We start from the raw sequence: 115,343 nt of genomic DNA on the forward strand, positions 1-115,343 counted from the left end.
AGGGCTTGGAAATATATATGTTGATGAAGTTTTATTCCGTTCTCAAATTCATCCGGAACGGGAAGCTTCTTCTTTAACAGTAGAAGAAATTGAGCGGATTTATGAGGCTACCGTTACAACGTTAGGTGAAGCGGTAAAACGTGGCGGAAGTACAATTCGGACGTATATCAACTCACAAGGGCAAATTGGTTCATTCCAAGAACTCCTAAATGTATATGGAAAAAAAGGAGAGCCGTGTGTAACTTGTGGTACGATATTAGAAAAAACAGTAGTTGGCGGGCGAGGAACGCATTACTGCCCAATTTGTCAGCCTAGAATATAGAAAAGAGATAACATCGGATAGGCATTTGTCATATACATACAGCAGAGCTATGTATAAGGGAGGAGCTTACCGATGTACCTTTATTTATCTCTTATTTTATTAGCTTTTACATTAAGCTTAGATAGCTGTAGTGTAGGGCTAACATATGGGTTAAGAAGCGTAAGAATTCCACTAAAATCAATTATAATTATCGGAATCTGTTCAGCGGCTGTTATGCTTGTTTCAATGGGAATTGGACATATGATCGCGAAAATATTTTCACCTGTTATCGCAACGCGTATCGGTGGGCTTGTTCTTATTGGAATAGGGATTTGGGTGTTATATCAATTTTTTCGAAGTGAGAAAAAAGAAGAACCGAAGCAAGAGGAGAAGGTCTGGAAATTAGAGATTGCCTCGCTAGGGCTAGTAATTCAAATTTTACGGAAACCGACTGTAGCAGATTTTGATAAATCAGGCACCATTTCTGCAGGAGAAGCATTACTTCTTGGTATCGCTCTTTCTGTAGATTCATTTGGTGCCGGAATTGGTGCATCTTTATTAGGGTATGCACCCGCTATGATGGCGATATTAGTTGCAGTTATGAGTTCTTTGTTTTTGTTTATTGGAATGAAACTTGGGACGGTTTTATCGAATATGAAGTGGTTACAAAAATTTACATTCCTGCCTGGAGTATTACTCATTATTATTGGAATTTGGAAAATGTAAGTATGGGCGTGGAACATTAGTTTCGCGCCTTTTATTATGAGGAGGATTATGATGACAGTAGTAATTGGATTAACAGGAGGCATTGCAAGTGGAAAAAGTACAGTGTCTCAAATGTTTCGTGAATTGAGCATACCAGTTATTGATGCAGATATTATTGCGCGAGAAGTTGTAGAGCGAGGAAAACCAGCATATAACAAAATAGTAGAAGTATTTGGAACGGAAGTGTTGCAAAAAGACGGAGAACTGGATCGGCCGAAATTAGGGAGTGTCGTTTTCTATAATGAAGAAAAACGATTGCAGTTAAACAAAATTGTTCATCCTGCAGTACGTGAGGAAATGAATAGACAAAAGGAAATGTACATAAAAGAAAGTATGCAAGCGATTGTGTTAGATATCCCTCTTTTATTTGAAAGTAAATTAACAAGTCTCGTTGACCGTGTTTTAGTTGTAGCAGTTACTCCTGATACACAATTAGAACGTTTGATGAAACGAAATGGTTTTTCCGAAGAAGAAGCAACGGCGCGTATTCAATCTCAAATGCCGTTAGCGGAAAAAGTGAAAAATGCAGATGAAGTGATAAATAATGATGGCACAATTATGGGAACGAAAACACAATTGCAGGTGATTTTAAAGAAATGGAACATTATTGACTAAAAAATTGTGAAATTAATGAAAATGCTTAGTGACATATCTCCTTTTTGTGTTATACTATTATTGGGATTGGAGATAAATAGTATAACGCATTCAAGGGGGATAACATATTATGACTCGTGTGGCAATTAATGGATTTGGACGTATTGGGAGAATGGTATTTCGTCAAGCAATAAAAGAAAGCGCATTCGAAATTGTAGCAATCAATGCAAGCTATCCATCTGAAACGTTAGCACACTTAATTAAATATGATACAGTTCATGGTAAGTTTGACGGAACAGTAGAAGCATTTGAAGATCACTTATTAGTTGATGGAAAAATGATTCGCCTTTTAAACAACCGCGATCCAAAGGAATTGCCTTGGACAGATTTAGGTGTTGAAGTTGTAATTGAAGCAACTGGTAAATTTAATTCAAAAGAAAAAGCAATTCTTCACGTTGAAGCTGGAGCGAAAAAGGTTATTTTAACAGCGCCTGGTAAAAATGAAGATGTAACAATTGTAGTTGGTGTGAATGAAGACCAATTAGATATTACAAAACATACTGTTATTTCAAATGCATCTTGTACAACAAACTGTTTAGCGCCTGTTGTAAAGGTGTTAGATGAGCAGTTCGGAATTGAAAACGGTTTAATGACGACTGTTCACGCTTATACAAATGACCAAAAAAATATTGATAACCCACATAAAGATTTAAGAAGAGCGCGTGCTTGCGGACAATCAATCATTCCGACAACGACAGGTGCCGCGAAAGCGCTAGCAAAAGTTCTTCCGCACTTGAACGGAAAACTTCATGGTATGGCACTTCGTGTACCAACGCCAAACGTGTCTCTTGTTGACTTAGTAGTAGACGTAAAACGTGATGTGACAGTTGAAGCTATTAATGAAGCTTTCAAAACGGTTGCAAACGGTGCGTTAAAAGGTATTGTAGAATTCAGCGAAGAGCCTTTAGTATCTATCGACTTTAATACAAATACACACTCAGCTATCATTGATGGTTTATCTACAATGGTAATGGGTGATCGTAAAGTGAAAGTACTTGCTTGGTATGATAACGAGTGGGGCTACTCTCGTCGTGTTGTAGATCTTGTAACGTTAGTTGTTGAAGAGTTAGCGAAACAAGAAAATGTGCAACACATTTAAGTGAATAAGGGGGAGGGCAAGGCAATATTTGCCCTCTTTTTTTATTTTTTTCTGAAAAGGAAAAAAATTATATGAGTATATTTTAAATAGTGGACATACCACGAAACGTTGTGATTACTGCATTTGTGAATCGTTTATTTTTTTTAGGGAAAAGTAAAGAGGAAAATATGACAGAAAATCGAAAAAACTGTTGTTGCAAAATGAAAATAAACAAAGTATACTAACACTCGTAAACTTAAGAGCTGAGGTACGTAGTCACTACTTAAAGGGTTAGGACCTCTCTGGACTAACTTTCCCCCGTGGTAGTGGAGCAAGCCAAATTGCAAATTAGTTTTCAATTCGAACAGTTAGAATAAATTTACAAGGGGGAACTGTAGAATGGATACTATGGATACGATGGGTCGTCACGTGATCGCTGAACTTTGGGATTGCGATTTCGACAAGCTTAATGACATGCCGTATATTGAACAATTATTTGTGGATGCAGCACTAAGAGCTGGTGCTGAAGTGCGTGAGGTTGCTTTCCATAAATTTGCACCACAAGGTGTAAGTGGAGTAGTAATTATCTCGGAATCACATTTAACAATTCATAGCTTTCCGGAGCACGGTTACGCGAGTATTGATGTTTATACTTGTGGGGATCGTATTGATCCAAATGTTGCTGCAGAATATATTGCAGAAGGTTTAAACGCGAAAACGCGTGAGAGCATCGAGCTTCCTCGAGGCACTGGTAGCTTCGAAATTAAGCAGAGAGAAACAAAAGCTCTTTAAAAAAGAACATAATTGATTTAAAATGTAAAGAGGTGTATAATGCACCTCTTTTTTAGTTTATAAAAAAGAGGTAATATAACGTACTGGTTAGTTGAATAAATTGTACTCTTGCAAATGAGGTAGTGCCCTATATACCATCTTATTTTTAAGGATGAGATGATAAAGTGATGCGCTGAAACTTAAAGTGGTAAGAGAGTTAGAATGAGTTATATAATATTGTATATATATTTTAGGTGAAGTGAGTAGAGAAAAATAAAGAGTATAGTGTAAAGGAGTGAATGAATTGCGTTGTCCATCCTGTTCTCATAATGGTACAAGAGTGTTAGATTCGCGTCCGGTAGACGAGGGGCGCTCTATTCGAAGAAGGAGAGAGTGTGAAAGTTGCTTAAGTCGCTTTACGACCTTTGAAAGGGTAGAAGAGTCACCTCTTATCGTTGTAAAAAAAGAAGGCACACGAGAAGAGTTTAATAAAGAAAAGATTTTACGTGGTTTAATTAAAGCGTGTGAAAAAAGACCAGTATCTTTAAGACAATTAGAAGAAGTAACACAAAGCGTGGAACGTGAACTGCGTAATTTAGGTATATCAGAAGTGAAAAGTGATATGATTGGTGAAATTGTTATGGAAGAACTTCGCGATATTGATGATGTTGCTTACGTACGCTTTGCTTCTGTATATCGTCAATTTAAAGATTTAAATGTATTTATTGAAGAATTAAAAGATATACTGCAAAAAGAAAGAGAGTAGAAGTTGTATTTTATTCTCTTTACATACCGTAAGTAATAGGATAAGAGAGCTAGAAGCGTAAGCTAATAGCTCTTTTTCACTAAGAATTTATATAATGAAGATAGAACGAATGAAGTAGAGGATAGATTGGATGAGAGAAAGGAAAAGCAATAATGGAAAAACAGTCATGGATGGAGCTATTGCCGATTGATCGTTATAAAGTAAGTGCGAAAGGGCTACTGCATAATTACGACCGAAAAGTATTAACGATGTTGTATCAGCCGTTAATAGGTAGTAGAGCTTTTAGCTTATACATGACACTATGGGGGGAGCTAGAGCAAGATCGTGTATTTGGAAAAGAGAATACACATCATTCCCTTATGGTGACTATGCAAATGCAACTTCCTGAAATATATGAGGAACGAGTAAAGTTAGAGGCAATTGGGCTTTTGAAGGTATATATTAAGAAAGAAAAAGATATTCGAATGTTCATATATGAGTTGCAACCACCTTTATCTCCAAAGCAGTTTTTTGATGATATTGTTTTAAGTATCTTTTTATACAATCGATTGAGTCGGACAAAATATAATCAAGTAAAGCAATATTTCTTAGAAGAAGAATTTGATTTTGCTTCTTATGAAAATGTTACGCGCTCTTTCAATGATGTGTTTGGTTCGTTTAATCCAGGACAGCTTGAGCATGCGCAAGAAGACCTTCGTATCCCAAAAACGACAACTATGCCAAGTAACGAGAAGGGAGACGCTCCGAAAGTTTGGAATGATTTCTTTGATTTCTCTTTATTTGTAGATGGATTGTCCGCTCTTGTTCCTAAAAAGTCGATTACAGATCAAGTAAGAGACTGCGTTATAACACTTGCTTACGTGTATGGTGTAGATGTGTTATCGATGCAAAATATCGTTCTTGGTGCGGTGACAGAGATGCAAACAATTGATATGGAAAGGCTTAGAAAAGGAGCTCGCGATTGGTATCAATTTGAAAATGGTCAAGCATTACCGGTATTAAGTGAAAGAGTACAGCCTCATGCTGCACGTACGATGAAAGAGAAAGAGCCTTCATCGCAAGAGGAGATGCTAATAAAGCAGCTAGAGGAAATCTCGCCAAAACAATTATTGAAAGAGATTTCTGGTGGTGCAGAGGCAACGAAAGCGGACTTGCAAATCGTTGAAGATGTCATGATTAATCAAAAATTGACACCAGGAGTTGTGAATGTACTTATTTATTACGTTATGCTACGCTCAGATATGAAACTTGCGAAAACGTATGTCGAGAAGATTGCTGGGCATTGGGCACGTAAAAAGGTTGGTACAGTAGCGGACGCGATGGAGTTAGCGAAAGAAGAGAACCGTCAATATCAAGAGTGGGCTGAGACGAAGAAAAAAGGCCGTACGGCGAAGAAAACGGTACGGAAAGAAATGGTACCAGATTGGCTTAAGGAAGAAGAGCCGAAGGAACAAGAGAAAGAAACGGCGAAGAAAGATGTAAGTGTAGAAAAAGATGCAAGTACGTTAGAAGATGAACGAAAACGATTAGAAGAAGTGTTAAAAAAATATAAGCGTGATTAATAGAAGAGAATGAACGCTCTTTGAGGTGAGAAAATGGAGCATATTCAAAATTCATTTGCAAAATTAATGGGAAATGAAAAATTTAAAAATAGATATGAAGTATTAAAGGCAGAAGTAATGGCGCATCCGCGTGTGAAAGAATTTATAGACGAACATAAAGGTGAAGTAACGACTTCTATGATTGAGCGCAGTCTTGTGAAGCTATATGAATATATTGGACAAAGTGTAGGTTGCGTGGATTGTCCGGATTTAGGTTCATGTAAAAATATGCTGCAAGGGTACGAGCCAAAGCTTGTTATTCAAGGGAAAATGATTGATATTCAATATGATCGCTGCGTTAGAAAAGTAGCACATGACGAGAGAAAGAAATATGAAAAACTCGTTCAAAGTGTATATATGCCAACGGATATTTTACAGGCAACTATGGAAAACTTAGACCCTTCTGATTTAAATGCACGTATCGATGCAATTGGTGCAGCGAATGAATTTTTAAGTACATATGAACCAGGTAAAAAAGCACAAGGTTTATATTTGTACGGTAAATTTGGTGTAGGAAAAACGTACCTTTTAGGAGCAATTGCGAACGAGCTTGCTCGAAAGAAAATAAGTTCGATGCTCGTATACTTCCCAGAATTTTTACGTGAAATCAAAAGTTCGATTCAAGATAATTCGATTGGTGAAAAGATTGATGCGGTTAAACGCGTACAAGTTTTAATGTTAGATGATATCGGGGCAGAAGCAATGTCAAGCTTTGTGCGTGACGATGTGCTTGGTGCAATCTTGCAATTCCGTATGTTAGAAAACTTACCGACGTTCTTTACGTCTAATTTTGATTTTAAACAACTGGAACACCATTTAACGTATACACAGCGTGGTGAGGCTGAAGAAATGAAGGCAGCACGTATTATGGAACGAATTAAATATTTAGCGAAACCAATTCCGATTGGTGGGAAAAATCGTCGTCATAAGTAAAAGAGCAAGCTGAGAAGCTTGCTCTTTTGTATTATAGTGATATTTTCTTTTCAAATATGAGGTCGAAATATTCAGGTTGTCCAGAACTGCCAATCGTAGGGGCGACAATCTGTACGAACCTCCAGTCATCTCTAGCATGTTCTTGAATAATTTCTTGGTAGTCTTCAGCTAGTTTTGAGCGAGTGAGCCCCCAATGGAATTCGACTTTTACGAATTTATATTCGAACATTCGGATACCCCTTTTTAGTGATAAATAAAGTATACAATAAAAAATTCATAGTAGCTTGTATCATTTTTTTCTCCCTCCCTTAATATATATAAAATTAGCAAGCCAGATTGAGTGGATTTTCTAACGATAGGAAATGTAATTCTACTAAGAGTGAACTTCACGCGGAAAGGACTCTTATAGGATTTGTAACGTATAGATACAGTCCTTTAGAGCAGGGATAAAAGGGGGGACAAAAGTGATTGAAATTTGCTTCGAAGAAAAAAATGATGCTATGCACGTATATAGACAATTGCTGAAAAGAGCGGAAGTGTTATATAAGGAAACGAGTGTGTATTTACAGGAGCAAAAAGTGGTGATTCACATACCAGTACATGAATCGAATTATATTGAAAAGATCTTATTGCCAGTAATGGTGTATTTCATTGTGAATGTGAAACAAAATGAGTGGATTTATACGATCTTAAAAGAAAAGTTTTTTTATGAAGAACAAGAAGAGTGTCATCAAATATTGCACATGGCACATGAGATTTTAAAGGGAAGAAGAAAAGGTGTAGCTCAGGATTTAACTCGTAACGCATTTGAGTCATATATTAAGTCTTCTTTAAATAATTGGCTTTGTGATCCGCTCTCATTCTCGTTTTCATCATATATCCGTTTTCGTCTTCGTACATATAGGGAAATGGTGGCTAAACTTGCGGAAGTGGCAATTGATGAGTATAAGATGGAGCAAGAATACCAAATGTTCATTGAAACGCTTCGGCAACAAGTGAGTAGCCGTAAATCACGCTTGTCCTGTGTGCATCTTATTTTTGATGAAAGCTTTATCTTTTATGATGATAAAGGTAGACGTTTAAAACAGGAGAAGTTGGTCCAATATATAGATGAAGAATTATTAAAGCAAAATGATGTATATATTGATACAAAAGTAATTGCGCCGCTTCTTTCTATTTCGCCAAAAAAGATTTATTTATATACGAAGGAACAAGACCATAATATGATTATTACTTTGCGAAATGTGTTTCAAGAACGGGTCCAATTACATGGATTACATGATTTTGAGCGCAATGTGAAAAATTTAAAAAATAAAGGTAACGCCCTTGATTTTCTAAGTTTTTGAGCATATAATTACCTACATAAATGAAATATATCGAAATGTCATGATGAGGACATGAGTAGTTTTCTACGATTTTCAGAGAGGGAAGCCTTAGGGTGTGAGCTTCCTAGTACGGGATTATTACTTACCACCTCTAAACTTTAGCAGTGAACGATTCTTTTAGTAATTGCTAACGGACAACACCGTTATGTTGAACTTGAGCAATTAACGATCATGTTAATTGGAACAAGGGTGGAACCACGAATTCAACACTCGTCCCTTTTTATGGGATGAGTGTTTTTTATTTTGAGAAAAAGAGGAGTGACCAGTGATGGCAGATGTAGTTAAAATTACTTTCCCTGATGGAGCTGTGAAGGAGTTTCCAAAAGGCGTAACAACTGAAGAAATCGCAGCTTCTATTAGCCCAGGCTTAAAGAAAAAAGCTGTAGCTGGAAAATTAAACGATGAGATGATCGATCTTGTTACACCAATCGAAGAAGATGGTGCAGTTTCTATTATTACATTAGATTCTGAAGATGGCTTATATATTTTACGCCATTCAACAGCCCACCTTTTAGCACAAGCGTTAAAACGTTTATATAAAGATGTTAAGCTTGAGCTTGGCATTGGCCCAGTAATTGAAAATGGCTTCTATTACGATATCGATATGGAAGAAGCAATTACAGTTGAAGACTTCAAGAAAATCGAAAAAGAAATGCAAAAAATCGTGAACGAGAACTTAGAAATCGTTCGTCATGAAGTACCACGTGCAGAAGCACTTCGTCGCTTTGAAGAAATTGGCGATGAGTTAAAATTAGATTTAATTAACGACCTTCCAGAAGATGCAGTTATTTCAATCTATGAGCAAGGCGAATTCTTCGACCTTTGCCGTGGTGTTCACCTTCCATCTACAGGGAAAATTAAAGTGTTTAAATTATTAAGCGTTGCAGGTGCTTACTGGCGCGGCGATAGCAATAATAAAATGTTACAACGTATTTACGGTACTGCATTCGTTAAGAAAGCAGAACTAGATGAGCACTTACGTATGCTTGAAGAAGCGAAAGAGCGCGATCACCGTAAATTAGGTAAAGAATTAAAACTATTTACTAATAGCCAAAAAGTAGGACAAGGTTTACCACTTTGGTTACCAAAAGGTGCAACAATTCGTCGTATTATCGAGCGTTACATCGTTGATAAAGAAGCAAGCTTAGGTTATGATCACGTATACACTCCAGTATTAGGAAGCAGAGAGTTATATGAAACTTCTGGTCACTGGAACCACTACCGTGATGGCATGTTCCCATCAATGGAAATGGATAATGAAGAATTAGTTCTTCGTCCAATGAACTGTCCTCACCATATGATGGTTTATAAAAATGATATTCACAGCTACCGTGAATTACCAATCCGTATTGCGGAACTTGGAACAATGCATCGTTATGAAATGTCAGGTGCGTTATCTGGATTACAACGTGTACGCGGAATGACTTTAAACGATGCGCACATTTTCGTTCGTCCAGATCAAATTAAAGAAGAGTTAAAACGTGTTGTAAACTTAACTCTAGAAGTGTACAAAGATTTCGGTTTAGAGAACTACTCATTCCGTCTATCTTATCGCGACCCAGCAGATACTAAAAAGTATTATGCGGATGATGAGATGTGGGAAAAAGCACAAGGTATGTTAAAAGAAGCTATGGATGAAATGGGTCTTGATTACTATGAAGCTGAAGGTGAAGCGGCATTCTACGGTCCAAAACTGGATGTTCAAGTTCGTACTGCTCTTGGAAAAGACGAAACACTTTCAACTGTACAATTAGACTTCTTACTTCCAGAACGCTTTGAATTAACTTATGTTGGTGAAGACGGTAAGCAACATCGTCCAGTTGTAATTCACCGTGGTGTTGTATCAACTATGGAACGCTTCGTAGCCTTCTTAATTGAAGAATACAAAGGTGCATTCCCAACTTGGTTAGCTCCAGTTCAAGTACAAGTAATTCCAGTTTCTCCGCAAGTACATTTAGACTATGCGAAGAAAGTACAAGACGAATTGCGTCGTGCTGGTATCCGTGTTGAATTAGACACTCGTGAAGAGAAGATTGGTTACAAAATCCGTGAAGCACAAATGCAAAAAATTCCGTACATGCTTGTAGTAGGTGACAATGAAGTAACTGAAAACGGCGTAAACGTACGTAAATATGGTGAACAAAAATCAGAAACAATCGCATTAGATGCTTTTGTTGACATGATTAAAGTAGAAGGAAAACGATAAGAAAAAGCCGCGGTATACCGCGGCTTTTTTATGTAATATACTTGAGGGGAATTAGAAAAAATACCCATGTAACACTTATCGTAAAAAAGTATTGCAAGTATGTTAGTTGTTTGTTACAATATTTCTTGTTGTTAGTAAAACACATCGCGTCTTCTTGACAGACGTCATGTCCTATGATAAACTCATCAAGGATAATAGAATATTGTTTTGTGGAACAAGTAGAAGCACCCGCTTCTCACCTGATGGACGCATTCGCAGTTAGCAGGTAAATGTATTTCTTACTTAAGATTTTACAAGTGTGGGTGTCGTATGCCCGCACTTTTTTTGTCGGGTTCTATGACTACAAAATATGTTCTGAGAAAACCTTGGAGGTGGCTTACTATTAGCAAGGATATGATGATTAACGAGCAAATTCGTGCACGTGAAGTACGTTTAGTTGGCGCAAATGGCGATCAACTTGGAATCAAGTCTCGTAATGACGCTTTAGACTTAGCTGCAAATCTTAATCTTGATTTAGTATTAGTTGCTCCAAATGCGAAACCGCCAGTATGCCGCATTATGGACTACGGTAAATTCCGCTTTGAGCAACAGAAGAAAGAAAAAGAGCAGCGCAAAAATCAAAAAGTAATTAGCATGAAAGAAGTTCGTTTAAGTCCAACAATTGATGAACACGACTTTAACACAAAACTTCGTAATGCTATCAAGTTTTTAGAGAAAGGCGACAAGGTTAAAGCGTCAATTCGCTTTAAAGGACGTGCCATTACTCATAAAGAAATCGGTCAACGTGTTTTAGATCGCTTCTCAGAAGCTTGTGCTGAAGTTAGTACAGTTGAATCTAAGCCTAAAATGGAAGGACGCAGTATGTTCTTAGTTTTAGCACCGAAAAACGATAAGTAATAGATAGAGGAGGAAATACCTATGCCTAAACAAAAAACTCATCGCGGCGCTGCAAAGCGTTTCAAAAAGACTGGATCAGGTAAACTGAAACGTTCTCACGCTTACACAAGCCATTTATTCGCTAACAAATCTACAAAAGCTAAACGTAAACTACGTAAAGCTGGTGTAGTAAGCGCTGGTGACTTCAAACGCATTCGTCAAATGCTTGACAACTTAAAATAAGTTCGGCTGATATATAGAACAATTAGGAGGTAATATTATGCCAAGAGTAAAAGGTGGTACAGTTACTCGTCAACGTCGTAAAAAAGTTATAAAATTAGCAAAAGGTTACTACGGTTCAAAAAATACATTATTCAAGGTTGCTAACCAACAGGTTATGAAATCTCTAATGTATGCATTCCGTGACCGCCGTCAAAAGAAACGTGACTTCCGTAAATTATGGATTACACGTATCAACGCAGCAGCTCGTATGAATGGTCTTTCTTACAGCCGCTTAATGCACGGTCTTAAAAATGCTGGCATCGAAGTTAACCGCAAGATGCTTGCTGACTTAGCTGTTCATGACGAAAAAGCTTTCGCTGAATTAGCAACAGTTGCAAAAAACAACATTAACTAATTAATTAGTTGAAACCTTAGAAGAATTTTCTTCTAAGGTTTTTTGTTTGTATTCAGAGAGAAGTTTGAAGTTCTAAAGATTAACGGATGTGCTATTATCGATATGACAAAATTAATATAAAAACTATAGCGGTATAGAAGAATATATATGTGAAGTCAGGAGAATCCTCCTGGCTTTTTTTAATTCTGCTCTTTTGGAAAGAAGAGTATCTTTCCTAGCCGAAACGACACTGCTATAATGGAAAGATGATATGGAACTTTCATCAGATGAACAATTTAAGAGCGATGACTGAAACGTATTTGTAAATTAAGGACAAGCTATTTTATAAAGAGGTAGATAGCTGACTTATTCATAAGAACTGAAACATAATAATGAACTTTGAGATGAAACAACATTGTTGCGTAAAATGCGATGTTGGAGGAGGACAATAGAATGGACTTACTACAACTATTTAAATTACAAAAAGAATTAGATGACCGTATTGCAAAAGAACATGACTTACAACCGAAAAAATTGTTAAAAGAAAAAATGTTAGCTCTTCTTGTAGAAATTGGAGAACTTGCAAATGAAACACGTTGTTTTAAATATTGGAGCAACAAACCAGCTTCGGAACGTGGAGTAATATTAGAAGAATACGTAGATGGTTTGCATTTTATTTTATCAATCGGAATTGATTTAGGGATTGATAAAAACTTCCTATTCTATAAATGTGCACAAACGAATAAAACACAAGTGGAAATTTTCTTAGACACATACGCGAAAGTAATTCGTTTTACAGATCAACCATCTATTACAAACTATATTGAATTATTTACGAGCTATCTTCGACTTGGACAAGCACTTGAATTTGAGCAAGAAGAGATTGAAAAAGCGTATTTAGATAAAAATGAAGTAAATCATCAGCGTCAAACACAAGGATACTAATTTAATTTTTGAATATTTCAATTTAATTATTGTATAATGAATTGACTGAAGAAAAAGGAGGGTGTTGGCAATGACAAAATTAGACGCGACATTGACAATGCTAAAAGAATTAACAGATGCACGTGGTATTGCCGGTAACGAGCGTGAACCACGCGAAGTAATGAAGAAATATATCGAGCCATTTGCAGACGAGCTTTCTACTGATAATTTAGGAAGTTTAGTTGCGAAAAAAGTAGGGGAAGAAAACGGCCCGAAAATTATGGTTGCAGGTCATTTAGATGAAGTTGGCTTTATGATTACGCAAATTGATGACAAAGGTTTCCTACGCTTCCAAACGGTGGGTGGCTGGTGGTCACAAGTTATGCTTGCACAGCGCGTGACGATTGTAACGCGTAAAGGAGATGTAACAGGTGTAATTGGTTCAAAACCACCGCACATCTTACCTCCAGAAGCACGTAAAAAGCCAGTTGAAATTAAAGACATGTTCATCGATATCGGTGCTTCTAGCCAAGAAGAAGCAATGGAGTGGGGCGTACGACCAGGAGATCAAGTTGTACCTTACTTTGAATTCCAAGTGATGAAGAATGAAAAAATGTTACTTGCAAAAGCATGGGATAACCGAATCGGTTGTGCGATTGCAATTGATGTATTAAAACAATTAAAAGATGAAAAGCATCCAAACGTTGTATACGGCGTTGGAACTGTACAAGAAGAAGTTGGTCTTCGTGGTGCAAAAACATCTGCGAATTATATTAAACCAGATATCGCGTTCGCAGTAGATGTTGGTATCGCTGGAGATACACCGGGTGTAACGTCAAAAGAAGCGCAAAGTAAAATGGGCGATGGACCACAAATCATTTTGTATGATGCTTCTGTTATTGGACATACAGGTTTACGTGATTTCGTAGTTGATGTTGCTGACGAATTACAAATCCCATACCAATATGATTCAGTAGCGGGCGGGGGAACTGATGCGGGTGCGATTCATATTGCTGTAAACGGTATTCCTTCTATGGCAATTACAATTGCAACGCGCTATATTCATTCTCATGCAGCAATGTTACACCGTGATGATTATGAAAATGCAGTAAAGTTAATTGTAGAAGTTATTAAACGTCTTGATAAGGATGCTGTACATAACATTACATTTAATTAATAGAAAAAGCGAAGGAGATTTTCCTTCGCTTTTTTATGTTTTAAAAAGGTCGTTCTAATCCTGCTGCAGTATGAGCGCCTAAAATAATTAAACGAGTTAATTGCATCGCCATAAAATGCGGGGTATATATCATTCCTCTTTTTAACCATGACATAATCATTCCGATGTGAGCCCCTGTCACATAACTAATCAAAATATCACGAGGAACCATAAGATCTTCGTCATCTGGTTGTGAAATAGACAAGCTTAATGTTAAATGCACTTGTATCGTTTTCATCATTTTATAAGAGTAGTTTCCGGCAGCTTTATCCCCAAGCATAACGTTATAAAAGTTTACATTTTCTGCTATATGTTCGAATAAAGCCAAAAATGTAGGATGAGGTGAATCGAATGTAAGTTGAAAATCTTCTTTATTTCTATTTTTCGGTTTAATTACTTCTGCTAGCTTCTCTAACATTTCTTCAATACTTTTGTCTAATAGGTCATATTTATCATGGTAATGGCTATAAAATGTAGCGCGATTTACAGGAGCACGTTCTGCGATATGTTGCACAGTTACATTTTCAAAGCCTTTTTCGCCTACTAAAGCGACAAAAGCATCCTGAATGAGTTGTCTCGTTCGCTTTACACGTGGATCATTTGTATTTTTAATAGACATTTTACTTCTCCTCGTTTAATTTTCTATACTTAAACAACATATTGGTATTATATTGTTGTTTAAGCAACATTTCATACGTAAATTGTCGGTTGTAGATTCAAAATAATTATTTATAATTATAAACGATAGTCCTTCAGAAATCAGCACCGCTCGCAGGTAGATAAGTTTCGATTTACGCTGCAGATGGTGTGATTTTTTCGTTAAAAGGTTAATATAATTAACAATTAAACAATCTAAACAATAAGGACATAAATAGTTTAGAAAAAAATTATATGCGATATAAGGAGAGGAATGCAATGAATCAGTTTCGAAGAATGGTAATTATCAACATTATCACATTAATTGTACTAGTTGGCGGCGGTATTGGCGGTTATTACTATTACAACCAAACGGAAAATTACTTAAAAACAGACAATGCAAAGATCGATGGAAAGGTAATTCCGGTTGCTTCACCAGTAGCAGGGAAACTAACTGACTGGAAAGCTGAAGTTGGAAAAAATTACAATGAGAACGATAAATTAGGAGCTGTTACTGTAGCAGCAGCTAATGGAGAACAAACAGTAGATGTAACAATTCCACAAAATGCAACGGTTGTACAATCAAACGCAACAACAAATGCTTTCGTTGGAGCAGGTAGCCCGATTGCTTACGCATTTGATATGAACAATTTATGGGTAACAGCAAACATTGAAGAAACAGATGTTGATGATGTTCAGAAAGGTCAAGACGTAGACGTGTATGTAGATGCATACCCAGATACAACGTTAACTGGGAAAGTAGAACAAGTTGGTTTAACAACAGCAAATACATTCTCGATGTTACCATCAAGTAATTCAACAGCGAACTATACGAAAGTAACACAAGTAGTGCCAGTTAAAATTTCATTAGATCATAGCAAATCAGTAAATATTGTTCCTGGAATGAATGTGTCAGTTCGTATTCATAAGTAAGGGGGAGATGAGATGTCCTCAATTGCAATTGTAGGATATGCACTATTTTGTATAATCGTCTTCTTCCTTGTAAATCGTCTTTTACGAAAGAAAAAAACGAACGTGGGAGAAGAACAAGTCCCAGCCGTAAGTAAAATAGAAGTAAGTAAGCTAGAAGCAGTAGAGAAAGAAAGTGAACAAAAGCAAGAAGCCGAAATTTCTAATGTAGTTGAATTAGAAACAGGCAAGCAAGAAGAAGTAAAACAAGAAAAAGAAATGCCGAAAAAACAAACGTCTATGCCTATAGAGGATGTAAATGTAAAAGCAGTTGTAACAGTATTAATTCTCGGCATGTTCGTTTCTATTTTGAACCAAACAATCATTAACGTTGCATTGCCTCCGTTAATGAATGAATTTAACGTATCAACTTCAACGGCGCAATGGTTAATTACAGGGTTTATGCTTGTAAATGGTATTTTAGTGCCGATTAGTGCCTTTTTAGTTTCACGATTTACGTATCGTAAATTATTTGTAGCGGCAATGTTATTCTTCACAGTAGGATCTATCATTTGCGCTACTTCAGGAAACTTTACAATGATGATGACAGGCCGCGTAATTCAAGCAGTTGGTGCGGGTATTTTAATGCCGGTTGGTATGAATATCTTTATGACATTGTTCCCGCCTCATAAGCGCGGAGCGGCGATGGGATTACTAGGTGTTGCAATGATTTTAGCACCAGCTATCGGACCAACTGTAACAGGTTGGGTGATTGAAAACTATAGCTGGAACTTAATGTTCTATGCGATGTTTATTATCGGTTTAATTATTACGTTCCTATCTTTAAAATTCTTTACACTAGCTCAGCCAGTGTCTAAAACGAAATTAGATATATTCGGTGTTGTTAGTTCAAGTATTGGACTAGGAAGCTTATTGTACGGATTTAGTGAAGCTGGAAATAATAGTTGGACTAGTGCAGAAGTCATTATTTCACTTGTTATCGGTGTAATTGGTTTAGCGTTATTTATTTGGAGAGAGTTAACAACGGACAATAAAATGCTTGATTTACAAGTATTTAAATATCCAGTATTTACTTTTACTTTAGTAATTAACGCAATCGTTACGATGGCATTATTCGGGGGTATGTTATTGCTTCCAGTATATCTGCAAAACATTCGTGGCTTTACGCCAATTGAATCTGGTTTACTACTTCTTCCAGGATCATTAATTATGGGGATCATGGGACCAGTAGCGGGTAAATTATTCGATAAATATGGCATTCGTCCATTAGCGATAATTGGATTGGCAATTACGACGTATGCGACATATGAATTTACAAAATTATCGATGGATACACCGTATAGCGTTATTATGACGGATTATATTATACGTTCAATTGGTATGTCATTCATTATGATGCCAATTATGACAGCTGGTATGAACGCACTGCCGATGAAATTAATTTCTCACGGTACAGCAACGCAAAATACGTCAAGACAAGTAGCTGGTTCAATCGGAACAGCGATTTTAATCACACTTATGACGCAACAAACAACTGCTCACGTAGCAGATTACGGCAACATGTTAACAACATCAAACCCAATTTTAGTTGATAAAGTACACGGTATGGGGCAAAGTTTAGCAGCGATTGCCGGATCAGCTCAAGCAGGAGATGCGATGAGCACACAACTATTATATGGACAAATTTCAAAGCTATCTGCAATTAACGGTATTAACGATGCCTTCTTAATTGCAACGATACTAGCAGGTATTGCTTGGGTGTTATCGTTCTTCTTACAATCAGGCAATAAACCAAATAGAAAAGCAGGGAATTAAATTTCCTGCTTTTTTGTTTTCTTATAAAAAGATGCAATTAGATATAGAATGAATCACCTGCAGACATGAGTTCCCAGAAAATAACTCCTAATAGTCCCGCAATAAAAATAATGAATCCCATGTTGCGTATACTTTTAATTTTCATTTGTAATCCCCTTACCCCTGCTAATAATCCAGTTAAAGAAAACAATATCCAGTATAAAGTAGTTGAAATAGGGAGGATTGTCTCGCTATTCACCCCCATGCTCCAAAAAACAAAAGGTAGCGTTACAAAGGAAAAGCTAAGTACCCCCATTAAACCAACAAATAATTTCCGATGTTTAATACTAGTAATAATTAAAAAAATACCACCGAAAAATCCGCATAAGACAAGAAGTGGCATATAAACAATCCAAAGGAAGCTAAACATATATAATCTCCTTTTATGTAATGAGTTATATTTTACTACATCAGGTTCATTTTGGATATTATTAATAAATATGTATAAATTGATAGAAATGGGTAGTAATGATACGGATTATCAAAAAGTGCTAATTGAAGAAGAGTTTGAAGTTGTGATAAAAGAGTAAAAAGAGGTATCGTGATGATACCTCTTTTTAACTGAAGAATGCCAACGTATTATTTATAATATGAAATAACATAGCTGGAAGAATGGATTTTGTTTTCTTACATAAAATAGCCATTAATAATCCCATGAAGAAAGTAATTACCATTACTCCAAGTGAGTATGTATGAGCGATACCAAAGAAGAAACTTGTTAAGACTGCTGCAATCCAAAATGGAAAGCGCTCAGAGAAGAAATGAAGTATAAAACCACGGAAAATAAGTTCTTCAAAAATTGGTGTGAGTATTGCAAATCCGAGAAGTAATAGTATTTGATATTGCTTAAAAACGTCTAAGTTTAGTGCGGAAGATTGTTGCTTTGTTGCGTCTTGGAACACATAATTTAATAAGAAGTAGTTGATTATGATGTTTATAGCGAAGAAAAGAAGTAAATATACGTATGTGCGCCATTCTTTCAGTGCTTTAAAGTTAAAAGAGTTCAGTAATAATCTTTTCGCAGGTTTGAATTTAAAAATAAAGAATAACAACATGGCTAGTTGTAACCCTATACTTGCGGTGTTTGCAATAGATTCATACAGGGCAATTTGCTTTTTATTTGTAAGACTAGCCGTATAAATTGTTAAGGGCATTATTGCTAGGAACAAGGTAATGAGTCCAGTTCCGAAAAAAGCGAATAAAACGGAGCTAATAAATTGTCCCCATGACATAGAGTGTTTCTGTTCATCAGAAAGTTGTGTAGCGGATTGCATCTGTGAAATCACCTCTTTATATTTGTATATTAAATTATAGATTAATTTGTTTCTGAATGTAACATTTAAATATTACATACAAAGGTGTATTTTTCGTAAAATAATAAAAGAGGTATCACCCTGTAGTGATGCCTCTTTCTCATTGATAACTATGTTCTGCCTTGTTATTCAATTTGGCTTGCTCTATTTGCAATTCACGCTCTACCAATCGATCTAATTGCTGAATAGCTTTAAGTGCTTTTTCATAAGAAATCGTTCTATAATGATGAGCTCCGCCTGGTTCTTCATCTGCTTCGTCTGCCCATTTAATAATGCTTTGAAGAGATGTTCTTTCAATTTCTTGTTCCACTAAGAAAGAATCTGTATGCAGAAGGATTGCGATAGAAATTTCTTTTGCTAGTTTTGGATGTTCTCCCAATCTAATAAGTAATTTATGTGCTCTTTCTGCGCCTTTAATTGCATGGATATCATTCTTTTTATATAAGTCATAGTCCCATTCGCCGCCTGTGTACCACGTATGATGTCCGATATCATGAAGGAAACCGGCTTTTGTCGCAGCATCGACTGAGGCGTGGTGCTTTTTAGCTAAGTGAAACGCATGGTAAGCGACAGCGATCGCGTGGACCATTCCGGAACGGTTTACGTATTTTTGTGTAATATGGTGTTTAAAAATTTGTTCAAGCGTAATACGGTGCATAAAACATTCACTCCTTTTATCTAATGATGTATACGAAGAAAAATCGATCGGTTTAAATGTATTTTGAACATTGTACTCCATCATAGTTCGTTAGTAAAGTAGAAATGTTTAGGAGAAGAAAAATTTTTTTCGTAAAAAAATCACCTTAGCTTATGCGAAGGTGATTTTCAAATTGCTTATTTTTTTAATCCTTGCTCTAGTGTTTCTAACATTTCGTGCTTTTCATTTTCATCAGCGTTTTTCCAAATGACTTCAAATAAGACGCCAAGACCTGGAAGCATTTTTTCTTCACCGCTTTGAATTGCATCGACAATTGTTTCTTGTAATTGATCTTGTGAATTACCAGATACATTCGCTAATACGGCACCGCGTAAATTAAAACTCATTGTTTTCACCTCTTCTTCAGAATTGAAACTGACGTTAGTTTTTGTTCTTTTTTATGTAAATATGTATGAAAAATAGGCTATAATGATAAGACAAGAAGAGAGGGAAATACATATTATGAAAAACATTGATTCAGTACAAAATCCGCGTGTAAAGCAGTGGAAAAAGCTGCAAACGAAAAAAGAACGCGATAAAAAAGGTTTATTTTTTGTAGAAGGATTTCACTTAGTCGAGGAAGCTTTGAAGGCAGGAATTGTAACAGAACTTATCGTTTCAGATCAGACAGACCTTCCGAAAGATTGGACAGTTAATGATGTAGAAATGTATATCGTGCCTGAGGCTATTGTAAAAATACTTCGTGAAACAGAAACGACGCAAGGTGTATTTGCTGTTTGTGAGAAGCATGAGAAAGAAGTAGCTCTTACTGATGGGAAATTCCTTTTATTGGATGGACTGCAAGACCCAGGTAATTTAGGAACAATTATTCGTACAGCTGATGCAGCTGGTATTCACGCCGTTGTGCTTGGAGAAGGTTGTGTTGATGTTTACAATAGTAAAGTACTCCGCTCTACACAAGGTTCTATTTTCCGCTTGCCAATTGTAAAAGGGAACTTAGAAGAATGGGTAGACAAGTTAAAAGAAAATAACGTTCCTGTATATGGAACAGCTCTTGAAAATGGAGTTCCGTATGGTGAGGTAACTCCGGCCGGAAGTTTTGCATTAATTGTAGGAAATGAAGGAAATGGCGTACGCCAAGAAATTCTTACAAAAACGGATCAAAACTTGTATATTCCGATTTACGGCGGGGCAGAATCATTAAATGTTGCGGTTGCAGCAGGGATTTTAACGTATTATTTACAAAGCCCAGTTGCGAACAAATAAAAAACTTCTTATAATAAGTTGAAGTACATTATATTAAAAGTTAAATAACGAAAAACGTTGATAGAGAAGAGTAGCTTACAAAATCGCCATATAGGGAGAGAGTGCCGTAGACTGAAAGCATTCTTATGGTAGACGGAAGTGAATTCACCTCTGGAGTTGACGCCAGGACCATGTATATGTAAAGGCGTTCCGGTCAGAATTGATCGTTATAACTAATGAGTGGGCAGACTTGTTCTGTCAATTTAGGGTGGTACCGCGAATTTACCTCGTCCCTTTTTGGGAGCGAGGTTTTTTTATTTTTAAAATTAGGAGGGTTCCAAAATGGAAGCACGTTTAAAAGAGCTAAAGCAAAAAGCGTTAGAGCTTATTGAAGAAGCGAAAGAGCTAAAGGGCTTAAACGACGTACGCGTAGCGTATTTAGGAAAAAAAGGTCCAATTACAGAAGTATTACGCGGCATGGGAAAATTATCAGCAGAAGAGCGTCCACGTATGGGAGCATTAGTGAATGAAGTACGTGAAGCGATTCAAACGCGTCTAGAAGACAAAATTAGCAACTTAGAAAAAGCAGTAATTGAAGCGAAATTAGCTACGGAAACAATTGATGTTACATTACCAGGTCGTCCTGTTGAAACAGGTTGTCACCATCCGTTAACAGCTGTTGTTGAACAAATTGAAGATGTATTCATCGGTATGGGTTATGAAGTAGCTGAAGGAACAGAAGTAGAAAAAGACTACTACAACTTCGAAGCACTAAACTTACCGAAAGATCACCCAGCACGTGACATGCAAGATACATTCTACATTACAGAAGAAACGTTACTACGTACACATACATCTTCTGTGCAAGCACGTACGATGGAAAATAATAAAGAAAAAGGCCCAATCAAAATTATTTGTCCTGGTAAAGTGTATCGCCGCGATGATGATGATGCGACGCATTCACATCAGTTCATGCAAATTGAAGGCCTTGTAATTGATAAAAACATTCGTATGAGTGACTTAAAAGGTACACTGCAAGTATTCGTGAAAAAGATGTTCGGTGAAGATCGTGAAATCCGTCTTCGTCCAAGTTTCTTCCCATTCACAGAGCCATCTGTAGAGATGGATATTTCTTGTATGATGTGTCATGGCAAAGGTTGCGGCACTTGTAAAGGAACTGGCTGGATTGAAATTCTAGGCGCAGGTATGGTTCACCCGAACGTACTTGAAATGGCTGGTTATGATTCAAAAGAATATCAAGGTTTCGCATTCGGTATGGGCGCAGAGCGTATCGCAATGTTGAAATACGGCGTAGATGACATTCGTCATTTCTATACAAATGATGTACGTTTCTTACAACAATTCAAACGAGCGTAAGGGAAGGAGAGGATAAATATGTTCGTATCATATCGTTGGTTACAAGAGTATGTAGATATTAAAGATGTAACAGCACAAGAACTAGCAGACAAAATCACGAAAAGTGGTATTGAAGTAGAAGGCGTTGAAGTATTAAATAAAGGTGTAAAAGGTGTTGTAGTTGGTCACGTATTAGAATGTGAAAAACACCCAGAAGCTGATAAATTAAGCAAATGCTTAATCGATATCGGTGAAGAAGAGCCAGTTCAAATTATTTGTGGAGCTGCTAACATTGCAAAAGGTTTAAAAGTACCAGTTGCAAAAGTTGGTGCTGTGCTTCCTGGTAACTTCAAAATTAAAAAAGCAAAACTACGTGGTGAAGCTTCTCACGGTATGGTTTGTGCTCTTCAAGAGCTTGGCATTGATGGAAAGTTAGTTTCAAAAGAATATGCAGATGGTATCTTCATCTTCCCAAGTGACGCTGAAGTTGGTGCAGATGCACTTGAAATTTTAAACTTACACGATGAAGTACTTGAGCTTGGTTTAACACCAAACCGTGCAGATTGCTTAAATATGTTAGGTGTTGCATATGAAGTGGCTGCTATTTACGGCCGAGAAGTAAAACTTCCAGCTATCGAATTACAAGAAACAGCAGAAAAAACTTCTGATTATATTTCTGTAAATGTAGAAGCGAAAGAAGAAAACCCATTATACATTGCAAAAATGGTTAAAAACGTAAAGATTGGTCCATCACCAATGTGGATGCAAACTCGTCTTATGGCAGCTGGCATTCGTCCAATTAGCAACGTAGTTGATATTACAAACTACATTTTAATGGAATACGGTCAACCGTTACATGCATTCGATTACGATAAATTAGGTTCAAAAGAAATCGTTGTTCGTCTTGCAAAAGAAGGCGAAAAAATTGAAACATTAGATGATCAAGAGCGTACATTACAAAGCCACCATCTTGTAATTACAAACGGAACAAAAGCTTTAGCTGTTGCTGGTGTAATGGGTGGGGCGGATTCTGAAGTTACAAATGAGACAGTAAACGTTCTAATTGAGTCTGCATACTTTGCAGGTCAAACAGTGCGCCGCACATCAAAAGACTTAGGTCTTCGTAGTGAATCAAGTGCACGTTTTGAAAAAGGAATCGACCCAACACGTACATTTGAAGCAATTCAACACGCAGCTGCCTTAATGGCGAAATATGCTGGCGGTGAAGCACTTGAAGGTGTAGTAGAAGCTGATAACTTACAAGTACAAGAGCGTACAGTATCTGTTACTGCTGAAAAAGTAAACCGTGTATTAGGTACAAATATTTCTGCGAGTGAAATGGGTACAATGTTCGCGAACTTGAAATTTCCATTCACAGAAGTAGAAGGAACATTCCATGTAAATGTACCAGCACGTCGTCCTGATATTACAATTTCAGAAGACTTAGTAGAAGAAGTGGGCCGTCTATACGGTTATGACCACATTCCAGTTACATTACCTTCTGGAACGATGACTCGTGGTAAATTAACATCAGCACAAACGAAACGTCGTAAAGTACGTCGCTTCTTAGAGGGTGCTGGTTTATATGAAGCAATCACGTATTCATTAACGAGCGCTGACAAAGCGAAACAATACATGATTGAGCCAAACGAAAAGGCACCTGTAAACCTTGCACTTCCAATGAGTGAAGAGCGTAGCCAACTTCGTTTAAGCTTAGTGCCACAATTGCTAGAAGCAGTTTCATACAATGTTGCTCGTAAAAACGACAGCGTTGCTTTATACGAAGTAGGTTCTATCTTCTTACCAACAGAAGCAGGAGAACTTCCGAAAGAAGAACAACACCTTGCAGGTGTTATGACAGGTCTTGCTCTTCACCATGCATGGCAAGGTGAGAAGAAAGTAGTAGACTTCTTCGTTGTGAAAGGTGTACTAGAAGGACTATTCGACGTACTTGGCGTTTCAAACCAAATCACATATGCACCAGCGAAACGTGAAGGTATGCACCCAGGTCGTACAGCTGACATCGTATTAGATGGCGAAGTAATTGGTTTCATCGGTCAATTGCACCCAGAAGCGGAAAAACAATTAGATGTGAAAAATACATTCGTATTTGAACTATCTCTTGTAAAAATATTCGGTGCAGACGCTGAAGAAACTTACTACTCAGCAATTCCGCGTTTCCCATCTATGACACGTGACATGGCTGTTGTAGTAACAAAAGAAACAAAAGCTGGTGAAATGAAGCAAGTCATTGCTGAAGCTGGCGGAGAACTTTTGAAAGACGTAACACTATTCGACTTATACGAAGGTGAAAAAATGGAAGAAGGCAAGAAATCACTTGCATTCTCTATGACTTACTTCGATGCAGAACGTACGTTAACAGATGAAGAAGTAACAGAAGCGCATAACCGTGTATTAACAACGGTAGAAGAGAAATTTGGTGCGGAGTTACGTAAGTAATTAGAAAATTGCCGGATTCATTCCGGCAATTTTTTTATTGCACAATCGTCGACAGATGTCGGTAAGTCGATATATTACAAAAATCGCTTATATATTTTATGGCATCTTGCATCTTTCTCTCGAATGTAGTACATTAATTTTAGTTTAACAAAATGAAAGACGATGATAAGGAAAAGTAGTATATACTATAATCCAAAGCGAGTCAGGGGCGGTGAGAGCCTGATGAGGCGGTATATGTGAAGAACACCTTGGAGTTGCTAACCGAAATTGAATCTTGTATTCAAGAGTAGACTTAGACGGGAAGCCGGCCTGTTACAAACCGGGAAGTATGTATTACATACGAGTTAAAGTTGGTCTTTATGACAAATTGGGTGGTACCGCGAAGTTTAACCTTTCGTCCCTTTATGGATGAAAGGTTTTTTTGTATTTAAATATATCAGCAAAGGAGAATTTCACTATGGAAAACACATTAGTAAAAAGTCTGTATAGAGATACAGAAAAGTATGCAGGTCAAACAGTACAAGTATCAGGGTGGATTCGTAATTTACGTGATTCAAAAGCATTTGGTTTCATCGAATTAAACGACGGTAGCTTTTTCAAAAGCGTTCAAATCGTTTTCGATACAGAATTAGAGAACTTTAAAGAAATTGCAAAGCTTCCACTTAGCTCTTCAGTGAAAGTAGAAGGTAAAGTAATTGCAACGCCTGGAGCGAAGCAACCATTTGAAATTAAAGCAGAAAAAATTGATATCGAGGGCTTATCAGATTCTGATTACCCACTTCAAAAGAAGCGTCATACGTTTGAATACTTACGTACAATCGCTCACTTACGTCCAAGAACAAATGCATTCTCTGCAACGTTCCGCGTACGTTCTATCGCAGCATTTGCGATTCACCAGTTCTTCCAAGAGCGTGGATTCGTACATGTTCACACACCAATCATCACTGGTAGTGATACAGAAGGTGCTGGCGAAATGTTCCGCGTAACAACACAAGATTTAAACAACGTACCAAAAGGTGAAGACGGACAAGTTGATGAGTCAAAAGACTTCTTCGGTAAAGAAACAAACTTAACAGTAAGTGGACAGCTGAACGCTGAAGCGTATGCATTAGCATTCCGTGATGTATATACATTCGGACCTACATTCCGTGCAGAAAACTCAAACACAACTCGCCACGCTGCTGAGTTCTGGATGGTTGAGCCTGAGATTGCATTCGCTGAGTTAGGCGATGTAATGGATCTTACAGAAGATATGCTGAAATATGCAATGAAATATGTATTAGAGCATGCACCAGAAGAAATGGACTTCTTCAACAGCTTCGTTGATAAAACAGTTCTAGAGCGTATGAACAACGTGATTAACTCTGACTTCGGTCGCATCACATATACAGAAGCAATTAAAGTACTTCAAGAATCAGGTGCTGACTTCAAGTACCCAGTAGAATGGGGTATTGACTTACAAACAGAGCATGAAAGATACTTATCAGAAGAAATCTTCAAACGCCCTGTATTCGTAACTGACTACCCGAAAGACATTAAAGCGTTCTACATGCGTATGAATGAAGATGGAAAAACAGTAGCTGCTACTGACCTTCTAGTTCCTGGCATCGGCGAATTAATCGGCGGAAGTCAACGTGAAGAAAGAATGGACGTTTTAGTAGACAGAATTAAAGAATTAGGTATGAACGAAGAGGACTACTGGTGGTACTTAGAACTTAGAAAATACGGCGGTACAAAACACGCTGGATTCGGTCTAGGTTTCGAGCGCTTCCTAATGTACATCACTGGTATGGCTAACATCCGTGACGTAATTCCATTCCCAAGAACTCCAGGTTCTTCTGAGTTCTAAAATATGAAAAAAGCGAGAGGATTTCCTCTCGCTTTTTTGTTTGCATAGTTTATGACCCCGTAGCAAAAAGTAACGCGAAGGGGTGAGTATAAAATGAGTAAAAAAGTGAAAAAAGATCATTCAAGATCGAGCCTAGGTTCTCCGGAAGTAGAAGGACAAGGAACGACGACACATGAAACAGGTTCTCATAAGGTATCTTCATCTAATAAGAAGCAGAAACAAAGCTAACATAAAAAAGGAGAGTCTTAGGGGCTCTCCTTTTTATGTATTACATCTTGTTATCGTTAATCTCTTTTGTAATTTGATCTATGTCTTTGTCTAATCGATCTAAATAGAAAAACCATAGTAAACTCATGAACACGTGATAGATGGCCATAACGCTAAGGCTATCAGATATGTTTTCGAATGTGGATTTAGTAGTGAAGAAAGTGCCCCAAACAGTAGAAATAATGAAGTAAGAAAGTGGACCTACGAGATGTACGAAAACATATAATAACTTTTTCACTTTTACAGCGTTTATATAAATTCCCTCCTTTAAATTATTGAATGCAGGCTTTTCACTTAGTATCTGAATGTTTTCTCTAATTTTGAACTGTCTTTCGTGTGGATCGCCTAGTAAAATATTTAGAATCATTTGTAGAAGTAGAAATGGGAACCCTCTCTTATGTTGGGATAATCTGTATATAATAATTGTAACAAAGATGTAAGGATAGTAGTAGGTGAAACAAAAAACAGGAGTTTGTAGGCTCCTGTTTTTGTCGATACTATTTTAATAAGCGAAACGCCTTCTCCGTATTAGCGAAATGCAGTTTCACAAACTCGGGTAATCGTTCTTTACCAAGCTTTTGAATTAATTTAGCTGCAGCAATATCAACTTGTTTACCAGCACCTTTTGGAAGTGGCATACCAGCTTTTTTGCTTAGTTCGTCAAACTGTTTTACGAATGAGTAGCGAGCTAAAATAGAAGCAGCGGCTACTGCTAAATGGACGCTTTCACCTTTCGTCGCGAAATAAACATTTTCACGCTGTACCTGTTTTTGTTTTGCTAAATATTTATAGTATGTATCAGGTTGTGTGAATTGATCGATTAAGACGCCTTCAGGTTTTGTAGGTGCCATTTTACCTAATAAGTTTGTAATAGCTTTATTATGTAGCAAGGCTTTTAGCTTACCTTGGTTGTTTCCTTTATCAAATAGCTCGTTATATTTTTCATTATGAAGGACAAGAGAGCTGTAAGGAACAACATGTAGAAGTTGTTTCGCAATGGCAGTAATTTGATCGTCATTTAAGTTTTTAGAGTCTTTTACACCAAGTTCTTTTAGTAGTGGAATTTGCTTTGCATCTACATATACAGCAACGACTGTCATCGGTCCAAAGAAATCTCCCGTACCAACTTCATCAGACCCTACAATAGACATTGTACTGATGGAAGCAGGCGGTGCATAACGATGTGAATCGACAGTTTTTTTTACAGCTGTTTTGGGTGTTTGAGAGACAGTTTGCCAACGAGAAGCTTCTGCTTCAGCGCGGCCTCCTTGGAACATTACTTTTCCAGATTTATACGCTGTAATCGTGCAAGATGGTACCTTTGCCATGAAGATCCCGCCTTGCGGAGTTTTCGGGCTAAGCGAATGTTTATATTGTTGTTTCATGTCTTCAATTACTGTAGAATTTGTTTGAATTACGATAGAATTTGACATAATGGTCGCCCCTTTTTTTATATTGTTATTTTTATCATATCGGATTGTTCTTTCTGTTTCCATATTATGAAGGTTCATGGTATGATAAACTTTAGGATTCTGTACGTGATTGGAGGCCGGTGAGTTGTCACAACAAAAGGGAAAGAAAAGTCGAATTAATGTAGAAATCTATGGTCAACAATATTCAGTTGTTGGCGATGAAAGTACAAGTCATATCCGCATGGTAGCAGCGATTGTGGATGATAAAATGCGCGAACTCAATGCCAAGAATCCTTCGCTTGACACGAGTAGACTAGCGGTATTGACGGCGGTAAACGTCATACACGATTACATAAAATTAAAAGAAGAACATGAGAAATTGAAAGAAAGTATGACAAAAAAAGGAATGGAATAACATGATTGATATTATTATCATTTTACTGCTTGTTATGGGATTTTTCCTCGGCTTACGCAGAGGGTTTATTCTGCAACTTGTAAAGTTAACAAGCTTTATTATCGCATACCTTGTTGCATACTGGTACTGTAAAGATTTAGCGCCAGCACTTGCGAAATTTATTCCGTATCCATTTGATAAAAACGTATCTGTTCCAGAATGGATTGATGCAAATAATATTGAGACAGTATTTTATCAAGCGCTTGCGTTTATCATATTGTTTATTATCACTAAAATTGCACTTTCATTACTTGGTAATTTGTTAAATATGTTTGCAGAAATACCGGTTTTAAAGCAAGTAAATGCGTTTGCGGGGGCAATCCTCGGATTTTTAGAAGTATATATTATTTTGTTTGTCTTAATTATCATTGGAAACATACTTCCGATTGAACAAGTACAAACACCATTACAAAAATCATCAATTAGCAAAATAATTGTAGACGATACACCGATTCTATCTGAAAAGGTGAAGGAACTATGGCAGACAGGTAGCAGAGTATAACTTCTCTTTTTTCGGAAAGAGAAGTTTTTTTCTATGAAAGAAAGGCGGGGCAATGATGAAAGTAAATAAAAAACAAGTTATCAAATTATTAGAGACAATCGGGCTTTTTATGGAACTAAAGGGTGCGAATCCATTTAAAATATCTGCATTTCGTAAAGCGGCAGCAGCATTAGAAAGTGACGATCGTAGTCTTTCTGAAATTGAAGATTTCACAAAGATTCCAGGCATCGGAAAAGGAACAGCAGCCGTTATTCAAGAATATATAGAATCGGGAACATCTGAAGTATTACAAGAACTTGAGAAAGAAGTACCAAGTAGCTTATTGCCGTTATTAAAACTACCAGGTCTTGGTGGTAAGAAGGTAGCTAAGTTATATAAAGAACTTGGTGTTGTTGATATGGAATCGCTAAAAGCTGTTTGTGAGGAAAATAAAGTACAGGCTTTAGCAGGTTTCGGTAAGAAGACAGAAGAGAAAATATTAGAAGCAATCGATCAAGTAGGCTCTCGTCCAGAGCGTTTACCAATTGCGATGGTATTGCCTATTGCCGGGGAAATAGAGGAGAAATTGTCGAATATTGCTGAAGTAATTCGTTTCTCTCGCGCTGGTAGCTTACGCCGCGCGAGAGAAACAGTGAAAGATTTAGATTTTATCATTGCAACGACAGAACCAGCAGCGGTACGTGAGCATTTACTACAATTCGATAATATGATTGAAGTAATCGCAAGTGGAGATACAAAAGTTTCTGTCCGTCTTCAATATGAATATGATATTTCAATTGATTTTCGTTTAGTAAAACCAGAAGAGTTTATTACAACTCTTCACCATTTCACAGGATCAAAAGACCATAACGTAAAAATGCGTCAAATCGCAAAAGATAAAGGCGAGAAAATTAGTGAGTACGGTGTAGAAAACTTGGAAACAGGTGAAGTGAAAACATTTGAGAATGAAGAAGACTTCTTCGCTCATTTCGGTCTGCCATTTATTCCGCCAGAAGTGCGTGAAGATGGAAAAGAAATTGAATTAATTAAAGAGTATCCGAACTTAATTCAGTTTTCCGATATACAAGGTGATTTACATATGCATACAACTTGGAGTGACGGTGCTTTTTCTATTGAAGAAATGGTACAAGCGTGCCGTGCTCGTGGATATAAGTTTATGGCGATTACTGATCACTCGCAATATTTGAAAGTAGCGAATGGTTTAACGAAAGAGCGTCTTCGTGAGCAAGCGAAAGAAATTGAACGTATGAATGAAAAGTATCCAGACATTACAATTTTACGCGGAATTGAAATGGACATTTTACCAGATGCCTCGCTTGATTTTGATGATGAAGTATTAGAAGAATTAGACTATGTCATTGGAGCGATCCACTCTAGCTTCTCACAAGACCGTGAAACGATTATGAAGCGTCTGCGTACTGCACTTGAGAATAAACATGTCACAATGATTGCTCATCCGACAGGACGTCTTCTCGGGCGCCGTGAGGGTTATGATGTAGATACAGATTTATTAATTGAACTCGGAAAAGAGACAAATACAGTTTTAGAATTAAATGCGAATCCGAACCGTCTAGATTTAAGCGCGAAATTATTAAAACAAGCACAAGATGCTGGTGTAAAAGTAGCGATTAATACGGATGCTCATACACTTGAAATGTTAGAAGATATGGAAACAGGTGTAGCTGCAGCACGTAAAGGTTGGATTCAAAAAGATAACGTGATTAACACGTGGGATATTGAACGTTTATTAGACTATATTAAACGTAATAAGTAACACAAGGGGGACCTGCAACATGTTAGAAAGAACGTTGCGTGTATTAGAATACAATAAAGTAAAAGAACAATTACTTGAACATACAGCCTCTTCACTTGGCCGTGATAAAGTGAAGCATTTAGTGCCGAGCACTGATTTTGAAGAAATTGTAGAAATGCAAGATACAACGGATGAAGCAGCGAAAGTCATTCGTTTAAAAGGTAGTGCACCATTAGGTGGCATTACGGATATTCGTTCAAATGTGAAGCGTGCAAAGATTGGAAGCATGTTAAGCCCGAATGAGCTACTTGATATTGCGAATACGATGTATGGTAGTCGCAATATGAAACGTTTCATTGAAGATATGGTTGATAACGGTGTCGAGCTTCCGATTTTAGAAACTCATGTCGCTCAAATTGTATCTTTATATGATTTAGAAAAGAAAATTACAAATTGCATCGGTGATGGCGGTGAAGTAGTCGATAGCGCGAGTGATAAACTGCGTGGTATTCGTACTCAAATTCGTACTGCGGAAAGTCGTATTCGTGAAAAGTTAGAAAATATGACGCGTTCTTCAAACGCGCAAAAGATGCTGTCTGACTCGATTGTAACGATTCGTAACGAACGTTACGTAATCCCAGTAAAACAAGAATACCGCGGCGTATATGGTGGTATTGTTCACGATCAATCTGCTTCTGGACAAACGTTATTTATTGAACCGCAAGTCATTGTAGAATTAAATAATGCACTACAAGAAGCACGAGTTAAAGAAAAACAAGAAATTGAACGTATATTATTAATGTTAACAGAAGAAGTGGCAGTAGAAGCCGATATCGTTTTATCAAACGTAGAAGTAGTTGCAAATCTTGATTTCATCTTTGCGAAAGCTTTTTATGCGAAGCGAATTAAAGCAACGAAACCAATCGTAAATAACGAGCGTTATATGGATTTAAGACAAGCTCGTCATCCGCTAATCGATCCAGAAATTATTGTGCCAAATAACATTATGCTAGGTAAAGATTTCACGACAATTGTTATTACAGGACCGAATACAGGTGGTAAAACAGTTACGCTGAAAACAGTTGGTATTTGTGTATTAATGGCGCAATCTGGTCTTCACATTCCAGTAATGGATGAGTCAGAGATTTGTGTATTTAAAAACATCTTTGCTGATATTGGTGATGAGCAGTCGATTGAACAAAGCTTAAGTACGTTCTCCTCACATATGGTGAACATTGTAGATATTTTAGAAAAAGCTGATTTTGAAAGCTTAGTTTTATTTGATGAATTAGGTGCTGGAACAGACCCGCAAGAAGGTGCTGCACTAGCAATTTCGATTTTAGATGAAGTATGTAACCGCGGTGCTCGTGTTGTTGCTACGACGCATTACCCAGAATTAAAAGCATACGGATACAACCGTGAGCAAGTTATTAATGCGAGTGTTGAGTTTGATGTAAATACATTAAGTCCAACTTATAAATTATTAATCGGTGTACCAGGTCGCAGTAACGCCTTTGAAATTTCAAAGCGCCTTGGATTATCTGATCGCGTTATTGATCAAGCACGTAACCACATTAGTACAGATACAAATAAAATTGAAAATATGATTGCGAAGTTAGAAGAAAGCCAGAAGAACGCAGAGCGTGACTGGAACGAAGCAGAGGCACTTCGCAAACAATCTGAGAAACTTCATCGTGAGTTGCAACGTCAAATTATTGAGTTTAACGATGAGCGTGATGAAAAATTATTAAAAGCGCAAAAAGAAGGGGAAGAAAAAGTCGAAGCTGCGAAGAAAGAAGCAGAAGGTATTATTCAAGAACTTCGTCAATTGCGTAAAGCACAGCTTGTAAATGTGAAAGATCATGAGCTTATTGAAGCGAAGAGCCGTCTAGAAGGCACAGCGCCAGAGCTTGTGAAGAAACAAAAAGTAAACGTAAAAAACACTGCGCCGAAACAACAGTTACGGGCAGGTGATGAAGTAAAAGTATTAACGTTCGGTCAAAAGGGTCAATTACTTGAAAAAGTAAGTGATACAGAGTGGAGCGTACAAATCGGTATTCTGAAGATGAAAGTAAAAGAATCTAACATGGAATACATTAACACACCGAAGCAAACAGAGAAAAAAGCAGTCGCAAGTGTGAAGGGTAGAGATTACCACGTTTCATTGGAACTTGATCTTCGCGGTGAACGTTATGAAGATGCAATGATGCGCGTTGAAAAATATTTAGACGATGCCCAGCTTGCAAGTTATCCTCGTGTATCAATCATTCACGGTAAAGGAACAGGAGCGCTTCGCCAAGGTGTACAAGATTACTTGAAGAAGCACCGCGGCGTGAAGAATTACCGTTACGGTGACATGGGCGAGGGAGGCCTAGGCGTAACAGTTGTCGAATTAAAATAGAAAACAACGAAACAAAGGGGAAACCATTATATGTTTATGGACAAACTTGCAAAAGTATTGTTAGCTTGTTGTGGAATATTTTTGGTGATTGGGGTTATTTATTTAGTTGTTTTTGCGAATTGAAAAAGCGTCAATCGTGGCATAATGATATTGCCATAGATTGACGCTTTTAATATATGTGAAAAGGAATAAAACATGAAAATCAACCAATACATAAGCGAAGCAAAATCCTGCTCAAGACGTGAAACAGATCGCCTCATTAAAGCTGGACGCGTGGCTATTAACGGCGAAATATGTACGCACGGTGCACTCGTGAGCGATGGTGATGTAGTAACGATTGATGGGCAGGTTATTGCAAAAGAAGAGAAAGAGAAGGTGTATATAGCCTTTCATAAGCCGGTCGGAATTACTTGTACAGCAGCCGATCATATTGAAGATAATATTATTGATTATATCAATTATCCAGAGCGAATCTTTCCAGTTGGGCGATTAGATAAAGCATCAGAAGGACTTATCTTATTAACGAATGACGGTACGATTGCGAATCAAATTTTACATGGTGATCATGAGCACGAGAAAGAATATGTTGTCACAGTCGATAAACCTTTTACGGACTGGTTTATTAATGAGATGTCCAGCGGTGTAAAGATTAAAGATGGTATGACGAAGCCGTGTAAAGTGACGAGAGTCGATCAATCAACATTTCGTATCATTTTAACGCAAGGGATGAACAGGCAAATTCGTAGAATGAGCCGTGCTTTCGGGTTTACTGTAATAAAGCTAAAGCGAGTACGCATTATGAATATAGAGCTAAATGAGCTTGAAGTAGGAAAGTGGAGGAGCGTTACATCGGAGGAATTAGACATTCTAATAGATCAGTTATAGGGAGGAAAAGTTTTCTCCCAATATTTTTTTGTCAGAAAAAATAAAACTATTGATTTTTTAAAAAATAGCCCATATAATAAAAAACAACAAGTTTCGACAAGATATTTTATAAAAGTAATGATGAGGACATGAGTTGTATTTTACGATTCTCAGAGAGGGGAGCCTTAGGCTGTGAGCTTCCTAATACGAAAAGACAAGCTTACCACCTCTAAACTTCAAGAGTGAACTGCATACATGATGCATTGTAATTCTTGACGGATAAAACCGTTATCAATTTACACGAGCTATAAAATGAGCTTATTTTGCTATAAATTCATTTTATTAGAATAAGGGTGGAACCACGATTTCAACACTCGTCCCTTTGTTAGGGACGGGTGTTTTTTGCGTTCTTTTACGGGGAAGTGTGCTTGAAAGAGGATATGTGACGGATTCTTTTTCAGAATATTTTGTTAATTAATTATTTTAGGAGGTTAGTAGAAATGAAATCATCTTTAAAGTTTTCAGAGATGTTTGCAATAAGTTTAATGTTATTTGCACTGTTTTTTGGTGCAGGTAATATGATTTTTCCACCAGCGTTAGGGCAAGGTGCTGGAACGGACGTATGGATCGCGCTGTTTGGTTTTATTGTAACAGGCGTTGGACTACCTTTATTAGGCGTAATTGTTATAGCTTTAAAGGGAGATATTAATGAGCTAGCAGGACGTGTACATCCTATATTCGCACTTGTTTTTATCACTGCCATTTATTTATGTTTAGGCGTATTCGTAAGTGTGCCGCGTACAGGAACAGTAGCTTATGAGATGAGTGTTGCACCGTTTTTACCAAGTGAGATAGCAGGTCAGTCATATCCACTTGTTATCTTTACACTTATTTTCTTTGCAGTAACTTTCTATTTAGCTTTAAATCCTTCGAAATTAGTGGGGCGTATTGGTAAAGTGCTAACTCCAATATTATTAGCTGTTATTGCAATTATCGTAGGTAAAGCACTTATTACACCAATTGGAGAATTTGGTGCACCGACAGAAGTGTATAGTGCTCCTCTCTTCAAAGGATTTATTGATGGATATTTAACTTTAGATGGACTTGCAGCACTTGTATTCGGAAATGTTGTAATTCATGCGTTAAAAGAAAAAGGCATTACAAATAAAAATAGTATTGCAAAAGTAACAATCTTTGCAGGATTTATTGCAGCGCTTGGTCTACTACTTGTGTATTTAGCGCTTGCTTATCTTGGAGCTTCTAGTGTGTCACTTGGAATGGGCGCAAACGGAGGAATTATTTTAACAAATGTGGTGAATCATTTATTTGGCAGTTACGGAACTTTATTACTAGGGATCGCAATTACAGCAGCATGTTTAACAACTTCTGTAGGTATTGTTGCAGCTTGTGGTGATTACTTCTCTTCCTTATTACCAAAGCTTTCTTATCAAAAAGTCGTTTTCATTTTCTGTGTATTAGCATTTATGGTAGCAAATCTTGGGTTAACTCAGTTAAATGCATTAGCATTACCAATCTTAATCGCTATCTATCCAATTGGAATCGTACTTATCGTATTATCACTTGTTGAAAACTACGTTCGTCTTCCATTAGCGATGTATGTGGGGGGGATTGTAGGAGCATTTGCAATCAGTTTCTTTGATGGATTACACAATGCAAACCTTCAAATTGCAGCGCTAGCACCTATTTTAGATAAGATTCCATTATATAGTGTAGGAATTGGTTGGTTAGTTCCAGGCATAATCGGTATAGGATTTGGTTATATAGTTTCTAAGTTTCAAAAGCAGGAAATTGCTGTAGAAAAATAGAGAAAAGAGGCTTTCTATAATAGAAAGTCTCTTTTTTTGTAGAAAAAGCCATATATAGAGAAATTCAGATATTAAAAATTTTATACGTAATATAGTTGACAAAAAATTTATGAGTAGGCTAAGATTGACTTAGTTGTGGAAATATTGGAAGGGAAGTGAGGGATAAGGGGTTTCTATAACTATAGTGTTGTTATGGGAAGAGGTGAAAGAAGAGGCGAAGAGATAGTTTATTTTTTTTGATTTATATTGAGAATGATAATCAATAAAAAAGTTTTATAATTTTTTCTCAGTTTCTATGCCTTTGTATAAGGAATAGGGTGAGATATTATTTTTAATATTCAATGAGAATGATAATCAATAATACTTATGTTACATAAAAGAATGCTAATTAAATAATAGGTAAAAGAGATTATTTTTTTCTTATAAATTGAGAATAATTATCATTTTCAAAAAAGTGAAATGAAAGATAACCAAGGAGGAAACAAGAAAAATGAAAAAGGTTTCTGTATTACCCGCTTTTATTATAACGTTCGTATGTATGCTAGCTTTTCTTGTAATGCCATACGGAAATGCTTCAGCAAAACTAGCTGATGGTACTTACGATATTAATTACGTAATTCAAAAAGCGGAAAATGATTCAGCTTCAATGGCAAATGACTATTTTGAAAAGCCAGCAAAATTAGTAGTGAAAAACGGTGAGATGAGAGTACAAGTTCCGATGAATCATAGTGCTTGGATTACAGAATTTAAAGCACCAGAGAACGGGGATTTTGTTGATGCGAAAGTTGTTAGTAAAGATGAATCGGCAGATAAAAGAACAGTAGAGTTTAAAGTAGATGATTTATCCAAACCGGCAGCTGTAAAAATTCATGTTGTTGTACCAAATGCAAACTATGACCACCACTACACAATTCGTTTTGCTTTTGATGCAAATGTAAAAGCTGTAGGTGGCGATAACGGCATAGCTGCTACTACAAAAAATAATGATCAAGCGAAAACAGATACACAAGTAAAAGAAGAGAAAACAAAAGTAGAGAGTAAGGAAACAGCTAAAGAAGTGAACAAAGAAACAAAAAATGAAAATGGAAAAGCTGAAAAAACAGATAATCCAAAAACAGGCGATGAAGCACGTATTGGATTGTTTGCAGCGTTAATTCTTATTTCAGGTGCTTTCTTAATTCGTAAAGTGAAGTTGAGTAAATAAATCTTTTGAAGGGTGATGAATATATGTTTAAACAATTTAAAATGATTATTGCCGTATTTGCTGTTTTATTTACGTTTATCGCAACACTAGGTTTACAAGATGCAAAGGCTGCTACAAAACTAGCTGATGGAAAATATAATATTGCTTTTACTGTATGGAAAGGCGATAAAGATGAATCGTCTAGAATGAATAGTTATTTTGAAAGCCCAGCAACATTAACAGTTAAAAATGGAAAACAATATGTTTCATTTAAAGTGAAAGATAGTGCTTCTATTAAAAGTTTCCAAGTAGAAAAAGATGGTCAATTTGTAGAAACAACCGTGTTAAGTGAAAACAAAAAAGATAATACTAGAGTTGTAGAATTTGAAGTTGCTGACTTGTCAAAAAAACTAAATGGCAAGGTGAAAATTAATATTCCAATTATTAATTATAATGCTTCGTATGATATTCGCTTTGTATTTGATGGGAATAGTATTAAATAATTTTCAAAAGGGAGAGTCGTTCCATTGAACAGGTATACAAAAATTATTGTTGCTATGTTTTTAATGATATTTACATTCGTATCAACATTACAACCACTTGCAGTTCAAGCAGCTACCAAGTTGGCTGACGGTGAATATTCAATTGGCTTCAAAGTTTTAAAAGATACATCAGATGAAGAATCAATGATGAATCAATATTCAGTAAGCCCGGGAACTTTAAAAGTGAAGGATGGGAAAAAGAAAGTATCCTTTACATTAACAAATAGTTCATGGATTACGAAGTTTGAAACAGAAAAAGCAGGTAAGCTAGTTGCGACAAATGTAATTAGTGAAGATAAAGAAAAAGATACAAGAGTAGTAGAATTTGATGTAGAAGATGTAGAGAAGGTATTAAATGCAAAAGTAAAAGTAGATATTGATTTTTTAAATTATCATCATGAGTACGACGTTCGTATTGCATTTGATCAAAATAGCATTACACCAATTCATGTAGAAAAACCAAATGAAAAAGAGGACCCAGCTAATAAGCCAGATCCAAATGAAACTACCGATCCAGGTCAGAAGCCCGACCAAAAGCCTGACCCAGATCAACAACCAAATTCTAACACAATTACAGATGGTGCGTACAGCATTCCATTTAAAGTGTTAAAAGATCAAACAGATGAAGAATCTAAGATGAATACTTACATGGTAAATCCAGGAGTATTAAAAGTAGAAAACGGTAAGAAAAAAGCAATTGTAACACTAAAAAGCAGCTCATTAATTAAAAATTTCCAAACGGAAAAAGATGGCGCATTTGTTGATGCAAAAGTAGTGAGTGAGGATAAGGAAAAAGATACAAGAGTAGTAGAGTTTGAAGTAAACGATTTATCTAAAAAACTAAATACAAAAGTATTTATCGAAATGGCATCAAGAAATTATAAGCAAACGCATGATGTACAACTTTTATTTGAACAAGGTAAACTTGAACAAATTAAAAATGAAGAGAAACAACCAGAAGTAGAAAAACCAGAAGTAGAAAAACCAGAAGTAGAAAAACCAGAAGTAGAAAAACCAGAAGTAGAAAAACCAGAAGTAGAAAAACCAGAAGTAGAAAAACCAGAAGTAGAAAAACCGGAAGCAGAAAAACCAGATGAAAATAAAAAACCAGATGCTGAAACAATTAAAGATGGTGAATACAGCATCAATTTTAAAGCGTTAAAAGATCAAACAGACGAAATTTCAATGATGAACACATATACAAAAAGTCCAGGTGTGCTAAAAGTAAAAGATGGTAAGAAGTATGTATCATTTACGTTAACGAACAGTTCTTGGATTACAAAATTTGAATTTGAGAAAAATGGTTCGTTTGTTGATGCAAATGTAATAAGTGAAGATAAAAAAGCTGATACACGCGTAGTGGAAGTAGAAGTGCCAGATTTATCGAAAAAGTTAAATGCAAAAGTAAAAGTAGATATCGATTCAATGAATTATCACCATTTTTACGATATTCAATTTGCATTTGATAAAGGTAGCATTAAGCCGTTAGATAACCAAGGCGGAAACAACAACCAAGGTGGAAACGACAATCAAGGCGGAAATAACAACCAAGGCGGAAACAACAACCAAGGCGGAAATAACAACCAAGGTGGAAACGACAATCAAGGTGGAAACAATAACCAAGATAATAACACAACAATTGATCCAAAAGCTCTTAAAGATGGTGAATACAGCATTGGCTTTAAAGTGTTAAAAGATCAAACAGATGAAATCTCAATGATGAACACATACACAAAAAGCCCAGGTGTATTAAAAGTAAAAGATGGTAAGAAATACGTATCGTTTACATTAACAAATAGTACATGGATTACGAAATTTGAATTTGAGAAGAATGGTTCTTTCGTTAATGCAAAAGTGTTAAGTGAAAATAAAGAACAAAATACAAGAGTAGTAGAAGTAGAAGTAAACGATTTGTCTAAAAAATTAAATGCAAAAGTAAAAGTAGATATTGATTCAATGAATTATCACCATTTCTACGATGTTCAATTTGTATTTGATCAAGACAGTATTAAAGCTTTAGGGAACCAAGGTGGAAACGACAACCAAGGCGGAAACAACAACCAAGGCGGAAATGACAACCAAGGTGGAAATAATAACCCGAGAGTAATAGTTGATCCGAAAAATTTAGTAGATGGCCAATATGATATTACATTTAAAGTATTAAAAGATAAAACAGATGAAATTTCAAAGATGCATGACTATGTTGTAAATCCAGCGAAATTAATCGTAAAAGATGGTAAAAAATACATTGAGATGAAGCTGAAAAATAGTGCGTGGATTACGAAATTCCAAACGGAAAACAAGGAACTATTCGCTGATGCGAAAGTAGTAAGCGAAGATAAAAATGCAAATACGCGAGTAGTACAGTTTGAAGTAGAAGATCTATTTAAAAAATTAAACGCAAAAGTAAAGGTAGACATCGATGAGATGAACTATCATCATTTCTACGATGTACAAATTCAATTTGATACAAATAATATCGGCGCGTTAGGAACTATTAAAGAGGAACCGAAGAATGAACCGGAAAATCCAGTGACTACACCGAAAGTAGATAATGTAAAAACAGTAGGTACTCCTGATTTTAACCGAAATGCAGATGGTCAGAAGAAAAAAGAAGATACAAAAAATGATTCAAAAAAAGAGAAAAACTCAAAAACTGCAGATACAGCACAACTTGGTTTATATATGGTGTTACTGCTAGGTTCACTTGCTTTACTAGTTCGTAAATATAGAGCAGGTAGATTGTAATTTTTGGAGTCTTGATGCATGTTCGCGTGCATCAAGACTTGTTTCATATTGTATGGAAGGGAGTGGTGATTGAGAGTGAAGAAAATCGTAAGTGTACTAATGGCTATCATTTTGTTAATGAGTATAGCCGGGTGCTCGTCACCAAAAAAAGAAACAGCAAAGCAGGTAAAGAGTGAGAGTAAAGAGCGCGTTGTTGCAACAACAGTGGCTGTTACTGAAATTATGGATGCGTTAGAAGTAGATTTAGTCGGTGTTCCAACAAGTTCTAAAACTTTACCGAAGCGATATAAAGGTTTACCTGAAGTTGGGAATCCAATGAGTCCAGATATGGAAAAGGTAAAGTCATTAAAGCCTTCAGAAGTGTTATCTGTGACAACACTTGAATACGAATTAAAGCCAGTTTTTGATGGTGTGGGTATGAAAGCAAACTTTTTAGATTTAACGAGTTTAAAAAATATGCAAAGTTCTATTAGCGATTTAGGTAAGAAATATGGACGTGAAAAACAGGCTGAAGCAGTAGTAACTAAGTTAGATAAAAAGGTTGCTAGCATTCAAAAGGAAGTAAAAGGAAAGAAAGAACCGACAGTGCTTATTTTATTAGGTGTGCCGGGAAGTTATTTAGTAGCAACAGAGTATTCTTATATTGGAGATTTAGTAAAACAATTAGGTGGTAAAAATATTGTGCAAGGTGAACAAGTAGAATATTTAGCTTCTAATACAGAGTATTTAAAGAAAGCTGATCCAGATATTATTTTACGAGCAGCTCATGGTATGCCTGATGAGGTTGTAAAAATGTTTGATAAAGAATTTAAAACAAATGATATTTGGAAACACTTTGCTGCGGTTAAAAATAACCGTGTTTATGATTTAGAAGAGCGTTTATTTGGAACGACAGGCAATTTAGCAGCAATTGAAGCTTTAGATGAATTGAAAAAAATGATGTATCCGTGATGCATTTTAATATAAAGGAAGAGTAGAATGAATAAAAAAACTTGGAGTTTCCTCATTGTTACTGCATTGCTCATTGTTATGACATCATTGTCAGCGATGAAAGGGAGTTTAGAAGTAGGTATTGTTGAACTTGTACAAGGGATATTTATAGGTGGAAATGAAGATGTTGAAGTCATTAAAGATTTACGTTTCCCTCGTATTATTATTGCGCTGTTCACTGGAGCGGCTCTTGCTGTTTCAGGGGTGCTTTTTCAAGCTGTTATGAAGAATCCACTCGCTGATGCTGGGGTAATCGGTATATCTTCAGGAGCAAGTTTTATGACACTCGTTATTATTACTTTGTTCCCGCAATTCTTTTTCTGGACCCCCGTATTCGCCTTTTTAGGTGGTGCGCTTGCGTGTTATCTCGTTTATTCGTTTTCATGGAAGTCAGGGTTAAACCCACTTCGCATTATTTTAATTGGTATTGCCATTAATGCGATGTTTACTGGATTAAATGAATCATTCGTTACGATTTGTGGGTATTTTATTAAAAGTATTAAGCAAACGACGACTTCTAACATAACAATGAAGACGTGGGGCGATGTAGAAATAATGGTGACTTATGGAACGATTGGTCTTATTCTTGCTCTGTTCGTAGGAGCTTGGTGTAACTTATTATCGCTACAAGATAAGACTGCGAAAAACTTAGGCTTGCACGTGACGAGAGTTCGTCTTATTATTTCTGCCATTGCAGTACTCTTAGCGGCAGTATCAACAGCGATTGCAGGTGTTATTGCTTTTGTAGGATTGCTAGTTCCGCATATTTCAAGACAATTGGTCGGTTCAGACCATAAAGTATTAATTCCATTTTCTGCTCTTGCAGGGGCGTTATTAATTTTGACGGCGGATACGATTGGAAGGTTAATTGTGCCACCTAATGAAATTCCAGCAGCAACAATTATGGCGGTTATTGGTGGTCCATTCTTAATATTCTTGCTTAGAAAGAGTGATAAAGTTGATGGAAATTAAAAATGTAACCTTTTCATATGATAACGTAACAAATCGTTTAAAGTCTGTTAGTAGTGAAATAGAAATTGGGAAAATTACAACAATCATTGGCCCGAATGGATGCGGGAAATCAACATTACTTAGTGTCATGTCTAGAAATCACGTTCCTAGCAGTGGAGAAGTAATACTTGATGGGAAAGCGATTAGTGAATATAAACCGAAAGAGTTTGCTAGAAAGCTAGCAGTTGTCCACCAACAAAATGAGGCTCCAGCAGATATTACAGTGGAAAAGCTAATAAGCTTTGGGCGTATGCCATATAAAAATATTTTCTCTCCGCAAACAGATGAAGATAGAGAAGCGATAGAGCGTGCACTAGTATGTACGAATTTACAAAGTAAGCGTGATAAGCCAATCTATGCTTTATCCGGTGGAGAGAGGCAGCGAGTTTGGATCGCAATGACATTAGCTCAAAATACACCAATGCTTTTCTTAGATGAACCGACAACCTATTTAGATATTTACTATCAGCTAGAAATATTAGAATTAGTGAAAGAGTTAAATGAAGTGTATGGATTAACGATTGTAATGGTATTACATGATATTAATCAAGCCATTCGTTATAGCGACCATATTATCGTTATGAAAGATGGAGAGATCATTACGAAAGGTAATCCTAATGATGTAATAACAGAAGAGATGGTTAAAGCAATATATGGTGTAGATGTCATTGTAAAACAGGATGAAGATACTGGATTGTATATGGTACCTATGGGAATCTAAAGGCTGAGTATAATCCGTTTTGAGGTGATAATTTGAATAGCAAGAACGGACGGAAAAAGAATTCTTTTTTTCAACGCATACTTACAATTGCGTTTTTAGGAATCTTTTTCTATTCAATGTATGAGTTGGGTGGGATTTTCATGGATTATTATGAAAATCGTAAAGTAATGGCTGAGGCACAACATATTTATAAAAGAAGTCCAATGGAAGAAAAATCGGAAGACGGAGAGGTACGTAAACAGTTTCAGGATCTCCAGAAAATTAATCCAGAGATAGTCGGATGGATTACGATGGATGATACACAAATTAATTATCCAATCGTTCAAGCAAAAGATAATGATTACTATTTATTTCGTAATTATAAAGGTGAAGATATGAGAGCGGGAAGCATTTTTATGGACCATCGTAATGATGTGAAATCTCAAAATCGAAATACGATTTTATATGGCCATCGTATGAAAGACGGTTCTATGTTTGGTAGTTTAAAAAAAATGTTGGATGAAGACTTTTTCATGTCCCATCGTAAATTATATTACGATACATTATTTGAAGGATACGACGTTGAAGTTTTTTCAGTATATACGACAACAACGGACTTTTATTACATTGAAACGGATTTTGAAAATGATGCAGTATATACATCGTTCTTAAAGGAAGTTCAAGAAAAATCACTGTACAAAACGGATACGGAATTGACGGCTAATGATGAAATCGTAACACTTTCTACTTGTGACTATGCGCTTGATCCAGAGGCTGGAAGGCTAGTTATACACGCAAAGTTAGTAAAAAGAAATTAAAGAAAAAAGTATAGAATATGAGAAGTGATAGATAACGCTTCTCATATTCTATACTTTAAAAAAGAACTGTTTTTACTGTGCTGCAGCCATTGGCATACGTACAACTTTTACATCATAGTAAGCAATTTTATTATCAAGAATATATTCTGGCATTCCACCTTGATGTGAGTGAGCATCTTTAAATGCGGCGCTCTTTGTCCAACCTTGGAAATCTTCTTTTGCATTCCATCGAGTGCTAATTGTTACCTCATCATAATCAACTGTATTTTGCGTTAAAAGAACTTCTAGACCTAAAAAGCCTGGCATCGTTTCAACTTTACCTACTTTATTAAAACGCTCAATTAATTTATGTCCATTTCCCTTTGTAATTTTAGCTGTATTTGTAACAATAATCATGTTTATTCCTCCTATAAATGTAGCTATATTTTCAAGAACTCATATACATTAAATGATAATGAAAATCATTATCATTGTCAATGGTAAATGTGAAATATATAATTTTTTTCTATTATTTTGGACAGTGAGATTTCCATTTCAAAACGTAGTAAATATGTGGCGGTTAAGTGCGAGAATGAGCGAGTTGTACTAGCAAAGCAATAATATGGTATAGTGAAACGAGGCTGTTTTTTCAGGCTCGTTTTTTAAATGCTTCCTATAGAGAAAGCATGCAAATGGAAAGGAAGTTATTATATGCGATCAGAAGTAACTATAAAAATAAAACCGAAATTTATAAAAGAAATTAAAAGTGGATATCCACTTATTTTAAAAGATGCAATTCAAAATTTAAACGATGTTCGTGAAGAAGGGACAATCATCAAAGTAGTAGATGAGAAGAACAACTTTGTCGGAAAAGGTTATTATGGAAAACAAAATAAAGGATACGGCTGGATTTTAACGAGAAAAGAGAGTGAACAAATTAATCAATCTTTCTTTGAAAGTAAAATCAAATCTGCCTTACATAAACGAAAACAATTTTATAAATCAAGTGATACGACAGCATTCCGCGCCCTAAACGGTGAAGGTGATGGTCTTGGCGGACTAATTATCGATTATTATGACGGCTACTACGTAGTAAGTTGGTATAGTGAAGGGATTTATACTTTCAGAGATGAGATTATAGCAGCTCTGCAAAAAGTAGCAAACTTTAAAGGCATTTATGAGAAGAAGCGTTTTGATACGAAAGGGAAATATATTGAGGGTGATGATTTCGTAGCAGGAGAGCGCGGTGAGTTCCCGCTTATCGTAAAAGAGAACGGTGTGAACTTCGCTGTTTATTTAAATGACGGGGCAATGGTTGGTGTATTTTTAGATCAACGTAACGTTCGAAAACAAATTCGTGATAAATATGCAAAGGGAAGAACAGTGTTAAATATGTTCTCTTATACAGGTGCTTTCTCTGTATTTGCAGCGCTTGGCGGAGCGAGTAAAACGACGAGTGTTGACCTTGCAAATCGTAGTTTAAGTAAAACGATTGAGCAGTTTAGTGTCAATGAAGTTGATTATGAAGCACAAGATATTATTGTAGAAGATGTATTTCTTTACTTCAAATATGCAGCTAAGAAAAAGATGAAATTTGATATGGTCGTACTTGATCCTCCAAGCTTCGCCCGATCAAAAAAATATACATTTAGTGCAGCAAAAGATTATAAAAATTTATTGAAAGAAACAATTGCTATTACAGAAAATAACGGTATTATCGTTGCTTCTACAAATTGTAGTGCATTCGATATGAAAAAGTTTAAAGGCTTTATCGATACAGCCTTTAAAGAAATGAATGGCAAATATAAAATATTAGAAGAACATTCTTTACCAGAAGATTTCCGTACCATTGATCAATTTAAAGAAGGAGACTATTTAAAAGTAGTTTTCATCGAGAAAATTAAAGGTTAATAAAGAAAAAGGAGCTCGAGTTTACTTGAGCTCCTTTTCTTATTGAACGATATTTTGTACTCTACCGACTTGCCCGTCCTGCAATCGCACTTTAATGCCATGTGGATGGGAAGGGGAGTTTGTTAAAATATCTTTTACAATGCCACGTGTTAATTTGCCTGTTCGTTGATCTTGTTTTAATACAATATCAACTTCAAGACCGGGTGCGATATTAGAACGTTTTTGTCCGTTCATTTACACACCTGTACGTCTACGTTGGTTGTTTGTCTTCTTTGTTTGTTGGTTTTGTAATTTTTTCGTTTCTTGGTTTTGATTTTTTGCATTTTGACCATTTCCATTTCCTTGCTTTTTCTTAGCAAGTTGTTCACGCATTAAATCAGCTAAGCTTACTTTTTTGTTTTCTGACATGATAAGTCTCCTTTATATAAAGTTAATTATGAACAATCGTAGTGAATTTCATCATATCATTGTTAAGGAAGGAAGGGAAGTTGGTTTGAAAATTCATATAACTGTTTCCAGCATTCATTCGTTGCGATACAATTGATATGTTAATGTTTGTAAAAAAAGGGGATAGACATATGTCACATCATATTTTATTAGTTGAAGATGATATTTCAATTCAAGAGATGGTGGAAAAATATTTATTAAAGGAAGGCTTTCAAGTTACGATGGCGTCTGACGGGGAAGCAGGGGTGCAAACCTTTTTTAAATCATCTTTTGATTTAGTGATCCTTGATATAATGATGCCGAAGTTAGACGGATTAGAGGTTGTACGTATTATTCGTGAAAAAAGTGCTGTTCCGATTTTAATGATGTCGGCAAAAGATACAGATGTTGATAAAGCTGTTGGCTTAGGACTTGGAGCAGATGATTACATTTGTAAGCCATTTTCTATGATTGAATTGGCTGCACGTGTAAAAGCAGGGATTCGGCGGTCTACGAAATACTCGGCTACAGAAACAACAGAAAAGATGATTCAGATTGGCGATTTAACAATCGATCCAATTAATTTTACTGTAGAAAAAAACGGGAACCCTCTCAAGCTCACTTTAAAAGAATTTGAGATTTTAAAACTGTTCGTAAAAAATCAAAATCGTGTATTTACAAAAGCGCAAATATATACGTTAGTTTGGAATGAAGAGTATTACGGTGATGATAACGTTATTAATGTTCATATGAGAAGATTGCGTGAGAAAATTGAAAGTGATCCATCTAATCCAGAATATATTAAAACGTTATGGGGCATCGGCTATAAGTTGGAAGTGATGTAATATGGTCAATTTGTTAATAGGTATTATTTTTATATTGTTATGTGTCATTTATATGCAATATAAAATGAGAAAAAATAGTAGTAAAAATTTACGATACACATATGAAAAGTTAGAAAGTATTGTAAATGACAAAACAGGCGAGACGTTACTCGTTATGACAGATGATCTAGAATTGCAAAAATTATTAGTGGCAATTAATCAATTATTAGATGCAAAACAGAAAACGAATGCAGATCATGCCAAAGTAGAAATTTCGATGAGAAAAATGCTTTCAAATATTTCGCATGACTTGAAAACACCACTAACAGTTATTCTTGGATATACAGAAATGTTAAATAAGGATAAAACGATAAGTGAAGAAGAACAACAAATATTACTTGAAAAAGTGCATACGAAAACATTAGAAGTGATGGAGCTAATTCATAAGTTTTTTGATTTGGCAAAATTAGAATCTGGTGACAAAGCAATTGAAATGACAAAAGTAAATATGAATGAAGTTTGCCGCGAGAAGATTTTATCTTTTTATGATTTAGTGACGACGAAAGGTTTTCAGGTTCATATTGATATACCAGAAAGAAATATATACGCACTTGGAAATGTAGAAGTATTAGGCAGAGTATTGAATAATTTAATATCAAATGCAATTACATATGGAGATGATGGAAAGACACTCGGTATGACTTTAAGAGATGATGAAACGAGTGTGTATATAGACGTATGGGATAAAGGAAAAGGAATTGATGAATCTCATATTGATAAAGTGTTTGAGCGAATGTACACACTTGAAGATTCAAGAAATAGATCGTACCAAGGAAGCGGTCTAGGATTAACGATTACGAAACGGCTTGTGGAAGCGATGGACGGAGAAATACATCTTTCTAGTAAGCCCTATGAAAAAACAATTTTTACAGTTGTATTAAAAAAGATGCTGTTTTAGCTTGTAGAGAAGTAAATTCTACAAGCTTTTTTTCAGCGTAAGGAATTTGTAAGGAACGGGTAAGAAAAAAGAGATTTCTGTTGTCTATTATAGAAATATAGAGTATTGCGAAAGGGGAAAGTAACATGACATATATAGTAAAAACAAACCAGTTAACGAAAGTGTTTAAAGGGAAAGAAGTTATTTCCGGTGTTAACATGCATGTGAAAAAAGGAGAAATTTATGGTTTTTTAGGACCAAACGGTGCTGGTAAAACAACGATTATGAAAATGATTACAAATTTAATAAAACCGACGAGTGGTGATATAGAAATTTTCGGTGAGAAATTAACAGATACATCGTATGAAGTATTAAAAAGAATGGGGACAATTATTGAATACCCAATCTTTTATGATAAATTAACGGCGAAAGAAAACTTAGACCTGCATTGTGAATATATGGGCTACTACGATAAAAATGCAATTGACCATGCTTTACATTTAGTGAAACTACAAGGGGTAGATAATAAAAAAGTAAAAGATTTTTCATTAGGAATGAAACAACGACTCGGTATTGCAAGGGCAATCGTGACAAAGCCAGAATTGCTCATTTTAGATGAACCAATTAACGGTTTAGATCCAATTGGCATTAAAGAGTTACGAGACTTATTTAAAATGCTCTGCAAAGAATACGGTATTACATTATTAGTTTCTAGTCATATTTTAGGTGAGATGGAATTAATGGCCGATACAATTGGTGTGATTCAAAATGGAAAACTAATAAAAGAAGTTTCAATGAAGAGTATTAACGGAAAGCAAACAGAGTACATTGAAATCACTGTTCCTGATGTGAAACGTGCAGCTTATATTTTAGAAGATAAACTTGGTATAAAAAACTACAAAATAATGAGTGGAACCATGATTCGTGTGTATGATACGTCAGTGTCTCAGCAGGCCATTTCAAAAGCACTTATTATGAACGATGTGGAAATTGAAAGTATTAATAAGAAACATAGTTCCTTAGAAGAATATTTCTTAAATGTAATGGATGGAGAAGGTATTCATGCTTAATGGACTGTGGCTGAACCTGGTAAGTGGATTTATCGTAATGCTAATAAGTGGAATTTTATATTATAGAAAACCAGAGCGGAAATGGTTGTTAATTCTACTAGTGATAGGAATGTTAAGCTTCGTTACTGCTGGAATTAGAATGTTAGCAGCATAAAGACAGTTATATAAAGAATGGAGGAGTGGTTTGTATGCTTAGATTAATGAAGCTCGAATGGAAGAAACATAAATTATCTAGTTACTTTAAAGGGGTAGCAATTTGTATTATAGCAATTTTCGCTGCAGTAAGCCTTATGGCGTTGGGAATTAAAGCCGAGGGAGACGTGCTCTTCTTTGACTTCACGCAACAAATGGTTTTAATAAACACTTTTATTAGGATAACATTCATTATTTTTAGTTCGGTCATTTTATCACGGTTAGTAATAGACGAGTATAAGAACAAAACAATGCAACTATCGTTTATGTACCCGCTGCAAAGGAAAATGCTAATGAGGGCGAAATTAACAATTGTTTTTTGTTTTTGTTTTGTGAGCACGATTATCGCTACTTTCATTATTAGTTTGCTCGTTTATTTTGTGAGTCCAATGATGGGACTGATTGAAACACCTGCTACGATAGGCGAAATAATAGCTATCGTTCCAGCTACTATTATAAGTGCATTTATGATATCTGGTATAAGTTTAATTCCTTTATTTTTTGGAATGAGAAAGAAATCGACACCTACAACGATTACTTCCGCAGTAATAATTGGTATGCTGATTAGTGGTAACGTTGGGGCTGGAAACGGTCAAGTAAGTATGTTTGATTTTATAGCTATCCCAATTGTGCTCTGTTTATTAGGGATTTTCATTAGTTATCTATCTTATCGTAAAATCGACAAGGTTGATGTGGCATGAAGTAAGCTTAAAACAACAACGAACTGGGGTATGAATGGTGAAAAAGATAATAGTAATTGCAATTTTACTTATTACAATTGCTAGTGTGGTTTTGGGGGTTAAGGTGTTTCAGGGGAAAGGAGGACTATCATGTTACGTCTTATGAAGCTAGAATTGAAAAAGTTTAAGCTTGGCTGGTACGTAAAAGGGGCAGTTATTGCAAATATTACTATACTGGCATTAATGATCTTTACGAGCATCGTTGCTCAAGTAGAAGGTGATCCGGAAATAAGAGATCCGCAGATGATGTTGTTAACGGCTAGTACATTAGTAAGAGCAACATTTATTGTTTTTGGTAGTGTGTTAATCGCAAGGTTAATAATTGGTGAATATAAAAATAAAACAATAATACTTATGTTTTCTTATCCTATTAATCGGAGAAAAATGATGATTAGTAAGTTGGTCATTACAGCGACATTAACATTTATAACAGTTATTGTATCTAACATTTTAATAGTAGGAGTTTTCTTTGGGATAGATAGCTATTTTTCAATTCTTCCTAATCCATTTACAGTAGATCAATTAGTGCAAGAAGGAATAAATCTTGTTCCTTTAGCCATTGCAACTGCGGGAATAAGTTTAATCCCGCTATATTTCGGAATGCGTAAACGTTCAGTGCCAACTACAATTGTTTCATCTATTATTGTTGTGTCAATCGCAATTAATAACCAGCCAATATTTCCGATAGCGACTTTTCTACCTCTTCAATTCACATTTGCAGCGATCGGTATGGTGATTGCTTATTTTGGGATTAAAAATATTGAGAGTGAAGATGCATTATAAAGTTTCACATGAAACAAGTTACAGAAAAAGACAAGATATGTAAACATCTTGTCTTTTTTGTCGTTACATTTTAGGAGCTTCCATTCCAGCCGCAGCCCATTCTTCTTTTGCGGGACCATATACGCCAGGAACTGTTAAGCCGGCTTGTCGCATTAAAACCGTCATTTGCCCGCGGTGGTGATTTTGATGATTAATGAGTGTCATTAAAAATATAGAATTCGGCATAGGGCGACCAAAGAAGTCATTAATAGTAGCTAAGTCTTTATCAGTCCATTTACTTTGAAGTGTTTCAACAAAAGCCGCGTTTACTTTACGGTATTCATCTGCAATTGTTTTTGCAGAAGTTGGAACAGGATAATCTTTCGTTTCTCCTTCAAACTTTAGCCCTGTGCCAGATAGTATCACAGGAATTGCCGTCACGATATGCCAAGCAACTCTTCCTAAAGTCCAATGTTCAGGTGCAATTTCCTGTGATAAAGATGCATCGGTTAATGAATCAAGCATTTTCTGAGTAGACTCTGCTTCGTATGTCCATGATTGTAAAAAGCCTTCAATTGTTTGGTACATTATTGTTATCCCCCTCTACTTATGTTCATAGATTAAGTTCGAGAAGAAATGACAAGTTCCCTTTATGTTTTAATGATGGTATTTAAAATTTTATATATAAATTTTATGATGCTATTGAGTGTATATAGAATTATATTAATTTAGGGAGATATTATGAAAAGATTGATTTTAGGAATCATAATTTTATTTTTAATGGTAGGATGTAGCAATGAAACCTATAAAAAAGCAATGGATCAAGGGAAATTGGCGTTAGCGAGTAAAGAATATGACACGGCAGTAGCATCATTTGAGCTAGCATTAGAAGAGAAAAAGGATGATAAAGAAGCAAAGGTATTAAAAGACCAAACTACTAAGATGATAAGTTCGATAAAAGAGAAATCGAGTGGAAATATAGAACAAGCAATAGGTTTGTTTCAAGAAGTAGAAAAGATGAAAGATGGTTCCGCAATCCTTCAAAGTCAAGCGAAAGAACAAAAAGATTCGCTCATAGAGCATAAAGAGTTAAAAGGTCAATATATAGGTCAATTGGAAAAGGCAGAGAAGTTAAAGAGTGATAAAAAGTATGAAGAGGCTAAAGGGATAGTAAATAAAATTGTTAACGATACTGGCCAAAATCAACAATTTATTTCGGAAAATCAACGGGCCGAAGAGCTGAATAAGCAAATCGATGGCTTACTAACTCAACAAGCAGAAGTTAAGAAAAAAGAGGAAGAGTTAAAAAATGAAAAGAAAAAAGAGGCTGATATTGGAAAGTTAAAGGGGTCTTGGATGTCATCAGAAAGTACAGACAGGCCAGTTGGGTTGGAAATAGAATCTATTAATAGTGAGAAAACAGGCGGAGAATTTATGGAACATAATATTTTTGGGAAAGGGACTACTATAGGAGACTTTCGAATATTAAGTGTGGACCAAGGGATTATTTCTGTAGAGCTTGTATTTTTAGTGGGGGAAATAAAGCATAAGGCTGATTTGAAAATTGAGGAGAACACATTAACTGTACATCATGAGTTTATGGGGAGTACTAAATCTGTGAAATTAGTGAGATCAGAGTAATTTATCCGGCTATTCGTCGGACAGTAAAACTTCCACCTCAAGATTCGGCTGGAGCAAAGAAGTTAGGTGGGAGATCCACTGCTCATAAAAGTCCGATTGGTGTGGGCTAATAATCAGCGGGGATGAAGAAACCCCCCACTAATTAAAGTTTCACTTTATTTAGTATATAAAAAGGAGGCTTCTAAAACGAAGCCTCCTTTTTAATTAACCTTCTTCCCACTCTTCCTCATCAACCATAAGAAATAAGGTGCTCCAAGTACAGCAACGACAAGTCCAGAAGGAATTTCTTTCGGATATGCAATTGTTCGTCCGAGTAAATCAGCAATGGAAAGAAGGATTGCTCCAAATAGTGCGGAGCAAACGAATAATCTTTGATGATTCATACCAACGACGATTCGTGCTAAGTGTGGCGCAACAAGACCTAGAAAGGCAATTGTACCGACAGCTGCGATATTTACAGATGCAAGTAGTGTTGCTAACACAATGAGGGCAAGGCGCGTTTTATTTACTGGTTGCCCGAGTCCCGTTGCTAAATCGTCTCCAAGTACGAGAACATCAAGTTGTTTTATTAAGAAAAAGATAATGAATACAAGAATTAGCGATGGATATAGAATGATATTTTCTAAGTGATTCCATCCTCTTGCATACGTGCTACCTGATAGCCATGTTAAAGCAGCAGCAACGTTCAAATTTGCTCTAACGATAAAGATTTGAATAATCGCTGAACCGAGAGCTGAAATACCAATTCCTATTAAAGCAAGGGCTGTTGGGCTAAATCCTGATTTCCATGAGAAGAAGAGAACAATTCCAACTGCAAGTAGTCCGCCGATAAATGCACCAATTGGTAGGAAGAAACCAGGAAGTGCGGGAAAGACATACATAATAGTTAAAGCACCAACACCAGCTCCCGATGAAATACCAATAATAGAAGGATCGGCGAGTGGGTTTCGTAATATACCTTGGAAAACAAGCCCACTTATTGCAAGGCATGCGCCAGCAATAGCAGCAACGAGCATTCTTGGTAAACGAAGGTTCATCATCATATTTTTATCAAATTGTGTTAATTGTCCTGATATAACATTTGTAATACTTTCGATATAAGCGTTACTACCGATTGTAACACCAAGAGTAATTGTCACAATGCAAAGTGTGATAGAGATAATGATTACCTTTTTATAAGAGTAATAGTGAGAACTAGCTCCAGCTGCATTCGCTCCGTTATCATTCATATATTGTTTCGATTTCATCATTCGATAGACTAAGTAAATAAGCCAAGGTGATCCAATCATTGCCGTGACTGCTCCGACAGGAAGTTCAGCCCCAGTTGGATCTATTAGTCTACCAACGACATCAGCTCCAAGTAATAGTACAGCTCCCCATAAGAAAGAAGAGAGAAGGAGAGTAAAGTGTTGACGGTAGCCAATAAGACGCATTAAATGTGGTGCAACTAAGCCAACAAATCCAATTGGTCCAACAACAGTTACAATTACTGCTGTTAAAAAGATCGCAGCAATGAAGGCGATAAGACGTGTTACTGCTGTTTTTTCACCAAGAGAAACAGCGACATCATCACCAAGTAAGAGAATGTTGAGTTTACGAGACGTAAATAGTAAAACTAGGAAAGAAATAATGATAAATGGAAAAGCAAATTGAACGCCATCCCAGTTATTTTGAATAAGAGATCCAGCTCCCCATAAAAATAAACCAGCTGTTTCATTTTCATAGAAAAGCTGCATCGTTCCGGTAAAGGCAGAAAGCATTAATGTAACGACCATACCAGCTAGTGCCATTCTAAGTGGGGTTCCCTTTTTTCCACCAGAAATACGGTATACAAATAAAGCGGTAATAGCACCGCCGATAAATGTGAAAAGAAGTGAATTAATTTGCAGACCTTTTGGTAAAAAAATTGTAGCCGCTACTAGAAAGAAATATGCGCCAGAGTGAATACCCATTGTACTGGATTCAGCAAGTGGATTTTTCGTTAATGTTTGTAAAATGACCCCAGATGCAGCAAGAGCACCTCCAGCTAAAATGGCAATTACGGCCCTAGGTAATCGAAGCATAATTAAAGTTTGATGCTCTAGTGATTGGTTCGGTGAGATAAGAGCATCAATAATCATACTATAGGAAATGTTTGCTTGACCTTGTCCGATATGAATAAAGAAAAGGAGGAGCAAGAGAGCTGCTCCTCCTCCGAATACAAGACTTGCTCGAAGTGTATGTTGTAGGCTATTCATTGTGTAATCACTTCTTCGCTGTCATTACATCTGCTACTTGTGTTGCTAAAGATGTTGCAGACTCAGGACCACCGAAAATCCAAGTGTCGCCTTTTAATTTATACATTTTGTTTTCTTTTTTGAACTTTAATTCTTCCCAAGCAGGGTTGCCTTTTAGTTGAGTGTCAAAAATGTTATCTTCATCCGCTACAATGTAAATGAAGTTTGAATCTTGTACACTTTGTAATGATTCTACAGTTGTTTGTTTGAAACCATCTGGCTCAGATTTTCCTGCTTCAAAAGTATTTGTTAAACCTAATTTTTTTGTAACTTGTAAAGCTAAAGAATTGTCAGTTAAGATACGGAATGTTGGTACGTTTTTAGCAGTAAATGCTTGTGCCATTGCGATGTTTTTATCTTTTAAGTCTGCTTTCTCAATTTTTGCTTTTGCATCAGCGAAGGCTTTATCCATATCAGCTAATACTTTTTTACCTTCTTCTTCTTTTCCAACTGCTTTTGCAATTTGTTTAAATGTTTCTGTCATTTCAGCAAAGTGATCGTTATTGCTTGTTGATGGATCAAACATAACTGTTGGTGCAATTTGCTCTAATTCATTTTTAATTGCTTTACTACGGAATGAAGCTGTGATAATTAAATCTGGTTTTAAACGGCTAATTTCTTCTAAGTTTGGTTGTTGACGTGTCCCTACATCTACAACATCTTTACTTGGTTTTGTTTTTGTATTTACCCATTTATTATAATTCTTAATGTCTGCCATCCCTACTGGCTGAACACCAAGTGCTAATAAGTCTTCTGAATATACCCACTCAAGTACAACTACTTTTTTCGCTGGTTTATCTAACTTTGTTTCCCCTTCAGCGTGTTTAATTGTTATAGCTTGATTTTTATTGTCCGCTTTTGTTTCCTTTTTCTCCTCTTTTTGCTGTCCGCATCCAACAGCGAATAGAAGAACTACTATGAAAATACTGAGAATTTTCTTCATCTTCTGCCCCCAAATTAAGTGTTTTTTGTAACTAGCACCATAAGTGAAAATGGTTATCAATTACAACACCCAAATCATACTATGAGGATAATTTAAGTGTCAATATTTTTTTAAAATTTTGAATAAAAATAACAAGTTATACGGATTTTTATATATTATAGTTGCTATTTATGAAGAATCAGCCTCTTTACTAAAAAGATTGGCGAATGTGGAAAGTTTAAATGGGAACTTGTCTGTGTACGAAAGCGTAATGTGTATGGTTAATAATCTGTGGAGATGGGGCGAAAGTACAAGCAAAAGGAGAGTGAATCGCATGTAATAATTACTAGAATGTATGGAGGAAATCTGTGTTTTATCCCCCACTAGGCTAAGTATTTCTTTGTTATTTAGATAGGTGTTTTTTGATTCGGTGATTGCGCTAAAAAGATCGAATGTAAAGGAAGTGATCAACATGTCTTCATGGAGCAATAACATAAATGGATATTGTGGGTGTAATAATCAAAATGGTGTACATGTTGATTCATGCTGTTTTAGTTGCGATGGGACAGTTCCTAAGGTTGGTCCGACGGGAGCGACAGGAATAACAGGAGCAACAGGCTCAACGGGAGCGACAGGCTCAACGGGAGCGACAGGAGTAACAGGCGACACAGGGGCAACGGGAGCGACAGGAATAACAGGAGCAACAGGCCCAACGGGAGTGACAGGAGTAACAGGAGCGACGGGAGTAACAGGCGATACAGGTCCAACGGGAGCGACAGGAGTAACAGGCGACACAGGGGCAACGGGAGCGACAGGAATAACAGGAGCAACAGGCCCAACGGGAGTGACAGGAATAACAGGGGCAACGGGTCCAACAGGAGCAACAGGTGGCACAGGCCCAACGGGGGCGACAGGAGTAACAGGCGACACAGGGGCAACGGGAGCAACAGGCCCAACGGGAGCGACAGGGGTAACAGGAGCGACGGGAGTAACAGGCGATACAGGGGCAACGGGAGCGACAGGCCCAACAGGAGCAACAGGCACAAGTATAACGGCAACATACGCATTTGCAAATAATACGTCGGGAACAGCAATATCGGTACTACTAGGTGGAACAAATGTCCCGCTTCCAAACAATCAGAATATCGGTCCAGGTATTACAGTGTCTGGGGGGAACACAGTATTTACGGTTGCAAATGCAGGGAACTATTATATTTCATATACAATTAATATAACCGCTTCATTATTAGTTAGTTCACGAATTACAATTAATGGGGCACCGCTTGCTGGGACTATTAATTCTCCTGCATTAGCAACGACATCATTTAGTGCGACAATTATTACGACCCTTGCGGCGGGGAGCGTAATTAGTTTGCAATTATTTGGTTTGTTAGCTGTTGCGACATTATCAACAACTACCCCAGGAGCGGTATTAACGATTATAAGATTAAGTTAATGACAAACTCTCTTACTCTTTTAAGATTAGGAGAGTTTCTACATATAATAAGAAGTTAATGAAGTAAAGCATAGTTATAAAAAAGTCAGAATATTATGATTGTAACGCTATGGTGACTATAATATAATGAAAATAACCATCATGAATGAACATTCATTTATCCCGCATTAACGGGCAGTAAGATCCCGCCTCAAAATTCAGCGAAAGTAAAGAAGTTAGCTGGGTGATTAACTGCCCGTAAAATCCCGATTGGTGTGGGCTAATAATCAGTGGGGCTGAAAAATCCCCACTGATTAAAGTTTCACTTTATTTTTTATGTATTTGAAGGGGGAATGAAGGTGGAAAAAACATGGTTGAAAAGTTATCCAGAGGAAATTCCTAGTACGATTTCTTATGATATTCAGCCACTTCATGGATATGTAGAACAGATGGCTTCTCGCTACCCAGAAAAGAAAGCGCTTCACTTTTTAGGGAAGGATATTACGTTTTCGGACTTCCATGATAAGGTGAAGAGGTTTGCAAATTATCTTCAAAAGCTCGGTGTGGAAAAGGGTGATCGAGTTGCTATTATGTTGCCGAATTGTCCGCAAGCTGTAATTGGTTATTACGGTACATTACTTGCGGGAGGTATCGTAGTACAAACCAATCCACTGTATACAGAAAGGGAATTAGAATATCAGCTTCATGACTCGGGAGCAAAAGTAATTCTTTGTCTCGATTTAGTGTTTCCAAGAGTAACGAATGTTCAATCTGCTACAAAAATTGAGCATATTATCGTAACTCGTATTGCAGACTTTTTACCATTCCCTAAAAATCTATTGTATCCATTTGTGCAGAAAAAACAGTCGAATTTAGTTGTGAAAGTATCAGAGAGTGAAACGATTCATCTTTGGAATTCAGTAGAAAAAGAAGTGAATACGAATGTTGAGGTGCCTTGTGATCCTGAAAATGATCTAGCTCTTTTACAGTACACAGGAGGAACAACCGGATTTCCAAAAGGAGTTATGTTAACGCATAAAAACCTCGTTTCTAACACTTTGATGGGAGTGCATTGGTTATATAATTGTAACGAAGGTGAAGAAGTCGTCCTTGGGGTTCTTCCATTTTTCCATGTTTATGGTATGACAGCTGTTATGAATTTAAGTATTATGCAAGGATACAAAATGGTCCTTATTCCAAAGTTTGATATGAAAATGGTTTTTGAAGCGATTAAGAAGCATAAAGTGACATTGTTTCCAGGGGCTCCAACTATTTATATCGCTCTTTTAAATAGCCCGCTTTTAAAAGAATACGATATTTCTTCTATTCGTGCTTGTATTAGTGGATCAGCACCACTGCCAGTAGAAGTACAGGAAAAGTTCGAAAAAGTTACAGGTGGTAAACTAGTAGAGGGATATGGTTTAACAGAATCATCTCCGGTTACACATAGTAATTTTTTATGGGAAAAGCGAGTGCCGGGTAGCATTGGAGTTCCGTGGCCAGATACAGAGGCAATCATTATGTCACTTGAAACTGGTGAGGCATTACCACCAGGAGAAATAGGGGAAATTGTAGTGAAAGGTCCTCAAATTATGAAAGGATACTGGAATAAGCCAGAGGAAACAGCGGCTGTATTGCAAGATGGCTGGCTCCATACAGGTGACGTTGGATACATGGATGAAGATGGATTCTTCTATGTAAAAGATCGCAAGAAAGATATGATTGTCGCGAGTGGATTTAATGTGTATCCTCGTGAAGTTGAAGAAGTATTATATGAGCATGAAAAAGTGCAAGAAGTAGTGACAATTGGAGTTCCAGATCCGTACAGAGGAGAGACAGTTAAAGCATTTGTTGTGTTAAAAGAAGGTACGGAGTGCTCTGAGGAAGAATTAAATCAGTTTGCACGTAAATATTTAGCGGCTTATAAAGTGCCGAAAGTATATGAGTTTAGAGATGAATTGCCGAAAACGACAGTAGGGAAAATTTTACGCCGTGTTTTAATGGATGAAGAGAAGAGAAAGAATGAGGATGAGCAAACGGGCTAAGGCCCTTTCTTTTTGAAAAAATAGGATTGACACTTTTCTAAATAGTCAGTATTATAAGAATATGAATGACTATTCATTCAGTCATCTTCTTGAAGGGGACAGTAAAGTGAAGAAAAATAGACCGAAATACAATCAAATTATTGATGCGGCAGTCATTGTGATTGCGGAGAATGGGTACCACCAAGCGCAAGTTTCTAAAATCGCAAAGCAAGCTGGGGTAGCTGATGGCACGATTTATTTATATTTTAAAAATAAAGAAGATATATTAATATCCTTATTCCAAGAGAAGATGGGAGATTTTGTCGAAACAATTCGTCAAAAAACAGCAGGAATTGAAAGCGCTGTATCGAAGTTATTCATGTTGGTAGAAACGCACTTCTTGCTGTTGTCACAAAATGATCCCCTTGCTATCGTTACGCAATTAGAGCTCAGGCAGTCCAATCAAGACTTGCGCCTTAAAATAAATGAAGTATTAAAAGGCTACTTACAAGTTATGGATGAAATTTTAGAGACTGGTATAAAACAAGGTGAATTTCAAGCAGATTTAAATGTTCGCGTGGCAAGACAAATGATCTTTGGAACAGTAGATGAAGTTGTGACCAATTGGGTAATGAGCGATCATAAGTATGATCTGGTCGCACTTTCAAAAACGGTACATGGGCTACTCATTGCAGCTTGTGGTTATCGTCAATAATGGGAGGGATCATGTTGAAATTCCTATCTGTAAGAGTTGAAGATCATATCGCGGTGGCGACGTTAAATCATGCACCAGCAAATGCGATGTCTTCACAAGTTATGCATGACGTTACTGAATTAATTGATCAAGTGGAAAAGGATGATAACATTCGTGTTGTTGTTATTCACGGTGAAGGACGTTTCTTCTCAGCAGGAGCAGATATTAAAGAATTTACATCTGTTACTGAAGCGAAGCAAGCAACAGAATTAGCACAGCTTGGACAAGTTACGTTTGAGCGTGTTGAAAAATGTTCAAAACCAGTTATTGCGGCAATTCATGGAGCGGCACTGGGCGGCGGCCTTGAGTTTGCTATGTCTTGCCACATGCGCTTTGCAACTGAAAGTGCAAAACTTGGTTTACCTGAATTAACACTTGGATTAATTCCTGGCTTTGCAGGTACACAGCGCTTACCACGTTATGTTGGGAAAGCAAAAGCTTGTGAAATGATGTTAACAAGTACACCAATTACTGGTGCAGAAGCATTGAAATGGGGACTTGTTAACGGATTGTTCTCTGAAGAATCACTTTTAGATGATACGCTTAAAGTCGCAAAACAAATTGCTGGAAAAAGTCCAGCAACAACTCGTGCTGTACTAGAGTTATTGCAAACGACCAAATCGTCTCATTACTATGAAGGTGTACAACGTGAATCACAAATTTTTGGTGAAGTATTTACGAGTGAAGATGGAAGAGAAGGTGTAGCTGCATTTTTAGAAAAGCGTAAACCTTCATTTAGTGGCAGGTAGTTCAATTATTTTTTTAATATAAATTAACAGAAAATTAAAATTGATAGAATCTTTCTGAAAAACAAGGGGGTAAATGGAATGAACATCTACGTACTCATGAAACGAACATTTGATACAGAAGAAAAAATCGTAATTAAAAACGGTGCAATTTACGATGGCGAAGCGGAATTCATCATCAACCCTTACGATGAATATGCAATTGAAGAAGCAATTCAAGTAAGAGACGCACAAGGTGGAGAAGTTACAGTTGTAACAGTCGGTGGCGAAGATAGTGAGAAAGAACTTCGTACTGCATTAGCGATGGGCTGTGATAAAGCGGTATTAATTAATATTGAAGATGATGTAGAAAATGGTGACCAGTTCACGACAGCAAAAGTGCTTGCTGAATATTTAAAAGATAAAGATGCAGATCTAATTTTAGGTGGAAACGTTGCAATTGATGGTGCATCTGGACAAGTAGGTCCACGCGTAGCTGAAGCGTTAAATATTCCGTATGTAACGACAATTACAAAACTTGAAATTGACGGTACAAATGTGAAGATTGAGCGTGATGTTGAAGGTGATACAGAAGTGATTGCAACTTCATTACCAGTGTTAGTAACAGCACAGCAAGGTTTAAATGAACCTCGTTATCCATCGCTTCCAGGTATTATGAAAGCGAAGAAAAAGCCACTAGAAGAATTAGAATTAGATGATTTAGATTTAGAAGAAGATGATGTGGAAGCAAAGACAAAAACAATTGAAATCTATTTGCCTCCTAAGAAAGATGCAGGAAAAGTGTTACAAGGCGAGCTGCAAGATCAAGTAAAAGAACTTGTATCGTTGCTCCATACAGAAGCGAAAGTAATCTAATAAAATACGAAATTATATATGCAGGAGGGAAAATCTATGGCTCGTAAAGTATTAGTAATGGGTGAAGTTCGTGATGGATCGCTACGTAACGTTTCGTTTGAAGCGGTAGCAGCAGCAAAAACAATTGCAGAAGGCGGTGAAGTAGTAGGTCTTCTAGTTGGAGACAGCGTTGCCTCTTTTGCAAATGAATTGATTCATTACGGTGCAGATCGCGTTGTGACAGTTGAAAATGATAAATTAAAATCATATACATCTGATGGTTATGCACAAGCGTTTTTAGCTGTACATGCTGAAGAAAATCCAGAAGGTATTGTCTTTGGACATACAGCACTTGGTAAAGATTTATCACCAAAATTAGCAGCGAAGCTTGAAGCTGGTTTAGTTTCTGACGTAACTGCTTTAGAGGTTGAAGGTGGAAATGTTATCTTCACTCGTCCGATTTACTCTGGTAAAGCATTCGAGAAGAAGATTGTAACAGACGGCATCTTATTTGCGACAGTGCGTCCAAATAACATTGCAACTCTGGAAAAAGATGAGTCTCGCAGCGGTGACGTATCTTCTATTACAGTTGATGTGAAGGATTTACGTACAATCATTCAGGATGTTGTCCGTAAAACAGCAGAAGGTGTTGATCTTTCTGAAGCGAAAGTTATTATCGCTGGCGGACGCGGTGTGAAGAGTGAAGAAGGATTTAAACCATTAAAAGAGTTAGCTGACGTACTAGGCGGCGCTGTTGGGGCATCTCGTGGTGCTTGTGACGCTGAATACTGTGAGTACTCATTACAAATTGGTCAAACTGGTAAAGTTGTTACGCCAGACTTATACATTGCATGTGGTATTTCTGGTGCGATTCAGCATTTAGCAGGTATGTCTAACTCAAAAATAATCGTTGCGATTAATAAAGATCCAGAAGCAAGTATCTTCAAAGTAGCTGACTACGGTATTGTCGGTGACTTGTTCGAAGTTGTACCTCTTTTAACAGAAGAGTTTAAAAAGTTAAAAGTACATTCATGATTTAAGTACCCTTGAGTTCCAAGTGAAGTACCCCTATATATAGAAAAAGGTGAGAGATCCCCTGTCTCTCATCTTTTTAGTATTTAATCCGTATTTTTATATAGTATAAAGGAACATTTTTTTGTTACAATACATAACGATACATATTATTCGCCACGTATATAAGTTAATGATATACTCTTGGTAGAATATACTTGAAGGAGGAAATAAAATGGCAATTGTAAACGCAAATGACCAAAGCTTCGCAGCTGAAACTAGCGAAGGTGTTGTATTATTAGATTTCTGGGCACCTTGGTGTGGACCTTGTAAAATGATCGCTCCTGTATTAGAGGAAATCGATGCAGAATTAGGCGAAAAAGTAAAAGTAGTAAAAGTAGATGTTGATGAAAACCAAGAAACTGCTCGTCAATTCGAAGTAATGAGTATTCCAGCTCTTTTCGTATTAAAAGACGGTAAAGTAGTTGATCAAGCGTTAGGTTACAAACCGAAAGAAGCGTTAGTAGAATTAGTTTCTAAACACTTCTAAAATAAAAAAAGCTACCAAATGGTAGCTTTTTTTATTTTCTTTTTTAGATCCTTTCCGTTACAATAAAGGAACGTATGTTGGGTGTTTTGGCATAGTATGTTTTCAAGTGAAAATAAAAATGCTAAGCATGTAGAAATGGAGGGAGACGAGTGCACGAACATTTGAAAGAAAAGTTGGCTATTTTACCAGATCAACCTGGTTGTTATTTAATGAAAGATAAGCAAGGAACGGTTATATATGTCGGAAAGGCAAAAGTGCTTAAAAATCGTGTGCGCTCGTACTTTACTGGTTCACATGATGGGAAAACACTGCGGCTTGTAGGAGAAATTGTTGATTTTGAATATATTGTAACCTCTTCGAATTTAGAAGCACTTATTTTAGAGTTAAATCTAATTAAAAAATATGATCCGAAATATAATATTCAATTAAAAGATGATAAAACATATCCTTTTATTAAAATTACAGCGGAGAAACAACCGCGCTTACTCATTACTCGAAATGTAAAAAAGGATAAAGGAAAGTATTTTGGTCCTTATCCAAATGCACAATCTGCTCATGAAACGAAAAAATTGCTAGATCGTATGTATCCACTTCGGAAATGCACGAATATGCCAGATAAAGTTTGTTTGTATTATCATATGGGTCAATGTCTAGCGCCTTGTGTGAAAGAAGTGACGGAAGAACAAAATAAAGAAATTGTAGATGAAATTATTAAGTTTTTAAATGGTGGGCATAAAGAAGTTCGTTCAGAATTAGAAATAAAAATGTATGAGGCCTCAGAGAAACTAGAGTTTGAACGTGCAAAAGAGTTGCGTGATCAAATTGCTCATATTGATGCGATTATGGAAAAACAAAAGATGATTATGAGTGACTTAGTGGATCGCGATGTGTTTGGATATGCAGTGGATAAAGGATGGATGTGTGTTCAAGTTTTCTTCGTTCGAAAAGGCAAGCTAATTGAACGTGATGTTTCTATGTTTCCGATTTACGATGAACCAGAAGAGGGCTTTTTAACGTTTATCGGCCAATTTTATGAAAACAGTAGTCATTTTAAGCCGAAGGAAATTGTCGTTCCAGGAAGTATAGACTCGGAATTAGTAGAGCGCTTTTTAGAAGTGGAAGCGACACAGCCGAAACGTGGTAAGAAAAAAGACCTTGTAGAATTAGCAAATAAAAACGCAAAAATTGCTCTTGAAGAGAAGTTTTACTTAATCGAACGTGATGAAGAACGAACGATTAAAGCGGTAGATCATTTAGGGAAGCAGCTTGGAATTGAAACACCGTATCGTATTGAAGCGTTTGATAACTCAAATATTCAAGGAACAAATCCCGTTTCTGCAATGATTGCTTTTATCGATGGGAAACCAGCGAAGAAAGAATATAGGAAATATAAAATTAAAACGGTTCAAGGGCCAGATGATTATGAGTCTATGAGGGAAGTTGTGAGACGCCGTTATACAAGGGCGCTTAAAGAAAATTTACCTTTACCGGATTTGATTATTATTGATGGCGGAAAAGGCCACTTGGCGGCTGCAAGTGATATTTTAGAGAATGAGCTCGGATTATATATTCCGATGGCAGGTCTTGTAAAAGATGACAAACATAAAACCTCCCATTTAATTATTGGAGATCCCCCGGAACCTGTGGTGCTTGAGAGAAATAGCCAAGAATTTTATTTATTGCAGCGTATTCAAGACGAGGTGCATCGATTTGCGATTACATTCCATCGTCAATTACACGGGAAATCTGTCATTCAATCAGCATTGGATGACATTCCAGGAATCGGTGATAAACGGAAAAAGGTATTGTTAAAACATTTTGGTTCATTAAAGAAGATGAAAGAAGCTTCTGTAGCAGAATTTGTCGAAGCAGGTATGCCAAAAAATGTTGCAGAGACGATTTATACGTATTTAACAGATAAGAAGACGTTGTAGTTTACAATGTCTTCTATTTTTTGTTATAATTTCTGAAGATTTAAAATAAATTGACGTGAATGAAAATACAAAAAAGTCAACTAAACTGATATGTCTAGTTGACTGTAGGTAATGCTTACACTTCAATGAGATCTTTTATATCCCATTTCACAAGAAATGTAATAGAGTCAGAACGTTTTTTCTTTTCTTCATATGACTCTGCAACGACGTTCCGTTGCTTTTGAATTTGTTCAGCGATGAATCCAGCTTCTAGTTGATAAGAAGAATGCCTTTTTTGTTTTTGACGTTCTGCAATGAGTGTGCCTTTAAGTTGGAACTGCATTTCACGACGCTTATGTTCAATAATGCTTAAAGTGCCCCAGCCAGCCTTTTCAAAGAACTGAATGACTTCTTCAATTGTTTCTAGCGGATATTTTCTTGCAAGGTTTCTACCAGACCAGTATAAAATACCATCTAAATCGTTGCCGATTAAATCAGGTAGTAATTCTTCACGTAGCAATTCATAAGCGAAGGCGTTCAATGAAACATCTTCTAAAGATGTTATATCGATTGTATTTTTACTCACAATATTCCCCTCTTTCTATAGGGATTATTATATAACATTTTTCATTTATAAAAACAGATTTTTCTTTAGGAAAATCTCAATATCTGAGAAGAAAAAAAGAATTGGCAAATTATATGCAAATTATGTATACGTTTTCTTGACGCTTCGACAAAAATAGGGGTAAAATGAACTTGTTATCAAATTATGCTGAAATATTTCGAATAATTTTTTCAGTTTTTCTTATGCCAATAGTGAAAAAACATTATTGTTATAAATTAATCTGAAAACAGCAGTCAAACATTCAAGGGGGTAATGGGGACATGAAAGGCCGCGAGTATACGTTTCGTAAGTGGCACTCATTAATGGGGGTCATCCCGGTTGGTGTCTTTTTGACGCAACATCTAATTGTAAACAACTTTGCAACAAGAGGAGCAGAGGCTTTTAACAAAGCTGCAGGCTTTATGGAGCTCCTTCCATTCCGGTATGCGCTAGAAATTTTCATCATCTTTTTACCGATACTGTACCATGCTATATATGGCTTATATATTGCATTTACAGCTAAGAACAATGCGGTTTCTTACGGTTATTTCCGTAACTGGATGTTCGTCTTCCAAAGAATTTCAGGTATCGTTACGCTGATTTTCATTTCTTGGCACGTCTGGGAAACTCGTATTCAAGCAATGTTAGGTAAAGAGGTAAACTATGATATGATGGCAGATATTTTAAACAATCCAGCTATGTTTGCATTCTACTTAGTTGGTGTTGTTTCAACAATTTTCCACTTTGCAAATGGACTATGGACATTCTGCATCAGCTGGGGAATTACAGTATCTCCACGTTCACAAAGAATCTCTACTTATGTAACATTAGCTATTTTCTTAGGTCTATCTTATGTAGGTGTGAGTGCATTATTAGCGTTCATCGATCCACAGCTAGCAAATCAGTAAGGAGTGGGAGAGCATGAAAGGGAAACTTATAGTAGTCGGCGGTGGCTTGGCTGGCTTAATGGCAACGATTAAAGCGGCAGAAGCAGGAGTGAATGTTGAACTGTTTTCTTTAGTACCAGTAAAACGTTCACATTCTGTATGTGCTCAGGGCGGAATTAACGGTGCCGTAAATACGAAAGGTGAAGGGGATTCTCCATGGATCCACTTTGACGATACAATTTATGGTGGGGACTTCTTAGCGAACCAACCACCAGTTAAAGCAATGTGTGAAGCAGCACCTGGTATCATTCATTTAATGGACCGTATGGGTGTTATGTTCAACCGTACGGAAGAAGGACTTCTTGATTTCCGTCGATTTGGTGGAACACAACATCACCGTACAGCATTCGCTGGTGCAACAACTGGACAGCAATTACTTTACGCATTAGATGAGCAAGTACGTCGTCATGAAGTAGCAGGACTTGTAACGAAATATGAAGGTTGGGATTTCTTACGAGCTGTTGTTGATGATGAAGGTGTGTGCCGAGGAATCGTTGCACAAGACTTACAAACTATGGAGATTAAAAGTTTCGGAGCTGATGCCGTGATTATGGCAACAGGGGGCCCTGGTATCATTTTCGGAAAATCAACAAACTCCATTATTAATACAGGTACAGCAGCGTCTGCTGTATATCAGCAAGGCGCATATTATGCAAATGGTGAGTTCATTCAAATTCACCCAACGGCAATTCCAGGAGACGATAAATTACGTCTTATGAGTGAATCTGCACGTGGTGAAGGTGGACGTGTTTGGACATATAAAGATGGTAAGCCATGGTACTTCTTAGAAGAAAAATATCCGGCTTACGGAAACCTTGTACCTCGTGATATCGCAACGCGTGAAATCTTTGATGTTTGCGTAGAGCAAAAACTAGGTATTAACGGTGAAAACATGGTGTACTTAGATCTTTCTCATAAAGATCCGAAAGAACTAGATATTAAACTTGGTGGAATCATTGAAATCTATGAGAAATTTACAGGTGATGATCCTCGTAAACTACCAATGAAAATCTTCCCAGCTGTTCACTATTCAATGGGCGGACTATGGGTTGACTATAAGCAAATGACGAGTATTCCAGGTTTATTTGCAGCAGGTGAGTGTGATTATTCTATGCACGGTGGTAACCGCCTTGGTGCAAACTCACTATTATCAGCAATTTATGGTGGTATGGTAGCAGGACCAAACGCAATTGAATATATGAAAGGTCTTTCTAAATCATCAGATGCTGTTTCGTCTACTGTATATGAGCAAAATGAATTAATCGAAACAGAGAAATTTAACAATATTTTAACGATGGATGGTAATGAAAATGCATATGTTCTTCATAAAGAGCTTGGAGAATGGATGACAGATAACGTTACAGTAGTTCGTGAAAATAAAAAGTTATTAGAAACAGATGCGAAAATTGAAGAGTTAATGGCTCGTTACAAACGTATTAACATTAACGATACAGCGAGATGGAGTAACCAAGGTGCTTCATTTACACGTCAACTTGCAAATATGTTTGAGTTAGCACGTGTTATTACAATTGGCGCATATAACCGTAATGAGAGCCGCGGGGCGCATTACAAACCTGAATTCCCAAATCGTGATGATGCAAACTTCTTAAAAACTACGATGGCAAAATTTGAAGGAGAAGGAAATGCACCAGCATTCCATTACGAAGACGTTGATGTTTCATTAATTAAACCACGTAAACGTGATTATTCTTCAAAACATGATGTAGCTGCTAAGGGTGAAGAGAAGGGGGATAAACAACATGTCTGAGAAAACAATCCGCCTCATCATTACGAGACAAGATGGACCAGATGCACAAGCGTTTGACCAAGAGTTTGAAATTCCATATCGTCCGAATATGAATATTATTTCGGCGCTTATGGAAATTCGTCGTAATCCTGTTGATTCAAAAGGGAATCAAACAACTCCGATTGCATGGGATATGAACTGCTTAGAGGAAGTATGCGGAGCATGTTCAATGGTTATTAACGGAAAGCCACGTCAATCATGTACGGCTCTTATTGATCAATTAGAACAGCCAATTCGCTTAAAGCCGATGAAGACATTCCCAGTTGTACGTGATTTACAAGTTGACCGCAGTCGCATGTTTAATGCTCTAAAACGCGTTAAAGCTTGGATTCCAATTGATGGTACGTATGACCTAGGTCCAGGACCAAGAATGCCTGAGAAAAAGCGTCAATGGGCTTATGAGCTTTCAAAATGTATGACATGTGGTGTTTGCTTAGAATCATGTCCAAACGTAAACAGTAAGTCTGACTTTATTGGACCAGCGCCGTTATCACAAGCTCGCTTATTCAACTCACATCCAACGGGTGAAATGCATAAAGCAGATCGCTTACGTGCAATTATGGGAGATGGAGGACTAGCGAACTGTGGTAACTCTCAAAACTGTGTGCAATCATGTCCGAAGGGTATTCCTTTAACAACTTCAATTGCGGCATTAAACCGTGATACAACAATTCAATCGTTCAAAGATTTCTTTGGTAGCGATAATAACTATTAATAAATATTGCCTCTTCATCTTGAAGGGGCAATATTTATAACTGTATTTTTCAGTTTATTCTGTTTTTTTTGAGAGGAAGAGGAGATAACGTTGAAGAGAATTTCTTATATTGAAGACTTCGAGAAATGGGAAAGTGGTTTTTTATTTTACAATCCTGTAAAGGTTCGTTTTGGTGAAGTAGATATGTTTGGACATGTAAATAATGTCGTTGCTTTTACTTATTTTGAAGAAGCTCGTATCGCGTTGTTTAAAGAACTTGGATTTATGCAAGAGTGGACACATACATCATCAGACACGATGATCGTTGTTGCGGATTTACAATGTAATTTTATTAAGCAAATATATTATGATGAACAGTTGAAGGTGTATGTAAAGGCAGGATCGGTTGGGAATTCTTCTTTGGATTTACATTATATGGTGAAGAATGCAGAAGGAGAGGTTTGTTTAGTAGGTCGTGGAATGATGGTTCAAGCGTCGAAAAAAACAGGAAGAGGCGAACCGTGGCCTGAAGAATGGAAGAAGAAATTACTACAATGATAGAGTGAAAGAAAAATAAGAGAGCAATTTGCTCTCTTATTTTTTGTCTTCCATTGCTTCTTCTAATGTTAAGTGATGTTTATATAGGTATGTAGCGTATGGATTACCAACGTAGCGTAAGTGCCATGGTTCATATGCATATTCTGTTGTATCTGTTTTATCTTCTAAGTAACGAATGACAAAGCCGAATTTATGAGCGTGTTCCGCGACCCAGTTTCCTTCTGCTGTCTCTCCGAAGATAGGCTCTAATTGAAATTTAGCTGTTTTTGAACTAATATCCATTGCTAAACCCGTTTGGTGTTCACTTGTACCAGGAATTGCGCTTACTGAATTAGCTTCAGCTTTTCCTTGACGTCTAACGTATGTATCATGCAACGATTTTTGACGTTTGTATGAACGATAACCAGATACAGCTGTAAGATCAATCCCTTCTTTTTTTGCAGCTTTGAACATGTTTTCAAGTGCTTCTGCAGCATCTTTGCGTAGTAGCGTTTTTTCTTTATCTTTTGGACTAGTGAATGGTACGTTTGGTCTTGTTAAGTCTTCAGGAGTGTATCCATCTGGTAGTTTTCGATGTTTATTAATTAAGACAAGATTAGATTTTGGATTTGTTACAACTGAAAAGTCATTGTCTATTTGCTTTGCATTATGATCAGCTTTTGGAAAAGCAGGAATCTCTTCTTTTGGGTGGTTATTATGTTTTTGACTTTCGACAGCTTTCGCTTCATTATGTAGTGGTGATTTAGAACCAAAGTAAGCGAAAGATGTGATACCGATTACAATAGTAGTGGCAGAAATAATTATTATCTTTTTCATAATGCCTTGTAATCACAGTCCCTTCTTAATAAAATATGTATCTTTTTTTATTATAAGTCTAGTTTGTTGGAAAAGAAATATAAGAGTCATAACGTAATAGAAATGCAAAGAAAATGTCAGAAAATGTGTGAATTTGTAGTATTTTTTTATATAATTCATTTCTTATCTTTCATGAATTGCATTTTTTATGTAATATATATACATAAGAAGATGTAGCGATTATCGAGAATAAAGAACTTCTTGTATAGACTAGGAGTGAATGGGAATGGATTTTGCAACAATTATTGGACTTATTTTAGGATTTTTAGCAGTGGTAGTAGGGATGGTCGTCAAGGGCGCTGACGTAACAGCCTTATTAAATCCTGCCGCAGCATTAATTATTTTTATCGGTACATTTGCTGCAGTATGTATTGCATTTCCGATGAATCAACTAAAAAGGGTTCCAAAACTATTTAAAGTTCTTTTTGGTTCAAATAAAAAGGATTTAAGTTATGAACAGTTGCTAGAATTATTTGTTCATTGGACATCTGAAAGTAGAAAATACGGTATTTTGTCTTTAGAGCAACAATTAGACAAAATTCAAGATGAATTTCTTTTGCGCGGTATGAAATTTGTGATTGATGGCGTATCCGCAGAAGATTTAGAGCAAATTTTGGAATCTGAATTAGAGGCAATTGAAGAAAGACATGCAAAGGGAGCTGCTATTTTTTCACAAGCTGGTACGTATGCACCGACATTAGGAGTTTTAGGTGCTGTTATCGGTCTTGTAGCTGCGCTTGGTAACTTAACTGATATTGAAAAGTTAGGTCATGCTATTTCGGGTGCATTTATTGCAACGATTTTTGGTATTTTTTCAGGGTATGTATTATGGCATCCATTTGCAAATAAGTTAAAGCAAAAATCTTCAGCTGAAATTGAGAAAAAACGTTTAATCATTGATTGTTTATTAATGTTACAAGAAGGTACATATCCGTTTATTATGAAGAACCGCATTTTAGGTGCACTTTCTGCAACTGAGCGTAAAAAGCTAGAAAAAGGAGCAGAAAAAAATGCGGAGTAAGAAAAATAGAAGAGGCAAAAAGAAAAAACATGATGAGCATATCGATGAAACGTGGTTAATCCCATATTCTGATATGTTAACGTTGTTATTTGCATTGTTTATCGTTTTATTCGCAATGAGTAGTATAGATGCTGCGAAGTTTAAACAGATGGCAGTTGCTTTTCGAAGTGAATTAGCCGGGGGAACAGGTAACAAAGAATTTTTAAGTGATCAAAAGCCAAATGATGAAAAAGAATTATCGGCAAGTAGCCTTGAGGCAGAACAAGCAAAAAAACAAGAAGAAGCTAGAGCTAAAGAAAAAAAAGAGATGGATGAATTGAAAGCATTACAAAAAAAGATTGATCAATATATTAATGAAAAACAATTATCCTCTTCTTTTCAAACTAAATTAACTGAAAAGGGATTAATGGTGACAATATTAGAAAATATACTGTTTGATTCGGGGAAAGCAGATGTGAAATTAGAATCTTTAGGGATTGCAAAAGAAATGTCTAGCTTACTTGTTTCAGCGTCACCTCGTGAAATTACAGTATCCGGTCATACGGATAATGTCCCTATTGCCAATGCACAGTTTGCGTCGAATTGGGAATTAAGTACGCAGCGGGCAGTTAATTTTATGCAAGTATTACTGCAAAATAAAGAATTACAACCAGAAAAATTTAGTGCGATTGGTTACGGAGAATACCGTTCGATTGCTCCAAACGATACACAAGAAGGAAAGGCAAAGAATAGACGTGTGGAAGTATTTATCTTGCCTTTAACAGAGAAAGCAAAATAAAGAGGATGGCGAATGCCATCCTCTTTATTTTACTTCAAATGATTTTAAGTTGTCGCGACGGATTTTATCTTTTTCTGCATCTGATTTTTTGAAATCATAATCATATAAAGCGCCTTCCCAATCGCCATACATTGGATTCGGGAAAATAATGAATTTCTCACCAAATTGTACTTTTGAATCTTCTACTGTTTGGTTACGATCTTTTACAGATTTTCCATCAAAACCTGTGAAATCAGATAAGTTATCACCGAAGAATAAGACAATATCATGAGTTTGAGAAACGAGTTCACGGCGTTTTTCTTTTCCTTTTTCTTTCGGATCTTGTAGTAATATATGTTCTTTCGTTGCTTGAGGAGCACCTACACGCTCAAGATTTTTAATTGTTGCATCTAGTTGGTTCGTTTTACGATTTGAGATATAGTAAATATCTACACCTTTAGACTCTGTATATTTTAAGAAATCAATTGCGCCTGGAAGGGCTTCAGCCTCAGCTTTGTTAATCCAATCATCCCATTTGTAAGGATAACCTTTGCCTGTTTTTACGCTCATTGCTTGATGAGGACTGTTATCTAAAACAGTTTCGTCTAAATCAAGTACGATAGCAGGTTTTTTCTCTGTCCCTTTTGCAAGAACTGCATCAAGTTTTAATTGACCAATGTTGTACCCTTGGTAGTAAAGTGCTTTCGTTTCACCGGCTGTTTGATACCATAAATCAGCCATTAATTGTTGTTCTGTTAATTTTACTTTCTCTTCTTTCGCCACTGTTTTCTCTGGTGTTCCTGAACATGCTACAAGTGATGTAGATAGAACCGCTACAGATAATAAAGTGGTAATGCCCCTCTTCATCTTCATATGTATCCTCCTTGATGTTAGAAAATCATTTTATATTATATATTAAAATATAATATTTTTATATGAACATTTGCATATTGTCTTTTATATATATAGTAGTATGTCCTATATTAGAAAGATGAGCAAAATAATAACAGTTGTTTTGACAAGTTTAATTGTCGTAATGACAATTATAATTGACAAAGAGCGCTTTATTATTTACAATTTTAACTAAATAGAACAAATGATGGATTAATGACGGTGTTTACATATAAGAGGATGAAGTGTAGCGCTATATTTTGTCTTGAATAAACATAGTCTTTGAAAGAGAGTACGAATGATACTAAAGGGGAGGCTTTAAACTTTGAGTTTACAAATTCAAAACTTAACGAAACAATTTGGGGAATCAAAAGCTGTTAACGGTTTACAAATTTCGTTACCAAAAGGTGAAGTACTAGGGTTACTTGGACGAAATGGTGCAGGGAAAACAACAACAATCAAAATGCTTCTCGGATTATTAACGCCTAATGAAGGTTCGATTACGTGGGATGGAAAAGCATTTGGGAATAGTGGCGTAACAATTGGGTATTTACCAGAAGAAAGAGGTTTATATACAAAAAGTAGAGTAATAGACCAGCTGCGATATTTTGGTAGATTAGAAGGGATGTCGAAGAAAGAAGTAGATCACGCTATTGATCACTGGTTAGAGCGTTTAGCGATACCAGAATATAAATTTAAAACGGCTGGAGAGCTTTCAAAAGGGAATCAGCAAAAAATCCAATTAATTGCTGCTCTTCTTCATAATCCGGAACTTCTCATTTTAGATGAACCATTCAGTGGCCTTGATCCAGTTAATGCCGGGATGTTAGCTAGTATTATTGAAGAACAAGTACAGAGCGGAAAGACGATTATTTTATCAAGTCATCGTATGGAACAAGTAGAGGCTTTTTGCCAACATGTATGTATTTTGAAAAAAGGTGAAGCAGTCGTAAAAGGACAGCTAAGTGATATTAAGAAAGAATACGGTTTCCGTAATTTAACGATTGAAGATACAGTAGAGAATGAAAAGGGATTAGAAGCTATACATGTATCGTATGAAAAACAACAAGGCCTTCTTTATGTGAAAGTACAAGGCGATGCGGAAGCTCTCGAGATTTTGCAACAGTTGCAAGAGCAAGGTGTTAGCTTACGACAATTTAAAATGTTAGAGCCGACGTTAAACGAAATCTTTGTAGAGAGGGCGAAATAACGATGCGTAAATTTTCTCACGTATTTTCATTTTATTTTAGGGAAGCGTTTTTATCTAAAAAATCATTAATTACGAGTGCGATTTTATTTTTAGTTGTGTTTGGGATTTTTGCATTTAATCATTTTACTTCAGGCGATGATAAAAATAAGGATAAAGATAAAATTGCAGTTGTAGTAGAGAGTTCCACATATAAAGTACAAAAAGATGAGCTAAATAAGCTATTGCCATCAGCAAAAATAACACTGGGTTCAAAGGATGATTTTGATAAACTGCATAAGCAAGTAGAAGATGGCGATTTAGATGGTCTATTCCATGTGACGGAAAAGGGTGGGGCTCCATCGATTACATATATGTATAATGGATTTCCAAGCCAAGCAACTTCCGCAATTATGGCAGGATATTTAAAGCAACAATATACGATGGTGACGATTGCCAAAAATAATGTTTCACCAGAAATTGCACAGCAATTACAAACAGAAATTCAAGTAAAGCAAGAAGCGATAAAAGATCGTACATCTTCTTTCGGAATTGCCTATTTCTTTACATTTGCTTTATATATGTTTATTGTAGCGTTCGGAAATACAATCGCAATGAATATTGCATCTGAAAAGGCGTCACGTGTAATGGAAGTAATGCTTCCGAAAGTGAAGCCTCTTACAATGATGTATGCGAAAATTTTAGCGGTTGTTTCAACGGCGTTATTGCAACTTGTCATATTGGCGTGTGGTTATCTTATTCCATATTTGTTGGGTTGGGTTGATTTAGAAAGTGCCTCACTATTTGGTATTCCAATTGACTTTACGAAATTAGATGCAAAGGTTATCAGCATGTTTCTTGTTTATTTCATTACGGGATATTTACTATATGCGATGATGTATGCTGCTGCTGGAGCTGTCGTGTCTAAGACGGAGGATTTACAAGCTGTATCTTTCCCGGTAATGATTTTAATTATGGCTGCATTCTTCATTAGTATTAAATCATTAAGTGATCCGAATAGTACTATCGTTGTTGTAAGTTCTTACGTTCCATTTTTTACACCGATGGTTACCTTCTCACGTATTGTAGCTGGTGAAGCAGGTATGCTAGAAATTACGATAACATTAGCGGTCTTATTGGCGACAATTGCGGTATTAAATGCTGTTACAAGCCGCATTTACGTAAATGGCGTAATGAATTACTCAGATAAAGTTAAATTTAAAGATTTAGCGAAATTTATAAAGCGTCAATAATGAGAGAAAAGCATGATTTCCTATTGAAATCATGCTTTTTCTTTATGTATAAATTAAAAATAGTATATAATAATAAGAGTTGTCTTTTAATAGAATGAATAAAAAGGAGGGTGTGCAGATGGGGATTAGTAGTCGTTTTACAGTAGGTGTTCATATGCTGACATTACTTGCGATAGATCGAAACTCTCGCTGTACCTCTGAATGGATTGCCGGTAGTGTGAATACAAATCCAGTTGTGATTCGTCGCATTACAGGAATGTTGAAGAGAGCAGGACTTGTTGATGTACAAGCTGGTAAAGGTGGTACGACACTTGCTCGAGATTTAGAAGAAATTACATTACTTGATGTATATAAAGCAGTGGAAGTTGTAGAAGAAGGACAGCTATTTTCCTTCCATGAAAATCCCAACATTGAATGTCCAGTAGGAGCTAATATTCAATCAGTATTAGAAATTATTTTAATGCAAGCGCAAGAAGCGATGGAAAACGTACTTGCAAATGTAACGGTAGATCAATTAGTTACAAATTTAAAGTCTAAAATGAAAGAATAAAAAAGCGAGCTTCCTCATAATGAGGGCTCGCCTTTTTTTTTATTCAGAAATATTGAAAATTCTATTTTTCAGTATTTAAAATGAATTTACCTACGATAGCTGCGAAGATACCACCAAGAATTGGTGCTACGATGAATACCCATAGTTGAGAAAGTGCTTCTCCACCAACAAATAAAGCTGGTGCGATACTACGAGCTGGGTTAACAGATGTTCCAGTTAACGGAATTCCTAATAAGTGAATTAAAACTAATGTGAAACCAATTACTAGTCCCGCTAAAGAAGAACTGCCTTTTTTACCTGTTACAGCGACGATAACTAAAATGAATACGAAAGTTAAAATGAACTCAACTAAAAATGCTCCAGATAAACCAAGAGTTCCGAAACCATTTTGTCCTAAATTATCTAAAGGTGTTTTAGCAGATTTTAAAATTGTTACTAACGTTGCAGTTCCTAATAAGCCACCTAAAATTTGAGCTAATACATAATAACAAAGTTCCATAGCGTTCATTCGTTTGTTGATGAACATAGCTATTGATACTGCTGGGTTAATGTGACATCCAGAAATTGTTCCGATGCTATATGCCATAGCTACAATAGATAGACCGAAAGCCATAGCGATTCCTAATGTTCCAATTCCTTCAATTCCGCCGCCAGTGACAGCTACTCCAGTTCCGAATAATACAAGTACAAATGTACCAATAAATTCAGCGATTGCTTTTTTTAACATAATTTACCTCCTATTAATGCGCATGAAACGTATTATAACATAAGTTTTAGTATAAACAGCCAATGAAGTACTATTCTGATAAGGCGAAATAGGGGGACAATAAAAAAGGGTATGGTTCATCTCTATAGAACCATACCCTTTTTTTATGCTGATTTTTTCTGTTTAACGACTGGAACAGAACGGTTTAAAATACTATTTGCAACCATTCCTAACATAATAATAATCATTCCAATGAGGGAAAGTCCTCCAGGGAATGAACCATTTAAGAAAATGATTTCGCCAAGCACGGTAAATACCATCGTTCCAGCTTGTGTTGCTTCAACTGCCCCGAGTAAGGCGAGGTTATCTTTTGCTAAGTCAGTAGCAAAGAAAAATGTCATCGTTGCAATAACGCCGGAACATAATGCTAATAAAAGCCCTTGAAGCATTTGGCTGGATGTTGGAATGCCAGTAGTAGAAAATCCATATACACCAAGCAAAATTGTTATAGGAAGACTTCCAATAGCCATTCCTAATACACGTTGGAACGTATCAAGGCGTCCGCCAACAAGTTCCATCATTTTTCGGTTACCGAACGGATATAAGAAAGCGGCTAATACGACAGGTAAAAAACCTGAAATGAACTGAGTCATTGTAATATGGCCTGCTGCAGTTGCTTGCATACAAATTACACCAAGTAAAATAAATAATGCAACATATAAGCTACGAAGTGGAATTTTTCCACGTACAAGTTTCGTACCTGATTTTGTTTCTATTTTCACGAAAAATAGTGGTGATAGTAGTAAACCAGCTAAAATCGTAACTTGCCAAGTTCCAGCAACGAGCCAAGCTGGAGAAAAGACAGCTGCGAAACTTAATAAAGAATAAAAACCAATACCTGCAACGGAACCCCATCCGATCCATGCTAATGGATGTTTTTTTAATTCTTCCCATAATCCCCTAAAGTTTTTGCGAAATAAAACGATAAGGAATAAAATAGGAAGAGCAAATAAAAAACGGAAGGAAGCTGTCCAAGCCCAGCTCGTTCCAGATACATTCATTGCTCTATTAATAATAAAGGTTGCAGAAAAAAAGGCAGATGATAAAAGACCTAATAAAATTGCGCGCATAAAGTATAGCACTCCTTTCGAAAATAAATAATTATGTATAGTATGATATACTTTAAATAAATAAAAGTAAACTATTTTATACTTTAAGGTGGTTTTATATATGAAAGAAAATGAAGATATACAAACGAAAGAAGTCATTCAACAAGTTGGACAGTTATTGAGACAAATTCGAAATGAACAGAAATTAAGTTTAGAAGAATTAGCTCATAAAACAGGAGTAAGTAAATTAACATTAGGAAAAATTGAAAGAGGGGAAACAAATCCGACGCTAGCTGTCATTTGGAAAATAACGAAAGGGTTATCAATTCCTTTATCCAGATTGATGGTTGTTGGAGAACCTGTAGCTGTTGCGCGCTGTGGAGAAGGATTTGCAGTAGATGAAGGACAAGCGTGGCATTTAGAAACGATGTTCCGTTATACGAAAGAAACAGGGATGGAAATGCACCGTGCTTGTTTACGATCAAATAGTATATATGAACCAGAAGCTCATCATGAAGGTGCGATTGAGCTTGTAACAGTAATGAAAGGGAAAGTATCGATTCAAGTAGAAAGCGATGTATACGAATTAAATGAGTTTGATTCCATCCAATTTGAAGCGAATAAGAAGCATGTTTATAAAAATGAAGAAGAAGAAGTGGCGGTATTACATTTAACGATGAAATATTCTTCATGAAAAAATCACCTATAGAATTCTATAGGTGATTTGCTCTTCTTAAGTATATGAAATGATACCATTAGTACGAACGTGGCATAAGTAATAAACAAATGAAATAAACTAAAAATCCTGTCCCAAAACATAAAACAGCAATAACCCAAATGATACGAATAAGAGTAGAGCTAATATCAAAATATTCTCCTAAACCACCACATATACCAAATAGCATTTTATCAGTTTCGGATTTACATAACTTTTTTGACATATTCCAATCAACTCCTTTTTATATCAAACTGCATACTTTTATTCTATATGGAAATTTATGAGAAGACTATGGGGTTGTATTACATTTTTTTTGAGAGACGATCATATTAATTGTCTTAATTTTCAGTGGATATTAAACTTGTAGTTATGAGGTGATTTTTAATAAAGGGTGGGGAAATAGGGATGACAGTATATTGGTTGACTAATGTAATGCTTGAATCAAGGTATACATATGAAGAAGAGAGAATTTCGCGAACAGAAACAGAATTATGTAGTTTACTCATTGAAGATGGACGAATTAAAAAAATTATAGAAGGGGTTGTTCAAGAAGAAGATATAGTAATGCTTGATGCTAAGCACTTATTGATGTTGCCAGCTTTCGAAGAGATGCACATTCACATTGATAAAACATATTATAGTGGCCCCTGGAAAGCTTGTAAGCCAGCAGAAAGTATTTTTACACGTTTTAATGAAGAAGAAAAAATTTTACTAAAGCAATTAGCAACTGCTCAAGATAGAGCGGAAAATATGCTAGAGTTACTACTGCGAAATGGTGCAACGAATATTAGAACGCATTGTAATGTTGATCCGATTATTGGACTTGGTAATTTGGAGGCGACGTTAGCGGCATTAGAAACATATAAAAATCGAGTGTCTAGTAGAATTGTTGCGTTTCCGCAACATGGATTATTGCGCAGTAATTCTGTGCAACTCGTGAAAGATGCGATGCGTATGGGTGCTCATCTAGTCGGAGGAGTAGATCCAGCTACAGTGGATAATGATATTGAAAAATCATTACATACAATTATGGATATCGCAGTAGAATTTAATGCGGATGTTGATATTCATTTACACGATGAGAATAATCTTGGAACGTTTACGATGAAGAGATTGGCAAGTTTAACAGAAGAAGCAGGGTGGCGAGGGCGTGTAACAATTAGTCATGCACTTGGACTTGGTGGTGTTACTGATAAAGAGGCTGAAGAAGTGGCAGAAAGACTCGCAGCTGTAAATATTGATATTACTTCAACAGTACCAATTGGTAAACAAGTAATTCCAATTCCGTTATTAGATAAAAAAGGTGTTAAAGTTTCATTAGGAAATGATAGCATTACAGATCATTGGTCACCGTTTGGAACAGGTGATATGCTTCAAAAGGCAAATCGATTAGCAGAGCGTTTTGGATGGAGTGACGAAAGGTCTTTAGGAAAAGCAATTCGCTTTATTACGGGAGGAAAAGAAACGTTAAATAATGAAGGGAAGCGGGTATGGCCGAATGTAGGGGATGAAGCGAGCTTTGTTTTGACAAATGCGACATGCACTGCTGAAGCGGTAGCACGCCAAACAGAAAAAAGTTTAGTCGTGTATAAAGGAAATATTGTTGTTGGAAGCTTAAATGAGCTGGAATTAAATAATCTTGTGTAGAAGAATCGTTTAAATACCTTGGGGAGGGTTCTAATTGTGAATATAGAACTCTTCTTTTTTATTCTTACAATATATTTTTTATAGGAAATCTAGAAGGGATGGACATTTTGGACAATCAACATAACCAAAATCATATTATGGGAACTTTGCAATGGTTTATATTTCTATTAGCAAATTCAATCGCACTACCAATTGTCGTTGGTGGATTATTTCATCTTACGACGGAAGAAATATTTTATTTAATGCAGCGTACGTTTTTTGTAGTTGGTATATCTTCTTTCTTACAAGGATGGATTGGGCATAGACTTCCAATTGCGGATGGACCAGCTGGATCTTGGGTTGGTGTATTTACAGTACTTGCTTATGCAACTGCCGGACAAGATCAATTGCATAGTACACTGCAAATTTTAGAGTTAGGAATGATAATCTCCGGTGTTATTTTAATAGGATTAGGAGTAACTGGTTTTATAGGACGTATTTTATTTTTATTTACGCCAGTTGTGACAGGGACGTTTTTACTTTTATTATGTTTACAATTAAGTGGTGTATTTTTAAAAGGAATGCTAGGAATTACAGCTACTATTTCTCAAATCGATGGAATTACAGCGATAATTGCGTTTAGTATATTTTTGTTCGTTATTATACTGTCTAATTTTGGAAGAGGTTTTATCAAAAGTTATGCAGTTTTAATAGGATTAATTAGCGGGTGGATTATTTTTCTCATTGCAGGAAAAGTGACGGTTCCATCTCAAGTAACTCATTTTGTACAACTTCCACAAATGTTTGCTTGGGGACTTCCAAAATGGAATACTGGTATGGCAGTATCCAGTTTCGTTATGGTATGTATTTTAGTTTCAAATACAGTGGCAGCTATTATAGCGATTAATCAAGCTACCATTCATAAAGCAACTATTGAACAAAAACAGTTGAAGGATGGTACGTGGGTTGGAGGGATTTCCCATATCATTTCCTCCGTATTTTCAACTGTAGGTATCGTTCCGTTACCAGCAACGGCAGGATTTATACGCTTAACAAAACAAAAATATATACGATCGTTCTTAATGGCATGTGCGTTACTAGTCGTAATGTCTCTTTTTCCAAGTATTATTCGTTACTTAGCATCTTTACCATCGGCTGTCGCATCGGCTGTTTTAATGGCTTCGTTCGTACAATTAATTGGAATTGGATTTAATAATATAAAACAAGTGCCGATGAGTGAAAGGAATGTAACGATTTTAGGAGTGGCAGTATTATTTGGAAGTGGCGTTATGTTTTTACCGTCTGGAGCACTCCAATCCTTGCCGTCTGTTATGCAATATATATTCGGTAATGGTTTATTTGTAGGTACGGTTGTAAGTATATTGCTAGAACAAATATGGCGCGTTGGAAAGTAAGTGGATAAAAAGAGTGTACGCAATGTATAAAAGTCTAAAATAACATGGGAAATAAAGCCCATTTTTATTCACCACCTGCACATTTCGTTCATACAATATCTTGACTAAATAAACACCCAACTTACACATACACAGCTCTGGCTTAAGCAAGGAGGGTTATACCAGTTGAAGGAAAAAGCGTATCAATCTAAACCTTTACTCACAAAGAGAGAAAGAGAAGTATTTGAATTACTGGTTCAAGATAAAACAACGAAGGAAATTGCAGGTGAACTTTTTATAAGTGAAAAGACAGTTCGTAACCACATCTCAAACGCAATGCAAAAGCTAGGGGTTAAAGGACGTTCACAAGCAGTTGTTGAGCTTCTTCGTATGGGAGAGCTCGAACTATAAGAAAGCAGCCGACTTTTATATAAAGAGTCGGCTATTTTTCTGTTTGTTTCACTTGCTATATGAATGATAAGAAGATTACATACATAAATAGGTAATAAGGAGGGGATATGTTGAAAAGGATACTGTTAGTTTCAACAAGTGCTCATGATATGAATGGACACCCGACTGGTTTGTGGCTTGAAGAGCTTGCAGCTCCTTATCATTTATTTAAAAAGGCTAAGTTTGATGTTGATATTGTGTCGATAAAAGGCGGAAGAGTACCTATAGATAGAGTGTCTATTCCGAATGGTATACCTCGCGAATTCAAGCACGTTGCGTCTTTATTGCAAAATACGAGACCGATTTCAAATGTTCATTTTTCGGACTATGATGCGGTTTTATTTGGTGGTGGGCACGGGGCGATTGTAGATTTTCCAGGTAATCCATATGTAGCAAATTTGATTGAGAATATGTATAACAATAACCGGATTGTAGCGGCTGTTTGTCACGGAGTAAGCTCCTTAGTCGGTGTGAAAAATAAGGATGGCTCGTTTTTTGTTGCCGGTAAGCGTATAACGGGTTATACAAACGATGAAGAAAAAGCTGTACATTTAGAAAAGCGCGTTCCGTTTTTGTTAGAAAGTAAGTTGAAAGAAGAAGGAGCTTTGTTTTATATAGCCCCCAATTTTACGTCACATGTGGTAGTAGATGGACATTTAATTACAGGACAAAACCCGCAGTCTAGTGTGGAAATGGGTAAGGCTATAAAAAGGGCTGTAAATAAATTATAGAAAAGGTGCTCGCTACTCATAAAGGTAGCGGGCATTTTTTCTATAGTGTAAATGAACCCTTAAACTAAAAAGATGTATTGAGTATAGTGACTTCATTTATAATTAATCGTGAATTTGCTATACTATTTTGTATGGACAAAAGGGGAGGCTCTTTTAAATGAGAAAAGTCGCATGTGCAAATACTTATATTAATAAAATCAAGCCCGTTATTAGAAAGGCGAGTTTTAGCCAATTGAAAATAGATGAAATTGCGAAATATATGGATATTAGTAAAGCTACTTTATATAAACGTTTTTCTTCGAAAGATGAAATTATTGAGGCGGTAGTAGAGGATTTCATGAACTATCTACTCGAAGGTGATGCGGATAATCAAGATGAAAGTATGTCATTTACAGAACGGTTCCAAAAGACATTTATCCATTCTTTAAAATGTGTGACATATATTTCGGATGTTTTTTTGCAAGATTTGAAAGAAGCATATCCGCATTTGTCGGATCAATTAGTCGCTGCACAACAAAATCGTAATCATAATTTGCAAATGTTTTTTGAAGCGGGTATGGAACAAGGCTACTTTAATAAGATGAACGCACAATTATTTATGGTGCAAGATGATGTGATGTTAAGACGTATTATAGATCATTCTTTTTGTATTCAGTACGATATTACGTTAAAGAAAGCGATACTTGATTTTTATCAATTGAAGAAGTATCAACTTTTTAAACCAGAGTATATAGATGCAATTGATGATTCTGAAATTGAAAAAGAAGTTATTGCTATTTTGCAAATGATTTCGTAAAAAAGCAGATCTCCCTTAATAGAGGGAGATCTGCTTTTTTTAGTACATATTATTTTTGCAACTGTTTTAATACTAATTCGGCTACTGGACCACCTGAAGCTGGGTTTTGACCAGTGATAACACGATTATCTTCTAGAGCAAAAGCTTCCCAAGGCTGTGCAGCTTTTTCGTAAAGTCCTCCATTTTTAATGAGTTCATCTTCTGTTAAAAATGGAACGAATTGATCTAATTCAGCTAATTTTTCTTCTTCATTTGAAAAGCCTGTTACCTTCTTACCGCTAATTAAACGATCCCCATTACTTAATGTAATATGAAATAAACCAGCAGCTCCATGACAAACGGAAGAAACAATACCGCCGTTTTCATAAATGTTGCGGCAAATATTTTGAAGTTGTTTATTTTCTGGGAAGTCCCAAATAACCCCGTGACCACCTGCGTAATAAATAACAGCGTAGTCTTCTGGATTCACTTCACTCGGTTTCATTGTAGAACCGAGGCGATTCATAAACTCTTTCTTTTGATACCATTCCCAATCGACGCTCTCCGCCATTGCTAAACTATGTGGATCAATTGGTGTATAACCACCTTGTGGGCTGACATAATCGACTTCGTAACCCGCTTCTTCTACTTTTTTTACGAAATGTACAGCTTCACCAAGCCAAAGTCCGGTAGCCCTATTTAAATTTGGATATTTTTCTACACTTGTTAATACAACTAACATTTTTTTCTTCATCATAATCCTCCTATAATGTCTCTTCTATATAAAAGTTCTGTATTCGTTTCGTTTTATTAAGTTAAAAAATGCAAATTTGAATAATCATGCCAGTCCTTCTCATATCGGATTCGAAATTAGTGTATAATAAATTTCGAACCAAGTAAACTAAAAAGGCAAAATTAGTTTAGTTTGTATATTTTTCGTTGACAAACTGTAATGCTGAAACTATGATAGTTCCATGAATATCGAACAACATTCTTGTTTCGTGTCGAATTCAATTTACCCCGCTATTTTCCGGGCAGTAAGACCCCCACCTCAAAATTCAGCGGAAGCAAAGAAGTTAGGTGGGGGATCAACTGCCCGTAAAAGTCCGATTGATGAGGGCTGGTTAAAGTTTCACTTTATCGCGCGATAAGGTAGTACCTTTTATACATTTAATGAAGTTGTTTAGTGGTGATACAACATTTAAATAACTTCATTTTTCATCTATAGTTTGACAATTTTAAAATTGCAATCAGGAGAGTGTTACACATGGGGAAAGATATAAGTAACCATTCGAAATGGTTTGTTTTTACATTATGTTTTATTGTTTTGTTAGGACCGATGAACGCTGTGTTATTTAATGTAGCGCTAGAGGATATTGCCAATGATTTATCAATTAGTCAATCGAAAGTAAGTTGGGTTGTAGTGGGGTATTCTTTAGTTGTCGGTATTGGTTCGATGATATATGGAAAACTGGCTGATCGTTACAGTGTAAAAAGGCTATTAATTATTTCTATTATCATATTTGTAGCTGGTTCTATTGTTGGGTTTGTGAATCAATCTTATGAGATTATCATTTTCGCAAGGTTAGTGCAGGCGAGCGGAGGAGCAGCGTTTATTGCGCTCAGTATGATTGCGGTGGCAAAATTAGTTGCTCCAGCTAAAAAACCGGGTGCGTTAGCAATGATTAGTTCTTCTATTGCATTAGCGGTTGGTATTGGACCTTTAGTTGGTGGGGCAATTACAAATACGTTAGGGTGGCCGTATTTATTTTTATTTATGGTTATTTCAATGATTGGTATTTTCTTGCTCGTAAAATTTATGCCAGAAGAGGCGCAACATACCGATGAAGTGTTTCGCTTTGATTTCATTGGAGCAGTTTTATTATTTGTATTGATTACGACCATTTTATTAGGAGTGAATATTAATAGTTGGCTTTTTGTGTTATCTGTTGCTTTCCTATTTTTATTCAGGGCTCATATGAAGAGAACAGAGTCGCCGTTTATTGATATTGAGTTGTTTACAAATAAACCATTACTTCGTTTAATAGCGGTCGGATTTATCATTAATGTGGCGTTATGTGCTAGTTTATTATTATTACCATTACTGTTAGGAAGAGGACACGGATTGTCTCCATTCGTTATTGGAATTGTATTGTTTGTTGCATCTCTCTTTGGTATTGTATCTAGTGTTATTACCGGAAAGATTATTCCTTCGTTTGGGAATGTGAGGATGATGTATGTAGCGTCTGTAGTTATGATCATGGGCTTTTTAATTTTAGGGATTATTCCGAATGGGAACTTACTCTTTATTTTATTTGCGGTTATTTTAACATTTATGAGTTATTCGGCAATTCAAGTATCATTAAACACATTTATACCCAAAACATTAAATCCAGCTAAAGTTGGAGTTGGTCTTGGTTTATATAATTTAATTAACTTTTTCGGTATGGCATTTGGACCAGCTGTAGCGAGCAAAATTATGGAATCTACAAATAGTTATCGATTGAATTTTATTTTGCTCGTCATTTTAATTTCTGCTCATTTCTTCTTATTAATGGGAATGTCTTCTTTTCAAAAAAAGATGGAGCAATGAATATGCACCTTATATAGAAGAAACCGACTTTCTTATAGAAGGTCGGTTATTTTTCTGTCTTGCAAATTACGAAAAAAAGGAGCAAAATAAAAAAGGTCCTAGTCTATACATGGGCAAATGAAAATTTTCATACAGAAGCATTTGAAGTGAGCGAACTTAAAGTGTGTAAAATATAATGATAAACATAAAAGATGATGAATGAGAAAACGGGTGATGAAGTTGAATAGAGCAATCGGTGTTATCGATTCAGGAGTTGGCGGTTTAACAGTAGCGAAGGAATTAATTCGTCAGTTGCCGAAAGAGCGTATCATATATTTAGGAGATACAGCACGTTGTCCTTATGGTCCACGTTCTCGAGAAGAAGTGCGTCAATTTACGTGGGAAATGACGGAGCATTTACTAGATTTAAATATTAAAATGTTAGTTATTGCGTGTAATACAGCAACTGCAGTTGTATTAGAAGAGATGCAAAAACAATTACCAATTCCAGTAGTAGGAGTTATTCACCCAGGATCACGTACAGCTTTAAAAGTGACAAACACGTATCATGTTGGGATTATTGGAACGATTGGAACCGTGAAAAGTGGTGCATACGAAGAGGCGTTAAAGTCTATTAATAACCGTGTTATGGTAGAAAGTTTAGCTTGTCCACCTTTCGTTGAACTTGTAGAGAGTGGGAATTTCGAAAGTGAAATGGCGTACGAAGTTGTAAGAGAAACGCTGCAACCACTGAAAAGTACCGATATTGATACCCTTATATTAGGGTGTACACATTATCCGATTTTAGGACCTGTTATTAAAAAAGTAATGGGAGATAAAGTACAACTAATTAGTTCTGGTGATGAAACAGCACGTGAAGTAAGTACAATCTTATATCATAGTAAAATGTTGAATGAAGGAGAAGAACAAAGCGATCATCTCTTCTTAACAACAGGAAAAATAGGCTTGTTTAAAGAAATTGCATCAAAATGGTTCGGTCAACCGATTGAAAATGTGAAGCATATTCATTTAGAAAAAGAATAATAGTAGAATTCATATAAGTAAGCTCCTGAGAAATCAGGAGTTTTTGTTTATCCCGCTATTTTCCGGGCAGTAAGACCCCCACCTCAAAATTCAGCGGAAGAAAAGAAGTTATGTGGGGGATGAACAAAACTCCCACTGATTAAAGTTTCACTATATAAGAGGCACAGCTTGTTCTAAAATGTGAAACGGCTCGTATACATAATAGTACAAACTTAGATTTTAGGGGGGAATGGCATGCCTAAATCCACTTTTAAATGGGTTGTTGGTGCTACTGTGAGCGCTGTTTTACTAACAGGGTGTGGCTTTATAAATCAGGAGAAAGCAACTGAACAAATTGATCCGCCAAAACAAGTTACGTATACAGAGGGTGGGAAGAAAGAAGTAGCTAAAAAAGATAAGCAAGGGCAAATGGTAAATAGAGAACTATACCTTGTTGATAAAAATGGTTATGTTGTACCACAAACATTAGCTATACCTACTCCGAAAGCAAATGAGACTGTGAAGCAAACGTTAGAATACCTTGTGAAAGATGGACCAGTAACGAATTTATTACCGAATGGGTTTCGTGCAGTCATTCCGGCGAATACAACGATGACCTTAGATTTGAAAAAGGACGGGACGGCAGTTATTGATTTCTCTAAAGAAATGAAAAACTATGCGAAAGAAGAAGAGCGGCAAATCGTTGAATCTATAGCGTGGACGTTGACGCAATTTACAGAGATAAAACAAGTGCAGTTCCAAATAAATGGTGAGAAATTGGCGAAGATGCCTGTTGGTGGTACACCGCTTGGTGAAGGAGTGAGCCGTGCAAATGGTATTAACTTCGATGATGAACAAGTAGCAGATGTAACAAATACAAAACCAGTCACACTGTATTTTATGGCGCAAAATAATAATAAACAGCAATATTACGTACCAGTAACGCGCCGCGTTGCTGAAGGAAAAGAAAATGATTATGCAGCAATTATAGATGAGCTTGTAAAAGGTCCGATTCATCAATCGCTCCTGAATGATTTTAATCCAGGCGTTAAGCTTATTACGAATCCGAAATTACAAGACGGAAATCTTACATTAAACTTTAATGAAAATATATTTGTAAACCCAGATAAAAATATGATTTCAAATTACGTATTGAAGTCGTTAGTTTTATCTTTAACAGAAAAGAAAGGTGTGAAAAATGTTTCTATTGAAGTGAATGGAAAAGCAAATCTTATAGATGAAAAGGGCGGAAAGTTAATAAAACCTGTAGATCGTCCAGAAAACGTGAATACAGGTAGTTTTTAATCTTGAATAATTTGATATACTTAAGTAAGAAAGGAGAATTGCTTTTTGGGTTCTCCTTCTTTTATTGTATACATATCATACATTTAAAATTGGCTATACTAACGAGTAGTAATTAAGAGGAGGTTATTTTTATGCGAGTAGATGGTAGAGAGAAAACAGAATTACGCCATATACATATTCATACGAATTATTTAAAACATCCAGAGGGATCTGTATTAATTGAAGTTGGGGATACAAAGGTGATTTGCTCAGCGACAATTGAAGAGCGTGTACCACCGTTTATGCGTGGAGAAGGAAAGGGCTGGGTAACAGCTGAATACGCGATGATTCCGCGTGCAACAGAACAACGTACAATTAGAGAGTCAAGCAAAGGGAAAGTAACAGGACGTACAATGGAAATTCAGCGTCTAATTGGACGAGCATTACGTGCGGTAGTTGATTTAGAAGCGCTTGGCGAGAGAACAGTTTGGATTGACTGTGATGTTATCCAAGCAGATGGTGGAACGAGAACAGCGTCTATTACAGGTGCATATGTAGCGATGGTACTAGCTTTTGAGAAGTTATTACAAGCAGAAAAAGTATCTAAAATTCCAGTAAAAGATTATTTAGCAGCAACGTCAGTAGGGATTGTTGAAGAGCAAGGTGTTGTTTTAGATTTAAACTATGCAGAAGATTCTAAAGCAGACGTTGATATGAACGTGATTATGACTGGAAAAGGCCAATTTGTTGAAGTGCAAGGAACTGGAGAAGAAGCGACGTTTAGTAGAGCGCAGTTAAATGAACTACTTGATGCTGCGGAAAAAGGCATTTTCCAACTGATTGATATGCAAAAAGAAGCTTTAGGCGACATCGTATCTCATATAGAGTAGAGGTGGAAAGTATGAAACAAGTTGTTGTAGCGACAAAAAATATGGGTAAAGTACGTGAGTTTGCTGAGTTATTTGAGCGATTTGATTTAGAAGTAAAATCATTACACGATTTTCCTCATATTGAAGAAGTTGAAGAAACAGGTGAAACATTTGAAGAAAATGCGATCTTAAAAGCGGATAGTTTGAGTAGACAGCTGAATTCGATCGTAATTGCGGATGATTCGGGTCTTATTGTAGATGCTTTAAACGGAAAACCAGGAGTGTATTCAGCGCGTTTTGCTGGTGAACCGAAAAATGATCAAGCAAATATCGATAAAGTGTTACAAGAATTAAATGGCATTGACTTTGAAAAGCGTAAAGCACGTTTCTATTGTGCATTAGCAGTTGCTTTCCCTGAAGGTGATAAAAAGCCTGTCATTGTAAATGGGACATGTGAAGGATTTATTTTAGAACAACGCCGCGGAGAAAATGGTTTTGGATACGATCCGATCTTTTATGTGGAAGAATACAAAAAAGCAATGGCGGAATTAAGTTCAGATGAGAAAAATGCTATTAGCCACCGTGGTCGTGCTCTTCGTAAGTTAGAAGAAAAAATCCCGGAATGGTTTTTAGGAGAATAAGGGAGAGAGTATGATGAAAGCTTTAATCGTAAGCGATAGTCATAGCTCTGTGAAGGAATTACAGCAGTTGAAAGAGAAATATGAAGGGAAAGTAGATATCATGATTCATTGCGGTGATTCAGAGCTAACGCCTGCTCATGAAGAAATGCAAGGTTTCCGTGTTGTAAAAGGAAACTGTGATTATGCTAACTTTCAAGATGAAATTGTAACTGATGTAAATGGAATTCGCTTCTTAGTTGTGCATGGACATCGCCATAATGTGAAAATGACATTACAAACGCTAGCGTACCATGCGGAAGAAGTAGGAGCGCAAGTTGCATGCTTCGGACATTCTCACGTATTAGGTGCGGAATTAATCGACGGCGTTTTATTTATTAATCCAGGCAGTATTTTATTACCACGTCAGCGTGTAGAAAAGACATTTGCTGTATTAGAAATGGATGAAAATCAAATGGAAGTTCGTTTTGAAACATTAGACGGACAACTAGTTGAACAAGCAGTTTTTAAAAGAGGATAATAAAATTTATCCTCTTTTAAAAAAGGTGTTGACTTTATGTATGGTTATACATATAATAAATATTGTCGATAGGGCAACGGCGCTAACGAAGAAAAGAAAATAACATATGCGGGTGTAGTTTAGTGGTAAAACAAGAGCCTTCCAAGCTCTGGTCGAGAGTTCGATTCTCTTCACCCGCTCCATGTCCCAGTAGCTCAGCCGGATAGAGCATACGCCTTCTAAGCGTACGGTCGGGAGTTCGAATCTCTCCTGGGACGCTAACAGAAACCTTGTTATCTTTTGATAACAAGGTTTTTGTTTGTCTAAAAATTGATGTTTGGGTTATAAGTGTAGTTCCTTCTTAATATCTGCGACCTTTCCTTCGATATTAAGCAGTTGCATATGTACTTCTTTTTCTTAAATAAAAAGAGCGCCGTTTATCCCGCTATTTGCCGGGCAGTAAGACCCCCACCTCAAAATTCAGCGGAAGCAAAGAAGTTAGGTGGGGTCGGGCTGTCCGTAAAAGTCCGATTGGTGAGGGTTGATTAAAGTTACACTTTATGCGCCCTGTTCCTCATATTTAATTTAAAGAATCAATAGGCTTATGGTAGAACTCAAATCCATATCCAGATTCTCCTAATTGTTCACTTGCAATGTTATAAAAGTTTTTACCATTCTAGTGTGATTGAGTAGCCGTTATCGGAACTTATCCCTGATAGTGTGTTACAATTAATAGAAGCGGAAAACGAGAATCTCCAATTGACTGGACGTGTGATTAGTTGGACAGTTTAAGAAGGTTGTATAAAAAGGGAGATGGCGCAAAGATGGCGAGAACAAAAGAGAATGATTTAACGGAGAAATTGGCAGAAGGTCAACGGAAATATGGTGACGGCAACTTTACAGTACAGAACATCGGTGATGAAACTAATCCGAATTGGACTGTCGTAAAAAATGTGAGGAAGGGATCGGCAGGCATTCGCGAAGGAGAAGATATATTAAGACTGCGATCAAAATATATAAAATAGTATGGAATGGGCGGAGCGGGAGTTCGAATCTCTCCTGGGACGCTAAAAAAACCTTGTTATCTTTTGATAACAAGGTTTTTTGTTTTAAATTAGTTATTAATAAACTTCTCAAATACAAAACCATAATCTTTCACATTGTATTGTTTCTTCGTATCAACAAGCCAGTTAAAGGCAATCTCGTTCATCTCTTTAAATTGCTCTGCTAAGTTTACTTGTGCGTTTGAAATACGGCTGAAAGCATTAGATGCCATATCTAAACTTTTATGTGCATATTGTAATGTAATGTCGTTGTCGTATGAAATTTCTTCAATTTTAAGTAAAGCCTTATATAAATCTTTTAATTCTTCAATATGTTTTTTATGAACATCAATTGAGTAATGCTCATCTCCCATTTGAAACTTAATTTCTATATCTAAATCAATCGTTCCTGCAGTTTCAAGTGCTACGTTTTTAATTTGATATTTACTATAGCTATAGCGGCGCAGTGTGCGTTTTTTACTTGTTGCGCTTGTACCATCTAGGTGGAGTAATCCTTTGTTTGTGAAGCAATATTCATCTGATTTGGATTTAATTAGAAAATAAATTTTCTCTTCATCTTCGTGCATCACGTAATCATCAGCATCAACTTTATCGTAATCTTTCGGTGTAATGACAGAACCTACATCGCTTAACCCTAAAACATCAGCAGCTACTTTTTTGAACATATATAATCCCCCTTGTAAATTAAATTCTTAATTGTACAAAAATATATTAACATGATTTTCATTTTTTGTTTTCTTGTAATACGAAAATATCTGAAGGTAAGTTAAGAAAAGTAACGCATAATTATTTTGATCCTAAATTATTTAGTAAATCTATTAGTCTAAGAGTCGATTCGCCGAAAAGTAACCAAGAGAAAAAAGCTAATTTTGCAAGTGATTATAGAGAAATTTCGTGAAAGCACCTCAAGCGATATGAGGTGTTTTTCAATCCCTTTTTGAAATCTTACAATTCTGTAAGGTAACTGTAAGGTAGTTCGATGGTAAGAAATTGCTAATCTTTTATAATGAAGATAACAACGATAAAACGAGGAGGAAGAAATGATGAAAGGGTTAGTTGTAACGGGCTTAACGGTTGCTTTTGGATTTGTAGCGTATGAGAAATTAACGTATGTAGTCGATGTTGTGAAACATTTGATTGCTTAGAGAAAACAGCTATGAGAGGGAAAGGGAATGAGTGAATGAATGGAATGGTTATTTGGAATTATAGGTACTTGTAGTGTAGTGTTATTGTTCTTTGTCCCAAGTGGTATACTTAGTTCGACAACAAGTTTGTTCTTCTTAAGTTTGTTTGCTTGTACGATGCTTATTATTATGTTTTTAATGAAGCGAAGTAAACCAATCTTCTATTTTAGCATGATTGTTATGGCAATTATTGTTCTCCAAATTATTACCCTTGTAATATACCCCACAATTATAAAAGCTTTCCATTAATGATGAATCCTCTGCGCTTGTTGCTGGGGATTTTTATTTGTACAATTTTAATTTTTAGTAGAGATTTACTCGTATCGGAATATAAAAATTAAATATTTTTATATTTCAAACAAATGATTTAGGGATGTTGTGTTCTCATTACGCATTTGATATATTTACTTTGAGCATAATTAAAATCAAGAAAAAGAGGCGGACGTATGGATAAAAAAGAAAATACGGTCGTATTGTTTCCGCAACTATCAGAGCGCTATATTGATGAAGGTTTTTTAGCGCTGAAAGAGCGGAAATTCGAAGATGCATTGCGTTGCTTTGAAATATTACGTCAGTATAATGCGGAAACGGAACAAACGGAATTAGCTTCAGTTATTTGTTTACTCGAATTAAAACGTATGGAAGAAGCGAAAGATAAATGTGAACAGTTGCTTAAAACAGGAGTTGTCTTATTTGGTGATATTCTTGAAACGTACGTAACAATTTTAGTTCAAACAAATGATTATGAAGGTGTTATTGAAACTGTTGAAAAGGTTTTACAAACGAAAGATATAATGCCTGATCAAAAGGAAAAATTAGCGCAGCTTGCTTTATTTGCAGAAGGTATGCTAAATGAGGGAGACGCATCGCTAGTGGATTCAAACTTTGAATTGGATGAGTTTACTAATGAAATTTTTGGAGAAAACTTTGGACAGAAGCTAAGAGCGATTCAGCGACTTTCGTTAAAAGATTTAGATCTTGCATTACCTGTTTTAAAGAAATTTTTAATAGACGAAGAGCAGCACCCCTATTTGAAAACTTCTATTTTGTATAAAATGATAGAAAGTCAGGTAGAAGAAGAAATAGAGGTAGAAAAGTTTGGAAATACGATTAAGGTGATTCCAGCATTTACAGGTCATAATGAGGAGCAATCCAATAACATTATACATAAATTATCAAGCCGATTAGAGCAAAATTATCCCGATATATTTGAAGCGATGGTTACATATTGGAAAGAGTTGCAAATTAGCGTTTTCCCATTCGCTCTATTAATGGATAAAGAAGAGATTTGGTCAGCTGTTTTAGAGAGAATTGGAAGAAAGCGTTTCGGATTGGCTATTGATGAAGAAGAGCTTATGGCAGCATATAATATCGAATTGGAAGAGTTTCATATTGCCTATCAATGGTTATTACGTGTTGAAAGAGAAGGATATTTGCCCGTATAATTATGAAAAAGAATCGTTCAGTTCTTGAAACGAGCATATTCTATGTTATAATGTAAGGGTTGCAAAAGGCAGAAATCTGCCTGTTTGTAAGAGAAGAGAAGTGCAATTCTCTTACTTAATATGTTTCATATTATTCTCGAACAAAATATACCGTAGTTGTCTTCTGGGCAATTAGTAGATTGGAACATTATATCTGAAAGCTTTTGCTAGAGGGTTATTTGTGTATTTGTTATTTCAAAAAAGAGATAATGAAGATTTTAATCTATAGAGGTATGTGCATACATTATTATAGTTGGAGGGAAAGAATAAATGTCTACAAAATGGGAAAAATTAGAAGGTAACGTTGGCGTTTTAACAATCGAAGTTGATGCTAAAGAAGTAAACAACTCTATCGACGCTGCGTTCAAAAAAGTAGTAAAAACAATTAACGTACCAGGTTTCCGTAAAGGAAAAATGCCTCGTCCATTATTCGAACAACGCTTTGGTATTGAATCTTTATACCAAGATGCTTTAGATATCATTTTACCAAAAGCATACGGTGAAGCGATTGAAGAAGCTGGTATCTTCCCAGTTGATCATCCTGAAATCGACATCGAGAAGTTCGAAAAAAATGCTAACCTTATCTTCACTGCAAAAGTTACAGTGAAACCTGAAGTTAAATTAGGTGAGTACAAAGGTTTAGCAGTAGAAAAAGTTGAAACAACTGTAACTGACGAAGATGTAGAGAACGAATTAAAATCTTTACAAGAGCGTCAAGCTGAACTAGTTGTTAAAGAAGAAGGAACTGTTGAAAACGGTGATACAGCTGTAATCGACTTCGAAGGTTTCGTTGATGGCGAAGCATTTGAAGGCGGAAAAGGCGAAAACTACTCTCTAGCAATCGGTTCTGGTACATTCATCCCAGGTTTCGAAGAGCAAGTAATCGGTCTTAAATCTGGTGAGTCTAAAGACGTTGAAGTATCATTCCCAGAAGAGTACCATGCTGCTGAATTAGCTGGCAAACCAGCAACATTCAAAGTAACAATTCACGAAATCAAAACAAAAGAACTTCCTGAGTTAAACGACGAGTTCGCTAAAGAAGCAGACGAAGCGGTTGCAACTCTTGATGAATTAAAAGCAAAACTTCGCACAAACTTAGAAGAAGGCAAAAAGCACGAAGCTGAGCACAAAGTACGTGACGAAGTAGTAGAATTAGCTGCTGCTAACGCTGAAATCGAAATTCCAGAAGCTATGATCAACACTGAGTTAGATCGTATGGTTCGTGAATTCGAGCAACGTTTAAGCCAACAAGGTATGAACCTTGAGCTTTACTACCAATTCACAGGTACTGACGCTGACAAATTAAAAGAGCAAATGAAAGAAGATGCACAAAAACGTGTAAGAATCAATCTTGTTCTTGAAGCTATCATTGAAGCTGAAAACATCGAGGTTACTGAAGAAGAAGTAACTGCAGAAGTTGAAAAAATGGCTGAAATGTACGGTATGCCAGTAGACGCTATCAAGCAAGCTCTTGGAAGTGTAGACGCTTTAGCTGAAGATCTTAAAGTGCGTAAAGCTGTAGACTTCTTAGTAGAAAACGCTGCATAATAAAATAACAAGGCACGATTTTAATCGTGCCTTGTTTTATAAATATAGAAATATATTTATAAAACTTTTCGATGGAGAAGGAAATGTTCCTTTACAAGTCGAATATACATATTTCAAAAGTTTTAAAATTTTTTTATTTGTACATAACTAGTCATATTATTTGTATTTCTCGCCACGTAGTGACATAATATGTATTTACATACGATACATTTATCGTGTACATACGAAGGCAAGAGGTTAGCACTTTGTAAGGGGTGTGAAAATATGTTTAAATTTAATGATGAAAAAGGGCAATTAAAATGTTCTTTCTGTGGTAAAACACAAACGCAAGTTCGAAAGTTAGTGGCAGGTCCAGGTGTTTACATTTGTGACGAGTGTATCGAACTTTGTACTGAAATTGTACAAGAGGAGCTTGCGAAGGACGAAGAAGTAGAATTCAAAGATGTACCGAAACCGGTAGAAATTCGTGAAATCTTAGATGAGTATGTCATCGGGCAAGATAGCGCGAAAAAAGCACTAGCGGTAGCGGTATATAATCATTACAAACGCATTAATTCTAACAGCAAAATTGATGATGTAGAATTAGCGAAGAGTAATATCGCACTTATCGGGCCAACAGGTAGTGGTAAAACATTACTGGCACAAACGTTAGCGCGTATTTTAAATGTTCCATTTGCAATCGCGGACGCAACATCTTTAACAGAAGCTGGATATGTTGGGGAAGATGTAGAAAATATCTTACTAAAATTAATTCAAGCAGCTGATTATGATGTAGAGAAAGCGGAAAAAGGAATCATTTATATTGATGAGATTGATAAAGTGGCACGTAAGTCTGAAAATCCATCAATTACACGTGATGTATCTGGTGAAGGTGTGCAGCAGGCACTTCTGAAAATTTTAGAAGGTACTGTAGCAAGCGTTCCACCTCAAGGTGGTCGTAAGCATCCGCACCAAGAGTTCATTCAAATTGATACAACGAACATCTTATTCATTTGTGGTGGAGCGTTTGATGGCATTGAGCCGATTATTAAACGTCGCCTTGGTGAGAAAGTAATTGGATTTGGTTCTGAGAAGAAAAATGCTGATGTAAATGAGAAGCATGTTTTATCTCACGTATTACCAGAGGATCTTTTAAGATTTGGTTTAATTCCAGAGTTTATCGGTCGTCTTCCAGTTATTGCGAACCTAGAGCCACTTGATGAAGATGCTCTTGTTGATATTTTAACGAAACCGAAAAATGCACTTGTTAAGCAATTCCAAAAACTATTGGAGCTTGACGATGTTGAGTTAGAGTTTGAAGAAGGTGCACTAATCGAAATTGCGAAAAAAGCAATTGAACGTAAAACGGGTGCTCGTGGACTTCGTTCTATTATTGAAGGCTTAATGCTTGATGTAATGTTCGAACTTCCATCTCGTAAAGATATCGAGAAGTGTATTCTTACAAAAGAAACAGTAGCTGATAATGAACCGCCAAAATTGGTGTTACAAGACGGTACTGTACTTGATACAAAAACATCTGCATAATGCGAAAGGGAAACAGCAATTTTTATAATTGCTGTTTTTCTTTATGTTTAGCTACGTTCCTCCGCGGAAATACTAAGAGATAAAATATTGCGGGAGGAAATAAATAATGAGCTGGACAAATATATTTTTAGTTGTTCAACTTGTTTTTGGTGTAATTGTCGGATTATATTTCTGGCATTTACTTCGAAATCAACGAACACAAAAAGTTTCAATTGATCGAGAATCGAAAAAAGAATTAGAACAGCTTCGTAAAATGCGTGAGATTTCTTTAACAGAGCCGCTAGCAGAAAAGGTGCGTCCTACAACCTTTTTAGATATTGTAGGGCAAGAGGACGGGATTAAGTCGTTAAAAGCGGCTCTTTGTGGTCCGAATCCGCAACATGTAATCATATATGGCCCGCCAGGTGTTGGGAAAACAGCGGCAGCACGTCTTGTATTAGAAGAAGCGAAACGAAATCCTAAATCTCCATTTCGTACGAATGCAACATTTATTGAACTTGATGCGACGACAGCTCGGTTTGATGAACGTGGTATCGCAGACCCTTTAATTGGTTCGGTGCATGATCCGATTTATCAAGGTGCTGGGGCGATGGGACAAGCAGGTATTCCGCAACCGAAAAAAGGTGCTGTAACAGATGCGCATGGTGGTATTTTGTTTATTGATGAGATTGGCGAACTCCATCCGATTCAAATGAACAAAATGTTAAAGGTGTTAGAAGATCGAAAAGTATTTTTAGAAAGTGCGTACTATAGTGAAGAAAATACGATGATTCCAACATATATACATGATATTTTCCAAAAAGGCTTACCGGCAGATTTTCGCTTAGTTGGAGCAACGACACGTTCGCCAGAGGAAATTCCTCCTGCTATTCGGTCACGTTGCTTAGAAGTATTTTTCCGTGAATTAGATACGGAAGAAATTCAAAAAGTAGCGAAAAATGCCGCGGAAAAAGTAGAAATGCAAATAGGCGAAAATGGTATTGAAATGATTGGGATGTATGCAAGAAATGGACGAGAAGCGATTAATCTCGTGCAAATCTCTGCTGGTATGGCGATAAATGAAGAACGTTCTTTCATTAAAGATGAAGATATAGAGTGGGTTGTTCACTCAAGTCAGCTTACACCGAAATACGAAAAGCACATTTATCCGATTCCAAGGATTGGTCTTGTAAATGGTCTTGCTGTATACGGACCAAATACAGGTGCGTTATTAGAAATTGAAGTAACAGCAATTCCGGCGAAAGATAAAGGGTCGGTAAATGTTACCGGAATTGTAGAAGAAGAAAGTATTGGTAGTCAAACGAAATCGATTCGCCGTAAAAGTATGGCAAAAGGCTCTGTTGATAATGTATTAACAGTACTTCGTTCTTTAGATGTGTTGCCAGAAGGATACGATATACATATTAATTTTCCAGGTGGTATCCCAATTGATGGACCTTCTGCAGGAATCGCTATGGCAACAGGTGTATATTCTGCGGTGCATCGCACATATGTAAATAATGAAGTAGCGATGACAGGTGAAATAAGTATACACGGAGAAGTAAAGCCTATTGGTGGCGTGTACGCAAAAATAAAAGCTGCGAAAAAAGCGGGAGCTAAGAAAGTCATTATTCCTGCTGAAAATATGCAACCATTTTTGTATACTATAAAGGGAATCGAAATTATTCCTGTCCGTAAGTTAAAAGAAGTATTTGAGTTAACATTTATGCAAGAAAATGCGCATAGAGAGCTAGATGTACATACTAACGTAGACGAAACAGATGCACAATCTATGTAAAAATAAACAATAATAAAATTTGCCAGACTTCGTTTAAGTTTGTATGCTTAATCGGAGTCTTTTTTCTTTTCGTGAGGTAGAAAAATAAGCTATTTATAATTGCGAGGAATCTCAGCAATTGCATCTAGGTGTATTGTAATATAAAATAGTTGAACAGGAGTTTAATTTATTATGGAGGTGCTATGTCTAGTATGAATACGAACGAAAGAATCGTGCCCCTCCTACCATTAAGAGGCGTTCTCGTATATCCAACGATGGTTTTGCATCTTGATGTAGGACGTGATAAATCGATACAAGCACTAGAGCAGGCGGCAATGGATGAAAATATCATCTTTTTAGCAATGCAAAAAGAAATGAATATCGATGATCCGAAAGAAGATGACATATATAGTGTAGGTACAGTGGCGAAAGTCAAGCAAATGTTAAAATTGCCGAACGGTACGCTTCGTGTCCTTGTGGAAGGTTTACATAGAGCAGAAGTAATAGAGTTTATCGAAGAAGAAAATATAGTACAAGTGTCTATTAAAACGGTAACTGAAGAAGTAGAAGATGATTTAGAAGAGAAAGCTCTTATGCGTACGTTACTGGAGCATTTCGAACAATATATTAAAGTTTCGAAAAAAGTTTCAAATGAAACATTTGCAACGGTAGCTGATGTAGAAGAACCAGGGAGATTAGCTGATCTAATTGCTTCTCACTTGCCGATTAAAACGAAGCAGAAACAAGAGATTCTAGAGATTGTATCTGTAAAAGAACGATTACATACACTTATTTCAATTATTCAAGATGAACAAGAGTTACTTAGCCTAGAAAAGAAGATTGGACAAAAAGTGAAACGTTCAATGGAGCGCACGCAAAAAGAATATTTCTTACGTGAGCAAATGAAGGCGATTCAAACTGAACTTGGCGACAAAGAAGGTAAGGGCGGAGAAGTAGAAGAACTTCGTGAAAAAATTGAACAGTCAGGAATGCCTGAAGAAACAATGAAGGCTGCGCTGAAAGAATTAGATCGTTATGAAAAGTTACCAGCAAGTTCTGCGGAGAGTGGTGTTATTCGCAATTATATTGATTGGTTATTAGCGCTTCCGTGGACAGAGGCAACAGAAGATATAATTGATCTTGCTCATTCAGAAGAGATTTTAAATAACGATCATTACGGTCTTGAAAAAGTGAAAGAGCGTGTACTTGAATATTTAGCTGTACAGAAGTTAACGAATTCATTAAAAGGACCTATCCTTTGTTTAGTAGGCCCTCCTGGGGTCGGCAAAACTTCGTTAGCGCGTTCAATTGCAACATCATTGAATCGTAAATTTGTCCGTGCATCTCTTGGTGGTGTGCGTGATGAATCTGAAATTCGTGGTCACCGCCGTACATATGTTGGAGCAATGCCAGGACGCATTATTCAAGGTATGAAAAAGGCGAAAACAGTTAATCCAGTCTTCTTATTAGATGAGATTGATAAAATGTCTAACGATTTCCGTGGAGATCCATCAGCGGCATTACTTGAAGTATTAGATCCAGAACAAAACCATAACTTCAGTGATCATTACATTGAAGAACCATATGATCTATCGAAAGTTATGTTTGTAGCAACCGCTAATACACTTTCAAGTATTCCAGGTCCATTACTTGACCGTATGGAAATCATTTCGATTGCTGGCTATACAGAACTTGAAAAAGTACACATTGCTCGTGAGCATTTATTGCCGAAACAATTAAAAGAGCATGGCTTACGAAAAGGTAATTTACAAGTGCGTGATGAGGCGCTTCTTGAAATTATTCGTTATTATACACGTGAGGCTGGTGTTCGTACGCTAGAACGCCAAATTGCAAAAGTTTGCCGTAAAGTAGCGAAAATTATCGTTACAGCAGAACGTAAACGTATCGTTGTGACAGAGAAAAAGATTGTTGATTTACTTGGTAAACACATATTCCGTTATGGGCAAGCTGAAAAAACAGACCAAGTTGGTATGGCAACAGGTCTAGCTTACACAGCAGCAGGCGGCGATACACTTGCAATTGAAGTTTCTGTAGCGCCAGGAAAAGGGAAACTAATTTTAACGGGGAAACTTGGGGATGTTATGAAAGAATCAGCACAAGCTGCGTTTAGTTATATACGCTCTCGTGCAGAAGAGCTTCAGATTGACCCGAATTTCCATGAGAAAAATGATATTCATATTCATGTTCCAGAAGGAGCAGTTCCAAAAGATGGACCGTCAGCAGGTATTACGATGGCAACGGCACTTATTTCTGCACTAACAGGTATTCCTGTAAGTAAAGAAGTAGGTATGACAGGTGAAATTACACTTCGTGGTCGTGTATTACCAATTGGTGGCTTAAAAGAAAAAACATTAAGTGCTCACCGCGCAGGCTTAACAAAAATTATTTTGCCAGCAGAAAACGAGAAAGATTTAGATGATATTCCAGAGAGCGTAAAAGAAAACCTTACGTTTGTGCTTGCATCTCATTTAGATGAAGTATTGGAGCACGCATTAGTAGGAGTGAAACAATGAAAGTAACAAAAGCAGATATTGTAATTAGTGCTGTTAAACCAGAACAATATCCAGACAGTGATTTACCAGAAATTGCATTAGCAGGTCGTTCAAATGTCGGGAAGTCTTCCTTTATTAATAAAATTTTAAATCGTAAAAAGTTAGTGCGTATTTCTTCTAAACCAGGAAAAACGCAAACACTGAACTTTTTCTTAATCAATGAGATGATGCATTTTGTTGACGTTCCAGGTTATGGATATGCGAAAGTGTCTAAATCGGAGCGCGCGGCATGGGGGAAAATGATTGAAACGTACTTTACAACGCGTAAGCAATTAGACGCAGCTGTATTAGTAGTTGATTTACGTCACCAACCAACAAGTGATGACGTGATGATGTATGATTTCTTAAAGCATTATGAAATCCCAACAATTATTATTGCGACGAAAGCCGATAAAATCCCGAAAGGGAAATGGCAAAAGCATTTAAAAGTTGTAAAAGAAACGCTTGCTGTTGAAATTGGCGATGAAATCGTTCTATTCTCTTCTGAAACAGGACTTGGAAAAGAAGAAGCGTGGAAGGCAATTCATAAAATGACAAAAACAAAAAACGCGTGACGAATGTCGCGCGTTTTTTTCTTTATATAAGCTGTTAACGTACGTTTAATGTAACTTCAATATTACCTCGTGTTGCTTTAGAGTAAGGACATACACCGTGGGCCGCTTCTACAAGTTCTTTTGCTTCGCTATGTGAAACGCCAGCGACATGTACATCAAGCACGGCAGATAGGCCAAAACCACCATCTGTATCTTTTCCGATAGAAACGTGAGCGGTTACTTCTGTACTTTCTACTTTCATACGTTTTGTACGAATGACAAGTTGTAATGCACTATCAAAACAAGCTGCATAACCAGCTGCAAATAGTTGTTCTGGATTTGTTGCTTCTCCGCCTGCACCACCTAGTGCTTTCGGCATTTTTACATCAAGATTTAATATGCCATCATCTGAAACTACTTTCCCATTTCTTCCACCTGTTGCTGTTACTGAAGCAGTATATAATTTATCCATATTTATTCCCCTTTTCCATCATTAATTGTTTTCATTGTTTCAATTAGTTTATTTAGCTCAATTAATAAAGAGCGATATTCTTGCTCTGTAATTCCTAAATTTGTAGCCATCGTTGTCGGTAATGAACAAGCCTTTTCCTTTAAATCTTTGCCTTGTTCTGTTAATTCAATACAAACTTTTCGCTCGTCTTCTTTGGAACGAACACGTTTTACAAGTTTTAATGATTCCATTCGTTTTAACATAGGTGTTAACGTACCGGAATCTAAAAATAGACGTTCTCCAATTTCTTTTACTGTTAGTCCATCTTGCTCCCATAGTACGAGTAAAGTAATGTACTGGGGATACGTAATACCCATCTCTTCTAAATAAGGTCGATAAAAACGAGTAACCTCTCTAGAACAGGCATAAATAGAAAAACAAAGTTGGTTATCTAGATGCAAAGAGTCCTCTGTCATACATAACTCCCTTCTAATTAAGTTGTGCACAATTTAATTTTGTAAAATCAATATAACGAAAAAGAAATAAAATGTCAAATACATTGTATTGAGAAAGTGTTTGCTACATTTTGGAACAATCATACATATTTTCCTTCATGATGAAAGAAGATAGGAAAGATAATGTTATAATTTATATGGAATAGTTTCCATCACTTGATTATGAGGACTTTTTTTGGTAACGTACAAATAGAGTTATTAATTTATAATCATTATAAAGTAGAAGATTTTTTTATTAGTTTACTGAATCTCCTTTATTACATACGGAGAATAATTAAAAAATAATCGGTTGTTCACACGATTGTCAGATTCATAAGAGGAAAGTTGTATTATGATAGTAGATAAAGTGATAAAACGGGTGAAGGGGGACATGCTGCGTGCATATTCTTGTTGTTAGTGTAAATTATCGAACAGCCCCTGTAGAATTTCGTGAGAAACTCACATTTCAGGCAGCAGAGCTAGAGCGAGCGATGACTACATTACAAAATCAAAAGAGCGTGTTAGAGAATGTCATTGTATCAACTTGTAATCGCACTGAGATTTATGCTGTTGTCGATCAATTACACACGGGACGGTATTATATTAAGAAGTTTTTAGCTGATTGGTTTCAGCTTGAAATAGAAGAAGTCGCGCCATATTTAACTATTTTTGAACAAGATGGTGCAATAGATCATTTATTCCGCGTAACGTGCGGTTTAGATTCGATGGTAGTCGGAGAAACACAGATTTTAGGTCAAATAAAAGATAGCTTTTTAGAAGCGCAACAAGTTAAAGCAACAGGCACAATTTTTAATGAATTGTTTAAGCAAGTCATTACATTAGCAAAACGTGCCCACTCAGAAACAACAATCGGGGAAAGTGCAATGTCTGTTAGTTATGCTGCTGTTGAGCTTGGAAAGAAAATATTTGGCGAGTTAACAGATTGTCATGTGCTTATTCTTGGTGCTGGTAAAATGGGCGAACTTGCACTGCAAAACTTATATGGAAGTGGTGCTCGTAAAGTAACAGTTATGAATAGGACACTTTCGAAAGCAGAAGTAATGGCTGAGAAATATATGGGACATGCAAAATCGTTAAGCGAATTGCAATGTGCATTATTAGAAGCAGATATTTTAATTAGTTCAACTGGTGCATCTGAGTATGTCATTACGAAAGAGATGATGACAAAGGTGGAGAAAATGCGCTCTGGTCGCCCTTTATTTATGGTTGATATTGCAGTACCACGTGATATTGATCCAGCGATTGATGAGTTAGAAGGTTCTTTTTTATATGACATTGATGATCTGCAAGGAGTAGTGGAAGCAAATCGTGCTGAGCGTTTGAAAGAAGCGGAGAAAATTCAATTTATGATTGAAGAGGAAATTGTTCTATTTAAAACGTGGTTAAGTACACTTGGTGTTGTTCCATTAATATCAGCTCTTCGTGATAAGGCACTTGCAATCCAAAGTGAAACGATGGTAAGCCTAGAGCGAAAAATACCAAACCTTAGTGATCGTGAGAAAAAAGTCATTAGTAAGCATACGAAAAGTATTATTAATCAATTATTAAAAGACCCAATTTTAGTAGCGAAAGAAATAGCTGCTGAAGAGGGAGCGAGCGAAAAATTAGCGTTATTTGCGAAGATTTTCGATTTAGAAACGGAAGAAGTAGAGAGTCGTGCGGAAGAAGTAGAACATAAAAGAGTGTGGACACCATCCGTTCCATCTTTATAATTTGGAAGGATGATCGGATGAGTTTTTTAAATAACAGTATTATTTATCATATTGCAATTATTTTATATGCTTGTAGCATTAGTTTATATTTTATAGATTATTTCCAAAGTAACCGAAAGGCGAACCGATTTGCTTTTTGGTTACTTTCGATTGTATGGGTATTGCAGTCTATTTTTATGTTGCTTAGGGCGACAGATTCAGAAACGAACCCCATTTTAACTTTATTATCAGGGATTTATTTTTATGTTTGGTTATTGATTACGATGTCGTTAGTCATAAATCGATTTATGCGCGTTGACTTTTTAGTCTTCTTTACAAATGTTGTTGCATTTGGCGTAAGCGCTTTTTCTATTTTTACACCGCTCGGAAAGATGTCGCCAGTACTTGCAGAGCAATTAGTTTCAGAACTTGTATACGTGCATGTTGGAATGGCGATTATTTCTTATGCAACGTTTACGGTATCATTTATTTTTTCTATTATGTATTTACTGCAATATCGCCTATTAAAAAAGAAAAAGTGGAATGCGAGATTAAGAAGGTTAGGGAATTTACCGAAGCTTGAATCTACGTCTTACGGATTAAATTTATTTTCTGTTCCATTTTTCTTACTAGCAATTTTATTAGGATGTATATGGGGATATACAAAATTAGATAATTTTCATTGGTATGATACGAAAGTAATTGGTTCGTTTGTCGTTCTATTTGTATACTGTGCGGGCTTGTATTTAAGAGCGGCAGATGTATTGCAAGGGAAGAAAATTGTACTGTGGAATGTAGGGGCCTTTCTCGTAATGCTAGTTAACATTTTTTTATTAAGTAGTTTATCTAATTTCCACTTTTGGTATTTATAATGAGGAGAGAGAATTATGCGCAAAATTATTGTAGGGTCACGAAAGAGTAAGCTAGCATTAACACAAACAAACTGGTTTATTGATCAGTTAAAAGCACTTGGTTTACCATATGAATTTGAAGTGAAAGAAATTGTCACCAAAGGTGATGTGATTTTAGATGTTACTCTTTCAAAAGTAGGCGGAAAAGGTTTGTTCGTTAAAGAAATTGAGCATGCGTTACTTACGAAAGAAATCGATATGGCTGTACATAGTATGAAAGATATGCCAGCCGTACTTCCAGAAGGGTTAATGATTGGCTGTACACCAAAGCGTGTTGACCCTCGTGATGCTTTTATCTCAAAAAATGGAGCATCGTTTAAAGAGTTAGCGGAAGGTGCTATTTTAGGTACGAGTAGTTTAAGACGTAGTGCACAGCTACTCGCTGCGAGACCAGATTTACAAGTGAAGTGGATTCGCGGAAATATCGATACACGTTTACGTAAATTAAAAGAAGAGGATTACGATGCGATTATTTTAGCGACAGCTGGATTACAAAGAATGGGCTGGGATGATGAAGTTATTACAGAACATTTAGATGAAACGTTATGTGTACCTGCTGTAGGACAAGGTGCATTAGCGATTGAATGTCGTGAGGATGATAAGGATTTATTGCAGTTGTTAGCGCATATGAATGATGCGATAACAGAAAGAACAGTGGCAGCGGAGCGAGTATTTCTTCATAAACTTGAAGGTGGATGTCAAGTTCCAATCGCTGGATATGCAACCCTTAAAGAAAACGATACAATCGAATTAACAGCTCTTGTTGGCTCTATGGATGGCTCTGTTTTATTAAAAGAGACAGTAGTAGGTACTAATCCTGAGGAAGTAGGATTAGAAGCCGCGGGCCGTTTAATTAAACAAGGCGCCAAAGAACTCATTCTTGCTGCAAATAAGGAGCAACAATAAATATGAACGCTCTCGCTGGAAAAACGGTATTGATTACACGTGCCCAGCATCAAGCGAAACAAATGAGTGTAGCAGTGAAAGAAAAGAGCGGAATTCCATTGGAAATTCCGCTTTTGCATATGGAAGGTATGTCTCATAGGCAAATTCAACATATTGAAGGGCAGCTACATTCGTATGACTGGGTTATTTTTACGAGCAGAAATGGTGTAGCTTTTTTTCTAGATAGTTTGAACAAGAAACTACCGCTAACCATTAAAATCGCTGCGGTAGGTGTGAAAACAAAATTAGAGTTAGAAAAAAGGGGCTATCAAGTTCATTTTGTTCCAACTTCATTTGTTGCAGAAGCATTTGCAGAAGAGTTTCTAAAAGAATTAAGTGGAAACGAACGTATTTTATTTCCGAAAGGGAATATAGCAAGAGAGGTAATTCCGGTTGCACTTCGGGAAATTGGTGTTTCTCTAGATGAGCTAATCGTATACGGTACGAAAGTGAATATAGAAAAAAAGCAAGAGCTTATAGCGGCATTGAAGTTAGGGAAAGTAGACATTATTACATTTACGAGCCCTTCAACTGTTACTAGTTTTGTTCGTTTACTTGAGGGTGCAAACTGGAGAGAATGGACAAAAAAATGTACAATTGCTTGTATAGGACCTATTACGGAAAAAGAGGCAAGTCGTTATTTTCCGTCTGTTATTGTGCCGAAAGAGTACACTGTAGAAGCATTACTACAATGTGTTTGTGAATCTATAAAATGAAAGAATGGGGATAGAAATCTATGAACTCTTTACAATTTAATCGTCATCGTCGTTTAAGACAAAGCGGTAGTATGCGTGCACTTGTGCGTGAAACGTTTTTACATACGGAAGATTTTATTTACCCTATTTTTGTATTAGAAGGTGAAAATGTTCGTAATGAAGTTCCTTCTATGCCAGGCGTATATCAAATGTCTTTAGATTTATTGCAAGCTGAAATGCAAGAAGTTGTTGATTTAGGTATTCGTTCTGTTATTGTATTTGGTTTACCTGCTGAAAAAGACGAAGTTGGATCATCAGCATATTGTGATCATGGAATTGTACAACGTGCTATTCAACAAATTAAAGGCGATTTCCCTGAGCTAGTAGTAGTTGCAGATACATGTTTATGTCAATTTACAAGTCATGGTCATTGCGGTGTAATTGAAGATGGTATTATTTTAAATGACGAGTCTCTTGCAGTTCTTGCGAAAACAGCTGTAAGTCAAGCGAAGGCAGGAGCGGACATTATTGCACCATCAAACATGATGGACGGCTTCGTAACAGCAATTCGCCATGCATTAGATGAAAATGGTTTTGGACACGTGCCAGTTATGTCGTACGCTGTGAAATATTCATCAGCGTTTTATGGGCCCTTCCGTGATGCTGCGCACGGTGCGCCGCAATTTGGTGACCGTAAAACATATCAAATGGACCCAGCGAACCGTATGGAAGCATTCCGTGAAGCAGAATCAGATGTAATGGAAGGGGCTGATTTCTTAATTGTAAAGCCAGCTCTTTCTTACTTAGATATCATTCGTGATGTGAAAAATAACTTTAATTTACCAATCGTTGCTTACAACGTAAGTGGTGAATATTCAATGATTAAAGCGGCAGCGCAAAATGGTTGGATTAATGAAAAAGAAGTTGTGCTTGAAAAATTAATTAGCATGAAACGTGCAGGAGCAGACTTAATTATTACGTATCATGCGAAAGATGCAGCAAAATGGTTGCAAGAAGGAGGCGTTAAATAATGAAAAAGTTTGATAAGTCAATTGCAGCGTTTGAAGAGGCGCAAGATTTAATGCCTGGTGGCGTAAATAGCCCAGTTCGTGCCTTTAAGTCTGTTGGGATGAATCCGTTGTTTATGGAGCGTGGTAAAGGCTCTAAAGTATATGATATTGATGGAAATGAATACATCGACTACGTATTATCATGGGGGCCTTTAATTCATGGGCATGCAAATGATCGTGTTGTTGAAGCGTTAAAATCTGTTGCTGAAAGAGGTACAAGCTTCGGTGCACCGACAGAAATCGAAAATAAATTAGCGAAACTTGTTATTGAGCGTGTACCATCGATTGAAATTGTCCGCATGGTTAACTCTGGAACAGAAGCGACAATGAGTGCACTACGTTTAGCTCGTGGTTATACAGGCCGTAATAAAATCTTGAAATTCATCGGTTGTTACCACGGTCATGGTGATTCGTTATTAATTAAAGCTGGTTCTGGTGTGGCGACTCTAGGTTTACCAGATAGCCCTGGCGTACCAGAAGGTGTAGCGAAAAATACGATTACAGTAGCTTATAATGATTTAGAAAGTGTGAAATACGCTTTTGAACAATTCGGTGATGATATTGCTTGTGTAATTGTAGAACCAGTGGCAGGGAATATGGGTGTTGTTCCTCCGCAACCAGGATTTTTAGAGGGACTTCGTGAAGTAACAGAACAAAACGGTGCACTGCTTATTTTTGATGAAGTAATGACAGGATTCCGTGTTGCTTATAACTGTGGACAAGGTTACTACGGTGTAACACCTGATTTAACTTGTTTAGGTAAAGTAATCGGTGGTGGCTTACCAGTAGGAGCGTACGGTGGTAAAGCAGAAATTATGCGCCAAATTGCGCCAAGCGGACCGATTTATCAAGCTGGTACTTTATCAGGTAACCCACTTGCAATGGCAGCAGGTTATGAAACGTTAGTACAGTTAACGCCAGAATCGTATGTAGAATTTGAGCGTAAAGCTGAAATGTTAGAAGCTGGATTACGTAAAGCAGCTGAAAAACATGGCATTCCACATCATATTAATCGTGCAGGTTCTATGATTGGTATTTTCTTTACAGATGAGCCCGTTATTAATTACGATGCAGCAAAATCTTCAAACTTAGAGTTCTTTGCGGCTTACTATCGTGAAATGGTAGAACAAGGTGTATTCTTGCCACCATCTCAATTCGAAGGTTTATTCTTATCGACAGCACATAGTGACGCAGATATTGAGGCGACAATTGCAGCGGCTGAAATTGCAATGTCAAAATTAAAATAATGTATTAGAGAAAAATCGCTCTCCATAAGGGGAGCGATTTTTTTTATTCATAAAGTAAGCTTTCCCTACATAAATCTGTAATGACATATAGTTTGGGAGGGGGAAAAGAAGTGGCTGCAGATCATTCGTTACGATTTTCATTAAAAGAATCTGTTTGGTTCCAAAAGGGACAGGAAGTCGATGAACTTTTGTCAATTTCGTTAGATCCAGACGTTGAGATAGAAGAGCTTGATCATGAAGTAATCGTGAGAGGGCAATTAGATTTAACGGGAGAGTATGTTGCAAGGCAAGATGATTCGGCGTATTCACTAAGAGAACTATCGCCAGCAAAGTCAATTGATTATGTAGAAACAAGGGAAGATGGGGTTAATGAACTTGTTCATTCCTTTCCGCTTGAAATATCAATTCCGAGAAATCGCGTGAAAGTAATTGAAGAACTATATGTATCAATTGAGGAATTTGATTATGAATTAAAGGAAAATGGTTGCTTACAATTATTAGCGGATATATCTATTACTGGTTTATGTGATGAAGAGAGAAGCGAGGATGAAGAAGAAACGGTGTATGCTGATTTAGAAGAAGATTCAGCGCAAGAGGATGAGAATAGACCGGCGCCCCATGTAGAAGAACCAAAATACAAGGAATCAGATGAGTGGGAAGATTACGCATTTGAACCGTTCCAATTAGAGGAAAGAAAAGAGCAGGAATTAGAAGAAGAGAAAATAGAAGAACATGAATTTGTGGAACGTGAAGAGGAGCAAGAAACAACGCCGCAATTTGAATTGTTCGGACGAAAAGATTTCAAGAAAGAAAAAGCGAAAAAGCAGGAAGAACAAGAAGAAGAGTACTCACAGCGAGATGAAAATGCGCTTTATTTAACAAAACTATTTACGAAAGAACCGGAAGAGGAATTTACAAAGTTAAGAATGTATTTCGTACAAGAAGGGGATACAATTGAATCTATTGCAGACCGTTATGAAACATCGGTACAAAATTTGTACCGTGTCAATCAAACAGAAGATATATTTTTAAATACGGGGCAAATTATTTATATTCCCGTTTCAAGAGTAAAGGCGAAATAAAGAAGTGAGTGTTTTCACTCACTTCTTTTCTTAGAAGTTATGTTTTGAATAGAAAGGGTTATTCGTATGGATATTGAATTGCGAAATCACTATGAACCTATCGTGAGGCAATATAGATTGGATACGCAGCATATGGAAGAGCACGGAAATGTAATGAAAATTTATACGAATCAAGGTCCATATGCACTTAAGAAAATAGAAGGCAGAAAGTTAGAGCGGAATAACTTTCTGCATCATATTCAATATTTGAAGGAGAAAGGTTTTTCAAATTATGTACCTATATACCATGCGACGGATGGAAATTATATTTTAAGTGACGGGACGTATAATTATTATTTAATGCCTTGGTTAGAACGTGCAGAAGGAAATGGTGAGGACAATGATCAATACCATAAAATGTTTCAGACACTCGGAACGTTGCATCAAAAAACTGTGAAGGAAGAAACGTATACGGAAGAAGATTTAGAAAAACATTATACAACTATATCCAATCGCTGGGAAAATGATGGTGAGATGTTAGAAGAGTTTCTCGTAGAATCTGAATCAAAATGGTATATGTCCCCGCTTGAATTGCAATATTGTACGTACTATCATCATGTAATGAGAGCGCGTGAATTTGCAACGAAGCAATTAAATGAGTGGAACGATGCGATGAAAGAAAAAGATAAAACGCGTATTACTTTTGTACATGGTAACGTGTCACTTAATCATTTTTTATTTGACTATGAGCGGAATGGCTATTTTATTAGTTTGGAAAAATCGAAGTTTGCAACGCCTGTGCAAGATATAGTAGGTTTTTATTCACGGTCTTTAAACACATATCCGATCGCAAGAAGTGATCGGTTTGAATGGTTTCAAATGTATCAAAAAAATTTTCCGTTTACGAAAGAAGAGCAACTTCTCATGTTTGCTTATATGACGTACCCATCACAATTTATTCGACAAATCGGTTCGTATAGAAAAAGAAAAGATAATCGCAACGAGGAAAATGAATTGCTGGAAGTAAAGAGTTTGCAACAATCGCATTGGCTCGTTAGCAATATAGAATATTTCCTATCACAATTACAAGCTGCCCAGCAAGGGAACGGGTAAAGTAAAACTTTAATCAGCGGGGCTCCCGCCTAACTTCTTTGCTTCAGCTGAATTTTGATGTAGGGATCTTACTGCCCGCAAATAGCGAGATAAAGAAGATAAGTAGAGAATGCTACTTATCTTTTTTGTGCGCCTGAAAATTCATAGACTTAAATTTATCTTGACGAATAAGGTTTCGTTTTTTACACTATTGTATATAATAATTAACAATCATATAAATGCCTTGAAGGGGAAGAGTATAACATGAAACGTCTTCAGAGAGGAGAATCATTAGCTGGGAGATTCTCTAGATAGTTATGTTAGAAGGTAGCCCTGGAGCATCTTTTCTGAACGGAATAGTTCTTATTAGGAAAAGACGGATTTGTCCGTTATCAAATTAAGAGTATAAGCAAATTATGAATTTGTTTGTAAATAAAGGTGGTACCGCGATGTCCCTCGTCCTTTTTGGATGAGGGACATTTTTTATTTTAAGGAGGGAAAATAATGTCAAACACGGAAAAGAATTTACCAACTAAATATGATCATATGTCCGTTGAAGAAGGCCTTTATCAATGGTGGCTTGAAGGCAAATATTTTGAAGCAACAGGAGACGAGAAGAAACAACCGTATACAATTGTAATTCCACCTCCGAACGTAACTGGTAAGTTACACTTAGGTCATGCTTGGGATACAACTCTTCAAGATATTTTAACTCGTACGAAGCGTATGCAAGGATACGATGTACTATGGCTTCCAGGAATGGACCATGCTGGTATCGCAACACAAGCGAAAGTAGAAGGAAAACTTCGTGAAGAAGGTATTTCACGTTACGATCTTGGCCGTGAAAAATTCCTTGAAAAAGCTTGGGAGTGGAAAGAAGAGTACGCTTCTCACATTCGTCAACAATGGGGGAAAGTTGGTTTAGGACTAGACTATTCTCGTGAACGCTTCACATTAGACAAAGGTTTATCAGATGCGGTTAATAAAGTATTCGTTCAATTATACGAAAAAGGCTTAATTTACCGTGGTGAATATATCATCAACTGGGATCCAGCAACACGCACAGCTCTTTCTGATATTGAAGTAATTCATAAAGAAGTTCAAGGTGCATTCTACCATATGAACTATCCGTTAACAGATGGTTCTGGCCACATTCGTCTTGCGACAACTCGTCCAGAAACGATGCTTGGTGATACAGCAGTAGCAGTTCATCCAGAAGACGATCGTTACAAACATTTAATCGGAAAAACAGTTACACTTCCAATTGTAGGCCGTGAGATTCCGATTATTGCTGATGAGTACGTAGAAAAAGACTTCGGAACAGGTGTTGTAAAAATTACACCAGCTCATGACCCGAATGATTTTGAAGTAGGTAACCGTCATGACTTACCACGCATCTTAGTAATGAATGAAGATGGATCGATGAACGAAAAAGCTGGTAAGTATAACGGTATGGATCGTTTCGAATGCCGTAAAGCATTAGTGAAAGACTTACAAGAGGCTGGCGTATTAGTAGAAATCGAGCCTCATATGCATTCAGTAGGTCATAGTGAGCGTAGCGGTGCAGTAGTTGAGCCTTACTTATCAACACAATGGTTCGTAAAAATGGCTCCACTTGCAGAAAAAGCAGTAGCACTTCAACAAAAAGAAGAAGAAAAAGTAACGTTCGTACCAGAGCGTTTTGAAAACACATACTTACGCTGGATGGAAAACATTCATGACTGGTGTATTTCTCGTCAATTATGGTGGGGACACCGTATTCCAGCTTGGTATCATAAAGAAACTGGTGAGGTATACGTAGGTACAGAAGCACCAGCAGATATTGAAAACTGGAATCAAGATAATGACGTACTGGATACATGGTTCAGTTCAGCGCTATGGCCGTTCTCAACACTTGGTTGGCCGGATGAAGATTCAGCAGACTTTAAGCGCTACTATTCAACAGATGCATTAGTAACTGGTTATGACATCATCTTCTTCTGGGTATCTCGTATGATTTTCCAAGGTTTAGAGTTTACAGGCGAGCGTCCATTTAAAGATGTATTAATTCACGGTTTAGTTCGTGATGAGCAAGGTCGTAAGATGAGTAAATCTCTTGGTAACGGTATTGACCCAATGGATGTTATCGAGAAGTACGGTGCAGATGCAATGCGCTATTTCTTATCAACAGGAAGTGCACCAGGTCAAGATTTACGCTTCAGCATGGAGAAAGTAGAATCTACTTGGAACTTCATTAATAAAATTTGGAATGCATCACGCTTCGTATTAATGAACATGGATGATATGAAGTATGAAGAAATCGATTTAACTGGTGAAAAATCAGTTGCAGATAAGTGGATCTTAACTCGCTTAAACGAAACAATCGAAAGTGTAACACGTAACATGGATAAATATGAGTTCGGTGAAGCTGGACGTTCATTATACAACTTCATTTGGGACGATTTCTGTGACTGGTACATTGAAATGGCGAAGCTTCCACTATACGGTGAAGATGAAGCAGCTAAGAAAACAACTCGTTCTATTTTAGCTTACGTATTAGACCAAACAATGCGTCTATTACATCCATTCATGCCATTCGTAACAGAAAAAATTTGGCAACATTTACCACATGAAGGCGAATCTATTACAGTAGCTGCGTGGCCAACAGTTCGCGAGGATTTACAAGATACGGAAGCTGCGGCAGAAATGCACCTTCTAGTTGATATCATTCGCTCTGTTCGTAACATCCGTGCAGAAGTAAATACGCCAATGAGCAAAAAAGTTCAAATGCAAATTAAAGCAAAAGATGAGGCTGTACTTGCTCAACTTACGAAAAACAGCTCTTACATTGAGCGTTTCTGTAATCCAAGCGAATTAACAATTCAAACGGATTTACAAGCGCCAGAAAAAGCAATGACTGCAATCGTATCAGGTGCAGAGTTATTCTTACCATTAGCTGATCTTATCAATCTTGATGAAGAGAGAGCTCGTCTTGAGAAAGAACTTGAGAAGTTCGATAAAGAAGTAGAACGTGTACAGAAGAAACTTTCTAACCAAGGTTTCGTAGCGAAAGCTCCTGCGGCAGTTATTGAAGGAGAGCGTGCGAAAGAGCAAGATTACCTAGAAAAACGCGAAGCAGTTCGTCAACGTCTAGTAGGTCTTGAAAAGTAAAAATGTTTTTAGAGACTCACTATATTGGTGAGTCTCTTTTCTTTGCGTATAATAGAACTATGAAAGTTGTCTTTTGAAAGGGGAAAAGCATACGTGATACATACATACGAAGAAGCGATAGGGTGGATTCATAGCCGATTGAAATTTGGAATTAAGCCAGGATTAGAAAGAATGAGATGGATGCTAGAAGAACTCGGAAATCCAGAGCGTCATATAAAATGTGTTCATCTTGCTGGTACAAATGGAAAAGGTTCAACGTTAACATATATGCGCTACATGTTAGAAGGCGCGAAATATAAGGTAGGAACGTTCACCTCTCCTTATATCGAAACATTTAATGAACGCATTAGTGTGAATGGGACACCAATTGCAGATGAAGAGATTACTGAACTTGTAAAGATGGTAAAACAAGTCGTGGAAAAACTAGATGAGACGGATTTAGGGGAAGCGACGGAGTTTGAAATTATTACTGTTATGGCAATTTGTTATTTCGGTAAAGTCAATTTCTGTGATGTTGTTTT

The 115,343-nt window shown here is 36.5% G+C and carries 114 protein-coding genes, 2 tRNA genes and 6 other annotated features (2 of these 122 cut by a window edge); of the genes, 92 read left to right on the top strand and 24 right to left on the bottom strand.

The window, feature by feature from the left end; all coding sequences use genetic code 11:
- The 8 genes from mutM to dnaI form a co-directional block, all read left to right on the top strand.
- Positions 1 to 322, top strand: the end of a protein-coding gene (gene mutM / locus N2V92_RS12025) for a DNA-formamidopyrimidine glycosylase (protein ID WP_001114470.1). 509 nt of this gene lie to the left of the window's left edge; the window shows 322 of its 831 coding nt (coding positions 510-831); its start codon lies off the left edge, out of view; it ends in the stop codon at positions 320 to 322.
- Positions 323 to 394: 72 nt separating this feature from the next.
- Positions 395 to 1,027, top strand: coding sequence for a sporulation membrane protein YtaF (ytaF, locus tag N2V92_RS12030; protein WP_000281729.1), 633 nt, complete (start codon positions 395 to 397; stop codon positions 1,025 to 1,027).
- Between the two features lie 51 nt (positions 1,028 to 1,078).
- Positions 1,079 to 1,681 (top strand): dephospho-CoA kinase, encoded by a 603-nt coding sequence (gene coaE / locus N2V92_RS12035; protein WP_000219323.1) that lies wholly within the window; start codon positions 1,079 to 1,081, stop codon positions 1,679 to 1,681.
- Between the two features lie 109 nt (positions 1,682 to 1,790).
- Positions 1,791 to 2,819 (top strand): glyceraldehyde-3-phosphate dehydrogenase, encoded by a 1,029-nt coding sequence (locus tag N2V92_RS12040; protein WP_000198979.1) that lies wholly within the window; start codon positions 1,791 to 1,793, stop codon positions 2,817 to 2,819.
- 387 nt (positions 2,820 to 3,206) lie between these two features.
- Complete coding sequence (gene speD / locus N2V92_RS12045; protein WP_002003660.1) at positions 3,207 to 3,590, top strand: adenosylmethionine decarboxylase; 384 nt, start codon at positions 3,207 to 3,209, stop codon at positions 3,588 to 3,590.
- A 283-nt stretch (positions 3,591 to 3,873) separates the two neighbouring features.
- Positions 3,874 to 4,335 (top strand): transcriptional regulator NrdR, encoded by a 462-nt coding sequence (nrdR, locus tag N2V92_RS12050; protein WP_001203687.1) that lies wholly within the window; start codon positions 3,874 to 3,876, stop codon positions 4,333 to 4,335.
- Positions 4,336 to 4,487: 152 nt separating this feature from the next.
- A complete protein-coding gene (locus N2V92_RS12055) occupies positions 4,488 to 5,897 on the top strand; it encodes a replication initiation and membrane attachment family protein (RefSeq protein WP_000415031.1) in 1,410 nt (469 codons plus the stop codon).
- Between the two features lie 33 nt (positions 5,898 to 5,930).
- A complete protein-coding gene (dnaI, locus tag N2V92_RS12060) occupies positions 5,931 to 6,869 on the top strand; it encodes a primosomal protein DnaI (RefSeq protein ID WP_000400117.1) in 939 nt (312 codons plus the stop codon).
- 31 nt (positions 6,870 to 6,900) lie between these two features.
- On the opposite strand, the gene N2V92_RS12065 is transcribed toward dnaI, so the two are convergent.
- Complete coding sequence (locus N2V92_RS12065) at positions 6,901 to 7,098, bottom strand: DUF4177 domain-containing protein (RefSeq protein WP_000464454.1); 198 nt, start codon at positions 7,096 to 7,098, stop codon at positions 6,901 to 6,903.
- 235 nt (positions 7,099 to 7,333) lie between these two features.
- Here N2V92_RS12065 and ytxC point away from each other — a divergent pair, with 235 nt between their 5' ends.
- The 7 genes from ytxC (at position 7,334) to N2V92_RS12100 (ending at position 14,053) form a co-directional block, all read left to right on the top strand.
- Entirely contained in the window at positions 7,334 to 8,215 is an 882-nt protein-coding gene (gene ytxC, locus N2V92_RS12070; RefSeq protein WP_000569624.1) for a putative sporulation protein YtxC, read from the top strand.
- A 31-nt stretch (positions 8,216 to 8,246) separates the two neighbouring features.
- Positions 8,247 to 8,475 (top strand) — a binding site (T-box leader).
- A gap of 47 nt (positions 8,476 to 8,522) precedes the next feature.
- Positions 8,523 to 10,460 (top strand): threonine--tRNA ligase, encoded by a 1,938-nt coding sequence (gene thrS / locus N2V92_RS12075; protein ID WP_000786077.1) that lies wholly within the window; start codon positions 8,523 to 8,525, stop codon positions 10,458 to 10,460.
- Between the two features lie 210 nt (positions 10,461 to 10,670).
- Positions 10,671 to 10,791, top strand: a sequence feature (ribosomal protein L20 leader region).
- Between the two features lie 62 nt (positions 10,792 to 10,853).
- Positions 10,854 to 11,357 (top strand): translation initiation factor IF-3, encoded by a 504-nt coding sequence (infC, locus tag N2V92_RS12080; RefSeq protein ID WP_000973215.1) that lies wholly within the window; start codon positions 10,854 to 10,856, stop codon positions 11,355 to 11,357.
- 21 nt (positions 11,358 to 11,378) lie between these two features.
- Positions 11,379 to 11,579, top strand: coding sequence for a 50S ribosomal protein L35 (gene rpmI, locus N2V92_RS12085; RefSeq protein ID WP_001125945.1), 201 nt, complete (start codon positions 11,379 to 11,381; stop codon positions 11,577 to 11,579).
- Positions 11,580 to 11,616: 37 nt separating this feature from the next.
- The gene (gene rplT / locus N2V92_RS12090) at positions 11,617 to 11,973 is read left to right on the top strand and encodes a 50S ribosomal protein L20 (RefSeq protein ID WP_001138362.1); all 357 of its coding nucleotides are present in this window, start codon (positions 11,617 to 11,619) and stop codon (positions 11,971 to 11,973) included.
- A gap of 432 nt (positions 11,974 to 12,405) precedes the next feature.
- Complete coding sequence (locus N2V92_RS12095) at positions 12,406 to 12,897, top strand: dUTP diphosphatase (RefSeq protein ID WP_000365052.1); 492 nt, start codon at positions 12,406 to 12,408, stop codon at positions 12,895 to 12,897.
- Positions 12,898 to 12,967: 70 nt separating this feature from the next.
- On the top strand, positions 12,968 to 14,053 hold the full coding sequence (locus tag N2V92_RS12100; RefSeq protein ID WP_000163554.1) for a M42 family metallopeptidase: 1,086 nt from the start codon (positions 12,968 to 12,970) through the stop codon (positions 14,051 to 14,053).
- Positions 14,054 to 14,093: 40 nt separating this feature from the next.
- Here the strand turns inward: N2V92_RS12100 and N2V92_RS12105 are convergent, their stop codons facing one another.
- Complete coding sequence (locus tag N2V92_RS12105) at positions 14,094 to 14,711, bottom strand: TetR/AcrR family transcriptional regulator (RefSeq protein ID WP_000023661.1); 618 nt, start codon at positions 14,709 to 14,711, stop codon at positions 14,094 to 14,096.
- A 296-nt stretch (positions 14,712 to 15,007) separates the two neighbouring features.
- On the opposite strand from N2V92_RS12105, the gene N2V92_RS12110 reads away from it, so the two are divergent.
- Positions 15,008 to 15,661, top strand: coding sequence for an HlyD family secretion protein (locus tag N2V92_RS12110; protein WP_001071417.1), 654 nt, complete (start codon positions 15,008 to 15,010; stop codon positions 15,659 to 15,661).
- 12 nt (positions 15,662 to 15,673) lie between these two features.
- Positions 15,674 to 17,473, top strand: coding sequence for a DHA2 family efflux MFS transporter permease subunit (locus N2V92_RS12115; protein WP_000094778.1), 1,800 nt, complete (start codon positions 15,674 to 15,676; stop codon positions 17,471 to 17,473).
- Positions 17,474 to 17,510: 37 nt separating this feature from the next.
- Here the strand turns inward: N2V92_RS12115 and N2V92_RS12120 are convergent, their stop codons facing one another.
- The 4 genes from N2V92_RS12120 to sspI form a co-directional block, all read right to left on the bottom strand.
- Entirely contained in the window at positions 17,511 to 17,882 is a 372-nt protein-coding gene (locus tag N2V92_RS12120) for a hypothetical protein (RefSeq protein ID WP_000490825.1), read from the bottom strand.
- Positions 17,883 to 18,069: 187 nt separating this feature from the next.
- The gene (locus N2V92_RS12125) at positions 18,070 to 18,786 is read right to left on the bottom strand and encodes a CPBP family intramembrane glutamic endopeptidase (RefSeq protein WP_001190242.1); all 717 of its coding nucleotides are present in this window, start codon (positions 18,784 to 18,786) and stop codon (positions 18,070 to 18,072) included.
- Between the two features lie 139 nt (positions 18,787 to 18,925).
- Positions 18,926 to 19,483, bottom strand: coding sequence for an HD domain-containing protein (locus tag N2V92_RS12130; protein ID WP_000554790.1), 558 nt, complete (start codon positions 19,481 to 19,483; stop codon positions 18,926 to 18,928).
- A gap of 176 nt (positions 19,484 to 19,659) precedes the next feature.
- Positions 19,660 to 19,869, bottom strand: a complete 210-nt coding sequence (gene sspI, locus N2V92_RS12135) for a small acid-soluble spore protein SspI (protein ID WP_000009509.1) — start codon at positions 19,867 to 19,869, stop codon at positions 19,660 to 19,662.
- A gap of 82 nt (positions 19,870 to 19,951) precedes the next feature.
- On the opposite strand from sspI, the gene N2V92_RS12140 reads away from it, so the two are divergent.
- The 5 genes from N2V92_RS12140 to N2V92_RS12160 all read left to right on the top strand — a co-directional run bounded on the left by N2V92_RS12140 (position 19,952) and on the right by N2V92_RS12160 (position 26,621).
- The gene (locus tag N2V92_RS12140; protein WP_127057653.1) at positions 19,952 to 20,749 is read left to right on the top strand and encodes a TrmH family RNA methyltransferase; all 798 of its coding nucleotides are present in this window, start codon (positions 19,952 to 19,954) and stop codon (positions 20,747 to 20,749) included.
- Positions 20,750 to 20,797: 48 nt separating this feature from the next.
- Positions 20,798 to 21,026, top strand: a binding site (T-box leader).
- Positions 21,027 to 21,070: 44 nt separating this feature from the next.
- Positions 21,071 to 22,105, top strand: a complete 1,035-nt coding sequence (gene pheS / locus N2V92_RS12145; protein ID WP_000388222.1) for a phenylalanine--tRNA ligase subunit alpha — start codon at positions 21,071 to 21,073, stop codon at positions 22,103 to 22,105.
- 18 nt (positions 22,106 to 22,123) lie between these two features.
- Positions 22,124 to 24,544, top strand: coding sequence for a phenylalanine--tRNA ligase subunit beta (pheT, locus tag N2V92_RS12150; protein ID WP_042595931.1), 2,421 nt, complete (start codon positions 22,124 to 22,126; stop codon positions 24,542 to 24,544).
- Between the two features lie 153 nt (positions 24,545 to 24,697).
- Positions 24,698 to 24,949, top strand: a binding site (T-box leader).
- 52 nt (positions 24,950 to 25,001) lie between these two features.
- Positions 25,002 to 26,393, top strand: coding sequence for an asparagine--tRNA ligase (gene asnS, locus N2V92_RS12155; RefSeq protein ID WP_000432189.1), 1,392 nt, complete (start codon positions 25,002 to 25,004; stop codon positions 26,391 to 26,393).
- A gap of 93 nt (positions 26,394 to 26,486) precedes the next feature.
- Positions 26,487 to 26,621, top strand: a complete 135-nt coding sequence (locus N2V92_RS12160; protein WP_000039593.1) for a YuzL family protein — start codon at positions 26,487 to 26,489, stop codon at positions 26,619 to 26,621.
- A gap of 40 nt (positions 26,622 to 26,661) precedes the next feature.
- Here the strand turns inward: N2V92_RS12160 and N2V92_RS12165 are convergent, their stop codons facing one another.
- Entirely contained in the window at positions 26,662 to 26,913 is a 252-nt protein-coding gene (locus tag N2V92_RS12165) for a hypothetical protein (RefSeq protein WP_033668924.1), read from the bottom strand.
- A gap of 244 nt (positions 26,914 to 27,157) precedes the next feature.
- A complete protein-coding gene (rnhC, locus tag N2V92_RS12170) occupies positions 27,158 to 28,093 on the bottom strand; it encodes a ribonuclease HIII (protein WP_000071595.1) in 936 nt (311 codons plus the stop codon).
- A 124-nt stretch (positions 28,094 to 28,217) separates the two neighbouring features.
- Here rnhC and zapA point away from each other — a divergent pair, with 124 nt between their 5' ends.
- The 13 genes from zapA (at position 28,218) to srtB (ending at position 43,864) form a co-directional block, all read left to right on the top strand.
- Positions 28,218 to 28,487 carry a cell division protein ZapA gene (zapA, locus tag N2V92_RS12175; RefSeq protein WP_000082701.1) on the top strand — a complete coding sequence of 90 codons (270 nt, stop codon included), beginning with the start codon at positions 28,218 to 28,220 and terminating at the stop codon, positions 28,485 to 28,487.
- 1 nt (position 28,488) lies between these two features.
- A complete protein-coding gene (locus tag N2V92_RS12180; RefSeq protein WP_000565409.1) occupies positions 28,489 to 29,028 on the top strand; it encodes a CvpA family protein in 540 nt (179 codons plus the stop codon).
- Between the two features lie 55 nt (positions 29,029 to 29,083).
- Complete coding sequence (polX, locus tag N2V92_RS12185) at positions 29,084 to 30,802, top strand: DNA polymerase/3'-5' exonuclease PolX (protein ID WP_170264889.1); 1,719 nt, start codon at positions 29,084 to 29,086, stop codon at positions 30,800 to 30,802.
- 19 nt (positions 30,803 to 30,821) lie between these two features.
- Complete coding sequence (locus N2V92_RS12190) at positions 30,822 to 33,182, top strand: endonuclease MutS2 (protein WP_000893725.1); 2,361 nt, start codon at positions 30,822 to 30,824, stop codon at positions 33,180 to 33,182.
- Between the two features lie 195 nt (positions 33,183 to 33,377).
- Complete coding sequence (locus N2V92_RS12195; RefSeq protein WP_000700740.1) at positions 33,378 to 34,067, top strand: 23S rRNA pseudouridine(2604) synthase RluF; 690 nt, start codon at positions 33,378 to 33,380, stop codon at positions 34,065 to 34,067.
- Positions 34,068 to 34,175: 108 nt separating this feature from the next.
- Positions 34,176 to 34,431 (top strand) — a binding site (T-box leader).
- A 115-nt stretch (positions 34,432 to 34,546) separates the two neighbouring features.
- Complete coding sequence (gene brnQ6, locus N2V92_RS12200; protein ID WP_000842652.1) at positions 34,547 to 35,872, top strand: branched-chain amino acid transport system II carrier protein BrnQ6; 1,326 nt, start codon at positions 34,547 to 34,549, stop codon at positions 35,870 to 35,872.
- A gap of 490 nt (positions 35,873 to 36,362) precedes the next feature.
- Positions 36,363 to 37,076, top strand: coding sequence for a heme uptake protein IsdC (gene isdC, locus N2V92_RS12205; protein ID WP_000757956.1), 714 nt, complete (start codon positions 36,363 to 36,365; stop codon positions 37,074 to 37,076).
- Positions 37,077 to 37,099: 23 nt separating this feature from the next.
- Entirely contained in the window at positions 37,100 to 37,558 is a 459-nt protein-coding gene (locus N2V92_RS12210) for an NEAT domain-containing protein (protein ID WP_000476164.1), read from the top strand.
- Positions 37,559 to 37,582: 24 nt separating this feature from the next.
- The gene (locus N2V92_RS12215) at positions 37,583 to 40,345 is read left to right on the top strand and encodes an NEAT domain-containing protein (protein WP_340864266.1); all 2,763 of its coding nucleotides are present in this window, start codon (positions 37,583 to 37,585) and stop codon (positions 40,343 to 40,345) included.
- A gap of 69 nt (positions 40,346 to 40,414) precedes the next feature.
- Positions 40,415 to 41,296, top strand: coding sequence for a heme ABC transporter substrate-binding protein IsdE (gene isdE / locus N2V92_RS12220; protein WP_042595929.1), 882 nt, complete (start codon positions 40,415 to 40,417; stop codon positions 41,294 to 41,296).
- A gap of 27 nt (positions 41,297 to 41,323) precedes the next feature.
- Positions 41,324 to 42,307, top strand: a complete 984-nt coding sequence (locus N2V92_RS12225) for a FecCD family ABC transporter permease (protein ID WP_042595928.1) — start codon at positions 41,324 to 41,326, stop codon at positions 42,305 to 42,307.
- Positions 42,297 to 43,067: an ABC transporter ATP-binding protein gene (locus tag N2V92_RS12230; RefSeq protein WP_000403765.1), complete on the top strand. Its 771-nt coding sequence runs from the start codon at positions 42,297 to 42,299 to the stop codon at positions 43,065 to 43,067. The genes N2V92_RS12225 and N2V92_RS12230 overlap by 11 nt, the downstream gene beginning before the upstream one ends.
- 32 nt (positions 43,068 to 43,099) lie before the next feature.
- Positions 43,100 to 43,864, top strand: a complete 765-nt coding sequence (gene srtB / locus N2V92_RS12235; protein WP_002162479.1) for a class B sortase — start codon at positions 43,100 to 43,102, stop codon at positions 43,862 to 43,864.
- A gap of 72 nt (positions 43,865 to 43,936) precedes the next feature.
- On the opposite strand, the gene isdG is transcribed toward srtB, so the two are convergent.
- Positions 43,937 to 44,260, bottom strand: coding sequence for a heme oxygenase (gene isdG, locus N2V92_RS12240; RefSeq protein WP_000587818.1), 324 nt, complete (start codon positions 44,258 to 44,260; stop codon positions 43,937 to 43,939).
- Positions 44,261 to 44,554: 294 nt separating this feature from the next.
- On the opposite strand from isdG, the gene N2V92_RS12245 reads away from it, so the two are divergent.
- Positions 44,555 to 45,754, top strand: coding sequence for a class I SAM-dependent rRNA methyltransferase (locus tag N2V92_RS12245; protein WP_001255945.1), 1,200 nt, complete (start codon positions 44,555 to 44,557; stop codon positions 45,752 to 45,754).
- Between the two features lie 39 nt (positions 45,755 to 45,793).
- On the opposite strand, the gene N2V92_RS12250 is transcribed toward N2V92_RS12245, so the two are convergent.
- Together N2V92_RS12250 and N2V92_RS12255 are read right to left on the bottom strand one after the other, a co-directional pair.
- Positions 45,794 to 45,988 (bottom strand): YwbE family protein, encoded by a 195-nt coding sequence (locus N2V92_RS12250; RefSeq protein WP_001014310.1) that lies wholly within the window; start codon positions 45,986 to 45,988, stop codon positions 45,794 to 45,796.
- Complete coding sequence (locus tag N2V92_RS12255) at positions 45,989 to 46,162, bottom strand: hypothetical protein (protein ID WP_001293576.1); 174 nt, start codon at positions 46,160 to 46,162, stop codon at positions 45,989 to 45,991.
- Positions 46,163 to 46,332: 170 nt separating this feature from the next.
- Between N2V92_RS12255 and N2V92_RS12260 the strand changes: the two genes are divergently transcribed.
- The 6 genes from N2V92_RS12260 (at position 46,333) to N2V92_RS12285 (ending at position 50,726) form a co-directional block, all read left to right on the top strand.
- A complete protein-coding gene (locus N2V92_RS12260) occupies positions 46,333 to 47,025 on the top strand; it encodes a response regulator transcription factor (protein WP_000018046.1) in 693 nt (230 codons plus the stop codon).
- Position 47,026: 1 nt separating this feature from the next.
- Complete coding sequence (locus tag N2V92_RS12265; RefSeq protein ID WP_000247674.1) at positions 47,027 to 47,962, top strand: HAMP domain-containing histidine kinase; 936 nt, start codon at positions 47,027 to 47,029, stop codon at positions 47,960 to 47,962.
- A gap of 125 nt (positions 47,963 to 48,087) precedes the next feature.
- Positions 48,088 to 49,011, top strand: coding sequence for an ABC transporter ATP-binding protein (locus N2V92_RS12270; RefSeq protein ID WP_000221121.1), 924 nt, complete (start codon positions 48,088 to 48,090; stop codon positions 49,009 to 49,011).
- Positions 49,004 to 49,165: a hypothetical protein gene (locus tag N2V92_RS12275; protein ID WP_000931814.1), complete on the top strand. Its 162-nt coding sequence runs from the start codon at positions 49,004 to 49,006 to the stop codon at positions 49,163 to 49,165. The genes N2V92_RS12270 and N2V92_RS12275 overlap by 8 nt, the downstream gene beginning before the upstream one ends.
- A gap of 34 nt (positions 49,166 to 49,199) precedes the next feature.
- A complete protein-coding gene (locus N2V92_RS12280; RefSeq protein ID WP_000945208.1) occupies positions 49,200 to 49,904 on the top strand; it encodes an ABC transporter permease in 705 nt (234 codons plus the stop codon).
- 129 nt (positions 49,905 to 50,033) lie between these two features.
- Positions 50,034 to 50,726, top strand: a complete 693-nt coding sequence (locus tag N2V92_RS12285) for an ABC transporter permease (protein ID WP_000945187.1) — start codon at positions 50,034 to 50,036, stop codon at positions 50,724 to 50,726.
- Between the two features lie 63 nt (positions 50,727 to 50,789).
- On the opposite strand, the gene N2V92_RS12290 is transcribed toward N2V92_RS12285, so the two are convergent.
- Entirely contained in the window at positions 50,790 to 51,293 is a 504-nt protein-coding gene (locus N2V92_RS12290) for a DinB family protein (protein WP_000284975.1), read from the bottom strand.
- Between the two features lie 153 nt (positions 51,294 to 51,446).
- Here N2V92_RS12290 and N2V92_RS12295 point away from each other — a divergent pair, with 153 nt between their 5' ends.
- Positions 51,447 to 52,346, top strand: coding sequence for a hypothetical protein (locus N2V92_RS12295; protein WP_000825582.1), 900 nt, complete (start codon positions 51,447 to 51,449; stop codon positions 52,344 to 52,346).
- 200 nt (positions 52,347 to 52,546) lie between these two features.
- Here N2V92_RS12295 and fhuB read toward each other — a convergent pair whose 3' ends face one another.
- Together fhuB and N2V92_RS12305 are read right to left on the bottom strand one after the other, a co-directional pair.
- Positions 52,547 to 54,583 (bottom strand): Fe(3+)-hydroxamate ABC transporter permease FhuB, encoded by a 2,037-nt coding sequence (gene fhuB, locus N2V92_RS12300; protein WP_042595925.1) that lies wholly within the window; start codon positions 54,581 to 54,583, stop codon positions 52,547 to 52,549.
- A 7-nt stretch (positions 54,584 to 54,590) separates the two neighbouring features.
- Positions 54,591 to 55,565, bottom strand: coding sequence for an ABC transporter substrate-binding protein (locus N2V92_RS12305; RefSeq protein ID WP_000722824.1), 975 nt, complete (start codon positions 55,563 to 55,565; stop codon positions 54,591 to 54,593).
- Between the two features lie 451 nt (positions 55,566 to 56,016).
- Here N2V92_RS12305 and N2V92_RS12310 point away from each other — a divergent pair, with 451 nt between their 5' ends.
- The 8 genes from N2V92_RS12310 (at position 56,017) to uvrC (ending at position 64,832) form a co-directional block, all read left to right on the top strand.
- Entirely contained in the window at positions 56,017 to 57,000 is a 984-nt protein-coding gene (locus tag N2V92_RS12310) for a BclA C-terminal domain-containing protein (RefSeq protein ID WP_016100067.1), read from the top strand.
- A 338-nt stretch (positions 57,001 to 57,338) separates the two neighbouring features.
- Positions 57,339 to 59,024 (top strand): long-chain-fatty-acid--CoA ligase, encoded by a 1,686-nt coding sequence (locus N2V92_RS12315; protein ID WP_000416317.1) that lies wholly within the window; start codon positions 57,339 to 57,341, stop codon positions 59,022 to 59,024.
- A 106-nt stretch (positions 59,025 to 59,130) separates the two neighbouring features.
- Positions 59,131 to 59,718, top strand: coding sequence for a TetR/AcrR family transcriptional regulator (locus N2V92_RS12320; protein ID WP_000742213.1), 588 nt, complete (start codon positions 59,131 to 59,133; stop codon positions 59,716 to 59,718).
- An 11-nt stretch (positions 59,719 to 59,729) separates the two neighbouring features.
- Positions 59,730 to 60,506, top strand: a complete 777-nt coding sequence (locus N2V92_RS12325; RefSeq protein ID WP_000911292.1) for an enoyl-CoA hydratase — start codon at positions 59,730 to 59,732, stop codon at positions 60,504 to 60,506.
- Between the two features lie 78 nt (positions 60,507 to 60,584).
- The gene (gene etfB / locus N2V92_RS12330; RefSeq protein WP_001029028.1) at positions 60,585 to 61,358 is read left to right on the top strand and encodes an electron transfer flavoprotein subunit beta; all 774 of its coding nucleotides are present in this window, start codon (positions 60,585 to 60,587) and stop codon (positions 61,356 to 61,358) included.
- A 36-nt stretch (positions 61,359 to 61,394) separates the two neighbouring features.
- Positions 61,395 to 62,372, top strand: coding sequence for an electron transfer flavoprotein subunit alpha (etfA, locus tag N2V92_RS12335; RefSeq protein ID WP_000101957.1), 978 nt, complete (start codon positions 61,395 to 61,397; stop codon positions 62,370 to 62,372).
- A 211-nt stretch (positions 62,373 to 62,583) separates the two neighbouring features.
- Entirely contained in the window at positions 62,584 to 62,898 is a 315-nt protein-coding gene (gene trxA / locus N2V92_RS12340; protein WP_001018943.1) for a thioredoxin, read from the top strand.
- A 149-nt stretch (positions 62,899 to 63,047) separates the two neighbouring features.
- Positions 63,048 to 64,832 carry an excinuclease ABC subunit C gene (gene uvrC / locus N2V92_RS12345; RefSeq protein WP_000544294.1) on the top strand — a complete coding sequence of 595 codons (1,785 nt, stop codon included), beginning with the start codon at positions 63,048 to 63,050 and terminating at the stop codon, positions 64,830 to 64,832.
- A 115-nt stretch (positions 64,833 to 64,947) separates the two neighbouring features.
- On the opposite strand, the gene N2V92_RS12350 is transcribed toward uvrC, so the two are convergent.
- Positions 64,948 to 65,397: a YslB family protein gene (locus N2V92_RS12350; RefSeq protein ID WP_000042214.1), complete on the bottom strand. Its 450-nt coding sequence runs from the start codon at positions 65,395 to 65,397 to the stop codon at positions 64,948 to 64,950.
- A 299-nt stretch (positions 65,398 to 65,696) separates the two neighbouring features.
- Between N2V92_RS12350 and sdhC the strand changes: the two genes are divergently transcribed.
- The 4 genes from sdhC (at position 65,697) to N2V92_RS12370 (ending at position 69,421) form a co-directional block, all read left to right on the top strand.
- Complete coding sequence (sdhC, locus tag N2V92_RS12355; RefSeq protein ID WP_000678354.1) at positions 65,697 to 66,323, top strand: succinate dehydrogenase cytochrome B558; 627 nt, start codon at positions 65,697 to 65,699, stop codon at positions 66,321 to 66,323.
- Between the two features lie 13 nt (positions 66,324 to 66,336).
- Positions 66,337 to 68,130, top strand: coding sequence for a succinate dehydrogenase flavoprotein subunit (gene sdhA / locus N2V92_RS12360; RefSeq protein WP_000676742.1), 1,794 nt, complete (start codon positions 66,337 to 66,339; stop codon positions 68,128 to 68,130).
- Positions 68,123 to 68,884 carry a succinate dehydrogenase iron-sulfur subunit gene (sdhB, locus tag N2V92_RS12365; protein ID WP_001291827.1) on the top strand — a complete coding sequence of 254 codons (762 nt, stop codon included), beginning with the start codon at positions 68,123 to 68,125 and terminating at the stop codon, positions 68,882 to 68,884. The genes sdhA and sdhB overlap by 8 nt, the downstream gene beginning before the upstream one ends.
- Positions 68,885 to 68,974: 90 nt before the next feature.
- The gene (locus tag N2V92_RS12370; RefSeq protein WP_000822726.1) at positions 68,975 to 69,421 is read left to right on the top strand and encodes an acyl-CoA thioesterase; all 447 of its coding nucleotides are present in this window, start codon (positions 68,975 to 68,977) and stop codon (positions 69,419 to 69,421) included.
- A 36-nt stretch (positions 69,422 to 69,457) separates the two neighbouring features.
- Here the strand turns inward: N2V92_RS12370 and N2V92_RS12375 are convergent, their stop codons facing one another.
- Positions 69,458 to 70,237: a M15 family metallopeptidase gene (locus N2V92_RS12375; protein ID WP_000720195.1), complete on the bottom strand. Its 780-nt coding sequence runs from the start codon at positions 70,235 to 70,237 to the stop codon at positions 69,458 to 69,460.
- A 265-nt stretch (positions 70,238 to 70,502) separates the two neighbouring features.
- Between N2V92_RS12375 and motA the strand changes: the two genes are divergently transcribed.
- Both motA and motB read left to right on the top strand, forming a co-directional pair.
- Entirely contained in the window at positions 70,503 to 71,297 is a 795-nt protein-coding gene (motA, locus tag N2V92_RS12380; RefSeq protein WP_000344851.1) for a flagellar motor stator protein MotA, read from the top strand.
- On the top strand, positions 71,287 to 72,075 hold the full coding sequence (gene motB / locus N2V92_RS12385; protein ID WP_001256733.1) for a flagellar motor protein MotB: 789 nt from the start codon (positions 71,287 to 71,289) through the stop codon (positions 72,073 to 72,075). The genes motA and motB overlap by 11 nt, the downstream gene beginning before the upstream one ends.
- A 24-nt stretch (positions 72,076 to 72,099) precedes the next feature.
- Here motB and N2V92_RS12390 read toward each other — a convergent pair whose 3' ends face one another.
- On the bottom strand, positions 72,100 to 72,927 hold the full coding sequence (locus N2V92_RS12390) for a 5'-nucleotidase, lipoprotein e(P4) family (protein WP_000782773.1): 828 nt from the start codon (positions 72,925 to 72,927) through the stop codon (positions 72,100 to 72,102).
- A 343-nt stretch (positions 72,928 to 73,270) separates the two neighbouring features.
- On the opposite strand from N2V92_RS12390, the gene N2V92_RS12395 reads away from it, so the two are divergent.
- From N2V92_RS12395 to N2V92_RS12405, 3 genes are all read left to right on the top strand, one after another.
- Positions 73,271 to 74,155 carry an ABC transporter ATP-binding protein gene (locus N2V92_RS12395; protein WP_000058118.1) on the top strand — a complete coding sequence of 295 codons (885 nt, stop codon included), beginning with the start codon at positions 73,271 to 73,273 and terminating at the stop codon, positions 74,153 to 74,155.
- A 2-nt stretch (positions 74,156 to 74,157) separates the two neighbouring features.
- Positions 74,158 to 75,384, top strand: coding sequence for an ABC transporter permease (locus N2V92_RS12400; RefSeq protein WP_001224985.1), 1,227 nt, complete (start codon positions 74,158 to 74,160; stop codon positions 75,382 to 75,384).
- 118 nt (positions 75,385 to 75,502) lie between these two features.
- A complete protein-coding gene (locus N2V92_RS12405) occupies positions 75,503 to 75,934 on the top strand; it encodes an Rrf2 family transcriptional regulator (protein WP_000512998.1) in 432 nt (143 codons plus the stop codon).
- A 61-nt stretch (positions 75,935 to 75,995) separates the two neighbouring features.
- On the opposite strand, the gene N2V92_RS12410 is transcribed toward N2V92_RS12405, so the two are convergent.
- Together N2V92_RS12410 and N2V92_RS12415 are read right to left on the bottom strand one after the other, a co-directional pair.
- A complete protein-coding gene (locus N2V92_RS12410) occupies positions 75,996 to 76,661 on the bottom strand; it encodes an aquaporin (protein WP_000913211.1) in 666 nt (221 codons plus the stop codon).
- A 143-nt stretch (positions 76,662 to 76,804) separates the two neighbouring features.
- The gene (locus tag N2V92_RS12415; RefSeq protein ID WP_001201632.1) at positions 76,805 to 77,770 is read right to left on the bottom strand and encodes a DMT family transporter; all 966 of its coding nucleotides are present in this window, start codon (positions 77,768 to 77,770) and stop codon (positions 76,805 to 76,807) included.
- 100 nt (positions 77,771 to 77,870) lie between these two features.
- Here N2V92_RS12415 and N2V92_RS12420 point away from each other — a divergent pair, with 100 nt between their 5' ends.
- Positions 77,871 to 78,443, top strand: a complete 573-nt coding sequence (locus N2V92_RS12420; RefSeq protein WP_000661915.1) for a helix-turn-helix domain-containing protein — start codon at positions 77,871 to 77,873, stop codon at positions 78,441 to 78,443.
- Between the two features lie 61 nt (positions 78,444 to 78,504).
- Here N2V92_RS12420 and N2V92_RS12425 read toward each other — a convergent pair whose 3' ends face one another.
- Positions 78,505 to 78,690, bottom strand: a complete 186-nt coding sequence (locus tag N2V92_RS12425; protein ID WP_000038411.1) for a PspC domain-containing protein — start codon at positions 78,688 to 78,690, stop codon at positions 78,505 to 78,507.
- Between the two features lie 182 nt (positions 78,691 to 78,872).
- On the opposite strand from N2V92_RS12425, the gene N2V92_RS12430 reads away from it, so the two are divergent.
- The 5 genes from N2V92_RS12430 to N2V92_RS12450 all read left to right on the top strand — a co-directional run bounded on the left by N2V92_RS12430 (position 78,873) and on the right by N2V92_RS12450 (position 83,464).
- Positions 78,873 to 80,114 (top strand): amidohydrolase family protein, encoded by a 1,242-nt coding sequence (locus N2V92_RS12430; RefSeq protein ID WP_000219575.1) that lies wholly within the window; start codon positions 78,873 to 78,875, stop codon positions 80,112 to 80,114.
- A gap of 98 nt (positions 80,115 to 80,212) precedes the next feature.
- Entirely contained in the window at positions 80,213 to 81,508 is a 1,296-nt protein-coding gene (locus tag N2V92_RS12435) for a purine/pyrimidine permease (protein ID WP_016077236.1), read from the top strand.
- 165 nt (positions 81,509 to 81,673) lie between these two features.
- Positions 81,674 to 81,898 (top strand): spore germination transcription factor GerE, encoded by a 225-nt coding sequence (gerE, locus tag N2V92_RS12440; protein WP_000659484.1) that lies wholly within the window; start codon positions 81,674 to 81,676, stop codon positions 81,896 to 81,898.
- A 107-nt stretch (positions 81,899 to 82,005) separates the two neighbouring features.
- The gene (locus tag N2V92_RS12445; protein WP_002082076.1) at positions 82,006 to 82,668 is read left to right on the top strand and encodes a type 1 glutamine amidotransferase domain-containing protein; all 663 of its coding nucleotides are present in this window, start codon (positions 82,006 to 82,008) and stop codon (positions 82,666 to 82,668) included.
- Positions 82,669 to 82,825: 157 nt separating this feature from the next.
- Complete coding sequence (locus N2V92_RS12450) at positions 82,826 to 83,464, top strand: TetR/AcrR family transcriptional regulator (RefSeq protein WP_001233010.1); 639 nt, start codon at positions 82,826 to 82,828, stop codon at positions 83,462 to 83,464.
- Positions 83,465 to 83,513: 49 nt separating this feature from the next.
- Here N2V92_RS12450 and N2V92_RS12455 read toward each other — a convergent pair whose 3' ends face one another.
- A complete protein-coding gene (locus N2V92_RS12455; protein WP_000728521.1) occupies positions 83,514 to 84,197 on the bottom strand; it encodes a type 1 glutamine amidotransferase domain-containing protein in 684 nt (227 codons plus the stop codon).
- A 513-nt stretch (positions 84,198 to 84,710) separates the two neighbouring features.
- On the opposite strand from N2V92_RS12455, the gene N2V92_RS12460 reads away from it, so the two are divergent.
- The 9 genes from N2V92_RS12460 to N2V92_RS12500 all read left to right on the top strand — a co-directional run bounded on the left by N2V92_RS12460 (position 84,711) and on the right by N2V92_RS12500 (position 91,353).
- Positions 84,711 to 86,036 (top strand): MFS transporter, encoded by a 1,326-nt coding sequence (locus tag N2V92_RS12460; RefSeq protein ID WP_000513862.1) that lies wholly within the window; start codon positions 84,711 to 84,713, stop codon positions 86,034 to 86,036.
- 213 nt (positions 86,037 to 86,249) lie between these two features.
- Positions 86,250 to 87,059, top strand: a complete 810-nt coding sequence (racE, locus tag N2V92_RS12465) for a glutamate racemase (RefSeq protein WP_000774005.1) — start codon at positions 86,250 to 86,252, stop codon at positions 87,057 to 87,059.
- A gap of 234 nt (positions 87,060 to 87,293) precedes the next feature.
- The gene (gerM, locus tag N2V92_RS12470) at positions 87,294 to 88,343 is read left to right on the top strand and encodes a spore germination protein GerM (protein WP_001126747.1); all 1,050 of its coding nucleotides are present in this window, start codon (positions 87,294 to 87,296) and stop codon (positions 88,341 to 88,343) included.
- A 131-nt stretch (positions 88,344 to 88,474) separates the two neighbouring features.
- Entirely contained in the window at positions 88,475 to 89,212 is a 738-nt protein-coding gene (gene rph, locus N2V92_RS12475) for a ribonuclease PH (RefSeq protein ID WP_001261763.1), read from the top strand.
- 11 nt (positions 89,213 to 89,223) lie between these two features.
- Positions 89,224 to 89,832, top strand: coding sequence for an XTP/dITP diphosphatase (locus N2V92_RS12480; RefSeq protein ID WP_000815946.1), 609 nt, complete (start codon positions 89,224 to 89,226; stop codon positions 89,830 to 89,832).
- A 13-nt stretch (positions 89,833 to 89,845) separates the two neighbouring features.
- Positions 89,846 to 90,349, top strand: a complete 504-nt coding sequence (locus tag N2V92_RS12485) for a metallophosphoesterase (RefSeq protein WP_000645510.1) — start codon at positions 89,846 to 89,848, stop codon at positions 90,347 to 90,349.
- 108 nt (positions 90,350 to 90,457) lie between these two features.
- A tRNA-Gly gene (locus N2V92_RS12490) sits at positions 90,458 to 90,531 on the top strand.
- Position 90,532: 1 nt separating this feature from the next.
- Positions 90,533 to 90,606: transfer RNA gene (locus N2V92_RS12495), tRNA-Arg, on the top strand.
- A 546-nt stretch (positions 90,607 to 91,152) separates the two neighbouring features.
- Complete coding sequence (locus tag N2V92_RS12500; RefSeq protein ID WP_000124591.1) at positions 91,153 to 91,353, top strand: hypothetical protein; 201 nt, start codon at positions 91,153 to 91,155, stop codon at positions 91,351 to 91,353.
- An 89-nt stretch (positions 91,354 to 91,442) separates the two neighbouring features.
- On the opposite strand, the gene N2V92_RS12505 is transcribed toward N2V92_RS12500, so the two are convergent.
- Positions 91,443 to 92,057: a PH domain-containing protein gene (locus N2V92_RS12505; protein ID WP_000475202.1), complete on the bottom strand. Its 615-nt coding sequence runs from the start codon at positions 92,055 to 92,057 to the stop codon at positions 91,443 to 91,445.
- Positions 92,058 to 92,576: 519 nt separating this feature from the next.
- On the opposite strand from N2V92_RS12505, the gene N2V92_RS12510 reads away from it, so the two are divergent.
- The 7 genes from N2V92_RS12510 to ysxC all read left to right on the top strand — a co-directional run bounded on the left by N2V92_RS12510 (position 92,577) and on the right by ysxC (position 102,015).
- Positions 92,577 to 92,825, top strand: a complete 249-nt coding sequence (locus N2V92_RS12510) for a hypothetical protein (protein WP_001983650.1) — start codon at positions 92,577 to 92,579, stop codon at positions 92,823 to 92,825.
- Positions 92,826 to 93,022: 197 nt separating this feature from the next.
- A complete protein-coding gene (locus N2V92_RS12515) occupies positions 93,023 to 94,021 on the top strand; it encodes a hypothetical protein (RefSeq protein ID WP_000358275.1) in 999 nt (332 codons plus the stop codon).
- A gap of 309 nt (positions 94,022 to 94,330) precedes the next feature.
- A complete protein-coding gene (tig, locus tag N2V92_RS12520) occupies positions 94,331 to 95,608 on the top strand; it encodes a trigger factor (RefSeq protein WP_000105215.1) in 1,278 nt (425 codons plus the stop codon).
- 264 nt (positions 95,609 to 95,872) lie between these two features.
- A complete protein-coding gene (clpX, locus tag N2V92_RS12525; protein WP_000472289.1) occupies positions 95,873 to 97,132 on the top strand; it encodes an ATP-dependent protease ATP-binding subunit ClpX in 1,260 nt (419 codons plus the stop codon).
- A gap of 106 nt (positions 97,133 to 97,238) precedes the next feature.
- Positions 97,239 to 98,909, top strand: a complete 1,671-nt coding sequence (lonB, locus tag N2V92_RS12530) for an ATP-dependent protease LonB (RefSeq protein WP_000119171.1) — start codon at positions 97,239 to 97,241, stop codon at positions 98,907 to 98,909.
- 182 nt (positions 98,910 to 99,091) lie between these two features.
- On the top strand, positions 99,092 to 101,422 hold the full coding sequence (gene lon, locus N2V92_RS12535; RefSeq protein WP_000097281.1) for an endopeptidase La: 2,331 nt from the start codon (positions 99,092 to 99,094) through the stop codon (positions 101,420 to 101,422).
- Positions 101,419 to 102,015, top strand: coding sequence for a ribosome biogenesis GTP-binding protein YsxC (ysxC, locus tag N2V92_RS12540; RefSeq protein WP_000869118.1), 597 nt, complete (start codon positions 101,419 to 101,421; stop codon positions 102,013 to 102,015). Before lon ends, ysxC begins: the two co-directional genes overlap by 4 nt.
- 34 nt (positions 102,016 to 102,049) lie before the next feature.
- On the opposite strand, the gene N2V92_RS12545 is transcribed toward ysxC, so the two are convergent.
- Both N2V92_RS12545 and N2V92_RS12550 read right to left on the bottom strand, forming a co-directional pair.
- The gene (locus N2V92_RS12545) at positions 102,050 to 102,466 is read right to left on the bottom strand and encodes an organic hydroperoxide resistance protein (protein ID WP_000359773.1); all 417 of its coding nucleotides are present in this window, start codon (positions 102,464 to 102,466) and stop codon (positions 102,050 to 102,052) included.
- 2 nt (positions 102,467 to 102,468) lie between these two features.
- The gene (locus N2V92_RS12550; protein WP_000133913.1) at positions 102,469 to 102,921 is read right to left on the bottom strand and encodes a MarR family winged helix-turn-helix transcriptional regulator; all 453 of its coding nucleotides are present in this window, start codon (positions 102,919 to 102,921) and stop codon (positions 102,469 to 102,471) included.
- Positions 102,922 to 103,337: 416 nt separating this feature from the next.
- Between N2V92_RS12550 and hemA the strand changes: the two genes are divergently transcribed.
- The 10 genes from hemA to N2V92_RS12600 all read left to right on the top strand — a co-directional run.
- Complete coding sequence (gene hemA, locus N2V92_RS12555) at positions 103,338 to 104,672, top strand: glutamyl-tRNA reductase (RefSeq protein ID WP_000547868.1); 1,335 nt, start codon at positions 103,338 to 103,340, stop codon at positions 104,670 to 104,672.
- A 17-nt stretch (positions 104,673 to 104,689) separates the two neighbouring features.
- Positions 104,690 to 105,523 carry a cytochrome c biogenesis protein gene (locus N2V92_RS12560; RefSeq protein WP_000009002.1) on the top strand — a complete coding sequence of 278 codons (834 nt, stop codon included), beginning with the start codon at positions 104,690 to 104,692 and terminating at the stop codon, positions 105,521 to 105,523.
- Between the two features lie 15 nt (positions 105,524 to 105,538).
- A complete protein-coding gene (gene hemC, locus N2V92_RS12565) occupies positions 105,539 to 106,468 on the top strand; it encodes a hydroxymethylbilane synthase (RefSeq protein ID WP_001226403.1) in 930 nt (309 codons plus the stop codon).
- Between the two features lie 2 nt (positions 106,469 to 106,470).
- Positions 106,471 to 107,223, top strand: coding sequence for a uroporphyrinogen-III synthase (hemD, locus tag N2V92_RS12570; protein WP_000992324.1), 753 nt, complete (start codon positions 106,471 to 106,473; stop codon positions 107,221 to 107,223).
- Between the two features lie 20 nt (positions 107,224 to 107,243).
- The gene (gene hemB, locus N2V92_RS12575) at positions 107,244 to 108,233 is read left to right on the top strand and encodes a porphobilinogen synthase (protein WP_001087080.1); all 990 of its coding nucleotides are present in this window, start codon (positions 107,244 to 107,246) and stop codon (positions 108,231 to 108,233) included.
- Positions 108,233 to 109,519, top strand: coding sequence for a glutamate-1-semialdehyde 2,1-aminomutase (gene hemL / locus N2V92_RS12580; RefSeq protein WP_000712938.1), 1,287 nt, complete (start codon positions 108,233 to 108,235; stop codon positions 109,517 to 109,519). Before hemB ends, hemL begins: the two co-directional genes overlap by 1 nt.
- A gap of 110 nt (positions 109,520 to 109,629) precedes the next feature.
- Positions 109,630 to 110,601, top strand: a complete 972-nt coding sequence (gene spoVID / locus N2V92_RS12585; protein WP_000718525.1) for a stage VI sporulation protein D — start codon at positions 109,630 to 109,632, stop codon at positions 110,599 to 110,601.
- 66 nt (positions 110,602 to 110,667) lie between these two features.
- On the top strand, positions 110,668 to 111,693 hold the full coding sequence (gene ysxE / locus N2V92_RS12590; RefSeq protein WP_000350652.1) for a spore coat protein YsxE: 1,026 nt from the start codon (positions 110,668 to 110,670) through the stop codon (positions 111,691 to 111,693).
- A 214-nt stretch (positions 111,694 to 111,907) separates the two neighbouring features.
- Positions 111,908 to 112,139, top strand: a binding site (T-box leader).
- A gap of 37 nt (positions 112,140 to 112,176) precedes the next feature.
- Positions 112,177 to 114,822, top strand: coding sequence for a valine--tRNA ligase (locus N2V92_RS12595; protein ID WP_016077237.1), 2,646 nt, complete (start codon positions 112,177 to 112,179; stop codon positions 114,820 to 114,822).
- Between the two features lie 93 nt (positions 114,823 to 114,915).
- Positions 114,916 to 115,343 carry the beginning of a bifunctional folylpolyglutamate synthase/dihydrofolate synthase gene (locus N2V92_RS12600; RefSeq protein WP_000582079.1) on the top strand. It continues 874 nt past the right edge of the window, so only the first 428 of its 1,302 coding nucleotides appear in the window; it begins with the start codon at positions 114,916 to 114,918; the stop codon falls past the right edge of the window.

The sequence above is a fragment of the Bacillus sp. CH_48 genome, from assembly GCF_038008465.1.
Taxonomy (GTDB): domain Bacteria; phylum Bacillota; class Bacilli; order Bacillales; family Bacillaceae_G; genus Bacillus_A; species Bacillus_A thuringiensis_S.

Coding starts and splice junctions, on each gene's coding strand:
- N2V92_RS12515 (WP_000358275.1), top strand. CDS start 93,023: ATGGATAAAAAAGAAAATACGGTCGTATTGTTTCCGCAACTATCAGAG.
- isdC (WP_000757956.1), top strand. CDS start 36,363: ATGAAAAAGGTTTCTGTATTACCCGCTTTTATTATAACGTTCGTATGT.
- sdhA (WP_000676742.1), top strand. CDS start 66,337: ATGAAAGGGAAACTTATAGTAGTCGGCGGTGGCTTGGCTGGCTTAATG.
- etfB (WP_001029028.1), top strand. CDS start 60,585: ATGAACATCTACGTACTCATGAAACGAACATTTGATACAGAAGAAAAA.
- N2V92_RS12305 (WP_000722824.1), bottom strand. CDS start 55,565: ATGAAGAAAATTCTCAGTATTTTCATAGTAGTTCTTCTATTCGCTGTT.
- clpX (WP_000472289.1), top strand. CDS start 95,873: ATGTTTAAATTTAATGATGAAAAAGGGCAATTAAAATGTTCTTTCTGT.
- lonB (WP_000119171.1), top strand. CDS start 97,239: ATGAGCTGGACAAATATATTTTTAGTTGTTCAACTTGTTTTTGGTGTA.
- N2V92_RS12040 (WP_000198979.1), top strand. CDS start 1,791: ATGACTCGTGTGGCAATTAATGGATTTGGACGTATTGGGAGAATGGTA.
- ytaF (WP_000281729.1), top strand. CDS start 395: ATGTACCTTTATTTATCTCTTATTTTATTAGCTTTTACATTAAGCTTA.
- N2V92_RS12275 (WP_000931814.1), top strand. CDS start 49,004: ATGCTTAATGGACTGTGGCTGAACCTGGTAAGTGGATTTATCGTAATG.
- hemD (WP_000992324.1), top strand. CDS start 106,471: ATGAACGCTCTCGCTGGAAAAACGGTATTGATTACACGTGCCCAGCAT.
- N2V92_RS12290 (WP_000284975.1), bottom strand. CDS start 51,293: ATGTACCAAACAATTGAAGGCTTTTTACAATCATGGACATACGAAGCA.
- N2V92_RS12445 (WP_002082076.1), top strand. CDS start 82,006: ATGTTGAAAAGGATACTGTTAGTTTCAACAAGTGCTCATGATATGAAT.
- lon (WP_000097281.1), top strand. CDS start 99,092: ATGTCTAGTATGAATACGAACGAAAGAATCGTGCCCCTCCTACCATTA.
- N2V92_RS12310 (WP_016100067.1), top strand. CDS start 56,017: ATGTCTTCATGGAGCAATAACATAAATGGATATTGTGGGTGTAATAAT.
- N2V92_RS12190 (WP_000893725.1), top strand. CDS start 30,822: ATGTTAGAAAGAACGTTGCGTGTATTAGAATACAATAAAGTAAAAGAA.
- N2V92_RS12140 (WP_127057653.1), top strand. CDS start 19,952: ATGATAAGACAAGAAGAGAGGGAAATACATATTATGAAAAACATTGAT.
- N2V92_RS12480 (WP_000815946.1), top strand. CDS start 89,224: ATGAAACAAGTTGTTGTAGCGACAAAAAATATGGGTAAAGTACGTGAG.
- racE (WP_000774005.1), top strand. CDS start 86,250: ATGAAGTTGAATAGAGCAATCGGTGTTATCGATTCAGGAGTTGGCGGT.
- N2V92_RS12130 (WP_000554790.1), bottom strand. CDS start 19,483: ATGCACCGTATTACGCTTGAACAAATTTTTAAACACCATATTACACAA.
- N2V92_RS12095 (WP_000365052.1), top strand. CDS start 12,406: ATGGACTTACTACAACTATTTAAATTACAAAAAGAATTAGATGACCGT.
- tig (WP_000105215.1), top strand. CDS start 94,331: ATGTCTACAAAATGGGAAAAATTAGAAGGTAACGTTGGCGTTTTAACA.
- N2V92_RS12160 (WP_000039593.1), top strand. CDS start 26,487: ATGAGTAAAAAAGTGAAAAAAGATCATTCAAGATCGAGCCTAGGTTCT.
- N2V92_RS12055 (WP_000415031.1), top strand. CDS start 4,488: ATGGAAAAACAGTCATGGATGGAGCTATTGCCGATTGATCGTTATAAA.
- N2V92_RS12460 (WP_000513862.1), top strand. CDS start 84,711: ATGGGGAAAGATATAAGTAACCATTCGAAATGGTTTGTTTTTACATTA.
- coaE (WP_000219323.1), top strand. CDS start 1,079: ATGACAGTAGTAATTGGATTAACAGGAGGCATTGCAAGTGGAAAAAGT.
- gerM (WP_001126747.1), top strand. CDS start 87,294: ATGCCTAAATCCACTTTTAAATGGGTTGTTGGTGCTACTGTGAGCGCT.
- N2V92_RS12245 (WP_001255945.1), top strand. CDS start 44,555: ATGCGATCAGAAGTAACTATAAAAATAAAACCGAAATTTATAAAAGAA.
- N2V92_RS12100 (WP_000163554.1), top strand. CDS start 12,968: ATGACAAAATTAGACGCGACATTGACAATGCTAAAAGAATTAACAGAT.
- N2V92_RS12210 (WP_000476164.1), top strand. CDS start 37,100: ATGTTTAAACAATTTAAAATGATTATTGCCGTATTTGCTGTTTTATTT.
- trxA (WP_001018943.1), top strand. CDS start 62,584: ATGGCAATTGTAAACGCAAATGACCAAAGCTTCGCAGCTGAAACTAGC.
- N2V92_RS12430 (WP_000219575.1), top strand. CDS start 78,873: ATGACAGTATATTGGTTGACTAATGTAATGCTTGAATCAAGGTATACA.
- N2V92_RS12400 (WP_001224985.1), top strand. CDS start 74,158: ATGCGTAAATTTTCTCACGTATTTTCATTTTATTTTAGGGAAGCGTTT.
- N2V92_RS12120 (WP_000490825.1), bottom strand. CDS start 17,882: ATGTTTAGCTTCCTTTGGATTGTTTATATGCCACTTCTTGTCTTATGC.
- hemC (WP_001226403.1), top strand. CDS start 105,539: ATGCGCAAAATTATTGTAGGGTCACGAAAGAGTAAGCTAGCATTAACA.
- N2V92_RS12435 (WP_016077236.1), top strand. CDS start 80,213: ATGGACATTTTGGACAATCAACATAACCAAAATCATATTATGGGAACT.
- N2V92_RS12510 (WP_001983650.1), top strand. CDS start 92,577: ATGGAATGGTTATTTGGAATTATAGGTACTTGTAGTGTAGTGTTATTG.
- N2V92_RS12505 (WP_000475202.1), bottom strand. CDS start 92,057: ATGTTCAAAAAAGTAGCTGCTGATGTTTTAGGGTTAAGCGATGTAGGT.
- hemL (WP_000712938.1), top strand. CDS start 108,233: ATGAAAAAGTTTGATAAGTCAATTGCAGCGTTTGAAGAGGCGCAAGAT.
- N2V92_RS12230 (WP_000403765.1), top strand. CDS start 42,297: ATGGAAATTAAAAATGTAACCTTTTCATATGATAACGTAACAAATCGT.
- N2V92_RS12425 (WP_000038411.1), bottom strand. CDS start 78,690: ATGTCAAAAAAGTTATGTAAATCCGAAACTGATAAAATGCTATTTGGT.
- N2V92_RS12260 (WP_000018046.1), top strand. CDS start 46,333: ATGTCACATCATATTTTATTAGTTGAAGATGATATTTCAATTCAAGAG.
- rnhC (WP_000071595.1), bottom strand. CDS start 28,093: ATGTCAAATTCTATCGTAATTCAAACAAATTCTACAGTAATTGAAGAC.
- N2V92_RS12250 (WP_001014310.1), bottom strand. CDS start 45,988: ATGAACGGACAAAAACGTTCTAATATCGCACCCGGTCTTGAAGTTGAT.
- N2V92_RS12110 (WP_001071417.1), top strand. CDS start 15,008: ATGAATCAGTTTCGAAGAATGGTAATTATCAACATTATCACATTAATT.
- N2V92_RS12550 (WP_000133913.1), bottom strand. CDS start 102,921: ATGACAGAGGACTCTTTGCATCTAGATAACCAACTTTGTTTTTCTATT.
- pheT (WP_042595931.1), top strand. CDS start 22,124: ATGTTCGTATCATATCGTTGGTTACAAGAGTATGTAGATATTAAAGAT.
- pheS (WP_000388222.1), top strand. CDS start 21,071: ATGGAAGCACGTTTAAAAGAGCTAAAGCAAAAAGCGTTAGAGCTTATT.
- N2V92_RS12375 (WP_000720195.1), bottom strand. CDS start 70,237: ATGAAAAAGATAATAATTATTTCTGCCACTACTATTGTAATCGGTATC.
- hemB (WP_001087080.1), top strand. CDS start 107,244: ATGAACTCTTTACAATTTAATCGTCATCGTCGTTTAAGACAAAGCGGT.
- N2V92_RS12125 (WP_001190242.1), bottom strand. CDS start 18,786: ATGCAATCCGCTACACAACTTTCTGATGAACAGAAACACTCTATGTCA.
- isdG (WP_000587818.1), bottom strand. CDS start 44,260: ATGATTATTGTTACAAATACAGCTAAAATTACAAAGGGAAATGGACAT.
- N2V92_RS12285 (WP_000945187.1), top strand. CDS start 50,034: ATGTTACGTCTTATGAAGCTAGAATTGAAAAAGTTTAAGCTTGGCTGG.
- N2V92_RS12405 (WP_000512998.1), top strand. CDS start 75,503: ATGGGGATTAGTAGTCGTTTTACAGTAGGTGTTCATATGCTGACATTA.
- etfA (WP_000101957.1), top strand. CDS start 61,395: ATGGCTCGTAAAGTATTAGTAATGGGTGAAGTTCGTGATGGATCGCTA.
- N2V92_RS12105 (WP_000023661.1), bottom strand. CDS start 14,711: ATGTCTATTAAAAATACAAATGATCCACGTGTAAAGCGAACGAGACAA.
- N2V92_RS12265 (WP_000247674.1), top strand. CDS start 47,027: ATGGTCAATTTGTTAATAGGTATTATTTTTATATTGTTATGTGTCATT.
- rpmI (WP_001125945.1), top strand. CDS start 11,379: ATGCCTAAACAAAAAACTCATCGCGGCGCTGCAAAGCGTTTCAAAAAG.
- N2V92_RS12455 (WP_000728521.1), bottom strand. CDS start 84,197: ATGAAGAAAAAAATGTTAGTTGTATTAACAAGTGTAGAAAAATATCCA.
- N2V92_RS12420 (WP_000661915.1), top strand. CDS start 77,871: ATGAAAGAAAATGAAGATATACAAACGAAAGAAGTCATTCAACAAGTT.
- N2V92_RS12595 (WP_016077237.1), top strand. CDS start 112,177: ATGTCAAACACGGAAAAGAATTTACCAACTAAATATGATCATATGTCC.
- infC (WP_000973215.1), top strand. CDS start 10,854: ATGATGATTAACGAGCAAATTCGTGCACGTGAAGTACGTTTAGTTGGC.
- polX (WP_170264889.1), top strand. CDS start 29,084: ATGAAAGTAAATAAAAAACAAGTTATCAAATTATTAGAGACAATCGGG.
- N2V92_RS12410 (WP_000913211.1), bottom strand. CDS start 76,661: ATGTTAAAAAAAGCAATCGCTGAATTTATTGGTACATTTGTACTTGTA.
- N2V92_RS12325 (WP_000911292.1), top strand. CDS start 59,730: ATGTTGAAATTCCTATCTGTAAGAGTTGAAGATCATATCGCGGTGGCG.
- rph (WP_001261763.1), top strand. CDS start 88,475: ATGCGAGTAGATGGTAGAGAGAAAACAGAATTACGCCATATACATATT.
- N2V92_RS12545 (WP_000359773.1), bottom strand. CDS start 102,466: ATGGATAAATTATATACTGCTTCAGTAACAGCAACAGGTGGAAGAAAT.
- N2V92_RS12390 (WP_000782773.1), bottom strand. CDS start 72,927: ATGAAGATGAAGAGGGGCATTACCACTTTATTATCTGTAGCGGTTCTA.
- thrS (WP_000786077.1), top strand. CDS start 8,523: ATGGCAGATGTAGTTAAAATTACTTTCCCTGATGGAGCTGTGAAGGAG.
- brnQ6 (WP_000842652.1), top strand. CDS start 34,547: ATGAAATCATCTTTAAAGTTTTCAGAGATGTTTGCAATAAGTTTAATG.
- ysxC (WP_000869118.1), top strand. CDS start 101,419: ATGAAAGTAACAAAAGCAGATATTGTAATTAGTGCTGTTAAACCAGAA.
- dnaI (WP_000400117.1), top strand. CDS start 5,931: ATGGAGCATATTCAAAATTCATTTGCAAAATTAATGGGAAATGAAAAA.
- fhuB (WP_042595925.1), bottom strand. CDS start 54,583: ATGAATAGCCTACAACATACACTTCGAGCAAGTCTTGTATTCGGAGGA.
- N2V92_RS12180 (WP_000565409.1), top strand. CDS start 28,489: ATGATTGATATTATTATCATTTTACTGCTTGTTATGGGATTTTTCCTC.
- sspI (WP_000009509.1), bottom strand. CDS start 19,869: ATGAGTTTTAATTTACGCGGTGCCGTATTAGCGAATGTATCTGGTAAT.
- rplT (WP_001138362.1), top strand. CDS start 11,617: ATGCCAAGAGTAAAAGGTGGTACAGTTACTCGTCAACGTCGTAAAAAA.
- N2V92_RS12255 (WP_001293576.1), bottom strand. CDS start 46,162: ATGTCAGAAAACAAAAAAGTAAGCTTAGCTGATTTAATGCGTGAACAA.
- speD (WP_002003660.1), top strand. CDS start 3,207: ATGGATACGATGGGTCGTCACGTGATCGCTGAACTTTGGGATTGCGAT.
- motB (WP_001256733.1), top strand. CDS start 71,287: ATGCGGAGTAAGAAAAATAGAAGAGGCAAAAAGAAAAAACATGATGAG.
- N2V92_RS12295 (WP_000825582.1), top strand. CDS start 51,447: ATGAAAAGATTGATTTTAGGAATCATAATTTTATTTTTAATGGTAGGA.
- N2V92_RS12280 (WP_000945208.1), top strand. CDS start 49,200: ATGCTTAGATTAATGAAGCTCGAATGGAAGAAACATAAATTATCTAGT.
- N2V92_RS12065 (WP_000464454.1), bottom strand. CDS start 7,098: ATGTTCGAATATAAATTCGTAAAAGTCGAATTCCATTGGGGGCTCACT.
- N2V92_RS12450 (WP_001233010.1), top strand. CDS start 82,826: ATGAGAAAAGTCGCATGTGCAAATACTTATATTAATAAAATCAAGCCC.
- asnS (WP_000432189.1), top strand. CDS start 25,002: ATGGAAAACACATTAGTAAAAAGTCTGTATAGAGATACAGAAAAGTAT.
- N2V92_RS12415 (WP_001201632.1), bottom strand. CDS start 77,770: ATGCGCGCAATTTTATTAGGTCTTTTATCATCTGCCTTTTTTTCTGCA.
- motA (WP_000344851.1), top strand. CDS start 70,503: ATGGATTTTGCAACAATTATTGGACTTATTTTAGGATTTTTAGCAGTG.
- N2V92_RS12195 (WP_000700740.1), top strand. CDS start 33,378: ATGAAAATCAACCAATACATAAGCGAAGCAAAATCCTGCTCAAGACGT.
- sdhC (WP_000678354.1), top strand. CDS start 65,697: ATGAAAGGCCGCGAGTATACGTTTCGTAAGTGGCACTCATTAATGGGG.
- ysxE (WP_000350652.1), top strand. CDS start 110,668: ATGGATATTGAATTGCGAAATCACTATGAACCTATCGTGAGGCAATAT.
- N2V92_RS12225 (WP_042595928.1), top strand. CDS start 41,324: ATGAATAAAAAAACTTGGAGTTTCCTCATTGTTACTGCATTGCTCATT.
- N2V92_RS12560 (WP_000009002.1), top strand. CDS start 104,690: ATGAGTTTTTTAAATAACAGTATTATTTATCATATTGCAATTATTTTA.
- N2V92_RS12270 (WP_000221121.1), top strand. CDS start 48,088: ATGACATATATAGTAAAAACAAACCAGTTAACGAAAGTGTTTAAAGGG.
- sdhB (WP_001291827.1), top strand. CDS start 68,123: ATGTCTGAGAAAACAATCCGCCTCATCATTACGAGACAAGATGGACCA.
- N2V92_RS12115 (WP_000094778.1), top strand. CDS start 15,674: ATGTCCTCAATTGCAATTGTAGGATATGCACTATTTTGTATAATCGTC.
- N2V92_RS12485 (WP_000645510.1), top strand. CDS start 89,846: ATGAAAGCTTTAATCGTAAGCGATAGTCATAGCTCTGTGAAGGAATTA.
- N2V92_RS12500 (WP_000124591.1), top strand. CDS start 91,153: ATGGCGAGAACAAAAGAGAATGATTTAACGGAGAAATTGGCAGAAGGT.